This window comes from Mesorhizobium sp. M0227 (assembly GCF_040321855.1).
Classification (GTDB): Bacteria; Pseudomonadota; Alphaproteobacteria; order Rhizobiales; family Rhizobiaceae; genus Mesorhizobium.
Genome location: NZ_JAMYSJ010000010.1, coordinates 1 through 112,269 on the forward strand (window position 1 = coordinate 1; position 112,269 = coordinate 112,269).

The 112,269-nt window shown below is 64.7% G+C and carries 103 protein-coding genes and 1 pseudogene (1 of these 104 only partly in view); 53 read left to right on the plus strand and 51 right to left on the minus strand.

Annotated features, from left to right (window positions below; genetic code table 11):
- Positions 1–184 precede the first annotated feature (184 nt).
- The 3 genes from NKJ00_RS15645 (at position 185) to NKJ00_RS15655 (ending at position 2,957) form a co-directional block, all read left to right on the plus strand.
- The gene (locus NKJ00_RS15645) at positions 185–541 is read left to right on the plus strand and encodes a hypothetical protein (RefSeq protein WP_352630301.1); all 357 of its coding nucleotides are present in this window, start codon (positions 185–187) and stop codon (positions 539–541) included.
- 47 nt (positions 542–588) lie between these two features.
- The gene (locus tag NKJ00_RS15650; protein WP_352630303.1) at positions 589–1,044 is read left to right on the plus strand and encodes an ABC transporter permease subunit; all 456 of its coding nucleotides are present in this window, start codon (positions 589–591) and stop codon (positions 1,042–1,044) included.
- A 251-nt stretch (positions 1,045–1,295) separates the two neighbouring features.
- The gene (locus NKJ00_RS15655) at positions 1,296–2,957 is read left to right on the plus strand and encodes a reverse transcriptase domain-containing protein (protein WP_352630305.1); all 1,662 of its coding nucleotides are present in this window, start codon (positions 1,296–1,298) and stop codon (positions 2,955–2,957) included.
- Positions 2,958–3,117: 160 nt separating this feature from the next.
- On the opposite strand, the gene NKJ00_RS15660 is transcribed toward NKJ00_RS15655, so the two are convergent.
- The 5 genes from NKJ00_RS15660 to NKJ00_RS15680 form a co-directional block, all read right to left on the minus strand.
- Positions 3,118–3,363, minus strand: a complete 246-nt coding sequence (locus tag NKJ00_RS15660) for a MoaD/ThiS family protein (protein WP_027035223.1) — start codon at positions 3,361–3,363, stop codon at positions 3,118–3,120.
- 64 nt (positions 3,364–3,427) lie between these two features.
- Complete coding sequence (locus NKJ00_RS15665) at positions 3,428–5,689, minus strand: xanthine dehydrogenase family protein molybdopterin-binding subunit (protein ID WP_352630307.1); 2,262 nt, start codon at positions 5,687–5,689, stop codon at positions 3,428–3,430.
- 1 nt (position 5,690) lies between these two features.
- Positions 5,691–6,167: a (2Fe-2S)-binding protein gene (locus NKJ00_RS15670; RefSeq protein WP_023813348.1), complete on the minus strand. Its 477-nt coding sequence runs from the start codon at positions 6,165–6,167 to the stop codon at positions 5,691–5,693.
- A complete protein-coding gene (locus NKJ00_RS15675; RefSeq protein ID WP_128304580.1) occupies positions 6,167–7,027 on the minus strand; it encodes an FAD binding domain-containing protein in 861 nt (286 codons plus the stop codon). Before NKJ00_RS15675 ends, NKJ00_RS15670 begins: the two co-directional genes overlap by 1 nt.
- Positions 7,028–7,210: 183 nt before the next feature.
- A complete protein-coding gene (locus NKJ00_RS15680) occupies positions 7,211–8,236 on the minus strand; it encodes a GlxA family transcriptional regulator (protein ID WP_352630309.1) in 1,026 nt (341 codons plus the stop codon).
- A gap of 84 nt (positions 8,237–8,320) precedes the next feature.
- Here NKJ00_RS15680 and NKJ00_RS15685 point away from each other — a divergent pair, with 84 nt between their 5' ends.
- Both NKJ00_RS15685 and NKJ00_RS15690 read left to right on the plus strand, forming a co-directional pair.
- Positions 8,321–8,497, plus strand: a complete 177-nt coding sequence (locus tag NKJ00_RS15685) for a hypothetical protein (RefSeq protein ID WP_352630311.1) — start codon at positions 8,321–8,323, stop codon at positions 8,495–8,497.
- Positions 8,498–8,572: 75 nt separating this feature from the next.
- Positions 8,573–9,805 (plus strand): flavin-dependent oxidoreductase, encoded by a 1,233-nt coding sequence (locus NKJ00_RS15690; protein WP_352630313.1) that lies wholly within the window; start codon positions 8,573–8,575, stop codon positions 9,803–9,805.
- A gap of 23 nt (positions 9,806–9,828) precedes the next feature.
- On the opposite strand, the gene NKJ00_RS15695 is transcribed toward NKJ00_RS15690, so the two are convergent.
- Positions 9,829–10,722: a LysR family transcriptional regulator gene (locus NKJ00_RS15695; RefSeq protein ID WP_352630315.1), complete on the minus strand. Its 894-nt coding sequence runs from the start codon at positions 10,720–10,722 to the stop codon at positions 9,829–9,831.
- A gap of 103 nt (positions 10,723–10,825) precedes the next feature.
- On the opposite strand from NKJ00_RS15695, the gene NKJ00_RS15700 reads away from it, so the two are divergent.
- Positions 10,826–11,584, plus strand: coding sequence for an SDR family oxidoreductase (locus NKJ00_RS15700; RefSeq protein WP_352630317.1), 759 nt, complete (start codon positions 10,826–10,828; stop codon positions 11,582–11,584).
- A 54-nt stretch (positions 11,585–11,638) separates the two neighbouring features.
- Positions 11,639–11,851, plus strand: coding sequence for a tautomerase family protein (locus tag NKJ00_RS15705; RefSeq protein WP_023813355.1), 213 nt, complete (start codon positions 11,639–11,641; stop codon positions 11,849–11,851).
- A gap of 274 nt (positions 11,852–12,125) precedes the next feature.
- On the opposite strand, the gene NKJ00_RS15710 is transcribed toward NKJ00_RS15705, so the two are convergent.
- Positions 12,126–13,037 (minus strand): transcriptional regulator GcvA, encoded by a 912-nt coding sequence (locus tag NKJ00_RS15710; RefSeq protein WP_128304584.1) that lies wholly within the window; start codon positions 13,035–13,037, stop codon positions 12,126–12,128.
- Positions 13,038–13,253: 216 nt separating this feature from the next.
- Here NKJ00_RS15710 and NKJ00_RS15715 point away from each other — a divergent pair, with 216 nt between their 5' ends.
- Both NKJ00_RS15715 and NKJ00_RS15720 read left to right on the plus strand, forming a co-directional pair.
- Complete coding sequence (locus NKJ00_RS15715; RefSeq protein ID WP_352630319.1) at positions 13,254–13,436, plus strand: DUF1127 domain-containing protein; 183 nt, start codon at positions 13,254–13,256, stop codon at positions 13,434–13,436.
- Positions 13,433–14,323, plus strand: a complete 891-nt coding sequence (locus tag NKJ00_RS15720) for an NmrA family NAD(P)-binding protein (protein WP_128304586.1) — start codon at positions 13,433–13,435, stop codon at positions 14,321–14,323. Before NKJ00_RS15715 ends, NKJ00_RS15720 begins: the two co-directional genes overlap by 4 nt.
- A 296-nt stretch (positions 14,324–14,619) precedes the next feature.
- Here the strand turns inward: NKJ00_RS15720 and NKJ00_RS15725 are convergent, their stop codons facing one another.
- A complete protein-coding gene (locus tag NKJ00_RS15725; protein ID WP_352630321.1) occupies positions 14,620–16,275 on the minus strand; it encodes an acyl-CoA synthetase in 1,656 nt (551 codons plus the stop codon).
- A gap of 324 nt (positions 16,276–16,599) precedes the next feature.
- On the opposite strand from NKJ00_RS15725, the gene NKJ00_RS15730 reads away from it, so the two are divergent.
- A complete protein-coding gene (locus tag NKJ00_RS15730) occupies positions 16,600–17,694 on the plus strand; it encodes a KamA family radical SAM protein (protein ID WP_352630323.1) in 1,095 nt (364 codons plus the stop codon).
- Between the two features lie 9 nt (positions 17,695–17,703).
- On the opposite strand, the gene NKJ00_RS15735 is transcribed toward NKJ00_RS15730, so the two are convergent.
- Genes NKJ00_RS15735 through NKJ00_RS15745 form a run of 3 tightly spaced genes read right to left on the minus strand, consistent with a single transcriptional unit; the run spans position 17,704 to position 22,969 of the window.
- The gene (locus tag NKJ00_RS15735) at positions 17,704–18,345 is read right to left on the minus strand and encodes a 4'-phosphopantetheinyl transferase family protein (protein WP_352611224.1); all 642 of its coding nucleotides are present in this window, start codon (positions 18,343–18,345) and stop codon (positions 17,704–17,706) included.
- Positions 18,345–18,830: a GNAT family N-acetyltransferase gene (locus NKJ00_RS15740; protein WP_352630325.1), complete on the minus strand. Its 486-nt coding sequence runs from the start codon at positions 18,828–18,830 to the stop codon at positions 18,345–18,347. The genes NKJ00_RS15735 and NKJ00_RS15740 overlap by 1 nt, the downstream gene beginning before the upstream one ends.
- A complete protein-coding gene (locus NKJ00_RS15745; protein WP_352611117.1) occupies positions 18,827–22,969 on the minus strand; it encodes a Pls/PosA family non-ribosomal peptide synthetase in 4,143 nt (1,380 codons plus the stop codon). The genes NKJ00_RS15740 and NKJ00_RS15745 overlap by 4 nt, the downstream gene beginning before the upstream one ends.
- A gap of 377 nt (positions 22,970–23,346) precedes the next feature.
- Between NKJ00_RS15745 and NKJ00_RS15750 the strand changes: the two genes are divergently transcribed.
- Together NKJ00_RS15750 and NKJ00_RS15755 are read left to right on the plus strand one after the other, a co-directional pair.
- Positions 23,347–23,955: a BA14K family protein gene (locus NKJ00_RS15750; RefSeq protein WP_352611118.1), complete on the plus strand. Its 609-nt coding sequence runs from the start codon at positions 23,347–23,349 to the stop codon at positions 23,953–23,955.
- A 95-nt stretch (positions 23,956–24,050) separates the two neighbouring features.
- A complete protein-coding gene (locus NKJ00_RS15755) occupies positions 24,051–24,398 on the plus strand; it encodes a DUF2934 domain-containing protein (RefSeq protein ID WP_352611119.1) in 348 nt (115 codons plus the stop codon).
- Between the two features lie 606 nt (positions 24,399–25,004).
- Here the strand turns inward: NKJ00_RS15755 and NKJ00_RS15760 are convergent.
- Genes NKJ00_RS15760 through NKJ00_RS15785 form a run of 6 tightly spaced genes read right to left on the minus strand, consistent with a single transcriptional unit; the run spans position 25,005 to position 29,843 of the window.
- Positions 25,005–26,195 (minus strand): arabinose transporter, encoded by a 1,191-nt coding sequence (locus NKJ00_RS15760; RefSeq protein ID WP_352611120.1) that lies wholly within the window; start codon positions 26,193–26,195, stop codon positions 25,005–25,007.
- A gap of 29 nt (positions 26,196–26,224) precedes the next feature.
- Complete coding sequence (locus NKJ00_RS15765) at positions 26,225–26,659, minus strand: lipocalin-like domain-containing protein (RefSeq protein WP_206535327.1); 435 nt, start codon at positions 26,657–26,659, stop codon at positions 26,225–26,227.
- Between the two features lie 60 nt (positions 26,660–26,719).
- A complete protein-coding gene (locus tag NKJ00_RS15770; protein WP_127296952.1) occupies positions 26,720–27,736 on the minus strand; it encodes a zinc-dependent alcohol dehydrogenase family protein in 1,017 nt (338 codons plus the stop codon).
- 25 nt (positions 27,737–27,761) lie between these two features.
- Positions 27,762–28,157: a (R)-mandelonitrile lyase gene (locus NKJ00_RS15775; protein ID WP_127296953.1), complete on the minus strand. Its 396-nt coding sequence runs from the start codon at positions 28,155–28,157 to the stop codon at positions 27,762–27,764.
- A 19-nt stretch (positions 28,158–28,176) separates the two neighbouring features.
- The gene (locus tag NKJ00_RS15780) at positions 28,177–28,647 is read right to left on the minus strand and encodes a cyclophilin-like fold protein (protein WP_352611122.1); all 471 of its coding nucleotides are present in this window, start codon (positions 28,645–28,647) and stop codon (positions 28,177–28,179) included.
- Positions 28,644–29,843 carry an MFS transporter gene (locus NKJ00_RS15785; protein WP_352630327.1) on the minus strand — a complete coding sequence of 400 codons (1,200 nt, stop codon included), beginning with the start codon at positions 29,841–29,843 and terminating at the stop codon, positions 28,644–28,646. The genes NKJ00_RS15780 and NKJ00_RS15785 overlap by 4 nt, the downstream gene beginning before the upstream one ends.
- A gap of 142 nt (positions 29,844–29,985) precedes the next feature.
- Here NKJ00_RS15785 and NKJ00_RS15790 point away from each other — a divergent pair, with 142 nt between their 5' ends.
- The 6 genes from NKJ00_RS15790 to NKJ00_RS15815 all read left to right on the plus strand — a co-directional run bounded on the left by NKJ00_RS15790 (position 29,986) and on the right by NKJ00_RS15815 (position 37,363).
- Complete coding sequence (locus NKJ00_RS15790) at positions 29,986–30,879, plus strand: LysR family transcriptional regulator (RefSeq protein ID WP_352611126.1); 894 nt, start codon at positions 29,986–29,988, stop codon at positions 30,877–30,879.
- 230 nt (positions 30,880–31,109) lie between these two features.
- Positions 31,110–31,919 carry a septum site-determining protein MinC gene (minC, locus tag NKJ00_RS15795; protein WP_352611127.1) on the plus strand — a complete coding sequence of 270 codons (810 nt, stop codon included), beginning with the start codon at positions 31,110–31,112 and terminating at the stop codon, positions 31,917–31,919.
- 66 nt (positions 31,920–31,985) lie between these two features.
- Positions 31,986–32,801, plus strand: a complete 816-nt coding sequence (gene minD / locus NKJ00_RS15800; protein ID WP_013530671.1) for a septum site-determining protein MinD — start codon at positions 31,986–31,988, stop codon at positions 32,799–32,801.
- The gene (gene minE, locus NKJ00_RS15805; RefSeq protein ID WP_023813379.1) at positions 32,798–33,070 is read left to right on the plus strand and encodes a cell division topological specificity factor MinE; all 273 of its coding nucleotides are present in this window, start codon (positions 32,798–32,800) and stop codon (positions 33,068–33,070) included. Before minD ends, minE begins: the two co-directional genes overlap by 4 nt.
- Positions 33,071–33,365: 295 nt before the next feature.
- The gene (locus tag NKJ00_RS15810; protein ID WP_023813380.1) at positions 33,366–35,570 is read left to right on the plus strand and encodes a sensor domain-containing diguanylate cyclase; all 2,205 of its coding nucleotides are present in this window, start codon (positions 33,366–33,368) and stop codon (positions 35,568–35,570) included.
- Positions 35,571–35,896: 326 nt separating this feature from the next.
- Positions 35,897–37,363, plus strand: coding sequence for a coiled-coil domain-containing protein (locus NKJ00_RS15815; RefSeq protein WP_352611131.1), 1,467 nt, complete (start codon positions 35,897–35,899; stop codon positions 37,361–37,363).
- Between the two features lie 281 nt (positions 37,364–37,644).
- On the opposite strand, the gene NKJ00_RS15820 is transcribed toward NKJ00_RS15815, so the two are convergent.
- The 6 genes from NKJ00_RS15820 to NKJ00_RS15845 form a co-directional block, all read right to left on the minus strand.
- The gene (locus NKJ00_RS15820) at positions 37,645–39,429 is read right to left on the minus strand and encodes an ABC transporter ATP-binding protein (RefSeq protein ID WP_352611132.1); all 1,785 of its coding nucleotides are present in this window, start codon (positions 39,427–39,429) and stop codon (positions 37,645–37,647) included.
- Between the two features lie 9 nt (positions 39,430–39,438).
- Positions 39,439–40,473 carry a glycosyltransferase family 2 protein gene (locus NKJ00_RS15825; protein ID WP_128305732.1) on the minus strand — a complete coding sequence of 345 codons (1,035 nt, stop codon included), beginning with the start codon at positions 40,471–40,473 and terminating at the stop codon, positions 39,439–39,441.
- Positions 40,474–40,477: 4 nt separating this feature from the next.
- Positions 40,478–41,584, minus strand: a complete 1,107-nt coding sequence (locus NKJ00_RS15830) for a glycosyltransferase family 2 protein (protein ID WP_352611133.1) — start codon at positions 41,582–41,584, stop codon at positions 40,478–40,480.
- Positions 41,581–42,750, minus strand: coding sequence for an acyltransferase family protein (locus NKJ00_RS15835; RefSeq protein ID WP_352611135.1), 1,170 nt, complete (start codon positions 42,748–42,750; stop codon positions 41,581–41,583). Before NKJ00_RS15835 ends, NKJ00_RS15830 begins: the two co-directional genes overlap by 4 nt.
- Before the next feature lie 590 nt (positions 42,751–43,340).
- Positions 43,341–44,582 (minus strand): ATP-binding protein, encoded by a 1,242-nt coding sequence (locus tag NKJ00_RS15840; RefSeq protein WP_352441812.1) that lies wholly within the window; start codon positions 44,580–44,582, stop codon positions 43,341–43,343.
- On the minus strand, positions 44,579–45,307 hold the full coding sequence (locus tag NKJ00_RS15845; protein WP_127296965.1) for a response regulator: 729 nt from the start codon (positions 45,305–45,307) through the stop codon (positions 44,579–44,581). The genes NKJ00_RS15840 and NKJ00_RS15845 overlap by 4 nt, the downstream gene beginning before the upstream one ends.
- Before the next feature lie 210 nt (positions 45,308–45,517).
- Between NKJ00_RS15845 and NKJ00_RS15850 the strand changes: the two genes are divergently transcribed.
- The 7 genes from NKJ00_RS15850 (at position 45,518) to NKJ00_RS15880 (ending at position 55,086) form a co-directional block, all read left to right on the plus strand.
- Complete coding sequence (locus tag NKJ00_RS15850) at positions 45,518–46,237, plus strand: hypothetical protein (RefSeq protein WP_352630330.1); 720 nt, start codon at positions 45,518–45,520, stop codon at positions 46,235–46,237.
- A gap of 140 nt (positions 46,238–46,377) precedes the next feature.
- Positions 46,378–46,584, plus strand: coding sequence for a hypothetical protein (locus NKJ00_RS15855; RefSeq protein ID WP_352611136.1), 207 nt, complete (start codon positions 46,378–46,380; stop codon positions 46,582–46,584).
- Between the two features lie 243 nt (positions 46,585–46,827).
- Entirely contained in the window at positions 46,828–48,099 is a 1,272-nt protein-coding gene (locus tag NKJ00_RS15860; RefSeq protein ID WP_502895815.1) for an efflux RND transporter periplasmic adaptor subunit, read from the plus strand.
- A gap of 3 nt (positions 48,100–48,102) precedes the next feature.
- Complete coding sequence (locus NKJ00_RS15865) at positions 48,103–51,246, plus strand: efflux RND transporter permease subunit (RefSeq protein WP_128305726.1); 3,144 nt, start codon at positions 48,103–48,105, stop codon at positions 51,244–51,246.
- A 12-nt stretch (positions 51,247–51,258) separates the two neighbouring features.
- Positions 51,259–52,749, plus strand: a complete 1,491-nt coding sequence (locus NKJ00_RS15870; RefSeq protein ID WP_128305725.1) for an efflux transporter outer membrane subunit — start codon at positions 51,259–51,261, stop codon at positions 52,747–52,749.
- A gap of 158 nt (positions 52,750–52,907) precedes the next feature.
- Positions 52,908–53,990, plus strand: coding sequence for a sensor histidine kinase (locus tag NKJ00_RS15875; protein ID WP_128305724.1), 1,083 nt, complete (start codon positions 52,908–52,910; stop codon positions 53,988–53,990).
- A gap of 214 nt (positions 53,991–54,204) precedes the next feature.
- A complete protein-coding gene (locus NKJ00_RS15880) occupies positions 54,205–55,086 on the plus strand; it encodes an EamA family transporter (protein ID WP_031213978.1) in 882 nt (293 codons plus the stop codon).
- A 112-nt stretch (positions 55,087–55,198) separates the two neighbouring features.
- Here the strand turns inward: NKJ00_RS15880 and NKJ00_RS15885 are convergent, their stop codons facing one another.
- Positions 55,199–58,765 carry an autotransporter domain-containing protein gene (locus NKJ00_RS15885; protein WP_352630334.1) on the minus strand — a complete coding sequence of 1,189 codons (3,567 nt, stop codon included), beginning with the start codon at positions 58,763–58,765 and terminating at the stop codon, positions 55,199–55,201.
- A gap of 399 nt (positions 58,766–59,164) precedes the next feature.
- Here NKJ00_RS15885 and NKJ00_RS15890 point away from each other — a divergent pair, with 399 nt between their 5' ends.
- Positions 59,165–59,677: a hypothetical protein gene (locus tag NKJ00_RS15890; RefSeq protein ID WP_128305774.1), complete on the plus strand. Its 513-nt coding sequence runs from the start codon at positions 59,165–59,167 to the stop codon at positions 59,675–59,677.
- A 74-nt stretch (positions 59,678–59,751) separates the two neighbouring features.
- Here the strand turns inward: NKJ00_RS15890 and NKJ00_RS15895 are convergent, their stop codons facing one another.
- A complete protein-coding gene (locus NKJ00_RS15895; protein WP_352630337.1) occupies positions 59,752–60,714 on the minus strand; it encodes an AraC family transcriptional regulator in 963 nt (320 codons plus the stop codon).
- 234 nt (positions 60,715–60,948) lie between these two features.
- Between NKJ00_RS15895 and NKJ00_RS15900 the strand changes: the two genes are divergently transcribed.
- Both NKJ00_RS15900 and NKJ00_RS15905 read left to right on the plus strand, forming a co-directional pair.
- Entirely contained in the window at positions 60,949–62,091 is a 1,143-nt protein-coding gene (locus NKJ00_RS15900; protein WP_245486383.1) for a helix-turn-helix transcriptional regulator, read from the plus strand.
- Positions 62,092–62,393: 302 nt separating this feature from the next.
- Positions 62,394–63,104 carry an outer membrane protein gene (locus tag NKJ00_RS15905; RefSeq protein WP_128305772.1) on the plus strand — a complete coding sequence of 237 codons (711 nt, stop codon included), beginning with the start codon at positions 62,394–62,396 and terminating at the stop codon, positions 63,102–63,104.
- 156 nt (positions 63,105–63,260) lie between these two features.
- Here NKJ00_RS15905 and NKJ00_RS15910 read toward each other — a convergent pair whose 3' ends face one another.
- From NKJ00_RS15910 to NKJ00_RS15935, 6 genes are all read right to left on the minus strand, one after another.
- Positions 63,261–65,576 (minus strand): xanthine dehydrogenase family protein molybdopterin-binding subunit, encoded by a 2,316-nt coding sequence (locus NKJ00_RS15910; RefSeq protein WP_352630339.1) that lies wholly within the window; start codon positions 65,574–65,576, stop codon positions 63,261–63,263.
- Positions 65,573–66,556, minus strand: a complete 984-nt coding sequence (locus NKJ00_RS15915; RefSeq protein ID WP_352630341.1) for an FAD binding domain-containing protein — start codon at positions 66,554–66,556, stop codon at positions 65,573–65,575. Before NKJ00_RS15915 ends, NKJ00_RS15910 begins: the two co-directional genes overlap by 4 nt.
- The gene (locus NKJ00_RS15920; RefSeq protein WP_023814336.1) at positions 66,553–67,032 is read right to left on the minus strand and encodes a (2Fe-2S)-binding protein; all 480 of its coding nucleotides are present in this window, start codon (positions 67,030–67,032) and stop codon (positions 66,553–66,555) included. The genes NKJ00_RS15915 and NKJ00_RS15920 overlap by 4 nt, the downstream gene beginning before the upstream one ends.
- Positions 67,033–67,258: 226 nt before the next feature.
- Positions 67,259–69,517, minus strand: a complete 2,259-nt coding sequence (locus tag NKJ00_RS15925) for a xanthine dehydrogenase family protein molybdopterin-binding subunit (protein ID WP_352630343.1) — start codon at positions 69,515–69,517, stop codon at positions 67,259–67,261.
- On the minus strand, positions 69,507–70,565 hold the full coding sequence (locus NKJ00_RS15930; RefSeq protein WP_352554559.1) for an FAD binding domain-containing protein: 1,059 nt from the start codon (positions 70,563–70,565) through the stop codon (positions 69,507–69,509). Before NKJ00_RS15930 ends, NKJ00_RS15925 begins: the two co-directional genes overlap by 11 nt.
- Positions 70,562–71,059 carry a (2Fe-2S)-binding protein gene (locus tag NKJ00_RS15935; RefSeq protein WP_023814339.1) on the minus strand — a complete coding sequence of 166 codons (498 nt, stop codon included), beginning with the start codon at positions 71,057–71,059 and terminating at the stop codon, positions 70,562–70,564. Before NKJ00_RS15935 ends, NKJ00_RS15930 begins: the two co-directional genes overlap by 4 nt.
- 290 nt (positions 71,060–71,349) lie before the next feature.
- Between NKJ00_RS15935 and NKJ00_RS15940 the strand changes: the two genes are divergently transcribed.
- Both NKJ00_RS15940 and NKJ00_RS15945 read left to right on the plus strand, forming a co-directional pair.
- The gene (locus NKJ00_RS15940; RefSeq protein ID WP_352630345.1) at positions 71,350–71,970 is read left to right on the plus strand and encodes a TetR/AcrR family transcriptional regulator; all 621 of its coding nucleotides are present in this window, start codon (positions 71,350–71,352) and stop codon (positions 71,968–71,970) included.
- A gap of 18 nt (positions 71,971–71,988) precedes the next feature.
- Positions 71,989–72,255: a bestrophin family protein gene (locus tag NKJ00_RS15945; RefSeq protein ID WP_352630347.1), complete on the plus strand. Its 267-nt coding sequence runs from the start codon at positions 71,989–71,991 to the stop codon at positions 72,253–72,255.
- Positions 72,256–72,304: 49 nt separating this feature from the next.
- Here the strand turns inward: NKJ00_RS15945 and NKJ00_RS15950 are convergent, their stop codons facing one another.
- From NKJ00_RS15950 to NKJ00_RS15960, 3 genes are all read right to left on the minus strand, one after another.
- Positions 72,305–73,309, minus strand: a complete 1,005-nt coding sequence (locus NKJ00_RS15950) for a zinc-dependent alcohol dehydrogenase family protein (protein WP_352630349.1) — start codon at positions 73,307–73,309, stop codon at positions 72,305–72,307.
- A 49-nt stretch (positions 73,310–73,358) separates the two neighbouring features.
- Positions 73,359–73,619 (minus strand): hypothetical protein, encoded by a 261-nt coding sequence (locus NKJ00_RS15955; RefSeq protein ID WP_128305764.1) that lies wholly within the window; start codon positions 73,617–73,619, stop codon positions 73,359–73,361.
- 83 nt (positions 73,620–73,702) lie between these two features.
- Positions 73,703–74,455 carry a DUF899 domain-containing protein gene (locus tag NKJ00_RS15960; RefSeq protein ID WP_128305763.1) on the minus strand — a complete coding sequence of 251 codons (753 nt, stop codon included), beginning with the start codon at positions 74,453–74,455 and terminating at the stop codon, positions 73,703–73,705.
- 293 nt (positions 74,456–74,748) lie between these two features.
- On the opposite strand from NKJ00_RS15960, the gene NKJ00_RS15965 reads away from it, so the two are divergent.
- The 3 genes from NKJ00_RS15965 to NKJ00_RS15975 all read left to right on the plus strand — a co-directional run bounded on the left by NKJ00_RS15965 (position 74,749) and on the right by NKJ00_RS15975 (position 77,612).
- Complete coding sequence (locus tag NKJ00_RS15965; protein ID WP_352630351.1) at positions 74,749–75,969, plus strand: helix-turn-helix domain-containing protein; 1,221 nt, start codon at positions 74,749–74,751, stop codon at positions 75,967–75,969.
- A gap of 35 nt (positions 75,970–76,004) precedes the next feature.
- Positions 76,005–76,637, plus strand: coding sequence for a Vgb family protein (locus tag NKJ00_RS15970; protein WP_352441793.1), 633 nt, complete (start codon positions 76,005–76,007; stop codon positions 76,635–76,637).
- 144 nt (positions 76,638–76,781) lie between these two features.
- A complete protein-coding gene (locus NKJ00_RS15975; protein ID WP_127297075.1) occupies positions 76,782–77,612 on the plus strand; it encodes an aldo/keto reductase in 831 nt (276 codons plus the stop codon).
- Between the two features lie 58 nt (positions 77,613–77,670).
- Here the strand turns inward: NKJ00_RS15975 and NKJ00_RS15980 are convergent, their stop codons facing one another.
- Complete coding sequence (locus tag NKJ00_RS15980) at positions 77,671–77,976, minus strand: hypothetical protein (protein ID WP_013530714.1); 306 nt, start codon at positions 77,974–77,976, stop codon at positions 77,671–77,673.
- 206 nt (positions 77,977–78,182) lie between these two features.
- On the opposite strand from NKJ00_RS15980, the gene NKJ00_RS15985 reads away from it, so the two are divergent.
- The gene (locus NKJ00_RS15985; protein ID WP_352554553.1) at positions 78,183–79,685 is read left to right on the plus strand and encodes a helicase HerA domain-containing protein; all 1,503 of its coding nucleotides are present in this window, start codon (positions 78,183–78,185) and stop codon (positions 79,683–79,685) included.
- Between the two features lie 132 nt (positions 79,686–79,817).
- Here NKJ00_RS15985 and NKJ00_RS15990 read toward each other — a convergent pair whose 3' ends face one another.
- The gene (locus NKJ00_RS15990) at positions 79,818–80,600 is read right to left on the minus strand and encodes an SDR family oxidoreductase (protein ID WP_352630355.1); all 783 of its coding nucleotides are present in this window, start codon (positions 80,598–80,600) and stop codon (positions 79,818–79,820) included.
- Positions 80,601–80,774: 174 nt separating this feature from the next.
- Positions 80,775–81,053: an usg protein gene (locus NKJ00_RS15995; protein ID WP_127809820.1), complete on the minus strand. Its 279-nt coding sequence runs from the start codon at positions 81,051–81,053 to the stop codon at positions 80,775–80,777.
- Positions 81,054–81,393: 340 nt separating this feature from the next.
- On the opposite strand from NKJ00_RS15995, the gene groES reads away from it, so the two are divergent.
- The 12 genes from groES to NKJ00_RS16055 all read left to right on the plus strand — a co-directional run bounded on the left by groES (position 81,394) and on the right by NKJ00_RS16055 (position 92,949).
- Complete coding sequence (gene groES, locus NKJ00_RS16000; protein WP_352441792.1) at positions 81,394–81,708, plus strand: co-chaperone GroES; 315 nt, start codon at positions 81,394–81,396, stop codon at positions 81,706–81,708.
- 57 nt (positions 81,709–81,765) lie between these two features.
- Positions 81,766–83,397, plus strand: coding sequence for a chaperonin GroEL (gene groL / locus NKJ00_RS16005; protein ID WP_023814434.1), 1,632 nt, complete (start codon positions 81,766–81,768; stop codon positions 83,395–83,397).
- 77 nt (positions 83,398–83,474) lie between these two features.
- Positions 83,475–83,693: a hypothetical protein gene (locus NKJ00_RS16010; RefSeq protein WP_023814433.1), complete on the plus strand. Its 219-nt coding sequence runs from the start codon at positions 83,475–83,477 to the stop codon at positions 83,691–83,693.
- 98 nt (positions 83,694–83,791) lie between these two features.
- A complete protein-coding gene (locus tag NKJ00_RS16015; protein WP_031214038.1) occupies positions 83,792–84,088 on the plus strand; it encodes a DUF982 domain-containing protein in 297 nt (98 codons plus the stop codon).
- Positions 84,089–84,420: 332 nt separating this feature from the next.
- On the plus strand, positions 84,421–85,305 hold the full coding sequence (locus tag NKJ00_RS16020; protein WP_031214037.1) for an AraC family transcriptional regulator: 885 nt from the start codon (positions 84,421–84,423) through the stop codon (positions 85,303–85,305).
- A gap of 245 nt (positions 85,306–85,550) precedes the next feature.
- On the plus strand, positions 85,551–86,639 hold the full coding sequence (locus tag NKJ00_RS16025) for an ABC transporter substrate-binding protein (RefSeq protein ID WP_127270010.1): 1,089 nt from the start codon (positions 85,551–85,553) through the stop codon (positions 86,637–86,639).
- 90 nt (positions 86,640–86,729) lie between these two features.
- The gene (locus NKJ00_RS16030; protein WP_352630358.1) at positions 86,730–87,551 is read left to right on the plus strand and encodes an ATP-binding cassette domain-containing protein; all 822 of its coding nucleotides are present in this window, start codon (positions 86,730–86,732) and stop codon (positions 87,549–87,551) included.
- The gene (locus NKJ00_RS16035; protein WP_023814427.1) at positions 87,548–88,807 is read left to right on the plus strand and encodes a sugar ABC transporter permease; all 1,260 of its coding nucleotides are present in this window, start codon (positions 87,548–87,550) and stop codon (positions 88,805–88,807) included. Before NKJ00_RS16030 ends, NKJ00_RS16035 begins: the two co-directional genes overlap by 4 nt.
- Positions 88,808–88,829: 22 nt before the next feature.
- The gene (locus tag NKJ00_RS16040) at positions 88,830–89,558 is read left to right on the plus strand and encodes an SDR family oxidoreductase (RefSeq protein WP_031214035.1); all 729 of its coding nucleotides are present in this window, start codon (positions 88,830–88,832) and stop codon (positions 89,556–89,558) included.
- A gap of 160 nt (positions 89,559–89,718) precedes the next feature.
- Complete coding sequence (locus NKJ00_RS16045; RefSeq protein WP_352554548.1) at positions 89,719–91,320, plus strand: FGGY-family carbohydrate kinase; 1,602 nt, start codon at positions 89,719–89,721, stop codon at positions 91,318–91,320.
- A gap of 140 nt (positions 91,321–91,460) precedes the next feature.
- Positions 91,461–92,483 carry a cupin domain-containing protein gene (locus tag NKJ00_RS16050; protein ID WP_352630360.1) on the plus strand — a complete coding sequence of 341 codons (1,023 nt, stop codon included), beginning with the start codon at positions 91,461–91,463 and terminating at the stop codon, positions 92,481–92,483.
- Positions 92,484–92,616: 133 nt separating this feature from the next.
- The gene (locus NKJ00_RS16055) at positions 92,617–92,949 is read left to right on the plus strand and encodes an excalibur calcium-binding domain-containing protein (protein WP_128305750.1); all 333 of its coding nucleotides are present in this window, start codon (positions 92,617–92,619) and stop codon (positions 92,947–92,949) included.
- A 14-nt stretch (positions 92,950–92,963) separates the two neighbouring features.
- Here NKJ00_RS16055 and dinB read toward each other — a convergent pair whose 3' ends face one another.
- Both dinB and NKJ00_RS16065 read right to left on the minus strand, forming a co-directional pair.
- On the minus strand, positions 92,964–94,211 hold the full coding sequence (dinB, locus tag NKJ00_RS16060) for a DNA polymerase IV (protein ID WP_352611163.1): 1,248 nt from the start codon (positions 94,209–94,211) through the stop codon (positions 92,964–92,966).
- A 121-nt stretch (positions 94,212–94,332) separates the two neighbouring features.
- Positions 94,333–94,749 carry a winged helix-turn-helix transcriptional regulator gene (locus NKJ00_RS16065; protein WP_023813870.1) on the minus strand — a complete coding sequence of 139 codons (417 nt, stop codon included), beginning with the start codon at positions 94,747–94,749 and terminating at the stop codon, positions 94,333–94,335.
- A 103-nt stretch (positions 94,750–94,852) separates the two neighbouring features.
- On the opposite strand from NKJ00_RS16065, the gene NKJ00_RS16070 reads away from it, so the two are divergent.
- Positions 94,853–95,452: a dihydrofolate reductase family protein gene (locus NKJ00_RS16070; protein WP_352611165.1), complete on the plus strand. Its 600-nt coding sequence runs from the start codon at positions 94,853–94,855 to the stop codon at positions 95,450–95,452.
- Positions 95,453–95,476: 24 nt separating this feature from the next.
- Here NKJ00_RS16070 and NKJ00_RS16075 read toward each other — a convergent pair whose 3' ends face one another.
- The 5 genes and pseudogenes from NKJ00_RS16075 to NKJ00_RS16095 all read right to left on the minus strand — a co-directional run bounded on the left by NKJ00_RS16075 (position 95,477) and on the right by NKJ00_RS16095 (position 99,039).
- Positions 95,477–96,220: a 2OG-Fe(II) oxygenase gene (locus NKJ00_RS16075; RefSeq protein ID WP_023813869.1), complete on the minus strand. Its 744-nt coding sequence runs from the start codon at positions 96,218–96,220 to the stop codon at positions 95,477–95,479.
- Positions 96,217–96,771 (minus strand): methylated-DNA--[protein]-cysteine S-methyltransferase, encoded by a 555-nt coding sequence (locus tag NKJ00_RS16080; protein ID WP_352611167.1) that lies wholly within the window; start codon positions 96,769–96,771, stop codon positions 96,217–96,219. Before NKJ00_RS16080 ends, NKJ00_RS16075 begins: the two co-directional genes overlap by 4 nt.
- A 159-nt stretch (positions 96,772–96,930) precedes the next feature.
- The gene (locus NKJ00_RS16085; protein ID WP_352611169.1) at positions 96,931–97,158 is read right to left on the minus strand and encodes a hypothetical protein; all 228 of its coding nucleotides are present in this window, start codon (positions 97,156–97,158) and stop codon (positions 96,931–96,933) included.
- A 12-nt stretch (positions 97,159–97,170) separates the two neighbouring features.
- Positions 97,171–98,282: pseudogene (gene ada / locus NKJ00_RS16090) on the minus strand (bifunctional DNA-binding transcriptional regulator/O6-methylguanine-DNA methyltransferase Ada).
- Positions 98,283–98,346: 64 nt separating this feature from the next.
- The gene (locus NKJ00_RS16095) at positions 98,347–99,039 is read right to left on the minus strand and encodes a winged helix-turn-helix transcriptional regulator (protein WP_127297522.1); all 693 of its coding nucleotides are present in this window, start codon (positions 99,037–99,039) and stop codon (positions 98,347–98,349) included.
- A gap of 174 nt (positions 99,040–99,213) precedes the next feature.
- On the opposite strand from NKJ00_RS16095, the gene NKJ00_RS16100 reads away from it, so the two are divergent.
- Positions 99,214–99,540 carry a DUF1330 domain-containing protein gene (locus NKJ00_RS16100; protein ID WP_352611171.1) on the plus strand — a complete coding sequence of 109 codons (327 nt, stop codon included), beginning with the start codon at positions 99,214–99,216 and terminating at the stop codon, positions 99,538–99,540.
- 157 nt (positions 99,541–99,697) lie between these two features.
- A complete protein-coding gene (locus tag NKJ00_RS16105; protein ID WP_502895816.1) occupies positions 99,698–100,198 on the plus strand; it encodes a hypothetical protein in 501 nt (166 codons plus the stop codon).
- A gap of 143 nt (positions 100,199–100,341) precedes the next feature.
- Here the strand turns inward: NKJ00_RS16105 and NKJ00_RS16110 are convergent, their stop codons facing one another.
- On the minus strand, positions 100,342–101,412 hold the full coding sequence (locus NKJ00_RS16110; protein ID WP_352611173.1) for a phosphatase PAP2 family protein: 1,071 nt from the start codon (positions 101,410–101,412) through the stop codon (positions 100,342–100,344).
- A gap of 396 nt (positions 101,413–101,808) precedes the next feature.
- On the opposite strand from NKJ00_RS16110, the gene NKJ00_RS16115 reads away from it, so the two are divergent.
- Positions 101,809–103,926, plus strand: coding sequence for an EAL domain-containing protein (locus NKJ00_RS16115; RefSeq protein WP_352630362.1), 2,118 nt, complete (start codon positions 101,809–101,811; stop codon positions 103,924–103,926).
- Positions 103,927–103,980: 54 nt separating this feature from the next.
- On the opposite strand, the gene NKJ00_RS16120 is transcribed toward NKJ00_RS16115, so the two are convergent.
- Positions 103,981–104,175 carry a hypothetical protein gene (locus tag NKJ00_RS16120; RefSeq protein ID WP_023813860.1) on the minus strand — a complete coding sequence of 65 codons (195 nt, stop codon included), beginning with the start codon at positions 104,173–104,175 and terminating at the stop codon, positions 103,981–103,983.
- A gap of 197 nt (positions 104,176–104,372) precedes the next feature.
- Here NKJ00_RS16120 and NKJ00_RS16125 point away from each other — a divergent pair, with 197 nt between their 5' ends.
- Entirely contained in the window at positions 104,373–105,086 is a 714-nt protein-coding gene (locus NKJ00_RS16125) for a 3-keto-5-aminohexanoate cleavage protein (protein WP_352441261.1), read from the plus strand.
- On the opposite strand, the gene NKJ00_RS16130 is transcribed toward NKJ00_RS16125, so the two are convergent.
- From NKJ00_RS16130 to NKJ00_RS16140, 3 genes are read right to left on the minus strand one after another with little or no spacing between them, the layout of a single operon-like run.
- Complete coding sequence (locus tag NKJ00_RS16130; RefSeq protein ID WP_352611175.1) at positions 105,083–106,267, minus strand: serine hydrolase domain-containing protein; 1,185 nt, start codon at positions 106,265–106,267, stop codon at positions 105,083–105,085. The genes NKJ00_RS16125 and NKJ00_RS16130 overlap by 4 nt on opposite strands.
- 3 nt (positions 106,268–106,270) lie before the next feature.
- Positions 106,271–107,881, minus strand: a complete 1,611-nt coding sequence (locus NKJ00_RS16135) for an ABC transporter substrate-binding protein (RefSeq protein ID WP_352630364.1) — start codon at positions 107,879–107,881, stop codon at positions 106,271–106,273.
- A gap of 55 nt (positions 107,882–107,936) precedes the next feature.
- Positions 107,937–109,070 carry an NAD(P)/FAD-dependent oxidoreductase gene (locus tag NKJ00_RS16140; protein WP_128306019.1) on the minus strand — a complete coding sequence of 378 codons (1,134 nt, stop codon included), beginning with the start codon at positions 109,068–109,070 and terminating at the stop codon, positions 107,937–107,939.
- A gap of 137 nt (positions 109,071–109,207) precedes the next feature.
- On the opposite strand from NKJ00_RS16140, the gene NKJ00_RS16145 reads away from it, so the two are divergent.
- Entirely contained in the window at positions 109,208–109,825 is a 618-nt protein-coding gene (locus NKJ00_RS16145) for a helix-turn-helix domain-containing protein (RefSeq protein WP_128306018.1), read from the plus strand.
- 356 nt (positions 109,826–110,181) lie between these two features.
- Here NKJ00_RS16145 and NKJ00_RS16150 read toward each other — a convergent pair whose 3' ends face one another.
- Positions 110,182–111,177 carry an ornithine cyclodeaminase family protein gene (locus tag NKJ00_RS16150; protein ID WP_023813854.1) on the minus strand — a complete coding sequence of 332 codons (996 nt, stop codon included), beginning with the start codon at positions 111,175–111,177 and terminating at the stop codon, positions 110,182–110,184.
- A gap of 127 nt (positions 111,178–111,304) precedes the next feature.
- On the opposite strand from NKJ00_RS16150, the gene NKJ00_RS16155 reads away from it, so the two are divergent.
- Positions 111,305–111,766 (plus strand): Lrp/AsnC ligand binding domain-containing protein, encoded by a 462-nt coding sequence (locus NKJ00_RS16155; protein ID WP_023813853.1) that lies wholly within the window; start codon positions 111,305–111,307, stop codon positions 111,764–111,766.
- Here the strand turns inward: NKJ00_RS16155 and gcvA are convergent.
- Positions 111,763–112,269, minus strand: the 3' portion of a protein-coding gene (gene gcvA / locus NKJ00_RS16160) for a transcriptional regulator GcvA (protein ID WP_352611178.1). 393 nt of this gene lie beyond the right edge of the window; the window shows 507 of its 900 coding nt (coding positions 394–900); the start codon falls outside the window, past its right edge; its stop codon occupies positions 111,763–111,765. The genes NKJ00_RS16155 and gcvA overlap by 4 nt on opposite strands.

Here is a 112,269-nt window from a genome sequence, read left to right on the forward strand (position 1 = left end):
CGGGAATCGGTGACGTTGAACATCACCAGCCTGCCATGACCGCCCTCTCTCAGCGAATTTGCAGAACTCTCAGCACACTACCCGGCCGGGTTGCGAAGGGTGGGGAAGGCGCCTGACCGCACCTATCGCCTTGTGCGATGAAGAGGTCTATGCAGGCCCTTACAAGGCTTAGGAGAGGCTTCGGATGAGAATCGCAATCTGCCTCGCATTGGCTGCGGCAGTGGCTGGGTGTGCGACCTCCCCGGTCGACTATGAGGCGTCGCTTTCGCAGCAGGACCAGAAATGGGCTTCGCCGGCATGCCAGCAGGCCCGCAGGGCTGCTTCGGATTACCAGGCTCGCGAGAAGGAGCATCCGGGATGGGGTTTCGGCGTCCTGCTTGGTCCATACTCGATGGGGCTCGTCGCAGCCATCAAGGAGCATGAGCAGAAGCAACGAAAGCTGTTCGCCCGCGAGGTGCACCTGCAATGTTCAAGCTTGCCGCTGCCGAAGGAACTGCAGGGCGATTTGAACCCTGGGGTACCGCCGACGAAGTATCCATAGCCCTGCCGCGCCTTCCCGGCAGAAGGCGCCGGGGCTGCGAAGCGGCGATGGAGAGCCGCCGTTGGGCCCAAGCAGTCATGGCGCCGATCGTCTTCACGCTCGCCCGCACCGGCTTCGGCCGCCTGCTCTACGCCGTCGGCGACGATGAGCGCGCAACGCCTTCCGGCGTGCAATACTGGCAGGTCATCACCGCGCTCTATGTGATCTCGATCGTGCTCGCCGGCATCACCGGCCTGCTCTATTTCGGCCTGATCAAGGCCACCTCGCTGTCGCTCGCCGAACCCCTGGTGCTGCCCCCGGTGGCCGCAGTCGTCATCGGCGGCACCTCCATATTCGGCGGCCGCGGCGGCTACACCGGCACCATCATCGGCGCGTTGACCCTGACAGTGCTGACGACGCTCTTGACCATCCTGCAGATGCCGGAGGGGGGCGAGGCGGATATTGTTGGGCTGATCGTGCTGTTTGTGACGGCGGCTTATTTAAGCATTGTGGAGGAAAGGTAGGGGAGAGGCGGCTGCTTTTGGCTCGAGGCGACTATGGCAGGCGAAACTCTGAAAGACAGCACTGCGCCTTCTCTGTCATTCACGCGGGAGAGCTGCGCCAAAGTGGCCGTTCATTCGTAATGCCGAATGCAACTCGGATGATCCGCAAAATATCTACGAGCAGGTTTGAAGACTCACCAAAGAACTGATAGGCCTCGTCACACGAGGTCTCCCCTCGCATACGCGCTGTAGTAACTGCGGCGTAAGAGCTAATGTCTGCACATATCGTGCGCGCCATCAATAAACGCGTCACATGGCGTGATTGGAAGGGAGACCTCGTGCCGACGTCCTATTTTGGTATCCCTGTTGTCCGCGCCACAATACCTCCTGAGTTGGCCAATGAAGCTTCGCTTCTCACCTATTTGGGCATGTCAGCCAAGGAGTTGAAAAAGATCTGGTGGTTTCGCGGACGCATGTACCACCAGTTCGAGATCGCCAAGGGGAAGGACAAGACCAGGATTATCAGCGCGCCGAACGAGCGCCTCAAATATCTTCAGAGGCAGATCGCTCCGCTACTTGACCGGCTCTATCGCGTTCGAAATCCAGTCCATGGTTTTGTCTCTGGAAAATCGGTAAAGACCAACGCGTTGGCGCACCTGCGTAAGCGCTACGTGCTTAACATCGATCTGAAGGATTTCTTTCCATCGATCACCGAAAGCCGAGTCACTGGCGTCCTTGAAGCTCTCGGCATCGACAGTCGCGTAGCAAGCATCATTACCCGTCTCTGCTGCTCCAACTCTCATCTGCCTCAGGGCGCGCCAACCAGTCCTGTCCTCTCCAACATGATCTGTTTTCGCTTGGATAAGGAACTGCTTGCCTTCGCGAAGGGCGTACGCTGCATCTACACACGCTATGCAGATGACATCACGCTTTCGAGCCATCAACCCATGGCGGCGCTGTTCGAGGGACCGGCTCAGCCCTTGGGCCATTTCGCACCCGATCTCCTCGTTTCGGCCCTGCGCAACATCGTCGTCAGTAACGGATTCGCGATAAACCCCGAAAAGGCACACTACGCCGACCGAAATTCGCGCCGGATGGTTACCGGGCTCAAGATCAACGAGCTAATCAATGTAGACCGTCGCTATGTCCGAAATATTCGGGCAGCGCTCTATTCGGTGGAGACACTGGGCAGAACGGCCGCGCAGGCGAAATTCAAGAGAGACCATGGTGGCTCGTCCGACCTTGGCAAGCATCTCGGAGGCAAGATCACCTGGCTTAAGTACATCCGAGGCCAATCCGACCCTGTATTTCGGGCTATTGCTATCCGTTTCAACGCTAGCTTCCCGGACCGAAAGATCGAGGTGACGCCGACTGCGGACGAGATCCGGGACCGGGCTGTGTGGGTTATCGAGTATTGTGAGGGTGAGGGCGAGAAGCTCAAGTTGTTGCAGGGCAGTGCATTCTTCCTCAAGGATGTCGGCCTTGTCACCGCCGCGCATTGCGTAGAGGGAGTGGACGAAATTGAGGTCTATCACCCGAGTAAGTTTGCTAACAGATTCACGGCGACCGTGCTCAAGCGAGACAAGCATCGTGATCTTGCGATTCTTGGTCACGCTATCCCAACTACCGAGTATTTCGACTTCGAGCGATCAACTCACGCCGTTGCTGTCGGTCAAGAGTTGATCGCAGTCGGCTATCCAAGCTTTGGTCCTGGCGACAGGCTCAATGTACGAGATGGGAAGGTGAGCTCACTTCCTGTCAAGCACGGTGTTAAGTTGATCGAAGTGACGCAAAAGCTTTCACAGGGCATGTCTGGTGGTCCCATTCTCGACAGCAACGACGCGGTCGCCGGTGTCGTCCACAAAGGTGGACCCGGCGAAGGACGAGACTTTGCTATTCATGTCGAGGTGCTAAACGATTGGCTTGCTGAGTAGGCGTTGGATTATCCGCGCCGGCACGGGCCGACGCGCTGATTGTAAAGGTGTCCGCGGAGATCGCGCCGCCCGCTGATGAGCGTCCGCTGAATTACGTGAATTACGAGTTACGGTGTCGAGTTACGGTGACAGTGCACTTTTTACCCTGCCAGGTGTTCGCCTATCCCCCCGCCAGCCTTGGCAACAAAAAAATCTCCGCCCCCTCCGGCAGCTTCTTCGACCACGTATCGCGATAGATCGTCCCGTCGATCGCAACCGCGATTCCTTTGTCGATCCAGGGCTCAAGGCCGGGATACTGTTCCGCCAGCTTCCTGAACAGTTCCCTTATGTCCTTGGCCTCGATCTCGACCTTGCTGTTGCCTCCGGCGGTCGCGGCGAGCGAGCCCCAGAGCGTTACTTCGACCATTCGCGAGACCCCTATACGGGATGGAGCATGATGTTATCCGAAAACCGCCTCGCACTTTTCGGCATCATGCTCTAGCCGCCTCGATCGCCGCCAGGATGCGCGGCGGCGACATCGGGATGTGCGTCATGCGCACGCCCGCGGCGTTCGACACCGCATTGGCGATGGCCGCCAGCGGCGGCACGATCGACGTCTCGCCGACGCCGCGCACCCCGTAGGGGTGGTTGGGGTTGGGGATTTCGAGGATCTGCGTGTCGATCATCGGCAGGTCCGAGCAGACCGGGATGCGGTAGTCGAGGAAGCCGGCGTTCTGCAGCCGCCCGTCCTTGCCGTAGATATACTCCTCGTTGAGCGCCCAGCCGATGCCTTGCGCGGCACCGCCCTGGTACTGCCCCTCGACATAGGTCGGGTGCACCGCCTTGCCGGCGTCCTGCACGACCGTGTAGCGGATAACCCTGGCGGCGCCGGTATCGGGATCGACCTCGATATCGCAGATATGGGTGGCGAAGGAGACGCCGGCGCCATCGGCGACGAGTTCGCTGTGGCCGGCGATCGGTCCGCCCGTCTTGCCCGATTCGACCGCGATCTCCTTCAGCGACAGCTTGCCGAGATTGCCGTGCTTCTCGCCCTTGGCGATCGCGTGGCCCTTTTCCCAGACCACGTCGTCGACGGCAATGTCCCACATCTGCGCGGCGCGTTCGCGCAGGATCTTGATCGCATTGCGGGCGGCCGAGATCGTCGCCATGGAAGACGAGAAGGTGCCGCGGCTGCCGTCCGTCATGTCGTTGTAGCCGAGGCTGGAGGTGTCGGCGACGATTGCCTTGACCTGGGAATAGTCGATGCCGAGTTCCTCCGCCGCCACCAGCGACAGCGACGCGCGCGAACCGCCGACATCGACCGTGCCGACGGCCAGCGAGACCGAGCCGTCCATGCCGATGTTGAGGTCGGTGCAGGTCTGGCCGCCGAAGTTGAACCAGAAACCGCAAGCCATGCCGCGGCCCTGGTTCGGGCCCAGCGGCGCCTTCATGTGCGGATGGCTCTTCACCGCCTCGAGCGTCGGGCCGATGCCGATCGGGCCGTAGACCGGACCGTAGGAGGATCTTGTGCCTTCCTGCGCGGCGTTTTTGATCCGGAAGTCGACCGGATCCATGCCGATCTTCTTGGCCAGCTCGTCAACAGCGCTTTCCACCGCGAACGCCGCCATGGGCGCGGAGGGCGCGCGGTAGGCCGCGGTCTTGGGCCGGTTGACCAGCACTTCGTAGCCCACCGTCTTGACGTTATCGAGCTTGTAGCAGGCGAACGCGGTCATGGCGCCGATCTCGGCCCAGGAGCCGGCATACGGGCCACAGCTGTAGCGGAGCGTCCCTTCGGCGGCGGTGATCGTGCCGTCCTTGCGGGCGCCGATCTTCACGTCGATCGAGGTGGCGCTGGTCGGACCCGAGGCGCGGAACACCTCGTCGCGGGTCATCACCAGCTTCACCGGCCGGCCTGCCTTGCGCGACAGCGCCAGCGCCACCGGCTCGGCCCAGACATGGGTCTTGCCGCCGAAACCGCCGCCGATCTCGGAAGAGGTGACGCGCAGTTTCGAGGCTTCCATGCCAAGCAGCTGGGCGCAATGCTGGCGGTAGACGAAATGGCCCTGCGTGCACACCCAGAGGTCGGCAGTGCCGTCGGAGCTGAAATTCGCCACGCAGGCATGCGGCTCGATATAGCCCTGGTGCGTCTGCTCGGTCTTGAAGGAGCGCTCGACGATGAAGTCGGCGTGGCCGAAACCCTGATGGACATCGCCATGGCCAAACTGGCTGCGCTTGGTGACGTTGGAGGGTTTTACCGGCTTCTCCTCGAGACCCTCGGTGAAGATGGCATCATTGATCAAGGGCGCCGTGTGCTTCGCCGCCTCGTCGACATCGGTGACATGCGGCAGCAGCTCGTACTCGACCTCGATGAGCTTCAGCGCCTGCCTGGCCGTGCGGGCGTCGATCGCAGCGACCGCGGCCACCGCGTGGCCGTCATAAAGGGCTTTCGTGCGCGCCATGCAATTGTCGAGGACGTCGTACATGGCGGCATCGCCATCGGTGAGGTCCGGCAGGTCGGCCGCGGTGATCACTGCCTTGACGCCGGGGAGCTTTTCCGCCTTCGAAATGTCGATCTTGACGATCCTGGCGTGGGCGTGCGGGCTTCTGAGAACACGCCCGACCAGTTGGCCGGCCATGTTGAAGTCGGCGCCGTAGCGCGCGCGGCCCGTCACCTTGTCGATGCCGTCGGGACGGATCGGACGCGTGCCGACGGAGGTGAATTTACGTCCGGAAAAACGTGGATCGAAATTCATCTCAGGCTCCCTTCATCACGATGGCCGCGTCCTGGACGGCGCGCACGATCTTGTCGTAGCCGGTGCAGCGGCACAGGTTCCCGGCGAGGCCGAAGCGGATTTCTTCCTCGGTCGGGTCGGGGTTCTTGGCCAGGAGGTCCTTGGCCGCGATCAGGAAGCCCGGCGTGCAGATGCCGCATTGCAGCGCCGCATGCTCGAGGAACTTCTGCTGCAGCGGGTGCAGCGTATCGCCATGGGCCATGCCCTCGATGGTCTCGACGCGGCGGCCTTCAGCCTCGGCGCCGAGCACCAGACATGAGCACACCAGCCGGTCGTCGAGGATGATGCTGCAGGCGCCGCAGTCGCCGGTGCCGCAGCCTTCCTTGGCGCCCGTCAGCCCCAGCCGATCGCGCAGGACGTCGAGCAGCGTCTCGTCGGGCTGGCAAAGATATTCGACAGCGTCGCCGTTGATTGTCGTTGAAACTGCTACACCAGCCATCATTTGCCTCCCGCACGTGCATAGGCGGTCGTTGCGGCCCGCTTGGCCAGCACGCCCGCAACTTTTCTTCTGAATTCGATGGTGCCGCGCTTGTCGTCGATGGGACGGCATGCCCCCGCGCAAACCTTGGCGAGCCGCTCCAGCGTCGCTTCGTCCAGCCTGGAGCCGATGAGCACCTCCGCCGCCTCTTCGACCAGAAGCACCGTCGCCGCCACGGCGCCCAGCGCCACGCGGGCCGATTTGACCACACCGTGCTCATCGAGCGTCAGGTTCACGCCGGCGCTGACCACCGCGATGTCCATTTCGGTGCGTGGAATGAAACGCAGATAGGCATCGCCCGAGCGCGGCGCTTGGCTGTCGAGCAGGATCGCCTCGATGATCTCGCCTTTGGCGAGCGACGTCTTGCCCGGCGCGGTCGGCACGCTCTGCACGGGGACAGTGCGCCTGCCCGCCGGCCCGACGACCACCGCCTTGGCGCCGGCGGCAACCAGCGCCGGCACGCTGTCGGCGGCCGGCGATGCGTTGCAGAGATTGCCCACGATGGTGCAGCGTCCCTGCACCTGCTTCGATCCGATCAGCTTGGCCGCCTCGACGACACCGGGCCATGCCTTCCTGAGCGCGGTGTTCTCCCCCAGGACGGCGCAGGGAACCGCCGCGCCGATGCTGAAGCCTTCAGCCGTTTCCCGGATCTCGCTCAAGCCGTCGATCGCCTTGATGTCGACGATCAGCTCTGGTTCGGCAAAGCCGCCCTTCATTCTGACCAGGAGGTCGCTGCCTCCCGCAAGGATGGCGGCCGTACCAGCCGACCCGGCCAACTGGCCAACGGCATCTTCTATTGAAAGCGGACGTATGTAGCGCATCGTCTCCCCTTGGTCATCGCGATTTCAGCGACCGTTATAAACAGTCTCCTCATAATGGCCATCCGGTTCCTCATCTGCGGCGATTGGGCCAGGCGCCGCAATATCCAGTCCAACAGACCGAAAGTGGCGCACTGAATGCGGCAACCGGCTTTGAGACGAGTTTCGTGAAACTTCGGTTGTGGATCAAGTGCGCTCATTCGCTTTTGTCCGCCTTTGGACCGGAACGGCCTTTAGGCCGGGCAGAGCCGCTGCCTGGCCGCCCCGGCTGAAGCCCCTGTGTTCGGCAGCCGCCCGAAACGCCTGCGGCGGCTGGCCAAGGGTACGCAGGAAGGCGCGCCGCATGCGGCCGGGATCGCCAAAACCGGCGGTTTCGGCGATGCGCTCAAGCGGGAGATGGCTGGTCTCGATCGCCGTTCGGGCCGTCTCAAGGCGCATGCGCTCTACGGCTTTTGCCGGCGTGACGCCGGTCTCGGCGGTGAAGGCGCGGGCGAAGTTGCGGGGACTCATGGCCGCGTGATCGGCCAGGCATTCGACGGTCAGCGGTTCGGCCAGGTTTGCCCGCACCCATTCGATCAGCGCGGCAAAGCGCCCGGTTCGCCCGCCCAGCTCGACGAAGGCCGAGAATTGCGACTGGCCGCCCGGCCGGCGCTGGTGCACGACGATCTGCTGCGCGGTGCGGCGCGCCACCTCAGCGCCAAGGTCATCTTCGACGAGGGCGAGCGCCAGGTCTATTCCGGCCGAGATGCCGGCCGACGTCCAGATGTCGCCATCCCTGATGAAAATACGCTCGGCATCCAGCCTGACCTTCGGGTAGCGGCGGTGGAAGTCGTCGCTGCTGGCCCAGTGCGTGGTCGCGCGGCGGCCGTCGAGCAATCCCGCCTTTGCCAGCAGGTACGCGCCCGTGCAGACGCTGCTGATGCGCCGCGCCGAGGCGCGCCTCAACCAGGCGACGATCTCGTCCATCGCCTCCATGGAGCGGATGATTTCGCCGCCCGATACGATAACGGTGTCGAAAGGGCCGTCGCGCAGAGGCCTGGTGAGGAGCTTCAGACCCGAAGAGCTTTCAACGTCGCCGCCGCCGGGCGCCAGCAAAACCAGCTCATAGCTGTCCGGGCGGCAGCGCTCCGCAATCTCGAAGACTGTAGTCGGCCCGGCCGCATCCAGAAGCTGGAAACCGGGGTGAACGACGACGGCAACTTGCCTGCGCATGGCAGTATTCGCCCGATTTATGTCATTTCGGACGAAACGTAACGCCGATACCCTCGTCGTCAAGCCATCTGGAGATCGGACCCCATGAGCTGGCGACTTGCATTGTGGAGCAGTGTCGGTGCCGCCGGCCTTGTCGTGGCGGAGCACGGATTGCTACGCCAACTGGCCCACAGGGCGCTTGCTAGCGCCAGCCACGGTGCCCGCACGGCCGACTTCGTCGCCATGCAACTCGAATATCCCGGGGCGGTCGCATCGCGGTGACGATGCCGTGCTGAAGCGACGGCGGGTGTGTGGCCGTCCTGCGAGCACCGATTTTTCACAGCAAGGGAGTGACTGATGAAAGCATTGATCGCCGGGGCCGGCATCGGCGGCCTCACCACTGCTCTGTTCCTGCATGAGGCAGGCATCGAGGTCGAACTGTTCGAGCGGGCCGACGACATCCGCGAACTTGGCGTCGGCATCAACATGTTGCCGCACGCTGTCAAGGCGTTGGCCGGACTTGGGCTGATGCCGGCGCTCGACGCGGAGGGGGTGAGGACACGCGAGCTTGTCTACACCAACCGCTTCGGCCAGATCGTATGGCAGGAATTGCGCGGCATCGATGCCGGCTATGAGGTTCCGCAAATCAGCATTCATCGCGGCAGACTGCTGGGGCTGATCCACAGGGCCGTGGTGAGCAGGCTTGGCGGCGACATCATCAATACGGCAAGCCGTGTCGATGCCTTCGAGCAGAGCGGGGGCGAGGTCGTGGCGCATTTCCGCCGGCATGACGGCTCGCGAGGCGAGGCGCATGGCGACCTGCTCATAGGCGCTGACGGGATCCATTCCGCCGTCAGGGCCGTGCTCTATCCCGAAGAAGGGCCGCCGATCTGGAACGGCACGATGCTGTGGCGCGGCGCCACGCCATGGCCGGTCTGGCGCGACGGGCGCACCATGGCGGTTGCCGGCGGCAATTTCGCCAAGTTCGTGTATTATCCGATCGAGCCGGATCGCCAAGAGCCGGAGACCAGGCTGACGAACTGGGCGGTGATGGCCAATACCGGTGATAGCGGCACATCACCGCTGCGTCCCGGCGACTGGAGCCGCCCGGGCGTGATCGACGATGTGCTGCCCTTCGTGCGCGACCGGTTTCAGCTTGATTTTGTCGACCCTGCCTCGATCATCCAGGCAACGGATGGCTTCTACGAATATCCGAACTGCGACCGCGACCCGCTGCCGCGATGGTCGTTCGGGCGGGTGACGCTGCTCGGCGATGCGGCGCATCCCATGTATCCGGTCGGGTCGAACGGAGCCAGCCAGGCAATACTCGACGCCGGTTGCCTCGCGATGCATCTGGCTGCGGAGCCTACCGTTGAAGCCGCGCTAACGCGATATGATGGGGAGCGGCGGCCGGCCACATCGGCCATCGTGCTGGCCAATCGGCAAGGCGGGCCGGAAGCGGTCATAGACATGGTCGAGTGCCGGGCGCCGCATGGCTTTGATGACATCGACGCCGTCGCTTCGCGCGAAGAACGCAAGAGCGTGGTGCGCGGCTATGCGTCCCTGGCCGGGTTTGCAAAACCGAATTGACCGGGAGCGGGCGTTTTTGCGCCCTAGAGATCGGCCTCGGCGAAGATGCGTGAGGCCCAGTCGAGGAAGACGCGCAGGCGTGGCGAGAGCTGACGGTTCTGCGGGTAGAGCGCCGACAGCGGCGTTGGCGATGGCGGATAGTCGACCAGCACCTCGACGAGCGTCCCATCGGCAAGGTCCTTCTCGAAACGATAGCGCGGCGCCTGGATGAGGCCGAGGCCCAGCCGCGCCAGATCGGCGGCGGTGTCGGAATTGTTGGCGGCGACGCGGCTTGGCAGCCGCACCTCACGGATATTGCCGGCGACGGTGAACTCGAACGGAAGGGTCTCGCCGGTGCGCGACGAGACAAAGCCCACCGCCTGGTGACCGTCGAGCGCATCGGGGGAGACGGGCGTGCCGTGGCGCTCGAGATAGGCAGGGCTGGCGCAGGTGATCTCGCGGATGACAGCCAGGCGGCGCATGATCATGCCGCTGTCGGGTAGTTCGCCGACGCGGATCACACAGTCGACGCCTTCACGCACGAGATCGACCAGCCGGTCGCTTTGGCCGATCTGCAGGTCGATTCTGGCATAGCGGTCGAGGAACTCCGGCAGGCGCGGCAACAGGAATGTGCGGGTGAGCAGCGTGCTGGCGTCGATGCGCAGCAGGCCGAAAGGCTCCGCATTGCGGAAGGCGGCCTCGGCATCCTCGATTTCGGCCAGGATCGACAGGCAGCGCCGATAGTAGGCTTCGCCGTCCTGCGTGGCGTTCACCTGCCGCGTCGTTCGTTCCAGAAGCCGCGCGCCGAGATGCTCTTCCAGCCGCCTGATCGATTCCGTCGCGGTTGAGCGCGGCAGGCCGAGATCGGCCGCGGCAGAGGTGAAGCTGCGTCGCTCCAGAACGCGAACGAAGAGCCGCATCGTGTCCAGTCGATCCATGAGCTTTTGTTCGCAGTTTCCGAATAGTGATGTCAATAGGTGGCTGATTATCCGGAAAGCCGCCCGACCTATATCCGTGTCACCAACACACGGAGAGACTTCCATGACATCCAATCAAACAGATACGGGTGGCCAAACCAGAACCGCGATCGTGACCGGCGCCTCCAAAGGCATCGGCGCCGCCATCGCACAGCGGCTCGCCCGCGACGGCGTCGCCGTCGTCGTCAACTATGCACGGGGCCGCGCCGAGGCCGAAGAGCTTGTGCGCAGCATCGAAGCCGGCGGCGGCAAGGCGATCGCCGTTCAGGCCGATATCGCCGATCCGAATGGGATCGCAGCGCTGTTCGACGCCGGCGAGAAGGCGTTCGGCGGCATCGACATCCTCGTCAACAATGCCGGCGTCATGAAGATGTCGCCGATGGCGCAGACCGACGATGCTTCGTTCGACACGCAGATCGCGATCAATCTCGGCGGCGTGTTCCGCGGCATGCGGGAAGGCGCGCGCCGGCTTCGCGACGGCGGCCGCATCGTCAACTTCTCCAGCAGCGTCGTTGGCCTCTACCAGTCGGGCTATGGCGTCTATGCCGCCACCAAGGCCGGCGTCGAGGCGATGACCCACATCCTGGCCAAGGAGCTTGGCGCGCGCCGTGTCACCGTCAACGCGGTGGCGCCCGGGCCGATCGAGACCGCCCTGTTCACGGACGGCAAGAGCGAGGCGCAGATCGAGGCCATCGGCAAGATGATCCCGCTCGGCCGGCTTGGCCAGCCCGACGACATTGCCGGGCTGGTCTCGTTCCTCGCCGGACCGGACAGCTTCTGGGTCAACGGACAAATCATCCGCGCCAATGGCGGCGTCGTCTGAGGCGTCGCCGACCGCTCCACCCCGAACCTGAAACTCCACAGAAAGGAAAAGATCATGCCATTCGCCAACATCAAGTTACCGCAAGCAGCGCTCTCCAGGGCGCAGAAGGAAGACCTCATCCATCGAACGACAGCCATGTTCGTCGACTTTTTCGGCGAGGGTGCGCGCCCCTTCACGATGGTGCTGGTGGAGGAGGTCGCCGACGGCGGCTATGGCCGGGCCGACGAAGTGTTCGTCGTGCCGGAAGTTTTTCGCGCAAAGGAGTAGTGCCGGGCCGACCTCCTCTCCCGACTTCGTGAGGCGAGGAACTCCAGTCTAGTAAAGTTTGCGCCAGAACCCCCACCCGGACCTCCGGTCCGACCTCCCCACAAGGGGGAGGTAGGGAGCCCAGCTTTTCCGCATTTCCAAAAAAGGCGCTGTTCGGCAGGCGGGCAGGGCGCCTTCCTCACCCTCCCCCTTGTGGGGAGGGTCGATGCGAAGCAGCGGGGTGGGGGTCTGCGCGGCGCTGCAGCGCTTGGGTTTGCAAGCGTAGACCTCCGCTTCAATCGCCCTTCGTCGCGCCAATCCAGTCGGCCGCCACTTCGGCAAACAGCCAGTCGCGGAACGCCCTGATCTTTTTCTGGCGCAGCGCGCCGTCGCGGTAGACGACATAGTAGCGCGAGGCGGATTTCAACGCGAGATCGAAGGGACGAACCAGCCGCCCCGCCGCAAGGTCGGCCGAGACCAGCGCGCTTCGGCCGAGCAGCACGCCTTCGCCATGCACCGCGGCCTCGACGGCGAAGGTGGCGGAATCGAAGCGCACGCCGCGCTTCGGATCGACATCTGCCACGCCGGCATGTTGCAGCCATGTCGCCCAATCGATGCGAAAGGCATCATGGATCAATTTGTGATGCCTGAGATCCGCCGGCAAGCGCAGCGGATGTTCGCCTTGCAGCAGTTCCGGGCTGCAAACGGGGAAGACCTCTTCATCGGCGAGAAATTCCGCTGTCACTCCGGCATAGCCGCCCTTGCCGTAGCGGATGGCGATGTCGATGCCGTCGCTGACGAAATCGGAAAGCACGCCGGAGGTCGACAGCCGCACGTCGATATCGGCGTTGGCGCGGTGGAAACGATGCAGCCTCGGCACCAGCCAGCGGCCGGCAAAACCGTCCGAAGTGCTGACATTCAGGATGCCTGTCGTGCGGTCGGGCGTGGCGGCGATGGTGGCGGCGGCGATCTGGTCCAGCGCCGTCCTGACTTCCGATGCATAGGCGGCGCCCACCGGCGTCAGGCGAACGGACCGCGTTCCCCGATCGAAAAGCTGGATGCCCAGCCTGTCCTCGATGTTGCGGATTGCGCGGCTGACCGCGCCATGGGTGACGTTGAGTTCAGCCGCCGCCTTGGAGAAACTCAGATGCCTGGCGGCGGCCTCGAAGGCGGGCAGGGCAGTGAGGGGCGGTAGTTTGCGCGGCATGATCCACCTGTGAGCGTTGCTCACAAATCCTGCACAAAGAGTCGTTTGTCGTCCAGCCCAGAAATGTTCAATCTGTTGGTGTAGCAGCGCATGCAGATCGGATTCTCCATCTCACCGTTGCGCTGAACGACCAGAAACAGTGTGAGCAATCGTCATGCTCGTCCTCCGCGGACGGCGTCGGCACGCTTGCGCCTAGGCAAATACAGGAGACGGACAATGAACCCGACCTTCGAATCCATCGGCGCCGCGATGAGCGGTCTTGCACTCAGAACCGCTGCAGTCGTCGAGCGCCGCCGGGTGCTTCGCCGAGTTTCACGCTTCTCGAATCCTCGCTTGCACGACATCGGCTTCGAGCGCGACTGGAACGGTTCCATCCTGCGCAATGGGAGGGCGATATGACCAGCACCCTGATCATCGGCGCGACGGGGCTGCTGGGTGGCGAGATGGCGAAGGCCAGCGCAGGCAATGGCGATCGCCTGCACGTTCTGGTTCGTCCGGCAACAGCCGGTAATGAAGAACGGCTGCGTTCGCTGAAGGAGCTCGGCGCCAAAATCCATGTCGGCGATCTCGACGACTATGACAGCCTTGTCCGCGCCGCCGGTGCGGTGGATCGCGTCATCAGCTCGGTGCATGTGGATTCGGCCAGCGAGATGACGCTGGTGCGCGCGCTCAGAGATGCCGGCGTCTCCCGCTATGTACCTTCCGCCGGCTTCGGCCTCGACTTTGCCGCCGCTGCACCGGGCTCGGTTCCGCCGCTCGACCTCAAGCGAGCCGTGTTCGACGCGATCAGGCAAGCGGATCTGCCCTATACGGTGATCTACACCAACGGCTTCTTCTCGACCTGGGTGACGACGCTGGGCGACCTGATGCGCTTCGGCTCGTCGCCCTTGCCGTCCGAAGAGGTGACGCTTTATGGCGACGGCAATGTGCCGGCGACGTTTGTCAGCGAGAAGGACATCGCCGCCGTCACCTTGCGCGCGTTGAACGACCCCAGTGCCATCCGCAGCGAGATCCGCATCGCCCAGAACGAGATCACCCAGAACGAAATGATCGATCTGTGGCGCCGGGTGAGCGGCCGCTCGCCGCGCATCGTGCCCCAGAGTGCGGCGGAGCTTGAGGCGATGATCGCATCAGCCCCCTGGCTCGGACTGCTGCGGGCGTTTTGGATACGCGGTGAGACGGCGCTCGAAACGGCCACGCCGGAAGCCGGCGCGCTCTATCCGGAGCTGACGTTCGAGACCATCGAGAGCGCCTTTGTGGCGATGGCGGGCACCGCTGGGCGGTAGGAGCAGAAGCGCGGCGGCGCAACTGCCGATCTCCCCCACTTGTGGCAGGGCTATCGCATATGGAATTCCTGAGATGTCTGCCCGGCACGGACCCCCACCCCTAACCCCTCCCCAAAAGGGGAAGGGAGACTTCCGTTGGCGCTGACCCAGAAGCATCGCCTGTCTTTTCGGCGCCAACAAGAATTAAAGACACGCGGCAGCATTCCCTCCCCCTTGTGGGGAGGGTTAGGGTGGGGGTTCTTCTTCGCAAGAATCCATATGCGATAGCCCTGCCACAAGTGGGGAGATCGGCAGCGTCACCCCTTCCGCTTCTCCACCTCGGCCTTCCTCAGCAGGAACCGCTGGATCTTGCCGCTCGGCGTCTTCGGCAACTCGCTGACGAACTCGACTTCGCGCGGATAGGCGTGGGCCGAGAGGCGCTTGCGGACATGCTGCGCCAGTTCCTCGGCCAGCGCCTCGCTGCCTCGAAAGGCGGGCGCCAGAACGACGAAGGCCTTGACGATTTCGGTGCGCTGCGGATCGGGCACGCCGACGACCGCTGCCTCGTTGACCGCCGGATGCTCGAGCAGCGCGCTTTCGACGTCGAACGGGCCGATGCGGTAGCCGGCCGAGGTGATGACGTCGTCGGCGCGGCCGATGAAGGAGATCGAACCGTCGGGCTCGAACTCGACCGTGTCGCCGGTGCGGTAATAGCCACCCGCAATGGCAGGGGTTTCGGCCTGATGATAGCCGCCGAACCAGCGCAGCGGCGAGTTGGCGATGTCGACGGCGAGAATGCCGGGCTGGTTGGGGCTAAGCTCGTTGCCGGCCTCGTCGAGCACGACGACGCGGTAGCCCGGCATGGCAAAGCCGGCCGAGCCGTGGCGTACGGGGTGCGACAGGCCGTGATGGTTGTTGACCATCATGCCGTTCTCGGTCTGGCCGTAATGGTCGTGGATGGCGGCGGCGAGATGAGCGTCGAACCAGCGGATCACCTCCGGGTTGAGCGGCTCGCCGGCGCTGCTCACCACACGCAGGCGGCCCTTGACGCGGGCGGCGGCCTCGGGTCCTTCGGCCAGCAGCAGGCGGAAGGCGGTGGGCGAGCCGGCAAGGCTGGTGACGCCGAGGCGCTCGATGATGTCGTAGGTGCTCCTGGCGGTGAAGGCGCCCTCGTTGAAGGTCGTGGCGATGCCAAGCAGCAGCGGGCCTGTTATGGCGTAATAGAGGCCGTAGGCCCAGCCGGGATCGGCGATGTTCCAGAAGACGTCGGCGGGCCGCAGCCCGATGGCATCGCGCATATAGGCGCCGAAGGCCAGCAGCGCGCTGAGCGGCACCGGAACGCCCTTGGGGAAACCTGTCGTGCCCGAGGTCGACATCATCATGAACAAATCGTCGCCCTTGCGCATCACCGGCTGGCAGTCAGGCGAGGCGGCGGCGAAGTCGGCGCGGAAATCGATGTCGCCGGCCGGCAGGGCTTCGCCTGGGGCAAGGATGGTTGCAACCCGAGGGCAATCCTCCACCTGGTCGAGTTTGCCGCGATTGGCAATGTTGGTGACGACGAGCTTCGCGCCGCTGGTCTTCAGCCGGTGGTCGATGGCCTTGGGGCCAAAGGCGGTGAACAGCGGCTGGTAGACCGCGCCGATGCGCCAGGTGCCGAGGATGAGCGCCACCAGTTCGGGAATGCGCGGCAGCATGCCGGCGACGATGTCGCCGGAGCCGACGCCAGCCGCTTTCAGCATGTTGCCGACGCGCGCCGACATCTCCTTGAGATCGTCGAAGCTGAACTCCCGCAGCTCGCCACCGGCGGAGATGGCGCGCAGCGCCAGCCGGTTCTGGCCGGTATGGCGATCGCAGCATTCGATGCAGGCGTTGATGCCCGTCGCGGGATCGCCGTGAAGTCTTGCGATCTCATCGTCGATGCGAAAGCGTGCAATGGCATCGGTATAGCGCGGCAGCGCCGGTGTATTGGTCATGGCAGTCCTCCCTGGCGGCGCCGCATCTCCCCATGCGGCGCTGTCGGGTGCGAGCTTGCCCGAAATTGTGGTTGTGGTCGATGCGGCGAAAGTTGGTGGGTGGGAAGGTTGGTGCTTGAACACCCCCCTCTGCCCTGCCGGGCATCTCCCCCGCAAGGGGGAGATCGGCGCCTCAACGACATCCAATCTCCCCCCTTGCGGGGGAGATGTCCGGCAGGACAGAGGGGGGTGTGAAGGATCACAGCGCTGACAATCTGCGTGGTTGACCTAATCAGTCATCCAGCGGATAGGTCCGGCCCAAATATACCCGCCCGAGAAACTCCGATGACCACAGACACCAAATTCCACCCCGACACCGCCTGGCAGGCCGAAATTCGCGCCGGCGTGCGCCACGTGCGCGATCTGGCGTCCCTGCCGTTGTCGCCAGCTGAGCGCGCGGCGGCGCAAGCGGCGGCGGTGAACCACAAGGTGCGTGCGCCCAAAGCCTATCTGGACCTGATCGACTGGAACGACCCGGCCGATCCGATCCGGGCGCAGGTCATCCCCTCTCCGCAGGAACTGGAGGAGGTGGAAGGCGAACTCGACGATCCGATCGCCGACCATGAATTCAGCCCGGTGCCGCGATTGACGCATCGCCATGCCGACCGGGTGCTGCTGTTCCCGACCTATCAATGCGCCGTCTATTGCCGGTTCTGCTTCCGCAAGGAATCGCTGACCGCGATCGGCCGCGGCTACACGCGCCAGGCGCTGGAACCGGCGCTGGCCTATATCGCGGATCACCCCGAAATCCGTGAGGTGATCCTGACCGGCGGCGATCCGCTGTCGCTGCCCGACAAGGCACTGGCCGAAATCTTCGCGCGCATCGAAGCGATCCCCCATGTGCGGCTGCTGCGCATCCATACGCGCGTGCCGGTGGTGCTGCCGTCGCGCATTACATCAGGGCTCGTCGCGGCGCTGCAGGGCCGGCTGATGGTCACTGTCGTCACCCATTTCAACCACGCGCGCGAGATCACCGACGCAACCGAGGCCGCCTGCCGCACGCTTCGGCAAGCCGGCTTCGTGCTGCTGAACCAGAGCGTTCTGCTCAAGGGCGTCAACGACAGCATCGAGGCGCTGGAAGAACTCTGCCGCGAGCTGATGTACCGCCTCGGCGTCAAACCCTACTACCTGCACCATGGCGACCTCGCGCGCGGCATGGCGCACCGGCGCACGACGATTGCACAGGGACAGGCGCTGACTGAAGCGCTGCGGGCGCGGCTGTCGGGCATCTGCAACCCCGTCTATGTGCTCGACCTGCCGGAGGGCGGCGGCAAGGTGCCGATCGGGCCTTGCCATGTCGAGGGACGGGACGGCGAGAACTGGCGGCTGCGCGGGCTCGATGGCGAGGTGAGGGGATATAGGGAGATCGTTGGCGAATAGGGCTGCGCGCTACCGCGCGTTTTTCTCGACAAATGCCAGCACCACCACGCGCGGGGCAACGCAATAGGCGAGGCTGGCCTTGCGGCGCGTCTTCGTCGTTGCGCGGCCTGCGTTCAGGTCGATGGCGATGTTCTCATAGCCCAGCACCTCGCGATCGAGCGGATAGACGGCCTTGTAAACGGCTTCCTTGGCGGCAAAGAGGATGCGGCCGGCAAGATGCCGGTCGGCTGCGTCCGTGCGGTCCGCGGGTGTTGTCACGAGCGCCAAAATGTCATCCGGGAGAGGCTGCGCGGGCTCGACGTCGATGCCGAGCGAGGCGATATCGCCAATCGGTGCAATCGCCGCCACGGCCATGTCGTCGTCGTGCGCGAGCGAACCGGTTATTCCGTCAGGCCAGACCGGCGCGCCGGTTGGCGAGCGCAAGATGGCGACGTCGCCAACGCCAAGCTCCGCCAGCAATCCGTGCGCGATCCACCGGGCCGCGCCGCTGGCGCGCCGCATGCCAGGCTGACGCGCGGGGATGGAATGCGCTTCCCCAGGCAGCAGATGGGCGTCGTCGCCGTCGCGGATCATCCGGCATCCGATCCGGACTCCCGATGGTGCGATGGCGGCGATCGCTTCGGCCAAGGCGATTTCCTCGGGCAGCCGCATCACGGCGCGTGCGTCCGGGCCGGCAAAGCGAGATCGGCGATCATTTCTCCGTCCTCGTCGAGCCCTTCTTCGACGAAACCGGCGCTGCGATAGAGATTTCGCGCCGCATCGTTCTCCGGTTCGTAGCAGATCGAGACGTGGCTGATGTGGCCGAGCCCCTGTATTTCGACCAGCACTTCGAGCAGTGCGGCCTTGCCGTAGCCTTTGCCCTGAGCGGCGCGGTCGATCATGAAGCGATAGATGCGTGCCTCGTCGTCATCCTTGGGCGCCTCGTACATGAGGAAACCGACGACACGGGTCCCGGCCATGACGACGCGTCGCCGCGCGTCTTTGTCGGTTTCGGCTTCTTCCAGCGACTCCGCATTGCCGGCGACGAAATCCCTCTGCTCCGGAGCCAGTTCCAGGGCCGTGACCAGGGCACGGTTGGCCTCGGTCACGGCAACGAGACGGATATCTCCGGTGTTCAAGCCGATGCCCTTCTTCAAGCCGATGCCCTTCTTAAAGCCAATGCCGGGGCCGATACCTTGGAGCCATCGTCGGTGATCGGCTCGACGAAGCGGTGCAGCTTGGCCGGGTTGCCCCGCCATATGGAGTTGGGCTCCAGCTCTTCGCCCTTCATGACGAAGGAGTCGACATCGACCACCGAGCCTTCACCCATCACGACGCCGTAATGGACAAAGGCGGAGGGTCCGAGCGTGCAGCCCTTGCCGATGCGGATGAAGTCGGACTTGAAGGCGCCTTCTTCCAGCGAATGGGCCTGGATGACGCAGCCCTCGTTGAGGGTGGCGTCGTCGCCGATCTCCACCAGCGAGCGTTCGGTCAGATTGCTGCCGCCGTCATAGACACGGCTGCCGATCTTGACGCCCAGCATGCGCAGGATCATCGGGCGGAACGGCGTGCCGGCGAACAGGCGCACGATCGGCGAATCCGCCAGCTTCCAGTGGCGTTCGTGGCGCCAGAACGTGACGTCGTAGATCGTCGTCATCTGCGGCTTCAGCCGGCCGAAACCAAGGCTCGCCCGTTCCACGAAGATGTAGAACGGAATGGTGATCGCCGAGGTCAGGAGCACGGCGACGAACAGTGCGACTTCAGCCCATTCGGTATAGTAGTTCAGCGCCCGGTCCCAGATCGCTAGCGTGGCGAACAACATGATCCATTGCGTTGCCACGAACAGCAGGATCGTCACCAGATTGTGGCGGTTCTTGTGCGGGATGCGCCGGCGCCGGTCGTCCTCGTCGATGCCGGCGATGAGTTCCTTGTCGCGGTTCACCATGCGCGGGATTTCAAATGCCGGCGAACCCAGAAGCCCGACATTCTCGCGCAGCGGCCCGTCGATGGGGATCATCACCTTGGTGCCGAGCAGGACGTTGTCGCCGGTGCGCCCGTCCGGCGGATAATAGATGTTGTTGCCGAGATAGTTGCGCTCGCCGATCCTCGTCGGCTCGAGCCGGAAGGCGGCGGCGGATTTGTGCATGTTGATCATGAACAGGCCGTCCGACACCATGGTCTCGGTGCCGATCTCGCACAGAAGCGGGTTTTCGTGCTGCTGGTTGGAGCCGAAATTGGAGCCGGTCTGCACCACCTTGTTGAGGTTCCAGCCGATGGCTCGCATGTAGTGCACGATGGCCGAGCTGTCGCCGGCCAGCAGGCCGAGCACGCGGGAGTTGCTGGAAAATTCAGCGACAGTCTGCAGCCAGTAGCGGAAGCCGTACAGCGTGTAGGTGCGGCCGGGCTTCAACAGCAGGCTGACCAGGCGCGGCACCAGCGTCGCCGCCAGGAAGGATGCGGCCATGTAGCCGAACAGCGTGACCGTGGTGCCGATCGCGACGACGCCGATGGTCTCCTGGTAGTCGTCGCCGACGTTTTCCCAATAGCTGTGGAATAGGAGCGGCAAGGGAGTGACGATGGCAAACAGCCCGATCAGCTGAACCGCTTCGAACAGAAAGCGCCGGATGTTGGACGGATCGACATTGCGCACCTTGCAATAGTCGGCCGTGGTCGGCACGGCCGGCGAGCCATGCCAGCGTTCGCCGTCCGGGATGCTTTGCCCGCGGTGCAGCGAGGACGAATGGCCGAGCTGGGCGCCATCGCCGATCCTGGTGTCGATGTCGAGCGTCGAGCCGACGCCGACGAAGGCATCGCGACCGATGGTCAGCGGCCCGGTGTGGATATAGCCGGACTGCGCCCGGAAGCCGAGGATCATCGATTCCTTGCGCAGGATGGTGTTGGCGCCGATCGAGATGAGATCCGTGCAGACGGGCACGGATTTCGATTCGATGACGGCGTTCTTGCCGAGCTTGGTGCCGAGAAGCTGCAGATAGATGCTGTAGAGCGGGCTGCCGCGGAACAGCACGACGGGCGCGGTGCGGATCAACGTCTTGACCACCCAGAAGCGGAAGTAACGCACGCCCCAGATGGGAAACGCCTCGGCCTTCCAGCGGCCGACCAGCACCCATTTGGCGATGACGGCAAAGCCCGACATGCCGAAGAACACGGCGGCCGAAAGCGCCACGCACCTGATGTACAGCTGCAGCGGATCGTCGAGCGCGTCATACATCCAGTTGAGGCCGTCATTGACCGCCCACAGGGCGCCATAGCTGTAGAGCGCGTAGAACAGCAGCTGTGCGGCGCCGCAGGTCCAGTAGGCGAAGTTCGAGGCCCGGCGGGTGAGGACGGGCTCGTTGGTGGCCGTCGTCATCTCGTCCGCCACGCCCAGATGCAGCGCGAGCCGCGCCACGGTCGGGTGGAGATAGATGTCGCGCATCGACGCCGTCGCCCATTCCTTCCTGGTGCGCAGACGCGCGCAGAAATGCGCCATCAGCAGCGAGTTGGCGCCGAGATCGTCGAAGAAATTGTCCTCGACGGACACGTCTTCGAATTTCAATACGGCGGCCAGCGCGTCGGCCAGGAAACGCTCGTCGTCATTGCCGGGCGCGACCATGGCGCGATCGCCCGAAAGCCGCACACTTGTCGGCTTCGGCAGCTGGCGCAAATCCACCTTGTTGGAAACCGTCATCGGGATGGCCGGCAGTTCCTCCAGATAGGAGGGCACCATGTAGTCGGGCAGCCGCCGCTTCATCGTCCTGGCGAGGTCGGCGCGCGAGATCGCCTTCTGGCCGGCCTTCGCTGCGAAATAGGCGACGAGTTCGACGCGGCCGGGCTCGATCTCCCAGGTGGTGACGGCGGCCTGGGCGATTTCGGGCTGGTCGAGCAGCACCGCCTCGATCTCGCCGAGCTCGATGCGGTAGCCGCGGATCTTCACCTGGGTGTCGATGCGGCCGTTATATTCGATCTCGCCCTGGTCGTTGATGCGGCCAAGGTCGCCGGTCCGGTAGATGCGCTTCGACGGGTTGTTCGGCAGGCCGACGAAATCGGCGATGAATTTCTGTTCGGTCAGGTCGGGCCTGTTGAGATAGCCGACCGCGAGCCCGATGCCGGCAATGCCGATCTCGCCCAGTTCGCCCGGCTCGGCAAGCTGCGGCAGCGAAGCGTCGAGAATGACGATCGAGTAGGTCGGCAGCGGCGCGCCGATGGTGACGGGGCTGTTCGGCGTCAGCGCGCCCATGGTGGCGGTGACGGTCGCCTCGGTCGGGCCATAGGTGTTGAGGATCTGCCGCCCCGGCTTCGACCAGCGCACCACCAGATTGTGCGGGCAGGCCTCGCCGCCGACCAGCAGCGTGCGCAGGCTGGGCACATCCGACGTCATCGACGACAGCAGCGTCGGGCTGCAGGCGATGCAGGTGATGTCATGGAGGCGCAGGAAATCGGCCAGTTCCTCGCCCACCAGCGGCATCTGGCCCGGTGCCGGCACCACCGTCGCGCCGGCGACGAACGGCACCCAGATCTCCTCGGAGGAAAAGTCGAAGGCGATGGTCATGCCCTGGTAGACGCGATCGCCCGGCCGGTAGCCGTAGGAGGCCGCGGCGACGCGGATGAAGTTGACGAAACTCTGGTGCTTGATGACGACGCCCTTGGGCTTGCCTGTGGTGCCCGAGGTGTAGAGGATGTAGCAGGTGTCGTCTGATGAAGCGGCCTTCGCATTCGGCTTCAGCGGCGCGCCGGACTCTTTGGAGATTTCGGCGGCGGCGCTGTCGATCAGCAGATGCGGGACCGGCAGCTGACCGGCGCGCGACGCATAGGCGGCGATGGTGACGATCAGGCTGACGCCGGCGTCTTCGATGATGAGCGCCATCCGCTCCTCGGGAAAAGCGGTGGCCAGCGGCACGAAGGCCGCACCCGCCTTCATCACGGCGAGCAGCGCGACATAGGTTTCCGCCGAGCGGTCGAGGATAAGCCCGACGCGGTGGCCCGGTCGCACGCCGCGCTTGACCAGCAGGCGGGCGAACTGGTTGGCCCGGCTGTCCAGTTCACGATAGGTCCAGACACGCCCGTCGGAGATCACCGCCGGCAGCGCTGCAAACATTTCGGCGAGCTGTTCGAAGACGGTGTCGAGCCGCTCGCCGGGGAGGCCGTGCCGGGCAAAGTCGGCGCCTGTCAGGATTTGCCCGCGCCTGGCCGTTGCGGGGGCCGTTTTTACCAGCGCATCGACATCTGCCGGGCCGCTTTCCAGCCCCGATCGTTCCGCGTCCAGTTCGGCGATGTCGACACCGTGATCCATTTCCATACTTTCCCGTCCAGGCCGGGCATCGCCCGGCACGGCCATTTTTCCAGTTGTTGTGGGATGCTTATGCCATCCGATCTTTTCGCCAGTTTTTCCGAACTGTTGAATATTGTTTCTGAACTGTGTCTGGGCGGGGGTTTTGGCCCTCTTTGTCGGGGCTTGCGGGGGAGGGAAGCCTCCGCCCGTCGCGCCCTACGGCGCCCCCCTCTGGCCTGCCGGCCGTTCGTCGTTCGGAAAGCCAAGCAATTGGCTTTCCGTCCGCTACGCGGAGCACTTCTCAACCCCCACTTGTGGGGAGATTGGTAGCTTCGGCGCCGGCCTTTTTCTGGAACCAGCCTTGAGGCCCCGCATTCTATGAGCAGGGACTTAAGGAGCGTGTCGTGAAAGCGGTTTTGGGACTGGTCTGCGGCTTCGTGCTGACCCTTGCGGTCTTCGGCAGCGGACTGGGCTTCGCCGCCTGGCTGCTTGCCGCGAAGCCGCCACGCCAGGCAACGGCTACTGTCAGCGTGGCGGAGCTGTGGACCAAGAAGGCGCGGCCGGTGAACAAAGCCGGGCAGGGCCTCGAACGCCTGCCGGCCAAACAGTCCGCGCCGCCCGACATCCCCGCCAAACCGCAGGAAACACCGCCCGACCCCACCGTCACCGGCGCCATCGCGCCCAAGACGACCGGATTGCCGCCTCCGCATCTCGCCTGGTGCGCCAGCCGCTATCGCTCCTACCACCCGGACGACAACAACTATCTCTCCTACAGCGGGCAGCTGCGCCCCTGCATCTCGCCCTATCTCGAAGCCGCCGGCCAGCTCGTCCAGCCCACTGCCGCCGATGGCGACGAAAACGGCGCCGGCCTGGGGGTCTACGCTGCCGACGATGGCGGCGAAGCACTTTCGGCCGACCATGTCGATTACTGCTTCAGCCGCTACCGCTCCTATCGCCCGGAAGACAACTCCTATCAGCCATACTCCGGCGGGCCGAGACGGCAATGCCAATAGAGCCCGCGCGCCGCAGGCAGGCGATCCGATCGCGCGGATTTTCCGGAGCGTTCGCATTGGCGCGACGTTCAACCCTGACCTAAGGAGGACTGACCATGAGCGACGACCGGGACGACAGAATTCGTGAGCGCGCCTACCAGATCTGGGAACGGGAAGGCCGCATGCAGGGCGACCCCGAACGGCACTGGCACCAGGCCGAGGCGGAGATCGACCGCGAGGCGGCCCTGCCGCTGACGGCGGACGATGCGCTGCCTGAGACTGGCGAGGTCGCCAGCACCGACGTGCTGGAGGTCGAGGCGCTGGCGGTGCGCACCGGCATATCGGGCGACGAGGCACAGGAACTGCTCGACCGCTTGGGCAACGACCGCGCCGCGGTGGAGCAAGCCGCCCGCAGCCTCAAGGCCAAAAGGCGGCGAAACCCCGATGAGGGACTGGCCAAATGATCGAAAGCTGAAGGACGGAAATACCGGCTCCATTCACTCAAGAAGGGCGAAAACGGCGACGCCTCATCATCTTCGGCTCTGTCGCCAATCTTTTTCGCCATGGCCAGAGCCTTGGACTGGTCGTGAGCACGGCCCGCCAACGCGGCTTCTCGAAACGCTCAGGTTGCGACGGGCTGGTCGGTCATCACTTGCGCTGGACCGCGAAAGCGAAAGCCCGCGCCTCTGGCGGAGGACGCGGGCCGATCGGACGGCCGATCTTCGGCAGGCGGTGGAGGGCACCACCTGCCGCACACATAAACAATTAGCTATGACTAATGTTCCGTCAAGCTGGATCTACTTTCGTTCGAATGTCGGCCTTGACTGCGATTGCGCCGCTGGCCTGGGAATGCATGCGTCCGGCGGGCAGCTTGCGTCAGTGGCGATAGGAATTTATTCTTGACCCGTGAGGGCAGTTATGCTACATTTCTATCTATGGTGCTGATTTGCGCCAGTGACCCGCCGCACAGGCGGGTTTTTTGCGTGTTGGCTGGCGCTGCGCCAATTTTCAACGTTGCCAGCGCGAGGTGATCGTAGTTGCGCAACATCGCGAGCATAGAATACCCGGCACTAGCGTAGGGCGTTACGGCGACCCAGCAGCAGAGCGATGCCCAACGCCGGAAGCGTCGCCATCGCGACGGCGAAGAAGACGAATTGCAGCCCGGCCGACGCGGCGACCAAGCCGAGCGCTGGACTGCCGAAGCCGAGCGCCACGTCGAGGAAGACGGTGTAGAGTCCCATGGCCAGGCCGCGGCTGCGCGACGGAAGATGGCTTACTGCCTCGGCACCGAGACCGGGATAGACCAGCGAGTAGCCAAGGCCAGTGAGACCCGCCCCAATTGCGGCGACAACAGGCCCGGTCGCAAGCCAGATCAGCATCAGCCCTGCGGCCTCGACGGCGACGAAGATCACAGCGACGCGTGCGCCCCCAAGCCTGTCGGGCAGGTGGCCGAAGCATAGCCTTGCCACGATCAGCGCCGCGGCATAGGCCGTGAAGGGAAGCCAGATCGGCTGCCATCCCCGTTCGGCAAAGAGCAACGCGGCAAAGGCCAGGATTGCGCCATAGCCGAGGCTGCTGAAAGCTGCTCCCACTCCGGGAAGCCAGACCGCTTGAGCCACGCTCGTCCATGACTGCGGCACGCTGCTCGCGGCGGTGCTGGTGCCACGCATCGGCAGGATGGCAAGCAGCGTCGCAAGCGGCAGGACGATGGTCGCGAGTGCGATCGCGGTGAAACCGCTCGCCGCATAAAGCGCAGATCCGACCGGCGCTCCAAGCGCGAGCGCCGCAAACATCGCCGTGCCCACCCAGGCTATGACTTTTCCGGAGTTCTGTCCGCCCGCAAGGGAGAGGCCCCAGGCGACGCCGCCGGTGATGATGAAGCTCTCCGACGCGCCCAATACCGCCCGGCCGGCGAAGAGCGCCGATGCGGACGCTACCGGCCGGTCGAGCAATGCCAGTGAGCCGAGGTAAAATAATCCCGCCAGGGCAGCGGCAATGAGGCCGACGACGACGGCCCGCTTGCCGCCGCGCCCATCGGCATAGTTTCCGGCCCCAATGCGCGACAACATCGAGGCGACGAACTGGCTGCCCGTCACCAGTCCGACCGCGAAGGGGCCGAAGCCGAGTTGCTGATGAAGATGCAGCGGCAGGACGGGTAGCGCCAAGCCGATCAGAAGGAAGCCGGCGAAGACAGCCGCCATGATTGGCACCAGTTCCGCCATCGCTCCATTTCGGTCTGAAGTCCCCGCCACTTTGGCCATCGGCAACACCTTGAACCCAACAGTTCAGATCAGTAGCGTTCGTAGGTCACACGCCAGCCTTCGGCCGGATTGTCCGGCGTGAGGACCAGTTTGTTGTCCGAGACTTCGAATTTGCGTTTCATGCTCTTCCCGACAAGGTTGCGGACTAGGGAGGACTCGATCGTGATGACGAAGGTCTTGTCCTGGTCGTTGATGGCGACGGGCCCGTAATAGGCTTCGTAGCCATTCGCTGTGTAAGGCGTGTCCGGCGCCTTGGCGTCGGGGTTCTGGGCCTGCACCGAGAGGGAGCCGGCCTCGGTGAAGATGACCTGGCCGGAATACGGCACTGGCTTGAGGTTTCCCTCGGCACCGGCCTCGAGCGACCTCATGCGCCATGCGCCAATGATCGGGGACTCTTGCGAGAACGCCGGCGTGGCGACGGAAAGCGCAAGCGCAAGGGCGGCGATCTTCGATCTCATAGTCATATGTCGTTGTTCCTTTTCTGATTTGGCGGGGGGCGGACAGGCCGTCCGCCCAATCTTCGCTCACACGGAAAGCATGACCTTGATGGCACGCCGCTCGTCCATGGCGCGGTAGCCTTCAGCGACCTCTGCCAACGGCAGCTTGAGGTCGAAGACCTTGCCGGGCTTGATCCTGCCTCGCAGTACACGGTCCATCAGGTCGGGCAGGAAGCGGCGCACTGGCGCTGGGCCGCCCATCATGCGCTTTTGGCCGAAGAATAGTTTTTGGCCGTCGAAGCTCACGCCATGCGGCACGCCGACATAGCCGATGGTGCCGCCGGGACGAGAGCAGGCCAGCGCCTGGTCGAAGGATTCTCCCGTGCCGACGCATTCCAGCACGGAGTCCGCGCCGACGCCCTTGGTGAGTTCCTTGATGCGCGTGACGCCTTCCTCGCCACGCTCGGCCACAATGTCGGTGGCGCCAAACTCGCGGGCGAGCTTTTGGCGGCTGGCGTGCCGGCTCATGGCGATGATGCGCTCGGCGCCCATCTCCTTGGCCGCAAGCACGCCCATCAGGCCGACCGCACCGTCGCCGACCACCACCACCGTCGATCCTTCTCGGACCTCGGCCGCGTCGGCCGCATACCAGCCGGTGCCGAGCACATCGGACACAGCCAGCAAGTCAGGGATGAGTTCGGCCGGCGGCACCTCGGCGGTGGCGACCAGTGTGCCATCCGCCAACGGCACGCGAGCGTAAGGCGCCTGCGCGCCCGACATGAATTCGCGCTGCACACAAGACGACTGGAAGCCGAAGCGGCAATGCGGGCAGGTATTGTCGGAAAGGCAGAACGACCCGACGACGAACTGGCCGGGACGGACCGTGCGCACCTCTGCGCCGACCTCGACGACGATACCACAATATTCGTGGCCCATGTGCATCGGGCCGTCGACCGGCTGCAGCCCGCGATAGGGCCACAGGTCCGAGCCGCAGATGCAGCTTGCCGAGAGCTTGATGATTGCGTCCGTCGGCCGCATGATTTTCGGATCGGCGATTTCCTCGCAGCGGATGTCGCCCGGTTTGTGAAGAATGGTTGCGATCATTTTGGTTCCTTTCGAGTGGAGAGAATCAAGCGCCGTAGTCGGCGTCGCTGACATGTTCCAGCCAGTCCACGACCTTGCCGTCCTTGACCTCCTGGAGGGCAATGTGGGTCATGGCGGTCAGAGGCGACGCGCCGTGCCAGTGCTTCTCGCCGGGCGCGAACCAGACGACGTCGCCGGCACGGATTTCCTCGACCGGACCGCCCTCGCGCTGCACGCGGCCAAGGCCGGAGACGACGATCAGCGTCTGGCCGAGCGGATGCGTGTGCCAGGCGGTGCGGGCGCCAGGCTCGAAGGTCACCTGTGCGCCTTGGACTCGCCCGGCATCGAAGGGATTGAAGAGTGGATCGATCCGCACCGTTCCGGTGAACCAGTCAGGTGGTCCCTTGCCGGAAGGCCTCGTGCCAGCGCGAAGAATGTCCATGGTGATCTCCTTTGCGTCCTCAAATGCGTTCGATGCGAAGCGGGAACTCGCCGCGAATGTGCAGGGCCTGCTCGCCCTCATCGAAGCGGCCGATCCTGATCAGCCCGGGATGGCGATAGTCGGCGTGGAACATGGCCAGATTGCCCCAGGGCATGAAATAGCACAGGTCGTAGGGCTGCTCGTTGGCGAACGGGCCACTTCCCTCCTCAGTCAGCTTGCGCGGCAGATAGGCGATCTTCTCGTTATGCGCGTAGTCCTCGATCTTGAGATCGAGCGGCAGCATGGAAAAGAAGTCGCGCGCTGAGGGATTGTCGTAGAGGGTGGCGGTCATGAGGCGGCCGTTGAAGGCCATCCTGATCTTCATGTCGGTGGGCTCCTGGCTGACGGGAGATTGGCCTTCCTGGCTGGCGGCTGCGCGATGCAGGGCCGCCACCGCGAGCGCGGCGCCGAGCAATGTCCGGCGGCTAAGCGGCGCACGCTCGATGGTCATGGCAAAGACTTCCGGGTCATATGCGATGCGGCAAGGGCGGCGAGCGCCGATCCGCAGAGCAGCACTGCGCCTAGAGTGAACGCTCCCCACCAGCCGACTGTATCGAAGAGCGTGCCGCCGATTGCGGCGCCGCCGGTGATGGCGAGCTGGATGACGGCTACCTGCAACCCGCCGCCGGCCTCTGCGTCGTCCGGCAGCGTTCGGCTGAGCCACGTGCCCCAGCCAACGGGCGCGGCCGTGCCGAAGAAGCCCCAGGCAACCAGCAGCAGTGTTGTGGGACCCGGGAGTGCACCGAAAGCGATGAGTGCAGCGGCCAGCGCGGCCATGACCAGCGGGATAGCGATGAGGATGCTGAACAGGCGCGTGCGCAAAAGCCGGCCGACGCACCATGTGCCGAGCACCCCCGCCAACCCCATCGCCAGCAGGACCGCCGAGAGGGCAGCGATGTCGAGCCGGGTGACGCTCTCGAGGAAGGGCCGAAGATAGGTGAAGAGCGCGAACTGGCCCATGAACAGCATCATGATCGACGCCATGCCGATGGCGACTGAAAGACGACCGAGCAGCGCCAGCGGATTGCCAGGACGCTTCCTCCGGCGCGGGGGCAGCGCCGGCAGGCTGGTCCACTGCCAGGCCAGCGCCAGGAGCCCAAACGGCACGACGAGGAAGAAAGCGCCGCGCCAGCCGACATAGGCGCCAAGAAAGCTGCCCAGCGGCGCCGCGATGGTGGCCGCAATGGCGTTGCCCGCGTTTAGCATGGCGAGACCCTTCGGAACCATGTCTTGCGGCACGAGGCGCATGACGATCGCGGTCGACATCGACCAGAACCCGCCGATCGCGATGCCGAGCAGTGCCCGGCCGACCATGAGGAACGCGTAGTTCGGCGCGAAGGTCACAGCCAAACCGGACACGATGAGGAGGAGGGTGAAGCCAGTCACGACCAGTCGGCGGTCGATGCGGCGCGTGAGACCGGCGACCAGCAGGCTGGTCACGACAGCGAAAACGCCCGAAATCGAGATCGCCTGTCCCGCGTGGCCCTCGGTGATGCCGAGATCGGACGCTAGCGGCGACAGCAGGCTGACCGGCATGAATTCAGACGCGATGAGCACGAAAACACACAGCGCCATCGACAACACCGCGCCCCATGCGGCGCGGTCTTCAACAAGCCTTGTGTCGTACGTCGTTTCCACAATTGGCATCCTTGCAAGGCGACCGGGTGGATCAGCCGCCAATCCCTGTCGCGATGCCAAGAAGATATTGCAGAGGAACCCATTTTATTAGGCTAAGTAATCCGCATGGACTTATCTGCTCGTGATATAAATGCCCGACGGGAGGTGCCCTATGCAGCGCGATGGCATGAAGGATCTGCTATGGTTCGTGGCGGTCGCGCGGGAGCGCAGCTTCACCAAGGCGGCGGCCAAGCTCGGAACCTCGCAGTCGACCCTGAGTTCGACAATCAAGGAGCTTGAAGCTCGTCTTGGCGTCCGTCTGCTGACACGTACGACGCGGAGCGTCGCACCAACCGAGGCCGGCGAGCGACTTTTCCAGTCTCTTGTTCCCCGCTTCGAGGAAATCGAAGCCGACCTTGCAAGTCTGGTGGCCTTTCGCGACAAGCCCTCCGGAACGGTCCGTATCACGCTGTCCGACCATGCGCTCCAGACGACCGTCTGGCCGAAGCTGCAGCCCTTGCTCAGCGACTATCCTGACGTGTGCGTCGAACTCTACAGCGACAACGGCATGAAGAACATTGTGGAGGAGCGCTTCGACGCGGGCGTGCGGCTAGGTGAGAGCATCGACAGGGATATGATCGCGGTTAGGATCGGGCCGGATTGGAGGCTCGTGGCCGTGGCTTCGCCGGAGTACTTTTCCCGCCATCCGGTTCCGACCGCGCCCCAGGACCTGGTCGATCATGACTGCATCAATATGCGGCAGGCGACGTTCGGCGGATTATATGCCTGGGAATTCGCCAAGCAAGGCCGCGACCTTCGTGTGCGGGTGGAAGGCCAGCTCACCTTCAATTCGTCCATCCCCATGATCGAGGCTGCGATAAGCGGTTTCGGGATCGCCTATGTCCCGGAAAACCTCGTCAGCCACCATATCGCCACGGGATGCCTTAGGCTCGTGCTTGACGATTGGAGTCCGCCATTTGCTGGCTATCACCTGTACTACCCGAGCAGGCGACAGCTCTCGCCTGCGATGGCGATGATCGTCGACGCGCTTCGTCATCGCATCTGACCCCCAAGACTGTGCATTGGCAAATGGGGTCCCGCGCGCAAAGCTTTCGTGGCGCGCTGCTGCCTCAAAAACCCGCAGCGCATTGAGTGAAAGGAAACGGATCGACTGTCACTGCCTTGGCGTTGGCTGACCTTCCAACTTCTCGCAAATTGGCCCTCCACCCCCTCGAATTAACCATTCGTTAACCATTCCCTCGCTAGCGTTTACCTCTCAGTAAGGATTCGCCAGCCGTGACCTTTGCCGCCCCCCTCGAGGCCAAATCCATTCGCTTTCGTGCTCGTTCTTTCGTCGCTTTCACGCTGACGCCCGAAGCGCCTTTGGACGTGTGGCTCGAGGGGCTGGATCACTGGATCGGCAACTCGCCCGGCTATTTTGCCGGGCGGCCGGTGGTGCTTGATCTCAACACCTTGAAGCCCGATGTCGCCGCGATCGAATCGCTGGTCGACGTGCTTGGCCATCGCGGCATTCGTGTCTACGCCATCGAGCTCGACGGCTACGCCGCACTCGCGCCCAACCTGCCGCCGGTTTTGGTCGGTGCCAAGGAGGCGACGACGGATGGGTTGCTGCCCCGCGAGGCGCGGGCGGAGAGTTTCGACAAGGCCGAGGGCAGGGCGCCTGAACAACTCGCGGACGCGGGTAGCTCGGCCAAGGTCGGCGACGGCAAGGCTGACGCAAGCAAGGCCGGCGATAGCGAGCCGCAGGTTGAAGCTTCGGGCACGCTCATGATCAAGGCGCCGATCCGCTCCGGCCAGGCGATCGTGCATCCGCATGGCGACGTCATCGTGCTGGGTTCGGTCGCGTCCGGTTCGGAGATCATCGCGGCGGGCTCGATCCATGTCTACGGCACGCTGCGCGGGCGCGCTTCGGCGGGTGCGCTGGGCAACAGGGGCGCGCGTATCTTCTGCCGCAAGAACGAGGCCGAGCTTCTGGCGGTCGACGGCTGGTACGTCACCGCCGAGGAGATGGAAGGGGTTTCGCGCGGCAAGCCGGTGCAGGCGTTTCTCGACGGGGACGCGCTGCGGGTTTCGACGCTGAGCTGACATTCGTTTCGATATTGGGGCGGCCGATGGTCGCCCGACCAAGAAAACAACAACGGAGGCTTTTCAATGGGCAAGGTAGTGGTGGTCACCTCGGGCAAGGGGGGCGTCGGCAAGACGACCTCGACGGCGGCCCTCGGGGCGGCCGTGGCCAAGACCGGCAAGAAGGTGGCCTTGGTCGACTTTGACGTCGGCCTGCGCAACCTCGACCTGATCATGGGCGCCGAGCGGCGGGTGGTGTTCGACCTCGTCAACGTCATCCAGGGCCAGGCGAAACTCTCGCAGGCGCTGATTCGCGACAAGCGGGTCGAGACGCTGTTCCTGCTGCCTGCCTCGCAGACGCGCGACAAGGATGCGCTGACCGAGGAGGGCGTCGGCGAAGTCATCGACAAGCTGCGCTCGGTGTTCGACTACGTGTTCTGCGACAGCCCGGCCGGCATCGAGCGCGGCGCGCAGCTCGCCATGCGCTTTGCCGACGAGGCGGTCATCGTCACCAATCCGGAAGTGTCGTCGGTGCGCGATTCCGATCGCATCATCGGCCTGCTCGACGCCCGCACCTTGCGGGCCGAGCAGGGCGAGCAGATCGCCAAGCATGTGCTGGTCACCCGCTACGATGCAGCGCGCGCCTCGCGTGGCGAAATGCTGTCCATCGATGACGTGCTGGAAATCCTGTCCGTGCCGCTGCTCGGCATCATTCCGGAAAGCCAGGACGTGCTGCGCGCCTCCAACCTCGGTTCGCCGGTGACGCTGTCGGAGCCGCTCAATTCTGCCGCCAAGGCTTATATCGACGCTGCCAGGCGGCTGGAGGGCGAGGAATTGCCCGTCATCGTGCCCTTCGAGCGCAAGGGCTTCCTCGATCGTCTTTTGGGAAGGAGGGCGGCATGAACCTGCTCGACATCTTCAAGCGGCGCTCCAGCGCCCCGGTGGCGCGCGAGCGGCTGCAAGTGCTGCTCGCCTATGAGCGCCGCAACCGCAGCCAGCCCGATCTCGTCTCCATCCTGCGCGAGGAGATCATGGCCGTCATCGCCAAGCATGTGCAGATCGACCAGGACTATCTGCAGGTCTCGATGGACCGCGGCGAGACCATGTCGACGCTGGAAATCGACATCCAGATCCCCAACAAAAGCGCCGTGCCGATGGCCATGGCGGGGTGACTTTACCCTCCCCCTTGTGGGGGTCCGAAGGAAGGGCGAGACCGGTGGCTCGCCCCGGCAAGTCGATCCGCAAAGCGGATCGGGGTGGGGGTTGGCGCCAGCACCCCCACCCGGACCTGCGGTCCGACCTCCCCACAAGGGGGAGGTGGGGAGCCCAGTCCGCTCCCTCCGCGTGTGGAGCGGCATCGCCTGCCATCGTTAGGACGTTGATAAGCATTTGGTAATAAAAAGCCGGAAATGAGATGCTGGCTCGATTTGACATGCGCAATGCTGTCGTTCTCGGCGGAGCCATGACATGCGTATCAAGAGCCAGATCATTCTCTCCATGGTGGCCGCCGCGGCCCTGATCGGGCTGGTCGGCGGCGTTGCGATCTTTACGCAGATCGCGGCGACCAAATCGTTGGGGTTGACCGAAGCGACCAACGTCGCGCGGGAATTGGCCGACACCATCGTTTTCAAATCATCCGATGGGACGCCTTCGCTGCTCGAGCGGCCCGAGGCGCTCAAGCAATTCATGGAGCACCAGCACCGCCGCCTGCACCGGGATTTCCTGGTCCTCGACAACAACAAGACCATCCTTGCCCATGCCGCCGACGAAGAGCACCAGGTCGGCGACAAATTCGGTCACGACCCCGGCAACGAAATAGGCCAGACCTTGGCGGACGGCATTCCGCGCAGATTTGTCGACCCGGAGGAAGTGAACGCCATACTGGCCGTTCCGATCGAAAATCCCGAGGATACGATCATCGGCGCCGTGCTGCTGGAATATGACCCCGTTCTGCAGGCCGCCGAACAAAGCACCAACAGCCTGCTCTGGCTGGTTGGCCTCAGCGCGACGGCCGCCGTGCTGGTCGCGGTCGGCTTCGCATGGCTGCTGCTCCGTCGTTTCAGCTCTGGCCTCGGGGACATGATGCGCGGCATGGAAGCGCTGGCGAAAGGCAACGCCATGACGCGCATCAGCCACGCCCGCAACGATGAATTCGGGCAGCTGGCCCATGGCTTCAACACGATGGCGGACCAGCTTGCATCGGCGCGTGCGCATGTCGAGGACATCGTCGAAACGGCTGCCGAAGGCATCGCGGTTCTGAACGGCGACGGCCGCGTCGCCAGCGCCAATCCAGCGGCGGCAACGATGATCGGGCGGCGCGCCGACAAGATCGTCGGGCAGCAATGGGATTCGGTGCTGACGGTTCGCGACCCCAGAGGCGGTGCGTTCGCCGCTGGCGCTTCTCCCATCGAAATGGCGTTAGCCACGGGCCGGCAACACCAGGGCGAAGTGCGCCTGACCAGATCCGACGGCTCGCATCTGCCGGTCATCGCCAGTTGCAGTCCGCTCAGCAGGTCCGAAGGCGGCCTGGTCCTCACGCTCAACGACATCAGCGAGCTGCGCCGCGCGGAAGGAGTGGTCAACGAGCGTGCCGATCAGCTGGCGCTCCTCAACCGCGAGCTGCACGACAAGTCCGAGACCACGACCCGTCTGGTGAAGCTTGGCGAACTGCTGCAGGCCTGCGTCACCTTCCCGGAAGCGTTCTCGGTGGTCGGCACGGCCATGGCCGAGTTCCTCGGTGGCTTGAGCGGAACCGTCCACTTGACCAGCGCGTCGCGCAACCTGGTGGAAGAGATGGCGCATTGGGGCGACGTCCGCTCGAGCGCCACGCAATTCGCGCCGGAAGACTGCTGGGCGCTCAGGCGCGGCCAGGAACATGTCGCTGGCCCCGGCATGCTCACGCCGCGCTGCGCGCATATCACCGAGAACGGCAAGAAGGGCTATGTCTGCATGCCTCTGGCGGCCCAAGGCGAGACGCTGGGCATCCTTCATCTGTGCGAGCCGAATGCGGCCGAGAAGCCACAATGGCTGACTGAAAGACAGCAGATCCTGCGCGGTGTCGTCGACACGCTGGCGCTCGCCCTGGCCAATCTGCGCCTGCGCGAGACGCTGCGGCAGCAGTCGATCCGCGATCCGAACACCAGTCTGTTCAACCGGCGATATCTCGAGGAGACGAGCAGCCGCGAACTGCGCCGGATGGAGCGCTCGGGCCAGCCGCTGGTGATCATCATGCTCGATGTCGACCATTTCAAGCAGTTCAACGATACGTTCGGCCACGAAGCCGGCGATCTCGTCCTGAAGCAGGTCGCCGCCACCTTGATCGAGCACGCCAGGGATAGCGATGTCGTGTCGCGCTACGGCGGCGAGGAGTTTGCCCTGGTCATGCCGGGAAGCTCGGTCCAGGAAGGTGCCGAGCGGGCGGAAGCGCTGCGCCAGGCAATCAGGAAGCTTCATTTGACGCATCGCGGCCGAACGCTGGGCACCGTCACAGCCTCGTTCGGTGTCGCCGCCTACCCCGAGCATGGCGTGGGCTGGGCCGAATTGACCAACGCCGCGGATCACGCGCTCTACGAGGCCAAGGGTAGTGGGCGCGACCGCGTCGCCATCGCGCTGGGCAACGCGTCCGGCGAGCGACCTCCGATCCAGTTGGTACCAGCCCCGAAAAGCAGCTGAGACCGTTTGGGGTAGAGCACTCGGCCCGGCCCGCGATAGTCATCCTGCGCCTGCCAAGAGGGATCAGGCAAGTTCTCTCTGCCCTCGAGGTCTCGCGCGCGGGCTCTTCCTGAGCGGCCGCGGTCTTGCCGTCCTTCAGACCTCCACACTGTCAGAGGATCCGGCTCTTTTCGGCTGCGGCATTGGTTGTTCGGGCTATTTCAACCCCCAAATGTCCCAAATTTACCTTTGTGCCGACGGGGCTTCCCCTGCGCAAGCAGCGGATGTAAGGATATATTAGCAATTTGTTAAGTTCGAAGCGAGGTATGCGTAAGGGGAGTTTGGTGATGAACTTCAGAGGCCTGATCAAGCGTGCTGAAGACGTGGATAAAGCGATCCAGGACCTGCAGATCGATTTGGCGGACGCGCTGGATGCAAGTCTCGACGCCAACGACCTGGTGCCGTCGGAGAGCGACGATGTGCCGGATGCCCAGGCGGCAGCCGATGACGGGCCACCCCAGGCCGACGCGGCAAATGACGACAACGCCAGGAAGGCCGACGCTGCGGGCGATGCGGACAGTTCCGAAACCGCGCCACGACTGACGGCCCATACACAGACCCGGCTGGCTGCATTGAGCGCCTTCGAAGGTCTCTTCCATGACGCCAGGGACTATCTGGAGGAGATCAACGACAAGCTGTCGGAGATCGGCACCTCACACCATCTGACGCGTGAATTCCTCAACATCCTGCACAGCGACATCCTGCGCGCCAACGAGCTGGAGGTTGCCAATGCCGCTCTGGCCGCCGAACAGAGGGCGCTGTCGGAGAAGCTGCACGATGCGACGAGAAAATTGCGCGAGCGTGACGGCGCTTTCGAAGCGCTGCAGCAGCGCGAGACAAGCCTGGTTCAGGACCGGGAGACGCTTCGTGCGGCACTTGCCGCGGTAAGGCTGGAACTGGTGGAGACAGCCAATGCGAGCGCCAAACGTGAAGCGGAGTTCGGCGACATCGCCAAGCGGCTGACCGCCAGGACGGTCGAGGCCAACAGGCGCTTGCGCGAAAGCAAGATGCTGCGCGAAAAGCACGTCAACCTCTCGATCGAACTCGACAAGGCGCTGAAGCGGGAATCGCAGGCGCGCCACAGGCTCGACGAGCTCTCGACGATCCATGCCAGCGAAGCAGCGCGGCTGGCGGAGCTGCTGGCCGCGCTCGGCAAGAGCGACAAAGAGGAGATGCGGCTCCAGAAGTCGCTCGAGGCCGCACAGGCGAAGCTGTCGGAAACGAACGAAGCAGCACGCATGATGGAAGGCGACAAGGAAGCCGAGCTGGCTCGCAGCCAGGCGGAAATGCGCGGGTTGAGCTCGGAGATCCAGAACCTGCAATCGCGGCTGGAGCAAACCTCGACCGAAAACAGCGAAGCCGCAGGCGAGATCGCCAGGCTCAAGAGCGAACTGAACGATGCCTTGGCCGAAAAGAAGATCGCCGATGAAAGATTGTCCGCGCTGACCCAGGAGAGCGAAAGCGACAAGATGAGTCTTTCCAAGGTGAACGCCAACCTTTCTCAGCTGACGCTGCAACAGGCGTCCGAACAGATACAGTTCGACGTGCAGAGGCAGGAATGCGAGGACCTCAAAGCTGAAATCGCATCGCTCAATGCCCGCATCAAGGAACTGCTGCCCTACGAGCGGCTCCACAAGGCCACCAATGGCAGGCCGCGCGAGGACGGCGTGGTCGAGATAGCCGGGGCGATGGCGAAGAAAGCACGGACGACGGGCAGGCGGCGCATGCGCAGGAATGTCGGCGCCGCTAGCTGAAGTGTGGCGCTGAAGGGCTTCAGGTGACCCGCTTCAGGTCTTTTGTGCATGGGAGGCCGGCACCTCACCCGGAGAGTAAGCCCAATGGGGCACCGGCCAGGCGGATCGACAGGTCCGCCGCACAGGCAAGGTAGCGCGCCTCGGTCCCGCACGGCATTGGTGCGATCACGGAAGGTGCCAGCGGCACTTCCCCAAGCTTCTGATTCGAACCTTTGCGACGGCCCGCCGGCCGGAGGCTGCAAACACGCCCGGGAAACGATCGCGGCCGGCCCGGTGCCTCCTCAGTCGAGCGGCTCGTGCTGATAAAGCTCGTCCATGCTGAGCGAGGCCAGGGCGCCGAAAGGGGCCTGCTTTTTCACGCGGCCGCCGCTCAGGATGACCACGTCGTCGCAGAACGAGATTGTGCTGTGGTGGTGGCTGATGACGATAGTCGTGCGGCGGCCGGCTCTCGACTTCAGGGTCTCGACGATGGCCGCTTCCGACAGCCCGTCCACCGCATTGGTGGCTTCGTCCAGGATGAGGAGATCGGGATCGCGGACCAGGGCTCTCGCCAAGGCGATCCGCTGCCTCTGTCCCGCCGACAGATTGACGCCCCTGTAGCCGACCAGCGTCTCGTAGCCCTGAGGCAGCCTTTCGATGAACTCGTGCGCTTCGGCCAGTCTTGCGGCGGCCTCGGCGTCGCCGGCTGTCGCCGTATCCTGCCCGTAGGTTATGTTTTCAAAAATGCTGCCATCGACCAATTCCAGTTCCTGACTGGCCAGGGCGATGTGCCGTCGCCACTGGCTGGCGTCGATCCCGTCGAGCGGCGATCCATCGACGAGGATGCTGCCAGTGTCCGGTTCGACGAAGCGGCACAGGAGATTGACGATCGTCGTTTTGCCGGCGCCCGAGCGGCCGATCAGCGCCGTCGAGCGGCCGCCGCGGATTTCGAATGTCGCCGCATGCAGCACGACCTCGCGCCGGTCCGTACCGGAATAGGTGAATGTCACATCGTCGAACTTGATGCCCTGGCGCAGGCCGTGGAACGGCTCGTCGCCTTGCGGCGGTTGCGGCTTGCCGGCGGGATCCAGCAGCCATGTCACCTCTTCGAGCGATCCGCTCAGGCCCTGCAACTGGCTCCACGACCCCTGCAGGGCCCGCATATGCGGCTGCAGCCTGTAGAGCAGGATGACGAACGCGATGATCAGCGGGAAACTCACCTGCGCCAGCCAGGCGCCGATCACCACCGCCAGGAACAGCATGGCGTGGAGAACCTCCGTCAGCGGCGGCAGCGCTCCCTGGCGCACGAGCAGCGCGAAGGAGGCGCGGCGAACCGCATCCGACGCCGTGTCGAATATCGCCTTTTCCCGGTTCTCCTGTCCGAAGATGCGGATCAGCCGTCCGGCATGCACAAGGTGAAGCATCTGCGAGGCGAGGTGGCCGTTGCGCGAAGCGACGCTGCGGCTGGGCTCCTTCAGATTGGCAGAGAGGATGGCGTGCGCGATCTGGACGAGCGCCAGTCCGAGCGTGACCAGAAGCGTCATGCGCCACGAAAGCAGCAACAGGAAAGCCAAGAGGATGATGGCGGCCGATGCGCTGACGATGGCCGACAGCATGATCTGGATCGCATCGGAGGCCCGCCAGGATTCGTTGGAGATGATGTTGAGCAGGCGCCCGGGGCTTTGCCGCAGGAAGAATGGGTAGCCGACCCGCAACAGCTGCTCCGACAGGGCGCTGCGGATGGAATGGCTTGCCTTGCCGGAGATGAAGGTCGTCAGCAGCGTGTTGGCGAAGGCGAAGACGTTCTTCAGGATGATCGAGCCGAGGATGGCGACCGAAATGACGATCAGCCGGTGGCGCTCGCTCAAGCCCGATCCGACATGCTGGAGGACAGCGGAGAAGCCGCCCATTCCGGCCGCATCCCCATGTCCCATGATGATGCCCAGCAATGGGATGATCAGGCCGATGCCGAACCCTTCGAGGACGGCGCTGAGCAGGCCGAGTACCACCACCGCCGGAAGCAGGCGCAGTTGCCGCTTTCCGCACGCCCGGAACAGCATCGGCAGGCTTGGCGGCAGCATCGGCATTATAGCGTTTCACCTCGCCTGGGCATTGGCTTGCTGATCTTGCCGCACTGGCTCGGCCCGCGGCCGTCTGGCCAGAAGGAGAACCGCGAACCTGGCCGCGCCGAGCAAATTCATGGCGACGATCGGCCAGTGCGGCAGGTTGAGTTCACGATCGAAGGCGGGGCCTCCCGCCAATTCCCGGATAGCCCCTCTTGCGGCCCAGCAGAAATGGCGAAGCAGCCAGGGCGCATGGCGAATATGCTTCAGGCAGAGCCCGCCATTGCCCAGGCTGTAGTCGCGGTGGAGCTTTTCGATGGCTTTGCGATCCCGCCGGCCATGATGATGGAATATCGTCATATCAGGCACATACTCGACTGCGATGCCGAGCAGCATCGCGCGCACGAGATAATCGGTATCCTCGGCCGACCGCAATGGTCCGCCCGCGCCGAAGCGTTCGTCGAAATAGCCGATGCGGGCCGCGACGTCGCGGTGCATCGTCATGTTGCAGCCCAGCACGAAACCGCCGGGATGAACATCTGGCGTCAGCCGCTCGCGCGCCCACGACCGCTTGATGGTGAACGGCAAATCCCTGGCATCGCCAAGCTCGACACGTCCGCCCCGGATGAGCCATTGTTCCCCGGACGCATAGTGTCGCTCCAGATCGCGCAAATAGTCGCGATGGACCGCGCAGTCATCGTCGACGAAGACCAGCACACGGCCGCGCGCGCGCCGCAGCCCGGCGTTGCGCGCGGCCGCCAGTCCGGGGCGCGGCTCGCAGACCGGCGTGAACGGAATGTCCGACGCAGCGGCGATGCTGGCCAGGCGTTCGGCCGTGCGGTCGCTCGAACCGTTGTCGACGACCACGAGTTCGGCGGCGAAGCCGGCATGTGCGCGGCACGCGGCTTGCACCGACTTGATACAGGCATCGAGCACGGCGACGCGATTGCGCGTGCAGATGATGAAGCTGACTTCCGGCGCCGCTCGTTCCGGGCGGGGACCGGCCGGGGCAGGGCCAAGCGCCGTCGAACGATCGCGCTGCAGAGGTTGGTTGGCTTTGACGATCATGCCCCTAACTCAACCGATGAGACGCCAGAACCGCCGCGGCGGGCGCGGATTTGAAGAAGTATGCCATGGCATCGGCTTGTCTGGCGGCCGACAGCGAGGCAAGGCTGAGCCAGGGCGCCCAGGCGCCGGGCCGCAGCGCATATTGCTCGCGGCGCCGGATGGCATTCCATTTCGCGGTCCGCGTCAGCAATTCATGCGTCAGCGCGGGCTGCTTTTCGTCGGCCACCAGCTGGTAGAGGAAATAGAACAGGTTCAGCGCGCCGGCCTCGAAGCTCGGCCGCGTCGCCGCCGGCAGCGAGCGGATTTCCTCCTCCAGCGCGACGATGAAGCCGGCCGCACGGGCAACCGTGTCGTGGCTGACCGCGTCGCCAATGTCGCGCAGGTCCCGCGTGGCCTGCGCCAGGCCCTCGCGCTCGAGGTTCTCGGCCACGATCCGCAAATGCGTCCTGCGCATCTCCTTGACGTGCCGGCTGGTCACGCTTGCCTGATGGACGCGGTACACGACCAGGTTTTCGGGCATCATGGCTGCCGGGTAGCGGCTGGCCAGCCGCCTGAAAAGATCGAAGTCCTCGGCGTGCCTGTAGGTCTGGTCGTAGTGGAGAACGCCGTCGTCGATGACCTTCCTGTTGTAGACGACCGTCGGGTGCATGAAGATCGTGAAGAACATCGCCAATACAGGGATGCGGCCGAACTGGAACACCGGATCCGGCCTGCCGATGGCGATGCGGCCGCGGATCAACATGTCGACGCCGGCGCCGCAGAAGCCCAGTTCGGGCCGCCGCTCGAACAGCGCCACCTGGCGCGACAAACGCCAGGGATAGGCGACGTCGTCGGCGTCCATCCGCGCGACCAGTTCGCCCCGGGCGAGCGCCAGCCCTTCGTTGAGCGTCGCGACAAGGCCGCGGTTTTCACGCGAGACGATCGAAATGCGGCTGTCGGCCTTTTGGCAGCGCTCGAGTATCTCGAGCGAATTGTCGGTCGAGCCGTCATCGATAGCGATGATCTCCAGGCGGCCGTAGTCCTGCCGCAGGATGCTTCCCAGCGCGGCGGCGAGATAGGGGCCGGCATTGTAGACCGGCAACAGGACGGAGACGAGCGGCGCGGCGGTCATCGTCTTGCATCCGTGCGCTGGAGTTCGAGCGCCGGTGTGCGGCCATCGGGCGATCCGCCGGCCGCCGTCGCGAGCCAGCCGCCAGGGCTGCCCTGTGCGGAGCGGGTGCGCGCGACATAGGGGAAGTGGCGCTTCAGGCTGTTGAGCGGCCTCTCGAAAACCACCCAGGAAATCGAGGCCGCGACAATCGTGGCGGCGCTCGCAACCAGGAATCGCCCTGGCCCTTGCTCCGAGACGTTGAGCGGAATCCAGGGCTGCGCCTTGACGGCGAGCGACAGCAATATCGGATGGTAGAGATAGATGCCGTAGCTGATGCGGCCGAGGCCAAGCAGCGGCGGCAGTTCGGCAAGCTTGCCCAGGATGCCGCCAAGGCCGCGCGAACAGGCGGCTACGATGACCATCAGTGGCACCAGGGGCAGGACCTGCCGCACGAGCCAGTGGGTCCATTCCAGCATCGGATCGGCAGGCGCTGGCACAAACCACTCGATGACAAGGAATGCGGCCGCGAAGCCAGGCCAGCCCAGTCGCATCCAATGCGGCAGGGCCGCCCCCCTGGACCGCCAGCAGGCAAGCAGCGCGCCCGTCGCCAGCGCATCCATGGACGCCGGCGGCAGCAGGTCGCGCGCCAGCGCCGGCGTGGCGGTGATCGGCCAATAGAAGCGATAGGCCAGCGACAGTGCGATGACGCCGATGCAGATCTGTTCGAAGCGGCGGCGTGGGGCCAAAAGGACGACCAGCGGCCAGGCAAGATAGAACTGCTCCTCGATGCTCAGGCTCCAGAAATGGCACAGCACCCAAGGGTTCCAGTCATTGCGCAGCGCATACCAGAAATTCGACAGGTAAAGCGCATGCCAGACCAGCGATCCCCTGGATTGGTCCAGGTCGACCAGCCAGACGAAACCCAGGACGGCAAAATAGGGCGGAAATATCCGCAAGCCTCGCCTGATATAGAAGGATCGCAGCGCGGGGCCGGTCTCGAATTCGGCGGCCGAACGCGCGTCCAGGAGCAGGCGCGTGATGAGGAAGCCGCTCAGCACGAAGAACAGCCGCACGCCGATATGGCCCCAGAATGAAGATCCTCCAGCGGCGAAGAAATGGGAATACAACACCATCGTCACGGCGATGGCTCTCAACGCATCAAGTTGGACGTCGCGGGCGCTTCCCATCAGCGGCTTCCGCCGGCGTTACGCCAGCCCGCCGTTTCGAGCGGCAGGCCAAGGCGGACGAGATCCGCCATGGCGCCGGCAAACGCGCGCTTTGCGAGTCCGATTGGGGCGAGTCCGATCGGGCTCGGCCCGAAATCGACGGACGGACAGCTCAAGCTAGTCAACCTGACGGGATCCTCCACGGCATATGTCCAGTCGCAAACGAGTCCCCCGGGAGATCGTTCGGCTACGGCATTGTGCGGCGCAACACAAAAAATCTACCCAGCTGAAATACTTATGTGAGCAAGCGCTAAAAATTGACAAAAACCGGGCGGTTATCGCCAATTTTGGCAATTTTCTTCAGAACTTAAACGCTGTGGTTTAAGTTGTTCCGATGTTCCCGCCTCGGTTGATCGGAGAACACTTGGCTTGAGAGCCTGGTTCTTTGTTAGATCACAAGAAATTTTGTAATCTATATTTTGGATATATGGGCTCGGTCCTGGATCCTTAGAGAAATGATTTGGAACCATTGGCTTTGCGCGGTGCAGCATCGTCTCTATTTTTCGTCGGTTGCCGTGCGCAACGCCGGTTACTCGGCTGACCGCCGACCGTCACACGGCCTCGAACACCACCGTCTGCTCCAGTCCGCCGCCCCGGCGGTTTTGCAGCGTCACGATGCCGCCGTAGCGCTCGATGATTTCCTTGGCGATGGCGAGGCCAAGACCGGCTCCGGGAACGGATTGCAGGCGGCCGGGGTCGACGCGGAAGAAGGGCTCGAACGCCTTGTTCAGGAGTTCCGTGGGTATGCCCGGGCCATGGTCAGATATGGTCAGCACGGCGCGATTGTCGGCTGCGGCCAAGTCGATGCGGCACGCCTTGCCATGGGTGGCGGCGTTGACGATCAGGTTGCGCAAGGCGCGGCGCAGGCCAAGCGCGCCGGCCCGCACGCAAACCTTGTCCAGGTGCCCGATCGAGACGGCATGGCCGAGCGATACCATCTCGGCTTCGATATCGCGCACCGTCTTTGCCAGGTCGACCGGTTCGACGGCGTCCTGGTTCACTTCTTCGCGCACCAAGCGGATGGCGCTATCGGCGATGCGGTCGAGTTCGTCGAGGTCGTGAAGCCATTTGTCGCGTTCGTCGTCGAGGAATTCGGCGCGCAGCCGCATGCGCGTCATCGGCGTTCGCAGATCATGGCCGGCGGCGGCGACCAGCCGCATTCGGCTTTCCATGGCGGTCCGCAGCCGCGACGAGAGCTGGTTCAGCGCATGCGCGGTGGCCTTGACCTCGGCCGAGCCCACTTCCGGCACCGCCGCCAGGACGCCATCCGATCCGATCTTGGAGACGGCGGCCTCCAGCATCTCGAGCGGGCGGATCAGCACCGAGGTGAAATAGACCGACACCGCCGTGGCGCCGGCGACGATCAGCGAGATCCAGCCGGCCAAGACCAGCCATTCGCGCCTTGGGGGCTTGAGATGCGGCACCTCCATGATCGCCCAGCGGCGGTCAGGCAGGTGCATCGATGCGATCTGGCCGGGTTCGTCCGTCTTCTCGTTGACGACCGCCGGAAAGTCGAGGCCACGGCGGTGCAGGATGTCGTTGAGCATCGCCGTTTCCGCACGAGCCACCTTGCCGCCCGCCGGATGGTCGGCGAATTGCACCCGCAGGACGTCGGGGATCGGCCCCGGCAAAAGCCGCACCACCAGTTCCATCTGTTGGGCAATCCAGGGCACGGTCAGTTCCGGCGGCGGTCCGCCGCCGCGCACGCTGATGACGGCGGCCGTCGCCAGGCCGACGACGCCGACGATCGAGGCGACCAGCAGCAGGATGAGACGGCGGCGCAGCGAGTTCACGCGTGGCTCTCCACGGTCTCGACGCGCGCGGTGAGTTGGTAGCCGCCATTGCGCACGGTCTTGAACAGCGGCCCGTCGCCGGTGTCGGAAAATTTCCGGCGCAGCCGGCTCACCAGCACATCGACCGAACGCTCCAGCGGGTCGCGCTCGCGGCCTTGCGTCAGGTCGAGAAGCTGGTCGCGCGATAAAAGCCGGCCGGGGCGGTCGAGAAACACCTGCAAGAGGTCGAACTCGGCGCCCGTAAGGTCGACGGCCACGCCTTGTGCATCCGTCACCTTGCGGGTGTCCGGCTCCAGCCTGTAGCCGGCGAAGCGGTAGGTACGCGCGCGAGGGGAGGCGGGCGCCTCCTCGGGAGCCGAGCGCCTGAGCACGGCGCGGATGCGGGCAATGAGCTCACGCGGGTTGAACGGCTTGCCGAGATAGTCGTCGGCGCCGAGTTCCAGGCCGATGATGCGGTCGACATCTTCTTTCAGCGCCGTCAGCAGGATGACCGGGATATGCGGCTTGCGGTCACGCAAGGCCCGGCAGATATCGAGCCCCGAGCCGTCCGGCAGCATGACGTCGAGCACGATCAGGTCGAACTGGCCCGCGCCCAGCCTCTGTTCGCATTCGCGCCGGTCCGCCGCAGCTGTGACACGAAAGCCCTGGCTGTCGAGATAGCGCTGGAGAAGCGTCCTGATCTCGCGGTCGTCGTCGACGACGAGGATATGGGGTTGTGACTGCATGACCGTGCCCTTGCCTTGGCCGCGATTATAGGGAGAGCCGCGTCCAAGCGGCACGGAAAATTGCAACTGAATGTTTCCGGCAGGCCGTGGGAAACATTCAGTTACAAATTGCCCTCTTGCGGAAACCTTCGGCAATACGCCGACGCGAAGCGGACAAATACGCTTCCTATCCTCTCATTTGTCCGAAGCATGAGAGAAAGGAACACCGTCATGCGAAGCAGACTTGTTGCGCTCGGCCTGTTTTCCGTCGCCGCAATTCACCCCGTGCTGGCGACACAGCGCGATCCGGGTGCCGCCCCCGGCGAGCCGCCACCGGTCATGGCCCAGCAGAGTGGGGCAATGCAGGATGGACCCGATCATGGCCCGATGGCCGGACCCGGCCCGCACGGGCCGATGCGGCATGGTCCGCAGGGTTTTGGCCCGCGAGGTTTTGGACCGGAAGGCTTTGGCCCCCGCCGCATGGGTCCGCCGCCGGAATTCATGCTGGCCGCCCGGCTGGCAGCGCTCGAGACCCGCGTCGGCATCCGCTCCGAACAGCTCGACGCCTGGCGCGACTACACCAGCGCGCTGCAGGCCGTGCTGGCGCCGCCACGGCCCGATCATGGGCGGCCCGGTGGTCCTGATGGCTCCGGCAGTCCTGAAGCGAAGGGCTCCGACTCAGCCGGCCCTGACGGCAAGCGCGATCCCTTCGCCTTCCAGGAAAAACTGGCCGACGACGTCACGGCCCGCGCGGTTTCGGCCGGCAAGCTGAAAGACGCGATCGCGGCACTGCGCGCCAAGCTGACGCCCGAACAGCTCGAAATCCTCGCTTCGGCGGAACGTCCCCACGGACCACCCCCCGGTCCCTGGGGCGGTCCGCCGGATGATGCAGCCGGCCCCCGAGGTCTGCCCAACGATGGCAGTCCGCCGCCCCAGCCCGGGAACGGCTGAGAACTCTGACCGGCTGCGCCGGCCGGCCCGGTACCCAACCCGTTCTCGGGCCGGCCGGTCTCTTTCAGGGATGGCGGGCGTATCTTCGCCATCCCTGTTTTTCAAATCATGCCCAGTTCAAATCAAACGGAAGCACGACGATGTGGGAAGCCATGATACTGCTGCGGCTGCTCGCGTCCGCCAGCCCGAGATTGTCACTCGACCATGCCGGACGCGGCCTGCCACTGGCTCTGCCGGCCGACACGCTGAAGGGCGCGATCCGCCTGCGCTTCGCCGCCTGGCGGGTGTCGCTTCCGCTCTCGCAGCCGCTCGACAATCATGGACATCATGACCGCAAGATCGCGTGAACTCCGGCAAGGCGCTTGGCATGTCCTCGCTGATCGGCATAATGATGTCGGTGGGCATCGCGGCCAGCTACTCGACCTTCGAGCAGCTCCGGCCGACGAGAAGGAGCGCGACATGAGCCGCTTCGAAGCATTGCTCGTCGCCGCCCGCCGACGGGTGCGGCCTATCATCATATGGATCGGCATGCCCCTCGACCAAGCGGTCCATTGCCAGCGCGTACGCAACTCCAGGGAAAGATCCAGGCCATGATTTCCAAGTCTAGCCAGCCTCGTTTTTCGGCACGCCGTCTGGCGCCCTGGGCCGCGATGTTCGCCGCCACTCTTCTGCTGGCGGCCTGCTCGCAGGAGAGCAGCGCCCCCGCCGGCATGGGCGCGCCCGGCAAACCGGAAGTCGGTGTCGTCACCTTGCATCCGCAATCGGTGGCGATCACCGCCGAACTGTCGGGACGCACCGCGGCCTCGCTGGTTGCCGAGGTGCGCCCGCAAGTGAACGGCATCATCCAGCAGCGCCTGTTCAAGGAGGGCAGCGAGGTGGCGGCGGGACAGCCGCTCTACCTCATCGATCCGGCGAGCTACAAGGCGTCGTATGACAGCGCGGTCGCCGCACAGCAGAAGGCGCAAGCGGCGGTGCCCACCGCACAGGCCAAGTTCGACCGTTATGCCGGTCTGTTGAAGCAGAACGTTGTTTCCAAACAGGATTATGACGATGCCGCCGCCACGCTGGCACAGGCGCAAGCCGATGTCGCCTCGGCCAAGGCCAGTGCCGAGACCGCGCGCATCAGCCTCGACCGGACCTCGATCACCGCGCCGATCGCCGGCCGCATAGACAAGTCCACGCTGACGCCGGGTGCGCTGGTGACCGCCAACCAGGACACTGTGCTGACGACCATCCGTGCCCTCGATCCCATCAATGTCGACGTCACGCAGTCGAGCACCAACCTGCTCAATCTGCGCCAGGCGATCTCGGAAGGGCGGCTGAAGTTCAGCGGCCCCAATGTCAGCGTCAAGCTGAAGCTTGAGAACGGCACCATCTACACGCAGACCGGCAAGCTGGAATTCGCCGGCGCGAATGTCGACCAGACCACCGGCACCTTCGCGCTCAGGGCCGAATTCCCCAATCCCGACCGCCTGCTTTTGCCCGGCATGTATGTGCGCGCGCTGGTCGAGGAGGGCGTCGCCCAGAACAGTTTCCTGGTGCCGCAGCGCGCCGTCAGCCGCAACACCAAGGGTGAGGCGACCGCCATGGTCATCAATGCGCAGGGCAAGGTCGAGACGCGCGTGCTCGCAGTGCGCAACAGCGTCGGCAACAACTGGCTGGTGGATTCGGGTGTCGGCGACGGCGACCGCGTCATCGTCGAGGGCATGCAGTTGGTGCGCCCCGGCGGCGACGCGACGGGCGTCGAAGTGACGATCGACGAGACGACAGGCGAGGTCAAGGACCGCGGGCAGGGCACTTCCGCCGCGCCGGCCGCGTCCAATGCGGCGAAACCGGCGCCTGCCGCCGCGGCCGGGAACTGAGCGATGTCCGTATTCTTCATCAACCGGCCGATCTTCGCCTGGGTGATCGCCATCGTGATCATGCTGGGCGGGCTTCTGGCGCTCACCTCGCTGCCGATCTCGCAATATCCGCAGATCGCGCCGACCACGGTCAATATCAGCGCCACCTATCCGGGCGCCGACGCGCAGACCGTCGAGAACTCGGTGACCAAGGTCATCGAGCAGGGCATGACCGGCATCGACAATCTCGACTACATGACGGCGACGTCGACCTCGACCGGTTCGGCCTCGATCACGCTGACCTTCACCACATCAGCCGATCCCGATACCGCCCAGGTGCAGACGCAGAACAAGCTTCAGCTGGTGCAGTCGCAGCTGCCGCAGGTGGTGCAGAGCAACGGCATCACCGTCTCCAAATCCTCGACCGGCTTCCTGATGGTCATCGGCTTCGTGTCGACCGACGGCAAGATGAACTCGACCGATCTCGCCGACTATGTCGATGCCACCGTCAACGACACGCTGAAGCGCGTCGAGGGTGTCGGCTCGACGCAGCTGTTCGGCTCCGGCTATGCCATGCGCATCTGGCTCGACCCCGACAAGCTCGCCAAATACGCCTTGATGCCGAGCGACGTGGCCTCGGCGATCGAGGCGCAGAACACGCAGGTTTCGGCCGGCCAGCTCGGCGGCCTGCCGGCACGCAAGGGCCAGCAGCTCAATGCCACCGTGACGGCTAAGAGCCGGCTGCAGACCGCCGAACAGTTCCGCAACATCATCCTGAAGAGCCAGACGGACGGCTCGCTGGTACGCCTCAACGACGTCGCCACCGTCGAACTCGGCGCCGAAAGCTATACGACGCAGGCCAATTACAACGGCAAGCCGGCGGCGGGCGTCGCCGTCAATTTGGCGACCGGCGCCAATGCCATCAACACCGCCGAGGCGGTGCGCTCGACGATCGCCCGGCTGAGCTCGACCTTCCCGCAAGGCGTCGAGGTCGTCTATCCCTACGACACTTCGCCTTTCGTGCGGCTGTCGATCGAGGAGGTGGTCAAGACGCTGGCCGAAGCGATCGTGCTGGTGTTCCTGGTGATGTTCATTTTCCTGCAGAATTTGCGCGCCACCATCATCCCGACGATTGCCGTGCCGGTGGTGCTGCTCGGCACGTTCGGCGTGCTGTCGCTGTTCGGCTATTCCGTCAACACGCTGACCATGTTCGCCATGGTGCTGGCGATCGGCCTGCTGGTCGACGACGCCATCGTCGTGGTCGAGAATGTCGAACGCGTGATGCAGGAAGAGGGCCTGCCGCCGAAAGAGGCGACGCGCAAGTCGATGCACGAAATCACCGGCGCGCTGATCGGCATCGCCACCGTGCTTTCGGCCGTGTTCGTGCCGATGGCTTTCTTCGGCGGTTCGACCGGCATCATCTACCGGCAATTCTCGGTGACCATCGTCTCGGCGATGGTGCTGTCCGTGCTGGTCGCACTGGTGCTGACTCCCGCACTTTGCGCCACGATCCTGCGGCCGCCCAAGGACCATGCGACGCAGACCGGTCCGTTCGGCTGGTTCAACCGGGTCTTCGATCGCGGCACGCTTGCCTATCGCGACGGCTCGCACGGCATCATCAACCGGTCCTGGCGTTTCCTCGTCGTGTTCCTGGCCATCGTCGTTGCCGTGGGCTGGATGTTTGCCCGGCTGCCGAGTTCGTTCCTGCCGGAAGAGGACCAGGGCATCCTGATCACCAGCGTGCAGCTGCCGGTCGGCGCGACGCAGGATCGCACGGAGCGCGTGCTGGCAGAGGTGACCAACCATTATCTCAACCAGGAGAAGGACGTCGTCGACGGGGTGTTCACCGCCTCCGGCTTCGGCTTCGGCGGCGCAGGGCAGAATGTCGGCATCGCTTTCGTGCGGCTGAAGGATTTCGACCTGCGCAAATCGCCGGCCTCGGCCGCACAGGCAATCGCCGGCCGGGCAATGGGCGCGTTTTCGAAGATCAGGGATGCGCAGGTCTTCGCGCTCGCGCCTCCGGCCATCCAGGGCTTCGGCAACACCAACGGCTTCGACTTCTACCTGCAGGACGTCAACGGCGCCGGCCATGACGCGCTGATCCAGACGCGCAACCAGCTTCTGGCCCTGGCCGGGCAGAGCAAGCTGCTCGCCAACACAAGGCCCAACGGGCAGGAAGACCAGCCGCAATTCTCGGTCGACATCGACCAGGAAAAAGCCAGCGCGCTGGGCGTCAGCTTGGCCGACATCAACAACACGCTTTCGACCGCCTGGGGCAGCGACTACGTCAACGACTTCATCGATCGCGGGCGGGTGAAACCAGTCTATCTGCAGTCGGACCCGAACTTCCGCATGCAGCCGGAAGATTTGGACAAATGGCAGGTCCGCAATGCCAGCGGCGCGATGGTGCCGTTCTCGGCCTTTGCCTCCAGCCATTGGACATTCGGTTCGCCCAGGCTGGAGCGCTACAATGGTTCGGCGGCGGTCGAGATCCAGGGAGCGGCGGCCACGGGCGTCAGCTCGGGTGCCGCCATGGACGAGATCGACAAGCTTGTCGCGCAACTGCCCGCCGGCTATTCCCACGAATGGACAGGGCTGTCGCACCAGGAGAAGCTTTCCGGCAACCAGGCGCTGTCGCTCTATGCGATCTCGGCACTTGTGGTGTTCCTGTGCCTGGCAGCACTTTATGAGAGCTGGTCGATCCCGTTCGCGGTCATGCTGTCGGTGCCGATCGGCATCTTCGGCGCGCTGCTGGCGGCAAGCCTGTTCGGCCAGTCCAACGACGTCTATTTCAAAGTCGGCCTGCTGACCACGATCGGTCTAGCCGCCAAGAACGCCATCCTCATCGTCGAGTTCGCCATCGAGCGGCAGACCGCCGGGATGGGGCTGGTCGAGGCGACGCTGGAGGCGGCGCGACAGCGGCTGCGGCCGATCCTGATGACGTCGCTGGCCTTTATCCTCGGCGTGCTGCCGCTGGCGATTGCCAGCGGCGCGGGCTCGGGCGCGCAGAACTCGGTCGGCATCGGCGTGATGGGCGGCATGATCGCGGCGACGGTCATCGGCGTGTTCCTGGTGCCGCTATTGTTCGTCACGGTGCGACGCATCTTCAAGGGCAGGGCGGCCAAACCAGATACGGGCGAGACGCCGGTGACGGCCAACCAGCAATAAGGAAAACTTCACATGACAGGCTTGGAACGTGGCTCGGTGGCCGCGAGGCGGCTCCTTGCGCCTATGCTTACCGCTGTCCTGCTCGCGGGATGCGTCGTCGGTCCGGATTATCAGACGCCGATATTGGCGATGCCTGCAAGCTGGAGCGGCCAGAAGCCGACAAAGCCTGCCCTGCCGGCGCAACTGTCGAAATGGTGGCAGCGGCTGCGCGATCCCGAGTTGAACACGCTTGTCGAGGAAGCGGTTGCCGGTAATCTCGATGTCGCCACCGCCAAGGCCAGGATCCGCGAGGCGCGCGCCAGCTATCGCCAGAGTGCCGGCACGTTGCTGCCGTCGGCCGACGGCTCCGGCTCGGTCTCCCGCAACAAGTCGTCAGAAGCCACGTCAGGCTCTGATGCCACCTACAGCGAGTATCAGGCCGGCTTTGACGCCAGCTGGGAACTCGACCTGTTCGGCGCCAACCGCAGGGGCGTCGAGGCCGCGCGTTACGGGCTGGACGCCTCACAGGAGGAACTGCGCTCGACGCTTCTCACCCTGGTCGGTGATGTCGCTTCCTATTATGCCCAGGCGCGCGGCTACCAGGCCCGCATCGCGCTCGCCCGCCGTTCGGTCGCGTCGCAAAGGCAGACCGCCGAACTTACCCGCACCATGGCTCAGGCGGGCACGGCGACCGCCGCCGATGTCGCCAAGGCGATGGGGCAGGCAGCGAGCACCGAAGCCGCGGTGCCGACGCTGGAGGCAAGCTATGCCCAGGCCGTGCATCGTCTCGCGGTGCTGGCCGGCCGGCCGCCTGCCTCGCTCAACGAGCGGCTGAAGCGGGTCGCCCCAATCCCTGCACCACGCCTGCCGATGCCCACCGGAATTCCCGCCGACCTCCTGCTGTCGCGGCCCGATTTGCGCATGGCGGAGCGCCAATATGCGCAATACACCGCCAAGGTCGGCCAGGCCGAAGCCGCCCGTTATCCCTCGGTCAGCCTGACGGGAGACATCAGCACGGCGGCGCTGAAGCTCGGCGATCTCGGCAAGAATTCGTCGATTGGCTGGTCGTTCGGGCCGACGCTCAGCGTGCCGGTGTTCAATGCCGGTCAATTGCAGGCCGCCGTCGAGGTCGCCAAGGCGCAGCGCGATCAATATTTCATCGCATACCGGTCTTCGGTGCTGACGGCGCTCGAGGATGTCGAGAATGCGCTGGTGCTGTTGTCACAGGAGCGCATCCGGATCGGCAAGCTCGCCTCGTCGGCGAGGTCCTATGGCGAGGCGGCAAGTCTCGAAGGCACGCTCTACAAGGCCGGCGAGACAAGCCTTCTCGATGTGCTCGACGCCCAGCGCTCTCTCTACTCGGCCGAGGACTCGCTGCTGCAAAGCCGCGTCCTGCTGGCGATCAACTACATCGCCCTCAACAAGGCGCTCGGCGGCGGTTGGGACGGCGCGGTGGACAGTGCCAAGCCGGAGATCGTCGACGTCAAGACCGGTCCACGGCTGGCGTCGAAGCCGGCCTCGTGAGCGGGCCTCGGTCAAGTATTTCGACGCGGCTACGCAGATTTCGAGATTGTGCGACACACCGCTCGTGGCGGCGCGTGAAATGCCGGCTCGTGCTTTGGCGATGGCGGGGAGATCGCATCGCTGTTATTGATGGTGATCACACAGCACAGGCGTCGCAGATGACATCCGATACACAGAAGGCCGAAGCGGTCGGGCAGCTGCTCGAAACGCCGGACCTTGCCAGCGCGCTGGAAAGCGAACAGTTCAAGAAGTTCCTCGACCAGGTGCCGATCGCCATTGCCGTCTCCGACCTCGGTGCGAAGGAGCGTGTCGTCTATGCCAATCCGGAATTCGAGAAACTGTCCGGCCTCAAGGCGGCGACGCTCGCTCGGCAACACTGGGCGGCGCTTTCCGGCACCGGCCTGCACAAGCAGAAGGGCCGGCCGCTGTTCGAGGCCGTGGTCGAGGACACCGATTTCATCGGCACGTTCCGGCTGGAGCGGAAGGAAGACCAACAGGCGATCGTCGACGTCTATTCCAATGTCATCGAGGACGACAATGGCAAGGCCTGCTTCCGGCTGGTGGCGCTGGTCGACGTCTCTGCCCATGGCGAAACCGAAGATGCGCGATCGATCGATGAGCGCATCCGCGAGAAGGACACGCTGCTGCGCGAACTGCAGCACCGGGTGAAGAACAATCTGCAGATGATCACCGCACTGATCCGGATGGAGACGCGAAACGCGGCCGAGCCGGACCAGAAGCGTTTCGAGAGGCTGGCAGGGCGCGTCGACGCGCTGGCGATCCTCTACCAGACGCTGTCGGGGGACGATGGCAAGGATGAGGTCGATCTCGGCGTCTATCTCAGCCAGATCGCGTCGGCGGTGATGAACTCGCATGCGGTCGAGGGCATCCGCCTCGACATGAAGGTCGACACCTATCCGGTGTCGATCAATGTCGCCATGCCGACCGGACTGGTGGTGAACGAACTTTTGACCAATGCGCTCAAACATGCCTTCCAGGGGCGAGACGGCGGCACGATCACGCTGCACAGCATCGTCGACGGTGATGGCTGCCGCATCGTGATCGCCGATGACGGCATCGGCCTGCCGGACGGCGAGACCTGGCCCAAGAGCGGCAAGCTCGGCGCGCTGATCGCCCGCTCGCTAACCGAGAATGCCAGGGCGGAGTTCGACGTGCAGTCGAGCGCTGCCGAGGGTACGCGGGTCACCATCGTCTTCAAGCGCTCGGCTGCCACCGCCTAAAGCGTTGTCGTTGCGCTCTCACACCTACAGGATCATCTCCAGCTATTCCTTGTCCGCCGCGGCAATGAACGCTTCGCGGCCGGGAGGCTCATAGCGTGCCTGCAGTCCTTGCCCCAGCAGCCAGTTGCGGCTGCCTCACGACAGGTCGGCCGGTTCGCCCTATCTCCATGCCGCCGGTCGGGTTTGAACCCGGCGGTATGGAGGATGGGATCACGTGACATCGACGCCGATTGCCAGTCGCGAAGCAGCGCCCTTGCCGGTCGCGGCACTGATGGGCGCCATGGTGTCGATCCAGATCGGCGCCACCTTCGCCAAGGGCCTGTTCCCGCAGATCGGCGCGCAAGGCACGACGACGCTCAGGCTGGTCATCGGTGCGCTGATGCTGATCGCGGTGCTGCGGCCCTGGCAGATGCGGCCCTCGCGTGCCACCATGCCGTGGCTGGTCGCCTATGGGGTGACGCTCGCCGCGCTCAATCTCCTGTTCTACGCAGCGCTGGCCAGGATTCCGCTCGGCATCGCGGTGGCGCTGGAGTTTACCGGCCCGCTTCTGGTGGCGACCTTGAGCTCGCGGCGCGCCAGCGACTTTGCCTGGATCGCGCTGGCGGTGGCCGGCATCCTGCTGTTGTCGCCCTTCGTTCATTCCCTCGCGCCGCTTGATCCGATCGGGGTGATGCTGGCGCTGGCGGCCGGCGGGTTTTGGGCGCTCTACATCGTGCTGGCCCAGAAGGCCGGCGCGGAGCTTGGCACTCGCACCACCGCCTACGGCATGGCGATCGCCGCCGTGCTGGTGCTGCCCTTCGGCGTGGCACAGGCGGGAACCGCGCTGCTGGCGCCGTCGATCCTGGTCAGCGCGCTGCTGGTCGGCCTGTTTTCCAGCGCGTTGCCATTCTTCCTTGAGATGGTGGCGCTGACCCGCATGCCGGCGCGCATCTACGGCACGCTGACCTGCCTGGAGCCGGGGCTGGGCGCACTGGCCGGCTTCCTGTTCCTGCATGAAAGCCTGACCGCAACGCAACTGGCCGGGATCGCAGCCGTCGTTGTCGCCGCCTTCGGCACGGCGCTGACATCACGGCCGCCGGTTCCATCGCCGGAGTAGGGTGGGGCGGAGTAGGGTGGGAGGGATATGCGGAATCGTGCCGTAAAGCCGGTCCCGTCGCCGACCGCCGTTCGGGCGTTGCCTTTGTCCGGCCGGCGCGCTTCGTTGCTGTTCAGAACTTGATGCCGAGATCGACCTTGGCGCCCTGATCGACCGTGCCGCCACCGAACTGGCCGGAATAGGACACACCGAGCGTCGCGTTGGCCGACATGTTGAAGTCGAGACCGGCCTCGATGACGGCCGCATCCCTGGCGATCGGCACGCCGGCGATGCTGAATTGATCGCCGCCGGCGAAGGCGAAGCTGGAGGTCGGCGTGACGTCGCCGAACGCGTGGCGCCAGCCGAGCATGCCGCGCGCCGTGGCGTTCATGCCGCCGAGCGCGAAATCGGTCGAACCGCGCAGGCCCAGCGTGGTGAAGGTCGCATCATCGTTCGAGCCGGCGCTGGTCAGTGCCGCATCGCCACCGTCTTCGGTGAAGCCATCGGTATGGACGCTGACATAGGCCAGATTGGCGAAGGGCTCGAACTTGAATTGTCCGGCATCGGCCCGGTAGGCGAGTTCGCCGAACATTTGCGCGGTGCCGGCATCATAGTCGGCCGACAACCCATCCGTGAAGCCGTTGAAAGCAACCGACCGTTTGGTCGAAAGGCTGCTCCAGCTGTAGGCGGCACCGGTGCGGAAGGCGATGGCGCCCCAGTTGGTGCCGCCATAGAGGCCGAGATGATAGTTGTCGCTCTTGCCCGAAGAGTTGCGATCGTCGGCGTCGAAGCTCGAATGGCTGTAGCCGCCGAGCAGGCCGACGCGCCAGCCGCCCACCAGCGTGTCGGCGCCGGCCAGCAGGCCGCCGGTCGAACGATCGAAGGCGGCGGCGTTGCCGTCGCCGTCGGTATTGCCCCACGACCCAAAGGCCTGGCCCCAGACGGCGAAACGGTCGGTGTCGGCCGCGACCATTTCGGGGCCACCTTCGCCATAGGCCATGACCGGCAATGCGGCCGCGCCAACATCGCCGAAAGCGGACATGATACGATTGGTGACTGCGTCGCGGACGAAGCGGCTGTCCTCGACCAGCATGCCCTTGGCCGAGGCGTGGACCTCGCCAGACAGCTGGTCGAAAGCAGCGCGTGCAGAAGCTGCTGTCGGCAGCGCCAGAAGGGCGTCATGGATAGGATTGCCGGCCCCGAGGCTTTCAGCGCCGCCGCCGGTGGCGATTTGGTTGGGTGTCAGCCCGATATCGGTGAAGCCGTACACCAGCACATCGAGATAGGCATTGTTCAAGTCGTAGGCATCCGTCACCGACAGGAACGCGGTGCTGGTGATCCCCGTCACAGAGGCGAACTCGCCGGTGAGTCCCAGATCGGCGGTCAGCACGGTGTAGCGGCCGGCGGTGATGCCTTGCGCCGTCACCGCCAAGGTCGAGCCGGTGATGGTGGCAGTGCCGGTGGTGTGAAGGAGATCCGACTGAAGTGCGGCGTTGATGTCGACGGCGTAGGTCGAACCGGCCGCCAGAGCCACAGTGGCGGCAAGCTCCGTGCGGTCGCCGGCGCCGCCATCCTGCATGGTGAGACGTCCGGCATTGGACAGCAACTCGAGCCCGCTGAAGGTGGTGGTCTCCTGCGTTGCGCCATTGCTGGCGGTTCTGAGAGAGGCTGCGGCTGTATTCGTCACGGTGTCGATGCCGGCGCCGAACAGGCTGGTGCCGCCGGTTGTCCAGGTAGCGTGGTTGGTCAGGAGGTCGGCATAACCGCCAAGCTCCACCCGGCCGGTCAGTGCACCGCCATTGAGAATTGTCGTGGCACCATCAGAGGTAGTGATGGCCAGCGCCGCGGCCGTCAGGGCGGTGTTGTGCGTCGCGCCGGAAAGGGTGATGCCGATCGCATTGCCGCTGTTCGATTGCGCCGAAATCGCGGCGATATCGCCTTCGACCGTGCCGTTGGTGATGATGCCGATCGCGCCCGTGCCGTTGTTGAGGGTGCGGATACCGGTCGTGCCCGAGACGTTGCCCGCGGTCACGTTGACCGCACCCGAGCCCGCTGCCTTGGTCTGCTGGGCGATGATGGCCGTGTTGCCGGTGGACGTCACGTCGCCCGCCGTCACCGTGACGGCGGCGCCGGCCGACTGCGCATAGATGCCGTTGCCGCTGGTCGCGGTGACCGGACCGACCGTGGTCACCGTGGTCGAGCCTGATCCGAAGTTCTCGGCGTCGATGCCGAACCGGGCGTCGATGGAGCCGTTGGCGGTCACGTCGATGTTGCCGGTCCCCGAAGCGTTGAGGATCGCGGCCACCATGCCGGCATTGCCCGCCTGGAGGTTGCCGTTGGCGACCTCCGTGATATCGGCGGTCGTCGACTGGGTCTGGACGTCGATGGCATCCTTGCCCGCGGTCAGTGCGGTCACCGCGCCCGTGGTGACGCTGATGTCGCCGCCGGCCGCCGTGTCGCGCACGACGAAGCCTTCGCCGCCGGTGGAGCTGCTCGCGCCGGAGATGTCGACCGTGACCGTGCCCGAGCCGTTGTTCTGGATGGTCGCAGCGTTGCCGGTCCCGCCGACGAACCCGCCGGCGCCGGTGACGCTGATGTCGCCCGCACCGCCGGTGCCGCCGGTCAGCGACAGGCCGATCGTGGCGCCGGTCACCGTGTCGGCGACGCTCACGCTCACCGCGCCGTTGCCGGTCGCCTTGATGCCCTCGGCAAGTGTGCCGGTCACCGTGCCATTGGCGGTGATGCCGATCGCGCCCGTGCCGTAGTTGGTTGCCTCGATGCCGGTCGTCCCCGAGACATCGCCCGCGGTCACGTTGACCGCACCCGAGCCCGCTGCCTTGGTCTGCCGGGCGATGATGGCCGTGTTGCCGGTGGACGCCACGTCGCCCGCCGTTATGGTGACGGCGGCGCCGGCCGACTGCGCATAGATGCCGTTCCCGCTGGTCGCGGTGACCGGACCGACCGTGGTCACCGTGGTCGAGCCCGATCCGAAGTTCTCGGCGTCGATGCCGAACCGGGCGTCGATGGAGCCGTTGGCGGTCACGTCGATGTTGCCGGTCCCCGAGGCGTTGAGGATCGCGGCCACCATGCCGGCGTTGCCCGCCTTGATGTCGCCGTTGGCGACCTCCGTGATATTGCCTGTCAACGACTGGGTCTGGACGTCGATGGCATCCTTGCCTGCGGTGAGTGCGGTCACCGCGTTTGTGGTCACCGAAATGCCGGTGCTGGTCGCGACGTCGCGGACAGTAATACCTTCGCCTGCCGCCGAAAAGATATTGCCGGAGACGTTAATGTCTATCGAGCCGACACCGCCGGTCTGCGTCACATCGAACGCGTTGCCGGCGCCATGGTTGATGATGTTTCCACCCGTGTAGGTGATGGCGCCGCCAGCCGCCGAGACCGACAGGGCCGCCGTGCCGCCCGCGGTCGGCGTGTTGCCGGCATCGACGCTGATCGTGCCATTGTTGGTAACGGTGACGCCGCCGGTGTCGGCGTTGGAAACCGCAAGGCCATAACCGCTCACCGTCGTTCCCGGATCGACGGTGACGATGACTGGTGTGGGCAACAAGTTCTGATAGTTGCGATCGTTGGGTGCGTCAGCGGGAAATGTCGTGTCGGTGGTGGAGGTCGTGTCGCATTGGACAGTGACGGCACCGACGAGACAATCCGCCCAGGCTTGGCCGGACGCCAGCAGACTCACGCCCGCGGCCGCAGCAATCCCGATGGCGGATCGCAGCGCAAGCTGGCTCGCCTGTGAACGCAGGTTGCTCTGTCGGGCTGAATTCGGGGGGGTCTGGCTTAGGTCCGAAGGCCTAAGACCGGCGGAATCTTGAACACGCCCCATGATTTGCCCCTCGCAGCCAATTCATGCGACCCCGGATCAGTCCGGGGCGGACTTGCCTGATAGAAATCTCTAATGTGATGCTTGGAGTTATGTCAACTGAGTACCTGAGAAAAATACCAAATACAAAACGTTCCATTCCAAACTCTTCTTCGAGGAATAACTAGCAACGCTATCGTGCAGACGTCACTGTGAGCTTCTCAAATTTCGATTTCGAATCGCTGAACGTCGTACGGGAGTGGTTCAGTTGCGAGGGCGGTGTTTTATTTCTGGAATCAACCGGCCAAATCTAAAAAACTTAAGTCAACCCTTGTCCAGGGTGGCACTGAAGTTGTCACCTGGCGCACAAGTATTTCCGGCCCTGGACAGATCGTGATCTGGTCCAATACGGTGCGTGTCGAAATGAAGACTGCGATTGTGGAAAAGGCCGGTCGTCCCTTGCAAAAGAACGTCTTCTCATCGGCGGATTTGCCGTCGCATCTGGATCATCGCGCGCGCTTCGCGCTTTGCAGGACATTCGCCGGCGATGGTGAAGAGATCGCCGCCGGCAAAAGCGAACGTCGAGGTCGGCGTGACATCACCGAAGGCATGGCGTCAGCCGAGCATGCCGCGCGCCGTCGCCTTGATTCGCCGAGGCCCAAATCGGTGGAAGCACGCAGGCTGAGCGTGATGAAGGTGGCGTCGGTGGTTGAATTCGCGCTGGTCAGCGCCGCAGATCCGCCCGTTTCGCTTAAGCCGTCGATCGGCCATTGCATTCGGAGGCGCCATTGATCGCCGCCGGATCTCGGCTTTTGACGGAGAGGTAATCGGAATCGAGTCGTGTGTAGGTTTCCGGGTATCCGGTTCTATCTGGCGCTCGTCGGCGTGTAGCCGAAGCGGCGGCGAAAGCAGCGATTGAAGTACGACACATCGCTGAAGCCACTGGTCATGGCAATTTCGCTGACGCGCATCTCGCCATTCTGTCTCTGCGAAAGCATTTTGTGGGCCGTCTGCAGGCGCAGTTCGAGAACGCGCTCGGAGAAGCTGATACCCGACTTCTGCAAAAGATTGTGAACATAGCGCGCCGACAGGCCGAGTTCCTGTGCGACGCCTTGCGCCGAGATGCCGGGCTTGGCGAAATTGTCCGCGATCTTCACCAGGACCGCTTGCAACCTGGCTGCCCGCAGACCGCGCAAGCCGGCCAGTTCGGCAACCTCACCCTTGGCGCCTGTCACCAGGCCGATCAGATCGACGATCGTTTCCGTTGCGTGCGCAATCAGATCGGGCGAGATGAGAGGGCGGCCGGTTTCAAGAAGTTGGCAATAACGCTTGAGAAGATCGAGAGCTTCGTTCTCGGCGCCGATCTTCAACGCCAGCCTGTCGTCGATCTGCGGGAAGGCCCGTGCGAGGACGCTGCGCGGGACCGCCACGTTTGTCCACACATTGCTGTCGGCGCCGGCCATTTTCAGCGCTTCCGATGCTGTGACCAGCACCGCTTCTCCCTGCCCGACATCATAGTCGCGGCCGGTCTGGACGCCGGTCAACAGTGTGTCGGATTTGTTGATCAGCAGGAGATAACCGCCGTTGCCGTCATCGGCGATATTGCTCGCGTTCCTCGTCGCATGCTTGATCGTTCCGGACATCTGGCCAAGAACCAGTGATCCGACAGCTGTGGCTTCGATCGCAGCTTCGAAAGGCAGGTTGTCCGACATGCCGTATTCGACCGACCATATCTGCGCGACATGGATGTCTTGCCAGAGGGAAAATCGATCGCGATCATTGAGATGCGACGGCAGTTGAGCCGATGAAAACACCGTCTTTCGTGACAATGGAACACCCCGATACCCACAGCTTCAGAGAATATCGAAACGAAATGTTTCCTGATCCTGGAACATTGATCGTTTGGCGTTCAACTGATCGAATTAGATATATAATCCAGCATGATCACGCATGGCGTCACCCGAAAGTATGACGCGGCAAATCCTCCGAGGTGAGATTGCCTCTTTTACAACGAACGGCGGCCCGCCCATCCGGGGAGGTGGGCACGTCAGGAAACTGGGGGCGTGGTGGAGAGACTGAGCAGCGAAGTCCTTTCGTCGATCATCGGCGATATCTACGATTGCGTTTTGAATCCGGAAGGCTGGGCCGGGGTAATGATCCGGATCACGGAGGCTGTAGACGCAGCCTATACCACCGTCGCGCTTGCCAGCACTGCCGGCAATCATGGCCGCTTCGCGGCCCAATCGCCCTGGGATCCCGTGCAAATGCGCGTGCTCCAGGAGGACTATGACTTTGACGCAGTTCCCGGACTGAAGGCCGCGGTTGTCGGCGACATCGACACACCCGTTGCGACGCTGTCGCATATGAGCGAAGCCGAACTCCAGCAGACGCCATTTTTCCAGAATTGGGCCAAACCGCAGGGATTGCGCGAAGCCTGCATCACCAAATTCGTCCATACGCCGGACCGGATCGGGCTCATGGGCTGCACTACGCGGGCCGACAGGGGAATCATATCAGCTGAAGAACAGCGCTTCCTGGCATTGCTCTCGCCGCACCTGCGCCGTGCGTCGCTGATTGGAGATCTGCTCGATCAGGCTCGCGTTACCGCCGACCTTTACCGCCAGGCGCTCGATCATCTCGCCGTGCCTGTCGTGCTTACCGGCGCCAACGGAGCAATCCTCCATGCGAATGGGGCTGCCGAACGGATGTTTTCGCTGCAAGGGCCCATTTTTTCCAGGAACGGTCTGCTCCAGGTGCAGAATTCGGCGGTGGCCCGCGCCCTGCTGGATGCAATCGCCAGTGCCGCGAGCGCGGATACCTCGCTTGGCTCCCGCGGTATAGGCCTGCCCATTTCGGCCCCAGGTCAGCCGCCCGCCGTCGCCTATATATTGCCGTTGACCGAAGGAACCGCTCGCGCTGCTTTCCGGCCCGCATGTGCCGCCGTCTTCGTTTCGACCACGACGTCTTCTTCTCCACTCCCGGAAGCCGTTCTCGCCACTCTGTTCGACCTTACGCCCGCGGAGGCGCGGGTCCTGCTGCGCATCGGCAGCGGATTGTCCGCGTCGAAGAGCGCGCTGGCGCTCGGTGTCGGCGAAAACACTTTGAAGACCCACCTCAACCGCATCTTCGCCAAAACCGGCACGAGACGCCAAGCCGATCTCGTCAAACTCGTTTCGGACATAGGCACGCCGCTGGCAGCTCAGTGAAGGGCGCCGATCGCCGGGGACCCAACATCCTCGTCGACGCGCACCTCGATGAACGCGCGCCAGCCGTAGCGGGAATGGTTGCCGTCAGGCTCCGCGCTGGGCAGTGCCAGCTGGTGTGATTCGACTGAGGCTGAATGGCCACACCGGCCGAAAAAGCGTGGCATTGCATTTCAGGACAATTCGCGTGCGGCCCAGCCCAAGACACGTCCGACGGACAATGCGACATCGGGGCGGCGACAACACCGGATCTCCGCGAGGCATTCGCGGCGGGGACCACAACATTCTTGGGGCGGTAGACAACAATGAAAACTCTTCTTCTCGCAACGGCCTTGATTCTCGCGCCGCTCGGTATGGCGTGTGCGGCTGATATCAATGAGGTTTCGCCTGTTGCCTCCACCTACGACTGGTCCGGACTCTATGCCGGCGTCGACATCGGCTACGCGGCCGGGAAATCCAATCTGTTCATCGCCGGCGGCGGACTGGGCGGGGCCACCGATCTCAATGTCTCCACCGATCCGAACGGATTTATCGGCGGTGTTCATATCGGCGCCAATTACCAGATGGAGAACAGCTTCGTGATCGGCGCCGAGGCCGACATTGTGTACAGCAATATAGATGGGCTGACGGCCCTCGACGCCGGCGGCGGCGGTGTCACCACCTTGCTCAAGAGCGAACTCAAATGGTCGGGGTCGGCGCGGCTGCGGGCCGGCTATGCTTTCGATCGGACCTTGCCCTACATCACTGCCGGCGTCGCCGCGGCCAAGTATGAGCTTATTGCGGTCAGCGCCGGTGGCCCTGCCGCCGAAGTAACGCTCCACAGCGACAGCCATGTCGGCTGGACCGTTGGCGCCGGCATCGAGCACGCCTTCACCGACAAGTGGATCGCTCGAGCCGAATATCGCTACTCGGATTTCGGCAGCCAGGACCTCTCGGTGGCCGCCGGCCTGCCCACGGAAACCCATGTCGACCTCCAGACGCAGGATATCCGGGTCGGGCTCAGCTACAAGTTCTGATTGCTGGTGCTACAAATCTCCCTCGGGAGATGGCCGGCAGGCCAGGGGCGGCGGGGCTCGGCCTGCTGCCGCAGACGGGGTCGGCGCTCTACACGCGGCGACCCCCTCTGTTGCCTCTGGCGACATCTCCCTCGAGTGGGAGATCAGCCACCGCCCTCAGATTAGCTTCTCCAGTGTGATCGGCAGATCCCTGATCCTCTTTCCCGTCGCATGGAACACCGCGTTGGCAATCGCCGGCGCCACGCCGACAATGGCCAGTTCGCCGACGCCCTTGCCGCCGAGCGGCGAGGAATGCAGGTCGGGGATGCCGACCGAGATCACCTCAATGTCGGGGATGTCGGCGTTGGTCGGCACGAGGTAATCGGCGAGGTTGTTGTTGACGATGCGGCCGTGGCGGCGGTCGACGATGCCTTCTTCCAGCAGTGCCTGGCCGATGCCCATGATGATGCCACCCTTCCACTGGCTTTCGGCCAGCTTGGGATTGTAGAGCCGGCCCGAATCCAGTGCCGACACCACGCGTGACACGCGCACCGTGCCGAAGTCCTCGTCGACCCGCACCTCGATGAAATGCGCGCACCATGAGTGGCGGGAGTAGTCGCCCTCGGTGTGCGGCAGCGCCATGGCGATGGTGGTGTAGTTCTTGTAGCGATCCTCTGGCGTCGAGTTGGCCGGCATGGTATCGCCGGCGGCTTCGATATGGTCGCGGCCGACGCTTGTGAGCAGCTCGGCGATCGAGACATTGGGGCCGTCGCCGCGCGGCGAGGCGATGCGGCCATTGGCGACGACCAAAGTGTTCGCCTGCAGCGCATGGAAGGGCGAGCGCGGGTCGCTGATCGCCAGCCCGACCAGTTGGTCCAGCGCCGAGGTCGCCGCCTTATGGACCGCGCCGGTCATGACGCCGGCAAGCCGCGAACCGCCGGTGACGCCGGCGCGGGGGAAACGGGAGTCGCCGAGCTTCACCACCACGTCGTCGGCTCGCACGCCGACCGTTTCGGCGGCGGTCTGCGCCAGGATTGTGTAGGTGCCCTGGCCCATGTCGATCGAGGAGCTCTCGACCTCGACCGAGGCGTCCGCCAGGATACGCACGATCGCCTCGCCATAGGCGCGCCGAACCGGATAGGTGCCGGCCGCTACTCCCCAGCCGATCAGCTGGTTGCCGTCGCGCATCGAGCGCGGTTCGGGCGAGCGCCTGGCCCAGCCGAAGCGCTCCGCGCCTGCGGCAAAAGCCTCGCGCAACTGTCTGGTCGACCAGGCTTTCTTGGCATGCGGATCCTGTTCGGCATAATTTCTCAGCCGGATCTCCAGGGGGTCGATGCCGACCTCGTAGGCGAGTTCGTCGATGGCGCTTTCGATGCCGAAGGCCGAAGGGTTTTCGCCCGGCGCGCGCATGGCGCCCGGCACCACCGAATTGACCCGCACGACATTCTGCCTGGAGGAGAAATTCGGCGTCGCGTACATGATCGAGATGACCGATCCGAGCGGCTCGACCCACATGCCGTCCATCGACGTCTCGTTGATGCCACGATGCACGATCGACTGGATTTTTCCTTGCGCGTCGGCGCCAATCGTCACCGTCTGGCGCGTCGCCGCGCGGCCACCATAGCCGGTAAAGGTCTGCGGCCGCGTCATCACCAGGCGCACCGGCCGGCCGAGCATTCTGGCGGCACATGCGGCCACCGCGCCATGGCTGAGCGCCAGCGCCTTGGAGCCGAAGCCACCGCCAATATAGGGCGAGACCAGCCGCACATTCTCGAACGGCACGCCGAACCATTCGGCATAGGTGCGCGCCATCCCGTCCAGCCACTGGCTCGGCTCCCATACGGTGAGCTTATCGCCTTCCCAGCGCGCGATCAGCCCATGCGGCTCTATCGGCGCCTGGTATTCGCGCGGCGTGTTGTAGGCGGCGCAGATGCGGACCGGTGCCGACGCGAACGCACCTTGCGCATCGCCCCATTCCTTGGTCATGGCGTCTATCGGGATGCCGTCGCCGGCCTTGGCATCGCTGAGGTCGACGATGGCAGGCGTCTCGTCATAGCTGACCTTGACCAGTGCTGCCGCCGCCACCGCCTGTTCGAAGGTCTCGGCGACGACAGCGGCGACATGCTGGCCCGAAAAAGTGATGTCGCGCGCAAGCGGGCAATAGGGCTTGTCGGGCGGCGGTGTGCCGAACCAGTCCGCCGCGGTCCTCAGGCTGATGATGGTGTCCGGCGTCAGCACCTGCAGCACGCCGGGCGCCGCCTCGGCGGCCTTGGTGTCGATCGCGCGCACCTTGCCGGATGCAATCGTGCTCTCGACCAGTACGGCGTAGGCGAGGCCTTCGAGCTGCTGCTCGACGGCGTATTTGGCCGCACCCGTGATCTTGGCCGGGCCGTCGACGCGCGACAGCCGGCCGCCGACGGCTTCGGCAAAAGCGCCGTCGGACGCATCGCCGTGTCTTCCGACGTGAACGGTGCTTGCGATGTGAACGGTCATGCCGTTTCTCCCAATTTGAGGATGGCGCGCGCGACGACGCGCGGCGCGAGCTCGATCTTGTAGTGGTTGGCGCCATGGTCGACGGCGCCTTCGACAGCGAGCAGGCTGGCGGACCGCACGGTTTCCGGCTCCAGCGCCTTGCCCTTCAGCGCGTCTTCCACGGTCCGCGCCCGCCATGGTTTCGTCGCGACACCGCCGAGTGCGACGCACAAATCGCGGATCGTTCGGCCGTCAGGTTCGAACTCGATACCGACCGCCGCGCTCGCGGCGGCAAACTCATAGGATTGCCGGTCGCGGATTTTCAGGTAGGTCGACCGCCGGGCAGCGGCCGAGCCGGGGATTTCAATGGCGGTGATCATCTCGCCCGGTTCAATCGCATGTTCCCTATCCGGCGTGGTGCCGGGCAGCAGGAAAAAGTCGTCGACCGGGATCTGGCGCTCGCCCAGATGCACGATCGCATCGAAGGCGACCAGCGCCACGGCCAGGTCACCCGGATACATGGCGATGCAGGCCTCGCTGGTGCCGAGTACGGCATGGCCACGGGTAACGCCGCCGATCGCCGAACAGCCAGAGCCGGGCTCACGCTTGTTGCAGGCAGGGAAATTCGCGGGATCGCGGAAATAGGGGCAGCTCGTGCGCTGCATCAGATTGCCGCCGATGGTCGCCATGTTGCGGATCTGCGCGGAAGCCGCCTGCCACAGGGCTTCCGACACCGCAGGAAAGCGGCTCTTGATGTCGGCATGGTCGGCGACATGGCTCATCCTGGCCAGCGCGCCGATGGTGGCGCCGCGTTCGTCCACCTCGATGCTGTCCAATCCCTTGAGATGAGCGATGTCGACCAGTGTCTCGGGCTCGGCGACGCCGCATTTGGCGAGATCGATCAGCGTGGTGCCGCCGGCCAAGAGCATGGCGCCGGGCAGGGCGGCCGCCTGGCGTGCCGCATCGACCGAGCTGGCGCGAAAATAGGAAAGGTCCCTCATGATGCGACCTCCAAGGCGGCTTGGCGAATGGCGGCGACGATGTGCGGATAGGCGCCGCAGCGGCAGAGATTGCCGGCCATGTATTCGCGGATCTCGTCGTCGGAGCCGGCATGGCCTTCCCGGATGCAAGCGACCGCCGACATGATCTGGCCCGGCGTGCAATAGCCGCACTGGAAAGCGTCGTGCTCAAGGAAGGCAGCCTGCACGGGATGCATTTCGCCCTCCCGTGCAAGCCCCTCTATGGTGGTGACGGTGCGGCCCTCGACCTGAGCGGCCAGCGTCAGGCAAGCCAGTACACGCTCGCCGTCGATATGCACCGTGCAGGCGCCGCACTGGCCGTGGTCGCAGCCCTTCTTGGTGCCGGTCAGGCCGAGCCGGTCGCGCAAGGCGTCGAGCAGCGTGACGCGCGGCTCGAGTTGCAGATCGTGATGATGACCGTTGATATCGAGATGAACTGGGATCGTTGTTTTGGTCATGGGCGTCTGGCTCCAGTGCTTGACGCGAAGTCGGTTGACTCATGTTGGCCGGCGGGACCTCGCGCCGGCTGTGCGGCCCTTCGCTGCCGCTCCCTGTCCTTCGGGCGTTCAGCCCCTTAAAAAGGTCCACTGGACCTTTTGATCCGCCCGAAGGCAGACCGGGCTTTCACCGTTCGTCGGACGGGAGCCAAGCAATTGGCTTCCCGTCCGCTACGCGGACCACTCCTCACCCCAGCAGGTCCTCGATGCGGATCGGAAAGCGCCGCGGCCGCACGCCGGTCGCATGCCAGACTGCATTGGCGACGGCGCCGGCCGTGCCGGTGATGCCGATTTCGCCAACGCCCTTGATGCCGAGCGCGTTGACATGAGGGTCGTCCTCGTGGACCAGCAGCGCCTCGACCGACGGAACGTCGGCATTCACCGGGACATGATATTCGGCGAGGTTGGCATTCTGGATCCGGCCCGAGCGCCGGTCGGTGATGGCTTCCTCATTCAGCGCGAACGAGACGCCCCAGATCATGCCGCCATAATACTGGCTGCGCACCAGCCTGGGATTGATGATCCGCCCGGCGGCGAACGCGCCGACCAGCCTTGTGACGCGGATCTGGCCGAAATCCGGATCGACCTTCACCTCGGCAAACACGGCGCCGTGCGCGTGCTTGGCATAGGTCTCCTGGGATGCCGGGTCGGGAGCGCCTTTGCCATGGCCCTCGATCTCGGTGAGGCCCGCGCGCTTGAGGATCTCGGCATAGCTTTCACCGCGGCTTTCATCGTCGCGCCGATAGAGGTGGCCGCCGCGCGCCAGCACGCCTTCATTGCCGGCGCCGAACAGCGGCGAGGCCTCGTTGCCGGTGGCGAGATCGGCAAGCCTGGCGATGACGGCGGCACCCGCATTGTGGATCGCCATGCCGGCCGTCGCCGTGTGGCCGGAGCCGCCGGCAATGCCTGCATTGGGCAGGTCGGAACTGCCGGCCCTGAAATCGACCTGGTCGATATCCAGTCCCAGTCCGTCGGCCGCGATCTGGGCGAAGGCGGTCCAGGCGCCTTGCCCCATGTCCTGCGCGCCGGTCTCCATCAGGCCGCTGCCATCGGCCCTCAGCACCGCACGCGCTTCGGCCTGGAACATGAGCGCTGGAAAGGTCGCCGTGCCCATGCCCCAGCCGGTGAGGAAACCGTCGGCGTCGCGCATCAGCCGAGGCTGAAGCGGGCGGCTCGCCCAGCCGAACGTCTCGGCCGCTTGCCTGTAGCACTCGCGCAGCGCCTTGGAGGAAAACGGCTTGCCGGTCATCGGCTCGACCTCGGCATAGTTCCGCAGCCGGAACTCCAGCGGGTCCATGCCGCAAGCGTGTGCCGCCTCATCGATGGCGCTTTCGAGTGCGATCGAGCCGGTGGCTTCGCCGGGCGCCCGCATGAACAGCGGCGTACCGGTGTCCAACCGCACCGCATCGTGCGAGGTGGCGATGGCCGGGCTGGCATAGAGCGTGTGCGAGGCATCCGCCGCCGGTTCGAAGAAATCGTCGAACGTGCTCGACGCAGTCTTGGCGTGATGGTCGAGTGCCGTCAGCTGCCCTTCGCCATCCATGCCCATGCGCAGCGTCTGGCGCGTCGGCGCACGGTGGCCGACCGGGCCGTACATCTGCTCACGCCGCAGCACCAGCTTGACCGGACGGCCGACGAGGCGCGCCGCCAGAATGCCGAGCACCTGCGGCCCGGAGATCATGCCTTTCGAGCCAAAGCCGCCACCCAGGAACGGGCTCCGGATGTGGACGTTTTCCGGCGCGATGCCGAACAGGCCGGCGATGCGGCCCTGCGCCATGGCAAGGCCCTGACTCGGTGTGTCGATCGACAATGTGTCGCCATCCCAGGCGACGACGATCGCATGCGGCTCCATGGCGTTGTGGTACTGGGCCGGCGTCTCGTAGGTGGCTTCGATCCGCGTCTTTGCGGATTTGAGGCCGGCCTCGACATCGCCCTTGTGCTGCACCGCCGGACCGCCGACGCCGACACCGCGCGGCACGAAGCTTTCAGCGCCGTCGAGGCCAACGCGCGCCGGCAGCACTTCATAACGCGGCGACAGCAGCGCCGCCCCCTCGGTCGCCGCCTCCAGCGTCTCGGCGATCACCACGGCGATGCTCTGGTTGGGGTAGCGGACCTGATCGTTTTGCAGCAGGTCGAGCCGGAACATGAAGGGATGGTCCTTGGCATCCGGATCGGCGGCGAGCGCCGGCCGGTTCTTGGGCGTCATCACCTCGACCACGCCCTGGTGCGCCTTGGCCGCCTCGATATCCAGCGCGGCAACGCGGCCGCGCGCGATGCTAGAGACAGCGAGCACGGCGTAAAGCATGCCGGGCGGATGGTTGTCGGCGGCATAGCGCGCGGCTCCGGTGACTTTCAGAAAGCCGTCGCGACGTGTCAGCGGCTGGCCGATGCTGGAGCCCTGCCGGGCATGGGCGGGTTGCTGGTTGAGGCTGAGTTCAAGCGTCATGGCGCGCTCCGGGAATGTTCGAGAACGGGGAGGCAGGAAGGGCAGGCAGCCGCTCGGGCGTTCCCGCCTGGGCAGACATCAGCGCCCTGACCACGATGCGTCGGGCAAGCTCGATCTTGAACGCATTGTCGCCGGATGGGCTGGCATCGGCCAGGGCGGCCTCCGCCGCGCTGGCGAAGTTCACCTCGTTGGCGTCCGCGCCAAGCAGGACGGCTTCCGCCGTTCGTGCCCGCCACGGCTTGGCCGCGACGCCGCCCAGCGCCAGCCTTGCGGCGCGGATCTTGCCGTCATCGACGACGAGCGCTGCCGCGGCCGATACGACGGCAAAAGCATAAGAGGTGCGTTCGCGGACTTTCAGGTAACGGGCATTGGCGGAGAAGGAGGCCGCCTCCGCCGGCAGGCGCACTGCCACGATCAGGTCGCCGGGCTCCAGCGCATTCTCCCGTTGCGGCGTTTCGCCGGGAAGCCGGTGGAATTCCTCCAGCGTCACATGGCGCCGGCCCTTCTTGCCCTCGATCTCGACCACCGCATCGAGCGCCACCAGCGGCACGCAGAAGTCCGACGGATGGGTGGCGATGCAGGCATCGCTCCAGCCGAGCACGGCGTGCAGGCGGTTCTCGCCTTCCAGCGCGTCGCAGCCGGCGCCAGGCTCGCGCCTGTTGCAGGCGCTGGCGGTGTCGTAGAAATAGCTGCAGCGCGTGCGCTGCAACAGATTGCCGCCGACGGTCGCGGCGTTGCGAAGCTGAGCCGAAGCGCCCGACAGCAGCGCCTCGGCCACCGCCGGATAGGATTTGGCGAACGCCGGATCGTAGGCAAGGTCGGCATTACGGACCAGCGCACCGATGCGCAGGCCACCATCGTCCAGCCGTTCGATGCGGTTGAGCTCCGGCAACCGGGAAATGTCGACGATACGCTCGGGACTGGTGATGCCGCCTTTCATCAGGTCGAGCAGATTGGTGCCGCCGGCGAGATAGGCCGAGCCCGGCTCGGCTGCCGCGGCGATGGCGTCGGGGATGGTGGCGGGCCTGATGTAGTCGAAGTCTCTCATGCCGCGGTCCTCCGGTCGGCTTTGACAAGCTGTTGCTGGGCTTCCAGGACGGCCTCGACGATGCCGCCATAGGCCGCGCAGCGGCATATGTTGCCGCTCAGCCCCTCGCGGATGCGTTCGGGATCGTCGCCGGCCTGTCCCTCGGCGATCAGGCCGAGCGTGCTCATGATCTGGCCGGGCGTGCAGAACCCGCACTGGAAGCCGTCATGGGCGATGAAGGCGGCCTGCACAGGATGCAGCTCCTCGCCGTGGGCGACGCCTTCGATGGTCAAGACTTGGGCGCCGTCATGGCTGACCGCCAGCGCCAGGCACGAGTTGATGCGCTTGCCGTCGACCAGCACCGTGCAGGCGCCGCACTGGCCGCGATCGCAGCCCTTCTTGGTGCCCGTGAGATCGAGCCGCTCGCGCAGCAGGTCGAGCAGGGTTACGCGTGGATCGACCTCCAGTTCGTGTTTGTGTCCGTTGATGGTGAGGGTGATGGGAAGGCTGGTCATGGGCGTCTGGCTCCAGTTGCTTGACGCGGATGGGATTGAACTGGTGCCTTGCCGCAGAAGGGCAAGGTAACCGTTCGGTCAGGTCTTGACGGCGAAAGCGGAGATGGCAGCGGGTCTCCCGCGAGGCAGGCGGGCAGGGAGATGTCGGCTTGCGTGTTCGAAAGACGTGACATACCGGTTCCCCTGATTATATGATAAAGGTGCTCCACTAAAACGGAGGCGCCTCCGTTTATTACGTGGTGGCTGACCCGGCCGGGTTCAAGCCCCCCTGACACGATGTGGAGAAAAAATTGGCCAGCGAGCCGTGCGCCATTGCTGAACAGAAGGCCGAGGCCGTAGACGCAAAGCCGCTGCGCGCCGATGCGCGGCGCAACCGCGACCGGCTGGTCGAGGTGGCGGTGTCAGTCTTTGCCGAGCGCGGCATCGATGGCTCGCTGGAGGAGATCGCGCGCCGCGCCGGCGTCGGCATCGGCACGCTCTACCGGCATTTCCCGACGCGCGAGCATCTGGTCGAGGTGGTCTATCGCCGCGAGGTGGAGGCGCTGTGCGCGGCCGCCGGCGAGCTTGCCCAAAAACATCCGTCCGATGTCGCGCTGGAACAGTGGATGCAGCGCTTCGTCGACTACATCGCCACCAAGCGCGGCCTGGCGACCAGCCTGCGCATTGTGCTCACCACCAATTCGACGCTGTTTTCCGACACGTTCGGCCGGGTGTCGCAAGCCTTGCGACAGCTGGTCGAGGCGGCGGTGGCCGACGGCACCATCCGCGGCGACGTCGACGCTTCCGACGTGCTGCACGCGCTGGGCGGCATCTATTCAGCGCCCGACACCCCCGAATGGCGTGACCGCTCGCGCCGGCTGGTCAAGTTGTTGATGGACGGGTTGCGGTTCGGGGCTGCAAAGGCACAATGAGGACACCAGATTCCGGCCGTGCAAAACCAGACCTGTCGATTTGAGGGGACCGATGTACTCGGGTCGATCGCAATCTGGCTGACGATCCCGTTCAGCACGCTGCTGGGCTGGGCATACATGTCCCTCGACCAGGTCGGCGAAAGCAGCGCCAACCCATTCGAGGGCAACGCCAACGACGTTCCGATCTCGCAGATATGCCGCGACATCGAGATCGAGTTGCGCAGCGGGCTCGGTGAGGCCGACCTTCCCAAGCCCCTGCTGCCGGTCAACGACATCGCGACCTAGGCAGAATCACGACGAAGGCACGGACCCGACGGCTGCTGGTGGAGAGCGCTCAAACTTCAAGGCAGACCTTGCCGAAATGCTTTTGGGTTTCGTAGTGCGCGAAGGCGGTGGCGATGTCCTGCAGCGGAAAGTGGCGGTCTATGACGGGTTTCAGCCTGTTGGACTCTATCGCGCGGATCATATCCTCCTGGTCGACCCGGCTGCCGATGGAAATGCCGCTGATGCGGATCTGGTTGGAAAACAGGGCGGGGATAGACACTTCCGCCGCAAAGCCGGTCAGGACGCCGACCAGCGCGATATGCCCGCCCGTTCTGCAGGCCGCAATGGACTGCGCCAGCGTGGCGGGTCCGCCGACCTCGATCACGTGATCGACGCCGCGTCCGTCGGTCAAATCCCTGGCCTTGCGGCCCCAGTCCGGGACGGACTTGTAGTTGATGATGGCGTCGGCTCCGAGGCGCTTGAGCCGCTCCAGCTTCTGCTCGTCGGATGAGGTGGCGATGACCCGGGCGCCGGCGGCTTTGGCGAATTGCAGCGCGAACAGCGATACGCTGCCCGAACCGAGGACCAGCACCGCGTCGCCCGGCTTCACCTTGCCGCACACAACCAGGCCGCGCCAGGCAGTAACGCCGGTGCAGGGGAGCGACGCCGCCTCGACATGCGTATAACCTGCCGGTGCCCTGGTGAAAGCGTGCGCCGGCATGCAGACATACTCGCTGGCGAAGCCGTCGAAACTGTCTCCCGGAATATCGCGCCGGGTCGAGGGCGTCATGTCGCCGCCCAGCCACCAGGGATAGAAGACGCTGACGACGCTGTCTCCGGGCTTGAGTGCATCGACACCGTCGCCAAGGGCAATCACCTCGCCGGCGCCGTCGGAGAGCGGAACGCGGCCGTCGGCGAGAGGCATCTTGCCTTGCACGGCAAAGTCGTCGCGCATGTTCAAGGCGCAGGCCCGGATCCTGACCAGCACCTCGCCCGGCCCTGGCTGGGGCGGATCTTCCTCGACCAGGCCGAGATTGCCCAAGCCGCCCGGCGCTCTCAGCCTGACCAGTCTCATTGTCTTCTCCGATGTGTGGGGTGTTTGGAATTGGAACGGCGCGCTGCGCCTAGCGGACCTGCCTGCCGGAAATCACCCGCAGCCAGGGCGCCAGATGGAATGCGCTCATCAGCAGATACATCGCGGCCATGCCCGTGAGCGGCGAGGCGTTGGTGCCCATGCACTGCATGGCCGCATCGCCGCTGAAGATGCAGGTGAGCAGCGCCATCACGGCGAAGGTCGGTGCCGCGGCAAGGCAAAGCCAGTCGGCCAGCCCGAGGGTGGTGGCTTCCGGGATCGCGCTGCCGGCACCTGTGTGGATATCGCTCATGGTCTTGATCCCTGATGATTATGCCAGCCACGACTGGTTCCTCTCCTCACGGAGCGGGGAGAGGAACCCAGGCTGGACAACCGTTACTGCTCGCCCTTGTCGCGGAATGCAGCCTCGCCGGCAGCAGACACTTCTTCCCATTTCTTGTCGGCCCCGGCGTCGTAATTGTCGTGCCAGTTCCACCAGGAGTAGAGCGGGGTCTGCGGATAGCCTTCGGGCGAATCCTCCCAAATTTCCTGGCGGCCGAGCGGCGTCGCGTCGAGATAGCTCCAGACGGTGCCCATCGCCTCGTCGCCGCGGCTGTTGATCAAGTAGGTGCGGAAGATGCGGTCGCCGTCACGGATGAAGACGTTGTGGCCGTGCCATTCGTCGACGCCGAAGTCCTTGTCGAAACTGTCGGTGATTGTGTACCACGGCATCTCCCAGCCCATCCGCTGCTTCAGCCGCGCAATGTCGGCCTGCGGGGCACGTGAAGCGTAGGCAAGCGTGGTGTCGCGGGCATTGAGATGGGCGAGGTGGCCGACCTGGTCGGCGCCAAGGGAACAGCCGCGGCACGCGTGATCGGGCCAGCCATGCACGCCGGGCTCGAAGAAGGCGCGATAGACGATCAACTGGCGGCGGCCTTCGAACAGATCGAGCAGGCTCGCTTTGCCGTTCGGCCCCTCGAACACATAGGCCTTGTCCACTTCCATCCAGGGCATGCGCCGGCGCTCGGCGGCCAATGCGTCCTTGGCGCGCAGCGTTGCCTTTTCCTTCACCAGCATCTGTTCGCGGGCGGCTTCCCAGTCCTGCTGCGAAACGATCGGCGGGGTCTTCATTGCGATGTGCTTGGTCATTGGTCGTCTCCTTTGCCAGTCTGTTGTCGCGCTGTTGCGACGTGTGGTTGCTTGCCGTGAGCTAGAATAGGGCGGTCAATCGCGGGGGTGGGAGTTACAAGTGTGACGGGATTTGAAAGAGCCGGCCCGCCGCAGCAGGGGTGGCGCATCCGCTCGGTGCCCCCGACAGTGTCGTTCATCGCGTGGTTCTCCCTTGTTGTGCCGCTGCCGATACGGCTTGCTGGTTGGCGGCCATGACTTAAGTTAGGGCGCTGAGCACTGGGGGTGGGAGTTACAAGTGTGACGGGATTTGAATGGACTCGCTGATCACCGCGGCTGGACTGGCGTTGGCGGCAGGTGATCCGCTTGGCGCGCTGGACCGCGTTGCCTTGCGTGAGGATGCGCCGGCGCTGGCGCTGCGCGGCATTGCGATGGCGCAGCTCGGCGATCTTGACCGCGCCAAGGCGCTGCTGCGGCGTGCCGCGCGTGGCTTCGGCCCCAAAGAGGCGGTGGCGCGCGCCAGATGCGTCGTCGCCGAGGCCGAGATCGCGCTGGTTTCGCGTGACCTCGGCTGGCCGGCCAAGGCTTTGGATGCGGCGTGGACGACGCTGGAAAAGCATGGCGACCGGCTGAACGCAGCGCATGCCGGCCACCTCAAGGTGCGCCGCCTGCTATTGATCGGCCGTCTCGACGAGGCCGAAGACGTGCTGGCCGGGCTCGATCCGATGCCGCTTCCACCGGCCTCGCGCGCCGCCCACGAGCTTGCCGTCGCCGGCATCGCGATGCGGCGCCTCAAGACGAAGCCGGCGCGCAGGGCGTTGGAGTGGGCACGCCACGCCGCCCGCCAGGCCGGCATTGCGGGGCTCATCGCTGAAGTCGATCGCGCATTCCTGGCGCTGGACACGCCGGCGGCGCGGCTGATCGCGGCTGGCAATCAGCGCCCGTTGCTGCTTGAGGACGTCGAGGCGTTGCAGGCGTCGCCGGCGCTGCTGGTCGATAGCTTTCGCTACGTCGTGCGCCAACAGGAGAAAACGGTCTCGCTGGCAACGCGCCCGGTGCTGTTTGCGCTGGCCCGTACGCTCGCCGAAGCGTGGCCAGGCGATGTGTCGAGGGCGAGGCTGATCGCTGAAGCCTTCGGCGGCAGGCACGCCGATGAATCGCACCGGGCGCGGCTGCGGGTCGAGATCGGCCGGCTGCGCGCCGAATTGCGCGGGCTGGCCGACATCGGCGCGACCAGGCAGGGCTTCGCGCTGGCGCCGCGCCACGCACGCGAGGTGCTGGTGCTGGCCCGGCCGATCGAGGAGCGGCACGCGGCAGTGCTGGCCTTCCTTGCCGATGGTGAATCCTGGGCGAGTTCGGCGCTGGCACTGGCGCTCGGTACCGGCCAGCGCAGCGTGCAGCGGGCGCTGGAGCAGCTCGGCGAGGCCGGCAAGGTGCAGTTTTTCGGTCACGGCCGGGCGCGCCGCTGGATGACGCCGCCGGTGGCGGGATTCACGACCACCTTGTTACTCCCGGCCCCGCTGCCGAGTGGTTAGTAAGGCACATCAGATCATCTCGTGAGGATAAAGACATGAAACATTCAGAAGCCGAAATCCTGCGCGAATACGGACCCTTTGCCGATGTGGAGAGGGTGCATGGGGTGAGCTTTGACGGTAACAACGTCTGGTTTGCCTCGGGCGAGAGGCTGAACGCCTTCGATCCGGAAAGCGGGCAGGCGCTGCGCTCGATCGATGTCGCGGCACATGCCGGGACCGCTTATGACGGCCAGCATTTCTTCCAGCTTGCCAACGACCTGATACAGAAGATCGACCCCGATACCGGCCAGGTGCTGGCCACCATCCCGGCGCCCGGCGGTGGCGCCGACTCCGGGCTGACCTGGGCCGAAGGGACGCTGTGGGTGGGGCAATACCGCGAGCGCAAGATCCATCAGATCGACCCGGAGACGGGGGCGATCCTGCGCACCATCGAATCCAACCGTTTCGTCACCGGGGTGACATGGGTCGAGGGCGAGCTATGGCACGCCACCTGGGAAGGCGAGCAGAGCGACCTGCGCCGCGTCGACCCGCGATCAGGCAAGGTTCTCGAGAAGCTCGACATGCCGGCGGGCATGGGCGTGTCGGGGCTGGAATCCGATGGCGGCGACCGCCTCTATTGCGGCAGCACTTCGGCCGGTGTGGTGCGGGCGGTGCGCCGGCCGCGATGAGATTGCGGCTGACGCCGAGATAACGGCTGCAGGCGCACTTCACACGGCAATTTGTCCGCTGTCGGGTGGTCGTCGCACCCTGTCGGACCTAGATAGCCTGTGCACCGGGCAGAACGCCCGGACCCGCTTTGCAAAGGATCCCCCATGCCCGAACAGATCGCATTGAACGACGGCTCCGCCATTCCCCAACTCGGCCTTGGCGTGTGGCAGGTCGACCAGGATATTACCGCCGAGGTGGTGGGTTGGGGCATCGAGGCCGGCTATCGCCTGATCGACACCGCCGAAGGCTACCAGAACGAGGAAGGGGTCGGAAAGGCGATCCGCAGCGCCGGCGTGTCGCGGGCTGAGCTGTTCATCACCTCGAAACTGCGCAACGGCGCACACCAGCGCGATGCGGCGCTACGCGCCTTCGATGACACCATGGCCAAGCTCGGCATTGAGCAGATCGACCTGTTCCTGATCCACTGGCCTGTGCCCAGCCAAGACAAGTATGTCGAGGCCTGGAAGACGCTGGTCGAACTCCGGCAGGCCGGCCGCATCAAGTCGATCGGCGTTTCGAATTTCAACCCGGACCATCTGGAGCGGATCATCGCGGAAACCGGCGTGACGCCCGTCGTCAACCAGATCGAGCTGCATCCCCAGTTCCAGCAACGCGGTGTCAGGGACTTTCACACCAAGCACGACATCCGTATCGAAAGCTGGAGCCCGTTGGGCAGCGGCCGGCTGCTCGGCGATCCGACCATTGCAGACATCGCCAAAAAACATGGCAAGTCCGTCGCCCAGACGATCATCCGCTGGCATCTCCAGGAGGGGCTGATCGTCATTCCAAAGTCGATCCGCAGGGATCGCATCGCCGCCAATTTCGATGTCTTCGATTTCGAACTGGATGCGCAGGACCTGCAGACGATCCGCGGCATGGATTCGCCCGAAGGCCGCAACGGGCCCAACCCCGCCACGGCCGCGTTCCTGTTCTGAGAGGAGCAGGTTAGAGACGCCGACCGTGGAGTTGCCAATCTCCGGCCTCTCCGCGCTCTTAAATCCCGGACCCATCCAGCTGCTGGGCGTCTTCGCCTTCCCACGGCGCCGGCATCGACGCGCGGCTGAGGTTGGCCGTCGGCAGCGGCATCCAGCACTTCAGTTCCGGGTCAGCGTATTCGATAACGCGCCCCGGCGAGGAGTCCGACGCGCGCCAGCCTTCCGAGGCGAACTGGTCGGCACGCGACCAATAGGCAAGGTCGACTTCCGCCGGCCCCTGTTCGGACGGACGCACAGTGACCAGGATGCGGCTGCCATCCTTCGGCGCCGTCGACATGTGGCGCCACCGTTCGGGCTCGTCCATCGCTTTTCTCCTCGTACTCCTAGCGTTGGGTGGAGTGTCGCCTCGTGGTCCGAAGGGGTCAACCCAAAGTTTCAGTCAGGCATCGGCTGATGACCCTGCAGACGGTGCCTGCACAGTTGTGCGCAACACGCCGCAGGCGGTCATGCGCGCTCGACGGGCTGTGACCCAGTTGATAAGCCCGTCTGCGAAGGAGCGCCTGAGTCGAGATGACCGTTGCGATCGAGATGGGACAGACGACCGCAGGCGCCCCGGCGAAGCTGGATCTTGAGGAACTGCTCGCGACGCGCCTTTTGGTGCAGGGCAATTCAGGCTCCGGCAAGTCGCATCTGCTGCGGCGCCTGCTGGAGCAGAGCGCGCCCTGGGTACAGCAGACCATCATCGATCCCGAGGGCGACTTCGTCTCGCTGGGCGATCATTACGGCCATCTGGTGATCGATGCCGAGCAGCATACCGAGCGCGGCCTGCAGGCGGCTGGTGAGCGGGCGCGCATGCATCGCGTCTCCACCGTGCTCAATCTCGAAGGGCTCGACGCCGAGAACCAGATGCGGCGTGCCGCCGCCTTCCTCGGCGGGCTGTTCGAGGTCGCCCGTGACCACTGGTACCCGATGCTTGTGGTGGTGGATGAGGCGCAGCTGTTCGCGCCGGCGGTGGCCGGAGAGGTGTCGGACGAAGCGCGAAAGCTCTCGCTCGGCGCCATGACCAATTTGATGTGTCGTGGCCGCAAGCGCGGGCTGGCCGGCATCATTGCCACCCAGCGGCTGGCCAAGCTCGCCAAGAACGTCGCAGCCGAGGCGTCCAATTTTCTCATGGGCCGCACCTTCCTCGATATCGACATGGCGCGTGCCGCCGATCTTCTGGGCATGGAACGGCGCCAGGCGGAAGCGTTCCGCGATCTGGAACGCGGGCAGTTCATGGCGCTCGGTCCGGCGCTGTCGCGCCGTCCGCTGGGGCTGCGCATCGGCCCGACCGACACCAGCCCGCGCAACGGCACGCCGCGGCTCATGGCAATGCCGGAATCCGCGCTGGAAGACGCACGCGCGATCATCCTGGCGGCGCCGCCCCCCGAGACGGTGCGCACGCCGCGCCGTCCGGCGTCGCCGGACCTGCTCGACCAGCTGATGGCGGCCAAATCGGCGGCACTGGAAATGCGTCCCGAGCCGGCGGAGCCGCAAATCAGCGCGGAGGATCTGGCCGAGCGCCGCGAGCGCGTCGACCGTGTGTTGCGCGCCATCCTGGCGCAACCCGACGCCGGTTTTCGCGTGATCGGCGTGCTCTATCAGGAATTCGTGGTCCGCTGCCGCATAGAAGGCCTCGCCTCGGTTGTGCCGGACCTGCCGGAGTTCCGCCGCATGCTGACGCGCGCCCGTGCCGGTCTTGGTTCCGAGACGACGCAGGATGACGCGTGGCGGGACGTTTCTGTCCGCGCGTCGCTGCTGCCCGATGACATGCAGGGCGTGTTCATGATGATCGCCCGTGCGGCGAAAGAGGGCTGGCCGTGCCCGAGCGACGCCGCGATCGCCCGCGCCTACGGCTCGCACTCGCTGCGCCGCGCCCGGCGCCTCTTGACCTATATCGAGGAGCAGGGGCTCATCGTCTGCCAACTCGACGGGACAGGCCGGCGCACCGTGACGCTGGTCGAATTGGCCTGGGCCACCGCACCGGGAGATCCGAATGCCGAGGAGGTGGAGCAGGGGAGCCTGGCGCTGTGAGGCGGCGCGGGTGCTTTGAGCGAATGGGGCGATAGGCGTTTTCAGTCACCGTCATCGACCAACTTCTGAGGGCAACGGTGAAAGCGCCGACGCCGAAATGCGTCATGCAGGGCGCATGCGTTTCGATGGCGCTCACCGGTTCGCCCCGATCACCCACTGTTCCTGGTCGACGAGCGTGCCGGTCATCGGCCCGGCAGCATCCGAGAGCAGGAAGACGGCGAGGTTGGCGATATCGCTCGTCGAGAACAGGCGGCCGAAGGGTTGCGAGGCGTTCGCGGCATCGAGCCAGCCCGGCCCGTTGCACAGCGTGTCGGCCTGCATGGCACGTTCGGCCGGCGTGTCGGTCCAGCCGACATTGATGCCGTTGACGCGGATGCGATCGAAGCGATGGGCGTTGGCGGCGTTCTTGGTCAGCGTGGCCAGCGCGCCCTTGCTGGCGGAATAGACGGCGAGCTCCGGCGAGCCGCAATGGGCGTTGATCGACAGGATGTTGACGATGGCGCCGCCCTGACCGCGCTTCTTCATGTCGGCGATGGCCGCCTGCATGAGGAAGAACGGCGCCCGCGCGTTAACGGCGAACAGCGAGGCCCAGCCGTCGAGATCGGCATCGAGGAACGAGGCCCGGTCGGTCAGCCCTGCGGCGTTGACCAGCGCATCGATGCGGCCGAAGCGCTCGATGCACGCTTGCGCCAAAAGGGCAGGGGCGGCCGGGTCGGCGAGGTCGGTGGCGACGAAGAGCGTTGGTGTGCCAAGCTGCGAAAGCTCCGCCGCCACCGCATCGCCGCGGGCCTTATCACGCCCGGTGACGAGCAGGCCGCCGGCGCCGGAACGCGCCAAGGTCTCGGCGATGGCGCGGCCAATGCCTTGCGTCGAGCCGGTGACCAGCGCCACCTTGCCATTGAGTTGAAGCTCCATTCCTCTTCCCCGCATCGCATCTGGTTTCAGGCTAGCGCGGCACGATCGTTTTACAACATGGAAATTGGAAATTTTGGAGGGGAGGCTGTTGGCTGTCGCTGCGTGAGGCCGGCGAGAGCCTGCCCTAACGCCGCCGCTCCAGGCGAAGCAGGAGCGGAGGCCGTCGCAAAGACCCTAGTGGACCGTGATGATGCCCTCGACGGCCCGCCATTCCGAAGGCTGGATGAGCCGGTGATGAGCAACGCGGACCGAGTGCAGCGGACCGTCGAGTTCGCGCTCCCAATATTGGAGAAAGCCCTTGAGTTCGGGGAAGGCCGGAGCGAGATCATAGTCCTGCCAGACATAGAGCTGAAGCAGGCTCGGATGATCGGGCAGGTGATAGTGGATTTCGGCCGTCGTCAGGCCATAACCTTCCATTTGCAGGCGGAATTCGCTGCTGACCGTATCGGCCATATCTTTCTCCTTCTCTCTCCGTTCAGGCATCCAGCCTGCGACATTTGTATTGAACCCGCCCGATGCCGGGCCGGGACGATCGGTCTGTCGGTCCGTCTTCGAACAACGCCACGAGAAGCTCGGGGGTTCCGAAAATAGCCGCGCCATAACAGTGCGTTGGCGCCCTTTCTGGTCGAATGTAAAAATTTTTTCGCCGGTCTCTTGAAATCGGAAAACGGCAAAACTAGCTCGATATGCGCCGCGATGCCTGACGAAGGGTCCCGGCGTTCCGCACCGGTCCGATATTGCCGGTTCGGTGCGGAGGAACCTCAAAAACCTGTTTGTCCACGAGGAGAACGACATGGCGTTCCGTCCATTGCATGACCGTATTCTGGTCCGCCGCCTTGAAGCCGAGGAGAAGACCTCCGGCGGCATCATCATCCCCGATACCGCAAAAGAAAAACCGCAGGAAGGCGAAGTGCTCGCCGTCGGTCCCGGCGCGCGCGACGACAGCGGCAAGCTTGTCGAACTCGATGTCAAGGTCGGCGACCGCATCCTGTTCGGCAAATGGTCCGGCACCGAAATCAAACTCGACGGCGAGGACCTGCTCATCATGAAGGAAAGCGACGTGATGGGTGTCATCGATAAGATCGCCGAAGTGAAGAAGGCCGCCTGACGGCTTCTTTCGTATCCAACCAGTCAACGAATGCTGCCTAGATAGAGGAGTGATCCAATGGCTGCCAAAGAAGTGAAATTCCATACCGAAGCGCGCGAGAAGATGCTGCGCGGCGTCGACATCCTTGCCAATGCGGTGAAGGTGACGCTCGGTCCCAAGGGGCGCAATGTCGTCATCGACAAGTCGTTCGGCGCGCCGCGCATCACCAAGGATGGCGTTACCGTCGCCAAGGAGATCGAACTGGAGGACAAGTTCGAGAATATGGGCGCCCAGATGGTGCGCGAGGTGGCCTCCAAGACAAACGACCTTGCCGGCGACGGCACGACGACCGCAACCGTGCTTGCACAGGCGATCGTCAGGGAAGGGGCCAAGGCGGTTGCCTCGGGCATGAACCCGATGGATCTGAAGCGCGGCATCGACAAGGCGGTCGACGCGGTGGTCGCCGAGCTGAAGACCAATGCCCGCAAGGTCACCCGAAACGACGAGATCGCGCAGGTCGGCACAATCTCCGCCAATGGCGATGCCGAGATCGGCCGTTTCCTCGCCGAGGCGATGGAGAAGGTCGGCAATGAAGGCGTCATTACGGTGGAAGAGGCCAAGACCGCCGAGACCGAACTGGAAGTCGTGGAAGGTATGCAGTTCGACCGCGGCTATCTCTCGCCCTATTTCGTCACCAACCAGGACAAGATGCGCGTCGAACTCGACGAGCCTTTTGTGCTGATCCACGAGAAGAAGCTCTCCAATCTGCAAGCGATGCTGCCCGTGCTCGAAGCCGTGGTGCAGTCGGGCAAGCCGCTCCTAATTATCGCCGAGGATGTGGAAGGCGAGGCGCTTGCCACGCTGGTCGTCAACAAGCTGCGGGGCGGCCTCAAGGTCGCGGCTGTCAAGGCGCCAGGCTTCGGCGACCGCCGCAAGGCCATGCTGGAAGACATCGCCATTCTCACCGGCGGCACCGCGATCTCGGAAGATCTCGGCATCAAGCTGGATAATGTGACGCTGCAGATGCTGGGCCGCGCCAAGAAGGTGGTGATCGAGAAGGAAAACACCACCATCGTCGACGGTGTCGGCCGCAAGGAAGAGATCCAGGGCCGTGTCGCACAGATCAAGGCGCAGATCGAGGAGACCACCTCCGACTACGACCGCGAGAAGCTGCAGGAGCGGCTGGCCAAGCTCGCTGGCGGCGTTGCGGTGATCCGGGTCGGCGGCTCGACCGAGGTCGAGGTCAAGGAGCGTAAGGACCGCGTCGACGATGCGCTGCATGCGACCCGCGCGGCCGTCGAGGAGGGCGTGCTGCCCGGCGGCGGCGTCGCGTTGCTGCGGGCAGCAAAGGCGCTCGATGCCGTGCAGACCGACAATGCGGACCAGAAGACTGGCGTCGACATCGTGCGCCGTGCCATCGAAACGCCGGTCCGGCAGATCGCCGAGAATGCCGGCGCCGAAGGCTCGATCATCGTCGGCAAACTGCGCGAGAAAACCGAATTCGGCTGGGGCTGGAACGCCCAGACCAACGAATTCGGCGATCTCTACGGCCAGGGCGTCATCGACCCGGCCAAGGTGGTGCGCACCGCTCTCCAGGACGCGGCATCGGTCGCAGGCCTGCTGGTGACCACGGAGGCGATGGTGGCCGAGAAGCCGAAGAAGGAAGCCGCCGCCCCGGCAATGCCCGCCGGCGCCGGCATGGACTTTTGAGGTCGCGGCCAATCCGCCCGCTTCCCTGGCGGGGAGCGGGCGTCAGTCGAGAGAGAGTGGAGGTAAAGATGGACGCAATGGCTGGCATCGAATCCGTACCGGCTCCTACGCACCAAGCGAAGGAATTCCTGGCCTATGAAACAGAATGCAGGAACGTGCTGAAGCCGCTGCTGGCAGGGCTGCTCGACATGGCTGAAGCCGCCGGCTGGAATCGGCGAACCGCGGCGTCGGCACTGATGTTCCTCGCAGCACAGCAAGTGTCGGCAACATCCGAGGTATCCGCCGGCAGCGGCTGAACGGAAATCGGCCAGTCCATTCACCTATCCGCGGCGGGCCGTGCTGCCCGGTGTTCGGTCCGCTGCAGGCCCTGAACAATCGAGAGGAGGCACAAGCCATGAATCGCGGGCAATTTGAGGAACCGGTCACACTTCTGGTCGGAATGGGCTTTCCGAGGAAGATCGACAGCGTGATGGAAGCCTATGCACTGCTGCAGGACTGGCCGAGCGCCGGCCGCAACGGCGCCCATGCCGTCGCGCTCAACGCTTGCAAGGCGGGCATCGTCGGCGAGATCGATCCGGAGACGGTGCGGGCCACGCTGATCAGCTTCGCGCGCCGCCACGACATACTGGTGCCTGATATGGTTACGCCGCTCGCGACGGCGGCCGGTGGTGCTGTGCACGAGGTGAACTGACGGATGCGGCGCTTCAACAGCGCTTGCAGACCATGTTCTTGAGATAAGCCAGGCGAACACGGAGACGCCGGAATTCCTTCCCGGGCGGGCGGCATCGTCGTCGGTCAATTGAGCGAACGTGTCAGCAAGACTGACCTGTTCTGCCCGAATAACGCCTCTGAGCGCCGCCTCCCGGTTAAAAAAGTATCATCCGTTGTCTTGAATCGTGGTGGCGCCTGTTGTCATGAGCCGGTACCTTGGCTCTTGAAATGCAGAGCCGAAACCAATTCGGCCGGTTTAGGGAATTGGGCCGAACGCGGCAAATATCCGTGCTGGCCTGGGAGGAAACGGACATGGAACCGGACCTGGAAGTAGTCCAGATACGACGCGGTGAGTCCTTCAAGGCGTGGTCGCATGGCTACCCCTTCCACACGGTGCGTTGGCACTTCCATCCCGAATATGAACTGCATCAGGTGATCTTCACCAACGGACGCTATTTCGTCGGCGATTTCATCGGCGAGTTCGAGCCGGGCAATCTGGTGCTGACCGGGCCGAACCTGCCGCACAACTGGGTCAGCGACATCCCCAGGGACAGCTCGATCCCGCTGCGCGGCCGCATCATCCAATTTTCCGAAAGTTTCATCGGCGATGCCATGCATGTGCTGCCGGAGCTGGCGGGGCTGGGGCACCTGCTCGAAGCGTCGCGGCGCGGCGTGCTGTTTTCCAGCCGCACCAGCAAGGCGCTGGCGCCGCTGATGGAAGAGATGATGCAGGCGCAAGGCGTGCGCCGCATCGAGCTGTTCATGATGATCGCCGGCCTGCTCAGCCGCGCCCAGGAATTCCAGCTTTTGGCCAGCGCCAGCTACCGGCCCGATCCCTCCGGCTACATGACCGCCGGCATGAACAAGGCGCTCGCCTATATCAGGGAAAACCTGACGCAGCTGTTCGACGAGGCGGATCTCGCCGCCATCGCCGGCCAGTCGACCGGCGCCTTCTCGCGCTCGTTTCGCCGTCACACCGGCATGTCGCTGGTGCAGTATGTCAAACGGCTGCGCATCAATCTCGCCTGCCAGATCCTGATGAGCGACGAGCAGGCCTCGATCACCGACATCTGCTACGAGGTCGGCTTCAACAATCTGTCCAATTTCAACCGGCAGTTCCTGGCGGAGAAGGGCATGCCGCCCTCGCGCTTCAGGCGCCTGCTGGCCGACAACATCAACGCGGGCAAAGCCGCTTAACGGAGGAGCCAGGGAGGAACCAAGGGAGGATTTTTCTTTTGCATGACGACGTGAGCCGCGTGGAGCGGTTCGCGATAGAGAACGCTTGTCTCGAATTCCTCCGTAGGCGGAGGTTGTCGGCGCGGCTCGAAAGGCCGGCGCCGGGTCCCGGTTCCCAATGCAGTTTGGGCGAGGGCGGATGGGTGTCTTCAGACCAAAGCAGTCAACGACCTTCTTACAACCATATCAGAAACGGAGAAGACCGAATGACCAAACTTTCATCTTCATTGAAGTCTGCTGGCAAGTCCGCCGGCGTGGCAGCCCTTGCGCTGTCGCTGCTGGCCGGCACCGCCGCGATCGCCAGGGCCGCCGAAGTTACCGACGCCACCGTCGCCTTCCTGATGCCCGACCAGGCCTCGACCCGCTACGAGCAGCATGATTATCCCGGCTTCGCTGCCGAGATGAAGAAGCTGTGCCCGGGCTGCAAGGTGCTCTACCAGAATGCCGATGCCGACGCCTCGCGCCAGCAGCAGCAGTTCAACTCGGTGATCTCGCAGGGCGCCAAGGCGATCGTGCTCGACCCGGTCGACTCGACCGCCGCCGCCTCGCTGGTCAAGCTGGCGCAGAGCCAGGGCATCAAGGTCATCGCCTATGACCGGCCGATCCCGACCGCGCCGGCCGATTTCTATGTGTCGTTCAACAATGAAGGCATCGGCAAGGCCATCGCCGATTCGCTGGTCGAGCACCTGAAGGCGCTGAAGGTCGATCCGGCCAGCGGCGGCGTGCTGCAGATCAACGGCTCGCCGACCGACGCGGCGGCCGGCCTGATCAAGAAGGGCATCCATGCCGGCCTCGACAACAGCGGCTACAAGATCCTGGCCGAATACGACACGCCGGAATGGGCGCCGCCGAAGGCGCAGCAATGGGCCGGAGGCCAGATCACCCGCTTCGGACCAAAAATCCTCGGCGTCGTCGCCGCCAATGACGGCACCGGTGGCGGCGCCATCGCCGCCTTCAAGGCGGCCGGCGTCGATCCGGTGCCGCCGGTGACCGGCAATGACGCGACGATCGCGGCACTGCAGCTGATCATCGCCGGCGACCAGTACAACACCATCTCCAAGCCGAGCGAGATCGTGGCGGCGGCCGCCGCCAACATCGCCATCAAGCTGCTTTCGGGCGAAACGCCGAAGGCCGAGATGACGCTGTACGACACGCCCTCGCAGCTGTTCACGCCGGCCGTGGTGACGCAGGAAAACCTGAAGGCCGAGATCATCGACAAGAAGATCAACACCGCGGCCGAGCTCTGCGTCGATCGTTACGCGGAGGGCTGCAAGAAGCTGGGCATCGGGAACTGACCGCGACCCTTGCCCGCTCCGCTGTCTGGCCGCCCACGCGGTGGCCAGACAGCGCTCAATCCATGAACCGGTTTTGAAAGGCTTCCAGGCATGATCGATACCGCGGACGAACCGATTCCGGCAGGCGAGCTGGTGCTCAGCCTGCGTGGCGTTTCGAAGAATTTCGGCGCCGTGTCGGCGCTCACCGACATCGATCTCGATGTCCATGCCGGCGAGGTGGTGGCGCTGGTCGGCGACAATGGCGCCGGCAAGTCGACGCTGGTCAAGATCCTGGCCGGCGTGCATCAGCCGAGTTCGGGCACCATTAATTATCGCGGCAAGCAGGTGACGCTTGCAGATCCAAGCGCGGCTTTGACGCTCGGCATCGCCACCGTGTTCCAGGATTTGGCGCTGTGCGAAAACCTCGACATCGTCGCCAACATCTTCCTCGGCCGTGAGCTCAGCCCGCTGCGCCTGGACGAGGTGGCGATGGAGGTGCGCGCCTGGACGCTGCTCAACGAGCTATCGGCGCGCATCCCAAGCGTTCGCGAAGTGGTCGCTTCGCTGTCGGGCGGCCAGCGCCAGACGGTGGCGATCGCCCGCTCGCTGCTGCTCGAACCCAAGCTCATCCTGCTCGACGAGCCGACGGCCGCACTTGGCGTGGCACAGACGGCGGAAGTGCTCAACCTGATCGAGCGCGTGCGCGACCGCGGCCTCGGCGTCGTCATCATCAGCCACAATATGGAAGACGTGCGCGCCGTCGCCGACCGCATCGTCGTGCTGCGGCTTGGCCGAAACAACGGCATCTTCTCGCCCGACGCCTCGAACCAGGAACTGGTCAGCGCCATCACCGGCGCGTCGAACAATTCGGTGTCGCGGCGCGCCGAGCGCAGACAGGCCAGGCACGAGCAAACCCAGGAGCCACGCCCATGAGCCGTGAAGCCGAACAGGCCGCCTCCGTGCCGCCGCAGCTCGACCGCGCCGATGTGCGCGTCAAGCATGAGGCGGGAATCGGCGGCGCCATCCGCAGGTTCTTCGATCGGGTCCGCTCCGGCGATCTCGGTTCGCTGCCGGTGATCGTCGGGCTGGTCATCATCTGGACGGTGTTCGCCAGCATCAATCCGATCTTCCTGTCGAGCAGCAATCTGGTCAATCTGCTGTTCGATTGCTCCACCGTCGGCGTCATTGCGCTCGGCATCGTCTGCGTTTTGATGGTCGGCGAGATCGACCTGTCGGTCGGTTCGATCAGCGGCTTTGCCTCGGCGATGGTCGGCACGCTGTGGGTCAATCAGGGCTGGCCGGTGGCGCTCGCCATCCTCGCCGCTGTGGCCGTCGGCGGCTTCATCGGCGCGCTCTATGCGCTGCTGTTCAATCGGCTCGGCATGCCGAGTTTCGTTTCGACGCTTGCCGGCCTGCTGGCGGTGCTCGGCCTGCAGCTCTATATCCTCGGCTCGACCGGCTCGATCAATCTGCCCTATGGCTCGAACCTGGTGAATTTCGGCCAGCTGCTGATGATGCCGAAGTTTGTTTCGTTCGCTCTGGCGGCCGTGCCCGGCATCGTCATGCTGGTCACCGGCCTGCGCACCGTCGCGCGCCGCCGCGCCGCCAATCTGTCGGCGCCGTCGACCGGCGGGCTCGTCACGCGCGCGGTGGTGATCACGGTCATCCTCGAACTCATCGTCTTCTATCTCAACCAGGCGCGCGGCATTCCGTGGATGTTCGGCCTGTTCGTCGGCCTGGTCATATCAATGCATTACGCGCTGACGCGGACCAAATGGGGCCGCTCGATGTCGGCGGTTGGCGGCAACCGCGAGGCGGCGAGGCGCGCCGGCATCAATGTGCGACTGATCTATTCGAGCGCCTTCGTGCTGTGCTCGATGCTGGCCGCTTTCGGCGGCGTGCTGTCGGCGGCCCGCCTTGCCTCGGCCAGCCAGCAGGCCGGCACCGGCGACGTGAACCTCAACGCCATCGCGGCGGCGGTCATTGGCGGCACCAGCCTGTTCGGCGGCCGCGGCAGCGCCTATTCGGCACTGCTCGGCATCATCGTCATCCAGTCGATCGCCAGCGGCCTGACGCTGCTCGATCTGTCCTCGTCGCTTCGGTACATGATCACCGGCGCCGTGCTTGCCATCGCGGTCATCGTCGACTCGCTGGCACGCCGCTCGCGTGTCTCGCATGGCCGGGCCTGAACCCATCAACAGGAAGCAAGACATGAGCGAAGAACTGTCCGGAAAAGTTGCCGCCGTCACCGGCGCGGCATCAGGCATCGGCCTCGAATGCGCCAGGCACATGCTGGCGGCCGGCGCCACAGTGGTGCTGGTCGACCGTGCCGAGGCGACGCTGAACAAACTGTGCGCCGAGCTCGGTTCGAAGGCGATCCCGTTGGTGATCGACCTGATGCAGCCGGCAAGCGTCGCCACCATGATGCCGCAGATTCTGGAGAAAGCCGGCCAGCTCGACATCTTCCATGCCAATGCCGGCGCCTATGTCGGCGGCGAGGTAGCGACCGGCGATCCCGACGCCTGGGACCGGATGCTCAACCTCAACATCAATGCCTGCTTCCGCTCGATCCAGGCGGTGCTGCCGCACATGATCGAACGCAAGACCGGCGACATCATCGTCACCAGTTCGATCGCCGGTCTGGTCCCGGTGGTCTGGGAGCCGATCTACACGGCTTCCAAGCACGCGGTGCAGGCCTTCGTCCACACGGTGCGCCGCCAGGTCGCCAAGCACGGCCTGCGCGTCGGTGCGGTGGCGCCGGGTCCGGTGGTGACGGCGCTGGTCGACGACTGGCCGAAGGCCAAGCTCGAAGAGGAACTCGCCGCCGGCGGCCTGATGCAGCCGCGCGAAGTGGCCGAAGCGGTGATGTTCATGCTGACCCGCCCGCGCAACGTGACGATCCGGGATTTGGTGATTTTGCCGCAGAGCAATGATTTGTGAGGCAGTAGGCAATGGGGAATAGGCAATAGGCAATAGGCAATAGGAAGATGTAGACACAGTCTTACAGGCCCCGCTCAAAAGTGCTTCGCGCGTCCTATCCTACTAACTAATCGCTTACTGCCTACTGCCTATCCCCTATTCCCTGAACCGGAGGTTCCTCATGCCCCATTATCTCGGCATCGATGTCGGCACCGGCAGCGCGCGGGCCGGGGTGTTCGACCACACCGGCACCTTGCTCGCCTCGGCCAAGCGGGACATCGAGGTCTGGCGCGAGGCCGGCGACATTGTCGAGCAGTCGAGCAACGACATCTGGCGGGCGGTGTGCGCGGCCACGCGGGAAGCGGTCGCTCAATCGGGCGTGGCAGCTGAGGCCATCGCCGGCATCGGGTTCGACGCCACTTGTTCGCTGGTGGTGCTGGGCGAGGGCGGCGTGCCGCTGCCGGTAAGCAAGTCCGGCAATTCGGAACGCAACATCATCGTCTGGATGGATCACCGCGCGGTCGAGCAGACGCGCCGCATCAACCGCAGCGGCGAGGCGGTGCTGAACTATGTCGGCGGCGTCATCTCGCCGGAAATGGAAACGCCGAAACTCCTTTGGCTGGCCGAAAACCTGCCCGACACGTTCAACGCCGCCTGGCAGTTCATGGACCTCGCCGATTTCCTCACCTGGCGCGCGACCGGCAGCCTTGCCCGCTCGGTCTGCACGGTGACTTGCAAATGGACCTATCTGGCGCATGAAAGCCGCTGGGACGAGGCCTATTTCCGCACCATCGGACTAGGGAGCCTGGCCGACGAGGGGTTCGCGCGCATCGGCACGCAGATCGTGCCGGCGGGTGCCGCGCTCGGCGGCGGACTGACCGCGCAGGCGGCATCGGATCTGGGCCTGCGCCCCGGCACGGCCGTGGCGGCGGGGCTGATCGACGCGCATGCCGGCGGCGTCGGTACGGTCGGCGCGCGCGGCGCGTTCGGCAGCGTTCTGTCGCGCATGGCCTATGTCTTCGGCACCTCAGCCTGCACCATGTCGTCGACCGCCGAGCCGGCCTTCGTCGACGGCGTCTGGGGTCCGTATTTCTCGGCCATGGTGCCGGGCCTGTGGCTGAACGAGGGCGGCCAATCTGCGGCGGGTGCGGCCATCGACCATCTAGTGCGCATGCATCCGGCGGCCGGCGAAGCGACCGCCAAGGCGCAGGCCGAGGGGCTCAGCCTCAGCGCCTGGCTGTCGCTGCAGGCGCAGAGCCGCAACGGGGCAGCGGCGACGCCGGCCTTGGTCGGCGGCATCCATGTCGTGCCGGAATTCCTTGGCAACCGCGCGCCTTTCGCCGACCCGGACGCACGCGCGCTGATCGCCGGGCTCGATCTCGACACCAGCCTCGACAGCCTGGTCGGGCTCTATGTCGCCGGGGTCTGCGGGCTGGGCTATGGCGCGCGCCAGATCGTGCGGGCCGAGCATGACAAAGGCATTGCCGTCGACACCATCGTCATCAGTGGCGGCGCCGGGCAAAGTCCGCTGGTGCGCCAGCTGCTTGCCGACACGACAGGCATGGTGGTGGTGGCGTCGACTTCGCCGGAACCGGTGCTGCTCGGCTCGGCGATGCTGGGCGCCGTCGCCGCCGGGACCTACAAGGATGTGGCGGCGGCAATGGCCGGCATGTCGGAACTCGGCGAGGTCTATCATCCCGACGCTACGCTGGCCGGCTGGCACGCGAAGCGCTTCGCGGCGTTCGAGCTGCTGCAGCAGGCCGGCAGGGCCATCCGAGGCTGAAGCGAGCGGCTCCTGTCGGGCTCTGTCAGGAGCGTGGCGAACACCGCTTGGCGATGATGCCGGAAGCTGGCAGCTTTGTTCTGTCGTAGACCCTCCTGGGGCTTGCGACGAGGGCAGGGCGACAGGATCAGGAGGCCCCAATGGCTGACGAGAAAGCGCCCGTGCCATTCGCATCGGATGAGGTGCCGTGGACGGAATGGTCCGATGTGCCGCGCTTCGGCGTGCGCTATCGGCATTTGTCGCTGGCCGCGCTTGGCGAAAACTACCATGTCGGCGTGGCGATCGAGGAGTTGCCGGCGGGCAAGCAGACTTCGCCGGCGCATTACCATATTTTCGAGGAAGAGCATGTCTTCATCCTCGAGGGGATGCTTACCGCGCATGTCGGCGACGCCGCCTACGCCATGAAGGCCGGCGACTACATCTGCTTTCCGGCAGGTGCAGCGGCGGGGCATTGCCTCATCAACACCAGCGACGCACCCTGCCGCTACGTCCTCGTCGGCGAGCGCAACCCGAACGACGTTGTCGTCTACACCGCCTCCAACAAGGTGCTGGTGCGCGCCTTGGGCAGCCGTGCGATCTTCGATCTCGCGGCGACCCGAACCTACTGGGACGGTGAGAGCACCGGCCTCGCCGCCGGCGATCCGTTGCCGTCGGATGTGACGGCCGGTGTCACCAAGGCCCCGGCCGCGCCGATCCCGCCGGTCGCCAGCGATGCTGTCGAGTGGAAACAGGAAGGCGAGGGGGCGCGGTTCGGTGGTCGGTCCAAACACCTCACCTGTGCCGCCTTGGGACGGCCCGACTACCATGTCGGCGTGCTGATCGAGGCGCCGGCCCCCGGCATGCGCCTGGCGCCCAGGCACTACCATATGCTGGAAGAAGAGCATGCGCTGATCCTGGAAGGGCAGGTGACGCTGCTGCTTGGCGAGGAGCGCCACGAGATGAAGGCCGGCGATTATGTCTGCTTTCCCGCCGGCCTGGCGGTCGGGCATTCCTTCCTCAACAGCGGTACGGAACCGTGCCGCTATCTGATGATCGGCGAGAAAAACCCCAACGAGGTCTGCGTCTATCCCGATTCCAACAAGATGGCGGTCGACGCCTTGCGTTGGCGCGACGGCATTTTCGATATGGCCGGGGTTAGGCGGTATTGGGATGGCGAAGCGTAGAACTGAAAGTGTCGATATCCGACTCAAATAGCCGCGCTCTGAACGCGAGAACCGTTCGGAGATAGGCGTTGTTGCCACCCTACCTGGGTGACGCTAGTCTGGTTCGGGCACTTCAACGGGGGAGTTGGCGGGGATGCTCCTGCCATTCTTGCGATGGCCTTCACGCTATCACCGCCGCCTTGGCAGGCTGAGATGGGTGGCTTTGTTCGCGCCGTTCATTCTGTTGTCGGGCTATATCGTCTATGGCTTCGTCGGCATTCGGTTTGATACGCCTCTCTCGGTGCTGAGGCACCTTGCCGCGTTCCCGAACTGCACGGCCGCCCGCAGGGGCGAACCTGGCTATTGGCCGACTCACGATGCCGACCATGACGGCATAGCCTGCGAGCCCTGGCACGGGGCAAGCCGACGACACGGGGCAAGCTCCACTGGCGTTCGGGTCCATCGTTACTCGCGTACCGGCCCATAGCCTTTGCCTTGGCTTCACAGCTCCTTCTCCGCCAGTTCCCTGAATTCATCCGGCACCGAGCGCGCCGCTTCCAGTGCCACCGTGCCGTAGCCGACCGCCTGTTTGCCGAAGCGCTCGCGGATCTTGTCGATGGCGCGGTCGGCGTCGAAGCGTGCCAGGCCTTTCCTGGTACCGGGCCGGCGTTTCTCATCGGCGAGGCCGAGCGGCAGTTCGAGTTGCAGCTCGAAGCTTTCCTCGAGGTGCGAGACCGAGATCGCCAGCAGCGAGATCGTTTTGTCATGCGGGTGGTCGGCGAGCACGCCGCGCACCAGGTCGCCGGCGATCTCGGCCAGGATGGTTGTCGCCGAGATCGGCTGGTCAAGCGTGATCGATCGTGTGACTGCGCTGAGATCGGCAAAGCGCACACGCACGGTCACCGTGCGGCCGGGCCGTGCCTTGGCGCGCAGGCGGCTGGCGACGCGGTCGGCCAGATGCAGCAGAGTGGGCACGATGACCCGTGCTACGGCAGGCTTCTCTCCGAGTGCCGATTGTGCGCCGGCGGAATGCGCGCGGCGCTTCGTCTCCAGTTTGCGCGGGTCACGGTTCCAGGACAATGCGGCCAGCTTTTCGCCGGCGGCGGGGCCGAGCAGCCGCGTCAGCGCGCCGCTGCGCGTCCTGGCCAGCTGGCCGATGGTCTCGACGCCGATTTCCGCCAGCCGCGCTTTGGTCGCCGAGCCGACGCCCCACATCAGCCCGACCGGCAGGTCGTGCAGGAAAGCGAGCTCGCTGCCGGGTTCGACGACCACCAGCCCATCGGGTTTTGCCACCTGCGAGGCGATCTTGGCCAGATGCTTGGTGCGGGCGACGCCGATCGAGATCGGCAGGCCGAGTTCGGCGCGTACCCGGCTGCGGATCGTCGTGGCGATCTCCTGTGGGGAGCCGAACAGATGCGTGCAGCCGGCAACGTCGGCAAAGGCCTCGTCGATGGAGATGCGCTCGACCAATGGCGTAAAATCGTCGAGCACCTTGATCGCCGCGTCGCCTAGCCGCTGGTAATGGCTGAAATTGCCACCGACGAAGATCAGATGCGGGCAGAGTTCGCGCGCCTTGCGCCCGGGCATGCCGCCGCGCACGCCGAAGGCGCGGGCCTCGTAGGAAGCGGCGAGCACGACACCGCCGCCCACCGCGATCGGCTTGCCGCGCAGCGACGGATCGAGCAACTGCTCGACCGAGGCGTAGAAAGCGTCGAGATCGGCATGCAGGATGGTGGCTGTCGTTTCCATCCCGACCGCACATCCGCAGTTGCTGATAGATTGGAACAAATAAAGAACAAAGATGGATCATTGTCAAGGAGGGGCGATTTGTGCGGCAACAGCCATGCCGGTTCCGCCTGAACGCAACCGCCTAGACAATATGCTCCGCTCGCAGCGCCGCTTTCATCCTTTCCAGCGCCGCTTCGCCGCCTGCCGCCAGTTCGTCGGCAATCCTGGCCAGCTTATCGTCGGCCTTGCGGTGCTTGCTGCCCCAGGCGCCGAGCGTCGCCAGCACCGGCAAGAGGTCGATGCCTGCTTCGGTCAGCCGGTAGACGGTTCTCAAGCCATGCGTCGGGTCGTCGCTTCGGGTGAGGATGCCCTCCTCCTGAAGCGTTTGCAGTCGCTCGGCCAGCGTGCGCGAGGAGATGCCTTCGTCGGATTGCAGGAATTCGCGAAAGTGCTTTTTCCCGGCGAAGACCATGTCGCGGACGATGAGCAGCGTCCAGCGGTCGCCGATCAGTTCGAGTGACAGGTTGATCGGGCAGCCGGACTTTTCGCGCGTCGACATCTATGGTTCCATTTTTAAATCACTTTACTATTGACATCATTTTGGCCTTGCGTCAACGGTTCCAAATGTAAACTGTTTTGCGATGGCCCTGAGGAGAATGACGGTGAAAAAGCTGGTCCTGCAGATGCAGATGTCGGTCGACGGCTTTGTCGGCGCCAATGAGGACCATTCCTGGCAGCTCTGGGAGTGGGGTGACGAGAGCGCCTGGGACGGTGCGCTGAAGCAGGACTTTAACGCCGTCTTCGCAGGCATCGATACCATCCTGCTCAGCCGCAAGATGGCGCAGGAGGGCTATCTCACCCATTGGGGCAATGCGGCGAAGAAGTTTCCGCGCGATCCGTTCTACGCCTTTGCGCAGCGCATCGTCGACTCCCGCAAGGTGGTGCTCAGCAACAAGCTCAGGCAATCGGCCTCGGAGCCGGCTTGGGAGCGCACCAGTGTGGTCAGCGGCGACCTGCCGCGCGAAGTCAATGCGCTGAAAGCGGGCGAGGGCGGCGACATGGCGGTGTTCGGCGGCGCCGGTTTCGCGTCGGCGCTGATTGCGGCCGGGCTGGTCGACGAGTTCCAGCTTTTCATCAACCCGGCGGTGCTGGGTGCGGGCCGCCGGATTTTTGATCAGGGCGGTTTTAGGAACCTGTGGCTACTCGGCTCGAAGGCCTATGCCTGTGGCATGGTGGTCAGCCGCTATGCGCCGGCGGGGTGAGGGGGACCTCCATCTTCTCCCTGGTCACTTCGCATCGTGAAAAATGATCCCGACCGTGTGGCGCATGCCTGAGCGCAACCGGCTGACGCCATGGCGCAGGTTGACCCGGTAATTGCCTTTGGTGCCCTGCACCGGCCGGTTGTGGACGGCGAAGACAACGGCGTCGCCCTGGCGCAGCGACACCACTTCGACCCGGCTCTGCATGCGCGGGCGCTGCTCGGTCAGGGCGAACTCGCCGCCGCTGAAATCCCGGCCCGGTTCGGAGAGCAGGATCGCCACCTGCAGCGGAAAGGCGAGGTCGCCATAGAGATCCTGGTGGAGGCAGTTGAAGTCGCCAGGCACATATTGCAGCAGCAGCGGCGTCGGCCGTGACTGGCCGGCGGCATGGCACTGATCGAGAAACGCGGCGTGCGTCGCGGGATAACGCATGGCCTGCCCCATGCGCTCGTTCCACCGATTGGCGACCTCGGCCAGCCTGGGGTAGAGCGCGCTGCGCAGGCCACCCAGGAGGTCGGGCAAGGGATAGCGGAAATAGCGGTACTCGCCCTTGCCGAAGCCGTGCCTGGCCATATGGATGTGGCTGCGGAAATATTTCTCATCCGAATAGAGGTCGGCGATCCGCCGGCACTCCTCGGGCGACAACAGCTTTTCGATCACGGCACAGCCGAAGCCGTCGAGTTCGGCGGCAAGGGCCGGCCAGTCGTAACCGGCGACGCGTGTCTCGGCGGCTTCGATCACCGATCTGGCAATTTTGGCATGGGCATTCATATCGTAGCCTCCTTGTCGAGCAGGGCGCGTTTGCGTTCGACACCCCAGCGGTAACCGGCCAGTGAGCCGTCGGCGCGGACGACACGGTGGCAGGGAATGCCCAGCGCGATTGCGTTGGCCGCACAGGCCGTCGCCACAGCGCGGGCGCCGTTCGGCTGGCCGAGACGCCGGGCGAGCGCGGTGTAGGTGATGGTGGCGCCGCACGGGATGCTGCGCAGCACATCCCAAACCTGTTGCTGGAATGGCGTGCCGTGGCGCATGTCGAGCGGCAGGTCGAGGCCGACGCCGGGCATTTGGATGAAGCGCGCGATTGTCGCGAGATCGTCGCGCAGTGCGGCCTCGTCCTCGACCAGTATCTTGTCGGGGAAGCAATGGCCAAGGTCCCGCTCCAGCGCGCCGGCGTCCGAGCCGATCAGGATGGCGCAGACGCCGATCTGGCTGCGCGCTGCCAGGACGTCGCCGATTGCGGATTCACCGATGGCGTAGCTTATGGTGTCGAAGGCATTGGGGACGCTCGCCGGTGGCGCCATTTGGGTTTGCATGAGGTTCATTGCGTTTACTCCTTTGTCTGTGCGTGAACCCTACAGAGACGGCTTCTCGCGCTCACTCCGGTGCTTGCTTTCAAATTCGAATTTCGAAGGTAGGTGCTCTACGGCGCCCCCCCTCTGCCGGACAGAGGGGGGCGCCGTAGAGCACTGACTTGAACCGTTTTACGCGACACGAGTAACAGCGACCTCGCCGAGCAAAAACACCTCACCCGTCAACAACCGCAGCTCGATCTCGCCGGCCGCGGTGCGGCTCCATTCGGCTCTGCCGTGATCGACCATCTCGCCAATGGCCGCCATCACCAGTAACTTCGAGCCTTCGGCGCGCCGGCTGCCGACAGCTTGGGTCCGGCTGGTCGCATCGGTGGTGGGAGACCTTGCCATCGCGCGCATTGCCGGTCCTGGTCAGGCCCGAATTGACCGGTTGGCATTGTCGGACGCCGCCTCACGCTCCAGCAGTGCGCGCTTGCGCTCAACGCCCCAGGCGTAGCCGGACAGGGCGCCATCCCTGCGGATCACGCGGTGGCAGGGAATGGCGACGGCATGATTGTTGGCGGCGCAGGCGGCGGCGATGGCGCGGGTTGCCTTCGGCGCACCGATGCGCTGCGCGATCTCGGCATAGGAAACCGTGCGGCCGGCGGGGATGTCGCGCAAGGCCTGCCAGACGCGCCGCTGGAACGCGGTGCCGCGCACGTCGAGCGGCAAATCGAGGCCCAGCGCCGGAGCCTCGACGAAACCGACGACGCGGGCGACCAGCGCCTCGTAGTCGCGGTCGCCGCCGATCAGCCGCGCCCTGGGGAAACGGTCCTGCAGGTCGCGCACAAGCGCGTCGGGATCGTCGCCGAGCAGGATCGAGGCGACGCCCTTTTGACTGGACGCGACCAGGATGGCGCCGAGCGAAGTCTCGCCGACGGCGAAGCGGATCTCTTCATCAGCGCCGCCGGCGCGATAGCGCGTCGGCGTCATGCCGAGCATCCCGGTGGATTTCTCGTAAAAACGTCCGCTTGAATTGAAACCGGCATCGTAGATCGCCGTCGTCACGCTTGCGCCGTCTTCCAGGCCCTGGCGACCCGGGCGGCGCGGTGCGCGGCGGCATAGTCCTTCGGTGTCAGCCCGGTGGCCGCCTTGAAGATACGATGGAAATAACCGGCGCTACGGCCGGCGGCATCAGCCAGCTCAGCGAGCGACGGTTCTTCCTCGCTCTGCTCGATCCTGCGGCAGGCATCGGCGACCATCGCGGCATTACCGGCCTCGAGCGATGGGCCATCCGGGTTGCAGCGCCGGCACGGGCGAAAGCCGGTTGTCCTGGCCTGATCGAGCGTGCCGTGCAGTTGCACATTTTTCGGATTGGCGCGCCGCGACGGGCAGGAAGGCCGGCAATAGACGCCGGTCGTCGCCACCGAATACCAGAATGCGCCGTCGGCCGACTTGTCGCGCGCAACGATACGCGCCCAGCGCGGATCGTCGGCGATTTGCGGCGGCGCGGATTTCAGATTTTTCGCCAGGGTGATGAACATGGCCGGCATTGAAGCCGCCAAAAGCCGGCCTCGCCACCCGTTTCCTGCCAAGAGCCCCACTCTCCTAAGCCGCGCGTTTGGGCTCCACCGCGAACGGGCTGAGCCCGAGCCAGGTCTGCATCTTCCTGCCAATGGCCTGGTCGCCGGTCAGGGCAACCTTGGCGCCGGCCTTCTCGACGGTCAGCAGTCCCATCCAGATCGCCGTCATGGTGTGCAGATCGGTCGAGACGTAAAGGTCGACGTCGAAACCCGGATCGTACCAGCACAGATCGACCTCGCCGTGCTTCTCGACGATCAGCCACCATGACCGTTTGGACGCCGGCAGGTCCTGATACAGAAATTGTATCACCGTGCGTCCCTCGGGCAGCGGCGAGGGGTTCAAATTGCGCCGCATGTCCCACATCAGCAATGACGGATCGAGGTTCTTGAGCGACAGCCGGGACTCGACCCATTTCTGCCCCCAGAAGCCCATCGCCTCGACGACTGGGCGCAAATCGCGGCCGGCCTCCGTCAGCCGATAATCGAAGATCCCCTTCTCGCCCCGGACCTCCCCGCGCTCGACGATCCCGGCGATCTCAAGCTCCTTCAGCCGTTGCGACAGAAGGGTTGGCGACATTTTGGGGACACCGCGGCGCAGGTCGTTGAAGCGGGTCGAACCCGCCACCAATTCGCGCATCAGCACCATCGTCCAGCGGGTGCACAGCACCTCCGCGGCCATCGATAGCGGGCAGAATTGCTTGTATCCGTGCTGGTTCATGATTGCGCCTCTCCCTCCAACCTGGCCGAACATTAGGCCTTCATGAATGAAGCGGCCAGTACGGAAACTGTACTGCCCCAGTACAGATCGCGGACTGGTTGGCGAGCGCCTTGCCATGCGAGCCCTTTGGCCGGTTGCACGGGATACCCTGTGCGCCGCAACCAGGAGACTACCATGACCGCTTACGTTATCGCAGACATCAAGATAAACGACCCGCAATGGGTGCCGGCCTACGCCGCATCGGTGCACGACCTCGTCCACAAGCATGGCGGCAGATATCTGTCGCGCAGCGGTAATGTGAAGACGCTTGAAGGCAAGCCGCTCGACACCACGCTGATCGCCCTGATGGCGTTCCCGTCGGAAGCGGCGGCCCGCGCCTTCGCCAACGATCCGGCCTATGCGCCCTTCGTTTCGGCCCGTCGGGGCGGTAGCGACAGCCGTTTCCAGATGATCGACAACACCGATCTGGCTGGAACGATCCCGTATCTGCCGAAGGGATGATCCTTCCCGGTAGTCGTCACATCGATTTCGGGATCTCCAAGCAACAACAGTCACAGCGCTTGCCCGCCGGGCCTCCGTATTTTCGGCGGCCGGCCAGCTGGGCTTTTTCAAGAAGAATGGAATGAAGATGATATCGAACTTTCACAATAAGCTTGCCATGGCCGGGGCCATGCTGGCTGTCTGCACCACCTTCGCACAGGCGCATCAGGAAGCCGCCGCGCCGGTGGCCGGCCTCAATCCGCTGGCCGACAAGGTGCGGGCCGCCAACAGCCGGTTTCTCGACGTCAAGGCCGCTACATCAGAGGGCTATGCGCCCATTCCCTGCGCCAGCGGCATCACCGGTGGCGCCATGGGCATCCACTATGTCAACGGCGGATATCTGAAGGACGACAAGATCGATATCGCCCGGCCTGAGGCCGTGATGTACGAGCCGATGGCCGACGGCACGCTGCAACTGGTGGCGGTCGAATACATCACCTCGAAGGGGCCGGCGTCGCTGGACGGACAGCTGTTCAATTTCAACAGCGCGCCCAACCGCTATGGCCTGGGCGAATTCTACGAACTGCATGTCTGGGCCTGGAGGGGCAACCCGACCGGCACTTTCGCCGACATGAACCCGAAAGTGTCATGCGAACACACGATGGCGCCGAGCCAGTAAGCAATGAAGCCAGGCGGCGTCAATGCCGCCTGGTCGCCCTCCGCGACAGTTGGCAGCTCCGGCCCAGCGGCCGCTTTCGGCGAGGAAAAGCCGGGGAGGTGCGTGCCGCTGGCGCTCCTCGCGGCGTCAGGCAGGTACGGTCTTTATGCCGCTTGATCCGGGATCGCCAATCCCACCTCGGCGGTATCCCGGCTCGCTTGCGGCGGCAAGACGAGGCGTCCCGTCACATACCAGAGCAGGGACACGACAAGGATCGAGAGATAGCCATCCACGGCATAGTGCCAGCCGGTGTAAACCGAACCGAACAGGATGAAGGCCGCGAAGGACCAGCCGGCGGTTGCCCACCGGCGGCCGAATCGGGTCAGGAAGAATGCGTTGAGCGTGGCGATCGCAACATGCATGCTGGGCATGGCCGAGATGCCGCCGCCGAGTTCCGGGCGGCCACTCTGGTAGGCTGTAAACAGATAATCGGCGTACAGATGGACCGACGCGCCGTAGCCCTTCTGCGCCAGGGCGGCCTGCAGCGCGACAAACCGGTCGCCGCCGTAGATTTGGTCGTGGAATATCGGGCCGGCGGACGACAGCAGGGTCGCAAGAACGGTGCCGCACAGCATCGTGGTCAGCGCAAATGCCCATAGGTAGCGCAAACGCCCGACCGGATTGTTCCAGAAGGCGACGAAGAGCACGGCGCCGAACCATTGCAGAAGCCAGCCATAACCATAGCCGGCGAAAATGACGACCGACACCGGTTCGGAAACGATGCTGTGCGCCCATGTCCAGGGATCGGCGCCATGCAGCCGAAGATCGAGGTCCGCCAGGGCGCGGTCGGCGTAGAACGGCACCATGTCCGGGATGGCGACCTTCAAGGTGGTGAATGCGGTGACGCCGAGAAAGAACAAGAAGATGACGGGTGCGGCTGCAAGCCAGCGGTGCCTGAGTACGCCGAGGATGAACCTCGTCGGCGCATGCCGGGCAAATGCCAGCCCCGCCACACCAAGGCCCGCCGCCAGAAGCGCGGGCAGGAAAAAGGCGAACGGCTTGGCATAGGATTGCGCCAGATGCAGGTAGCGGTCCGGCTGCAGGCAAACAGCGGTCACGGCATAGGTCAGACACAAGGCAACCAGCAGCCAGCCGCTCCTGGTTGTCGCGATGTCGAGGTCAAGGATGGCAGCTGGGCGGCGATTGTTGCCGTGCTGACCTGTGTGCTCACTCATCGAAGGACATCCCGCCAGTTGTCCAGAAAAATAATTGGATTATTTCGCAGGCGATATATTACCATCAGGTTACACTTGTGTGCGAATAGATCTCCAAATATTAGACCGATAGATGCCTGTTGGCAAAGAGTCTGTTTACGAAAGCGTTGCGCCGCCCTCTTTGTCTCTGCATGGGCTCATCGGCGCCGCCGATGATCCGGGATCATCGGATTGGCCGATGACCTGGAGCCATGACTAGGAAGATCCGGCCGATGCGAAACTCCGGTTCTTGCCGGCCAATCGAAGAGCAGAGGCGGCAGGCGGGGAGCCAACAAAGCAGCCCGCCATCGCCGCGGTAACTGTTTCTTCTCTGGTTTTGCCGCAGATTGCCCCGCGGTGGAGCAGGCGAAGCAGACGATGGCGCGTCAGGGCAAGAAAAGTCGCAATGGAACGTTCTGGGCCAAGGCCCTGGAGCGCGCCCATCTTGGCGTCTGGGACTGGGATCTTGTGACCGGCGACTGCTTCTATTCCGCGACCTGGGCGCGGATGCTGGGCTACGATGAGAGCGAACTTGCCGACACCAGCGACCTGTGGCTGCAACTGACCCATCCTGACGACCGCGAGCGGGCGCTGGCCAGCGGCGACCGCCACATTGCCGGCCTGACCGACACCATCGAGACCGAATTGCGGCTGAAGCACAAGCAGGGACACTGGGTGTGGGTGCTCGATCGCGGCGGCGTCGTCGAGCGCGACGCGATGGGAAAGCCGCTCAGGCTGATGGGTGTGCAGACCGACATCTCCAAGCAGAAAGCCGCAGAAGCCGAACTCGAGCAGGTCAATGTGCGCTTCCGCCTGGCGCTCGCCGCCAGCGGTACCGGCATCTGGCACCACGACCTCGCCACCGGCAAAAGCTATTGGGACGAACGCACCAGGGAGATTTTCGGACTTGTCTCCGACACCGCCGAAGTCGAGCGCGACCACTGGTTCGGCTATCTGCATCCGGACGACAAGGAGGCCGCGTCGCGCGCACATCTGGTGCCGCTCGAAACGGACAAGGTCACCGCGGTGCAATACCGCATCGTCCGACGCGACGGAGAGGTCCGGCACATAGAATCCCTGCTGCGTTTCATCGCCGACCCGCAAATCCCGGACCGCCGGCTGGCGGGGCAGATCCTGGGCACGGTGCGCGACATCACCGAAGACAAGCAGCGTGAGCAGGAACTTGCCTATGCGGCCCGCCACGATGCGCTCACCGGTCTCTGGAACCGTGCCGCGTTCGACCGGCTGCTGGCCGATCATATCGCGGCCGCGCAGCGGCTGCCGCTCTCCGTGTTCTATGTCGATCTCGACTACTTCAAGGCGCTCAATGATTTTGCCGGCCACGCGGCCGGCGACCTGGCACTGAAAAGCGTTGCCCAAGGCATTCTGGGCTGCCTTCCCCCGACGGCGCATGCCGCGCGCCTGGGCGGTGACGAGTTCGCGCTGCTGATGCCCAATTGCGATACGGCGCAGGCCGGGCGGCTGGCCGACGCGGTACTTGCAGCGGTTCGCGATGCCGAACTAGGATCGACGGCCACGTCGCGCAAGCTGGCGGCCTCGATCGGCATCGCTTTCGTCGATGATGCAAACACGACGGTGGCCGACGCGCTGGCCTGCGCCGACGACGCCTGCTACGCGGCCAAGGCCGCCGGGCGAAACCGATTTGCCGTCTTCTCCACCGATACGGCATCGGGTTCGGGTGGCCTCAACGCGGCGCGCGTCGTCGCCGATACGGTCGATGCCATGGAAGACGGGAGGCTGAAGCTGTTTGGCCAGGAAATCCATCGGCTGGGCCGTCCCTGGCTGGAAAGCCGCCATGTCGAAGTGTTGGCCAGGCTCGCCGCCCGCAACGGCCGGCTGGTGCCACCCGGCGAGTTCATTCCGGTGGCCGAGCGGTTCGGCATCGCGTCGCGGCTCGACCGCTGGATCATCCGCACCGCGCTGTCGCGGCATGGTGCCGCCTTGCGTTCGGGGGCGTTGACGCTTGGCTTCAATCTGTCGGCGCAGACGCTGAGCGACCCGCAGCTTTGGGACTTCGTGGACAACGTCATAGAAGAAACCGGGGCGCCGCATTCGGGCATCGGCTTCGAGATCACCGAAACCGCCGCCGTCACCAATTTCGACGCCGCCGAACAGTTTGTGCGCAAGGCGCGCGAGCGGCGCTGCCGAGTCAGCCTCGATGATTTCGGCGCTGGTATGAGCTCGTTCGAATATCTCCGGCGGTTCCCCGTCGACGCGATCAAGATCGACGGTTCCTTCATCGAGCACATCACGCAAAGCCGTTTCGACCGCGAGATCGTGCTGGCCATCACCAGCATCGCCCGCAGCCTCGGCTGTGACGTGGTCGGCGAGAAGATCGAACGGCAGGACACGCTGGCCATGTTGAGCGACATGGGCGTCGCCTTCGGCCAGGGATTTTTGCTGCACCGGCCGGAGCCGCTGGAGCGGATTGTCGTGCGTGCGACCAAGGGAGCGGCGGCCCGCAAGGCATCGTGATCCGGGTGCGGCTAGTTTCAGGCCAGGCCGGACTGACCTGAAACTCGCCACAGTCTATCCGGTTCGCCGCGCCGTTGATTGCGGAAACTCCAGCACTCCAGCCTCGGGTCGCCTGTGCTGCGCCTCCGTCACCGCTTCGATCAACAGATCGAGCGCTTCACAGGCCGTGCGACTCGTCTCGTCGTTGCCTTGCAGATAATGATAGGCGCGTTCGAGGTGGATGCGGGCGGCTGAAAAATCGCTGGTCAATGGTCCCTCCATGATCCCGCCCTAGAAGACCTTGCCGGAGACGAGGGAACGCGGGGTAAATATCCACAAGCGGCTTTTATTCAAATGCCGCAGAAACAGGGCGCGGCAGATGCGCTGTCAGGAGTGACGCCACCCAACTCTTTGCGGTGCCTTGCCGCGCGACTAGACTGTCGGCTCCCTTGTCCGAGGTGAGACCGATGATCGTCCAGGCCTGCATCAACGGCGCGCGTCCGCGCGATTTCCATCCCGCGCTACCGCTGACTGCCGAGGCGATGGCCGGCGATGCCGCCGCCTGCGTCGCCGCGGGTGCCTCCGAACTGCACATCCACCCGCGCGGCCTTGACGGGCGCGAAAGCCTCGCGGCCGTCGATGCCACCGTGCTGGCGGTGCGTCAGGCCTGTCCGGGCACGCTTATAGGCGTGTCGACGGGCGCCTGGATCGAGAACGATGTCGAGCGGACCCGTGCGGCGATCTCCGGCTGGCGGGAACTGCCCGACTATGCATCGGTCAATCTGTCGGAGGTGGATGCGCCTCGCGTGATGGAGCTGTTGCGCCAGCGTGGCGTCGGCATCGAGGCCGGGCTTGCCACCGTCGCCGACGCTGAGCGCTTCGTGGCGCTTCCCGACCACGACCGGGTGCTGCGCATCTTGATCGAGATCGACATCCCGGATCTGTCCGTGGCACTCGACGAGGCACACGGCATCGCCACGGTGCTCGATCGCGCAGGGGTGCGGCGGTCGATCCTGCTGCATGGCGTCGACACAACTGTCTGGCCCCTCGTCGAGCTTGCGTATCGCAAGCGCTGGTCGACACGGGTCGGCCTGGAAGACGGCAAGACGCTCGCCGATGGAACTGTGGCGAAGGATAACGCGGCGATCATCGCTGCCGCCGTGGCGATCTTTCGCGGCTAGTTTTCCAGAATGATCTGGATCGCCTTATCCACCACCGGATGCAAGCCGCTGGCCTGGAAGGACAGGCGGTTGCCGGAGCCGACATTGCTGGTCATGGCGATGGTCAGCTCTGAGATCGGGTCATGCAGCATGACGGCGACGTAGCCGGGGATACTGCCCTGGTGGCCGTAAAAGGCGCGGTTGGCGTAGTCGCTCTGGAACATGCCGGCGCCGGTCTCGCGCATGCGGGTGCCCGGAAAACTCGCTGGCACGCGGTGTTCGAACATCTCGGCGAAGAACGGCGGCGACAGCACTCTGCCGGAAAAGAGACCGCGCATGAAGCTCACCATGTCGGACGGCGTCGACACCATGTCGCCGCAGCCATAAGCGGCGCCGAACGGGAAGGAATCGGAAGAATCCTGCAATTCGTCGGAGTAGCGCAGCACGCCGTCCACGCGCCACATCTCGCCGCCGGAGGCGATGTCGGTGGGCGCATTCGCCGGCGGCGGGGGGCGGTGGTAGTAGCCACGCACCATCGACTTTTCCGGAAAGGCTTCGGTGGCCGGCGACCAGGTATTCTCCAAGCCGAGCGGCTGCAGCACCGCGCTTCTGACATAGCCGCCCAGCGACTGGCCTGTCACCGCCTCGATCACCATGCCGGCCAGCACATAGCCGGTGTTGTTGTAGACGGCGGGTCCGCCCGGCGCCTTCTGCTTGTCGGAAGCGAAGGCGATGTCGACCAGTTGCCGCGGCGTCCATTGCCGGCTCGGATCCATCGGAATGTAATATTCGAACTCCGGCAGGCCGCTGCGGTGGTTGATCAACTGGCGCACCGAAATGTCTTTTGCTTCCGGCAGGTAAGGAAACCAGCCGGAGATCGGCGCTCCGAGATCGAGCTTGCCGTCCTGGGCGAGCTTGGCCAGGGCCGCGGCAACGAAGGTCTTGGTGCAGCTGCCGATCTTGAACAGGCGTTCAGGCGAGACGGCAATGCCATGCTCCCGGTCGGCGAGGCCGGCGGTCAGGGGGGTTGGTGCGGCGCCAGTGGAGTATGCGAGTGATGCGCCTACCGCGCCATCGGTGAGATAGGTCTTGAGGAGGGCGTTCAGGTCTTCACACATGGATTCTGCTTTCGCCGCTAAATTGCTGGTTTCATAGATGATGTCGGTGCGTCCTCGGGCCGAGCCCGAGGGCAGGGTCGCCAAGCTTCACTCCGCCATATCGACAGCGGCAAAGTTCTGCCGGCCGAAGGGGTCGAGCACGTAGTTGAGCACGCTCTTGCGGATCGGGATCGCCACCACCGAATGGGCGATCGGCGCCACCGGCACCTCAACCTTCAGGATCGCTTGCGCCCTGGCATAGATCTCGGCGCGCTGTTTCGGATCGGCGGCGACGCGGCCGTCCTGCAGCAGCTTCTCGAAGGCCGGATCGCACCAGCGCGAGCGGTTGGAGCCGCCCTTCACGCCGTCGCAGGACAGCAGGTAGCTCAGCATGTTGTCGGGGTCGCCATTGTCGCTGCTGCCGCCGAGCAGGTAGGCGTCCTGTTCGCCCGCCGCGGTGCGCTTGAGATATTCGCCCCATTCAAAGCTGACGATCTCGGCCTTGACGCCGACTTTCGCCCAGTCGGCCTGGATCATCTCGGCCATGCGCTTGGCGTTGGGATTGTACGGCCGCGATACCGGCATCGCCCACAGGCTGATTTTCAGGTCGCTCTCGTGGCCGGCTTCCTTCAGCAGCGCCTTCGCGCCATCCGGGTCATAGTCGATGCCGGCATCGGTGACGGCGCCGATCTGCGCCGGCGGCACGACGCTGCCGGCGACCGTGCCGGCGCCGGCATAGACGGCGTCGACGATCGCCTTGCGGTCGACGGCCTTGGCCAGCGCCATGCGCACGCGGACATCGCCGAGCGGCTGATGTTCGACATTGAAGCCGAGAATGCCAATGTTCTGGCCCTTGAGGTCGAGCACGGTGATGTCGGGATCGGTGCGCAAATCGGCGACGGCGCTTGGCGGGGGCGGGGCGGCGACCTGGCACTCATTGGCCTTGAGACGCTCGACGCGCGTGGTCGGTTCGGGCGTAACGGCGAAGACCAGAGTGTCGATCTTCGGCGCGCCGCGCCAATAATCCTTGTTGGCGGCGTAGCGGATCTGGCTGTCGGGGACATAGGCCTGCAGCACGAACGGGCCGGTGCCCACGGGCTCGCTATCGATCAGTTCCGGCGTGCCGGCGGCGACCATCTTTTCGGTCTGCTCCAGGGACAGGATGGAGAGATAGTCGAGCGCAATGCCGGGCAGGAAGGTGACATTGGCAGCCGTCAGCGTGAAGCGCACGGTGTGGTCGTCGACCTTGTCGACCTTGTCGATCTTGTCGATCAGCGTGCCCATGCCCAGTGCGTTGAAATACTCGTAAGCGCCGCCGCCGAGCTTGTGGTAGGGATTGCTGGCGTCGCGCTGGCGGTTGAAGGTGTACAGCACGTCGTCGGCATTGAACTCGCGCGACGGTGTAAAGTGGTCGTTCGACTGGAATTTCACGCCGTGGCGTAGGTGGAAGGTGTAGATCTTGCCTTCGGCTGAGACCTCCCAGCTTTCGGCCAGCGCCGGCCCGACTTCGGTCGTGCCAGGCTTGAACTCGACCAGCCGGTTGAAGATCGTCTTGGCGGCGGCATCCATGGTGGAGTCCGCCGTGCCGATCGCCGGGTTGAAGGTCTCGGGATTGGCTTCCGAGCAATAGACCAAGGTTTTGGCGTAGGCCTGTCCGCCAAGAAGGACGGACGAGGCCAGCAAGGACGAGGTAAGGACTGCGCGCAGAACGGATTTCATCGCAAACGCTCCTGATGACACTTTACGGGTTGGGGGAAGGGCAGGCCGGTGAAGTTCATGGCGTCGCCGCCGGGGTGATGAAACGGTTGGGCGCAAGCGCGGCGGACGTGATACCGCGTGCCGTGAGATCGTCCGGCAGCGGCTGGCCGCGCAGCAGCACTGAGCCCAGCCGCGCCAGCGTCAGCGACACCTGGAAACCGTAGCCGCCCTGGCCGCCAAGCCAGAAGAAGCCGGGCAGGCGAGGGTCGAAACCGATGACCGGCGTGCGGTCAGGCGAAAAGGTGCGCAGGCCCGCCCAGGGCGTCGACGGACGGCCGATGCGCAGCGACGTCGCCTGTTCGATGCGGTCGACGGCGATGGCGACGTCGATGTCTTCCGGATAGGTGTCGCAGGGTTCGGAATCGGTCTCGTCGGCCAGCGAGCCGATCAGCCTGCCGGCATCGGGCTTGAAGTAGAATTGTTCATGCAAATCGACCACCAGCGGCCAGGCGCTGATGTCCATGCCGGCGGGCGGATCGAACAGGAAGGCGGTGCGGCGCTTCGGCCGGAAGCCGAGACCGGAGAGACCGGCCAGCCCGGCGACGACATCGACCCAGGCGCCAGCGGCGTCGACGACGATGTCGGCCTGGTAGGCGCCGGCACTGGTGGTGACGCTGAAGCCGTTTGCGACGCGGGAAATCTCCAGCACTTCCTCGCCGGTGCGGATCACGCCTCCGCCGGCCTTGAGCGCGGAGGCTGAAGCCGCAAGCATCTTTCCCGTGTCGACATCGAGCGCGCCGGGTTCATGCACGCCGCCGCAAGTGGTTGCCGTGGCGATGACCGGCACCAGAGCGGTGACTTCTGCTGCTGACAGGCGCCGTACGCTCGGCACCAGTGCCTGCATCTCGGCCGCCATGCGGTCGACGGCTGCACTGTCTTCGACACCGCCGACGTGCAGCGCGCCGCGCCGGTGGGCGGCGAAGCCGCCATCGATGATCGCCTGTCGGCTGGCTAGCGACAGCGCCCGCACCAGTGCATTGCCATAGGTTTCTGAAAACAGCGCGGCCGAGCGGCCGCTGGCGTGATAGCCGAGATGCGGCTCGCGCTCGAGCACTGTGACCTCGGCCCAGGGCTGCACGGCAGCCGCCAGCGAAAGGCCGGCAATGCCGCCGCCGATGACGACGATTTTTTGGATAGACTTGGATTGCATGCCCTAGGGGTAGAAATAATTTCGTATCCAGTCAATATTTAGCGTATAAGAAAATTGTTGGTGTTGTTGATGGCGGCAGAGAGTTGGACTACCTAGGGTGGACTGGCGGCTCGATGGGCCGCGCAACGGAGCTGACGATGTCGGAGCAACCGAACCTCGGTGATTGTCTGCGCGGCTTGAGGAAAACGCATGGCTGGACCTTGCAGGAGGTCAGCACGCTGACCGGCGTCGCGGTGTCGACGCTGTCCAAAGTCGAGAACGACCAGATGTCGCTGAGCTACGACAAGCTGCTGCAGATCTGCGAGGGGCTGAACATCCATGTCACCGAGCTGCTCAGCGGCGACCGCAAGCAGCCGGCCGCGCGCACCCGTCGTTCGGTGACTTCGCAGTCCAACACGCTGCGCCAGCTGACCCGCAACTACGACTACCGCTATCTGGCCACCGATCTGGTGCGCAAGCGCATGGTGCCGATCCACGCCTATGCACGCGCCCGCACGCCGCAGGAATTCGGCCCGCTGACCAGGCATGCCGGCGAGGAATTTTTGATCGTGCTCAAGGGCGAGATCGAACTGCACACCGACCAGTACGCGCCGGTGCGGCTGAAACAGGGCGACAGCGTCTACATCGATTCCACCATGGGTCATGCCTACCTCTCGGTCGGCGAGGGCGACGCCGAGATGCTGTGCGTCTGCTCCGGCGACGAGCCTGATATGGAAGGCACGCTGCTGAGCGTGCTGGAGACGGTGGAGGGGTAGGGACTAACATTCTCGATGGCTGCGCCGCCCCTCATCTGGCTGCCGCCATCTTCTCCCCGCAAGGGCAGGGCTATCGCATATGGAATTCCTGAGATGTCTGCCCGGCACGGACCCCCACCCCTAACCCCTCCCCAAAAGGGGAAGGGAGACTTCCGTTGGCGCTGACCCAGAAGCATCGCCTGTCTTTTCGGCGCCAACAAGAATTAAAGGCACGCGGCAGCATTCCCTCCCCCTTGTGGGGAGGGTTAGGGTGGGGGTTCTTCCTCGCAAGAATCCATATGCGATAGCCCTGCTGTAAACGGGGAGAAGGACGATCCTATTGACGGGCGGCGCTGGCTTCGACAATTGAGCCCCCACTACATCGCAACCACACGCCCCATTCCCCGCCGAACCGCCTCGCGATAGGCGAGATCGGCCGCCACCATGTCCTCCATAGCAACGCCCATGGCCTTGTAGACGGTGACCTGATCGGCGCTAACCCGTCCCGGCCGCCGCCCGAGCAGCATGTCGCCGAGCTCGGTTCCGGTTTGCGGATCGAGGTCAGCGAGTTCGCAGGAGCCGACCGGCGTCGGGGCAAAGGCCTCCCTGGTCTCGACGAACAGGCTGGCCCTGCCGATAAGCTCGACCGGCAGTTCGCCGCCGGGCGGGGCGACGCCGACCGATGAGATGTGAGTGCCGGGCCGCACCCAGTCGGCCGAGATCACCGGCGCATAGGAATGCGTTGCCAGGCAGACGACGTCGGACGAACGCACCGCGGCCTCGATATCGGCGACGGCGACGACGCCGGGATGCTGCGCGGCAAGCGCCTGCGCATCGGCGAATTCCTTCGAGACGACGCGGATCTCGGTGAAGTCGCGCACCAGCGGCAGAAGATTGAGATGCTGGCCGGCCTGCACACCGGCGCCGACCACCGTCGCGACCTTGGCGTCGCGGCGGGCGAGTTCACGCACCGAGAGCACGGCGGAGCCGGAGGTGCGCACGGCGGTGATGTAGGTGCCGTCCATGACGCAGACCGGCATGCCGGTCTGCGGATCGAACAGATGGATGGTGGCGAGGTGGCTGGGGATGCCTCTGGCGACGTTGCCCTCGAAGACGTTGACGATCTTCACCGTCAGATGCATGCCTGCCATCCATGCCGACATCGCCAGCGAATAGCCGACCTGCGGAATGTCGAGCTGCGGCCGTGCCGGATTGACCACCTTGCCGCCGGACAAGGCCTTGAAGCCGCCGGCGAGCACGTCGAGAAGCTGGCGCAGGTCGATGCAGGTTTTCACCTCGGCCTCGCTCAGGATGAGCACCGGCGTGTCACCCTTGGCCTGGGCGCTGCGGGAGGTCGATATCGCTGATGTCATGGAATCCGCTTTCGTTATGGGTTGCACGACAACGGTATTGCGATCTATCAGCGTGATGAAATATGCTGTTTTCGTTATTTTGGCGTGACTATCACGCGTGCCCGGCTCACAAAGCGTGAATCCTGAAATGGACGATCTCGACCGTATCGACCGCTCGCTGCTGCGTTTGTTGCAGGAGGACGGCCGCCGCACGACGCTCGATCTGGCGCGGCGGGTCGGCCTGTCGCCGACCGGGGCGACGCAGCGCGTCAAGCGGCTGTTCGCCGAAGGCTTCATCCGCGCCGTGCGCGCGGTGCTCGATCCTGCTCGGATCGGGCAGGCGCAGCTCGTCTTCATCGAGGTGCGGCTCGACCACACGGCGCCGCATGTCTTCGACCGCTTCGCCGAGGCGGTTCTGCGGGCGCCCGAGATCATCGAATGCCACATGGTGGTCGGCGGCTTCGACTATCTGGTCAAGGCGCGCATCGCCGACATGGCGATGTTCCAGGATTTTTTGCAGCGGGTCATCCTGCCGCTGCCCGGGGTGCGGGAAACGCACACCTACGCCTCGATCGCCAATGTGAAGCCCGACGCCCTGCTGCCGATCTAGACCGGCGGCCGTTCCCCCGCATCCAGCAGCCATTGCCGCACCGCTTGCGTCGGCTCCGGGTGCCGCTGCTTTCTCGGCATCACGACATAAAAATCCTGCGTGCCGCGCATTTCGCCGCTGACGGGCTGAACCAGGCGGCCCGTGGCGAGATCAGCGGCGACGAGGAAGCGGCTGGCCAGCGCAATGCCCTGGCCGGCGACGGCGGCGTCGATGGCGAGGCCCGTCTGGTTGAAGCGCATCCGTTTCAATTCGGTCGTCATCTTCAAGCCGACCGCTTTCTCCATGAATTCCGGCCACAGATTGTGGGCATCGTGCAGCAGCACATGGTGCTGGATTTCGGAGGCTGCGATTTCAGCAGCATCTTCCGGCAGCAAGGCCGGGCTGCAGACGGCGACGATCTGCTGGGGAAACAGCAGGTCGACGACCAGACCGGCGCCGAAGGGTGGGCGGCCCTGGCGCACCGCGATGTCGACGCCATCGGCCTGGAAGCTCGACAGGCTCTC

What these genes read in the sequence shown, in the direction of transcription:
- NKJ00_RS15645 (WP_352630301.1), top strand. Translation starts at nt 185, where the DNA reads ATGAGAATCGCAATCTGCCTCGCATTGGCTGCGGCAGTGGCTGGGTGT.
- NKJ00_RS15650 (WP_352630303.1), top strand. Translation starts at nt 589, where the DNA reads ATGGAGAGCCGCCGTTGGGCCCAAGCAGTCATGGCGCCGATCGTCTTC.
- NKJ00_RS15655 (WP_352630305.1), top strand. Translation starts at nt 1,296, where the DNA reads ATGTCTGCACATATCGTGCGCGCCATCAATAAACGCGTCACATGGCGT.
- NKJ00_RS15660 (WP_027035223.1), bottom strand. Translation starts at nt 3,363, where the DNA reads ATGGTCGAAGTAACGCTCTGGGGCTCGCTCGCCGCGACCGCCGGAGGC.
- NKJ00_RS15665 (WP_352630307.1), bottom strand. Translation starts at nt 5,689, where the DNA reads ATGAATTTCGATCCACGTTTTTCCGGACGTAAATTCACCTCCGTCGGC.
- NKJ00_RS15670 (WP_023813348.1), bottom strand. Translation starts at nt 6,167, where the DNA reads ATGGCTGGTGTAGCAGTTTCAACGACAATCAACGGCGACGCTGTCGAA.
- NKJ00_RS15675 (WP_128304580.1), bottom strand. Translation starts at nt 7,027, where the DNA reads ATGCGCTACATACGTCCGCTTTCAATAGAAGATGCCGTTGGCCAGTTG.
- NKJ00_RS15680 (WP_352630309.1), bottom strand. Translation starts at nt 8,236, where the DNA reads ATGCGCAGGCAAGTTGCCGTCGTCGTTCACCCCGGTTTCCAGCTTCTG.
- NKJ00_RS15685 (WP_352630311.1), top strand. Translation starts at nt 8,321, where the DNA reads ATGAGCTGGCGACTTGCATTGTGGAGCAGTGTCGGTGCCGCCGGCCTT.
- NKJ00_RS15690 (WP_352630313.1), top strand. Translation starts at nt 8,573, where the DNA reads ATGAAAGCATTGATCGCCGGGGCCGGCATCGGCGGCCTCACCACTGCT.
- NKJ00_RS15695 (WP_352630315.1), bottom strand. Translation starts at nt 10,722, where the DNA reads ATGGATCGACTGGACACGATGCGGCTCTTCGTTCGCGTTCTGGAGCGA.
- NKJ00_RS15700 (WP_352630317.1), top strand. Translation starts at nt 10,826, where the DNA reads ATGACATCCAATCAAACAGATACGGGTGGCCAAACCAGAACCGCGATC.
- NKJ00_RS15705 (WP_023813355.1), top strand. Translation starts at nt 11,639, where the DNA reads ATGCCATTCGCCAACATCAAGTTACCGCAAGCAGCGCTCTCCAGGGCG.
- NKJ00_RS15710 (WP_128304584.1), bottom strand. Translation starts at nt 13,037, where the DNA reads ATGCCGCGCAAACTACCGCCCCTCACTGCCCTGCCCGCCTTCGAGGCC.
- NKJ00_RS15715 (WP_352630319.1), top strand. Translation starts at nt 13,254, where the DNA reads ATGAACCCGACCTTCGAATCCATCGGCGCCGCGATGAGCGGTCTTGCA.
- NKJ00_RS15720 (WP_128304586.1), top strand. Translation starts at nt 13,433, where the DNA reads ATGACCAGCACCCTGATCATCGGCGCGACGGGGCTGCTGGGTGGCGAG.
- NKJ00_RS15725 (WP_352630321.1), bottom strand. Translation starts at nt 16,275, where the DNA reads ATGACCAATACACCGGCGCTGCCGCGCTATACCGATGCCATTGCACGC.
- NKJ00_RS15730 (WP_352630323.1), top strand. Translation starts at nt 16,600, where the DNA reads ATGACCACAGACACCAAATTCCACCCCGACACCGCCTGGCAGGCCGAA.
- NKJ00_RS15735 (WP_352611224.1), bottom strand. Translation starts at nt 18,345, where the DNA reads ATGCGGCTGCCCGAGGAAATCGCCTTGGCCGAAGCGATCGCCGCCATC.
- NKJ00_RS15745 (WP_352611117.1), bottom strand. Translation starts at nt 22,969, where the DNA reads ATGGAAATGGATCACGGTGTCGACATCGCCGAACTGGACGCGGAACGA.
- NKJ00_RS15755 (WP_352611119.1), top strand. Translation starts at nt 24,051, where the DNA reads ATGAGCGACGACCGGGACGACAGAATTCGTGAGCGCGCCTACCAGATC.
- NKJ00_RS15760 (WP_352611120.1), bottom strand. Translation starts at nt 26,195, where the DNA reads ATGGCCAAAGTGGCGGGGACTTCAGACCGAAATGGAGCGATGGCGGAA.
- NKJ00_RS15765 (WP_206535327.1), bottom strand. Translation starts at nt 26,659, where the DNA reads ATGACTATGAGATCGAAGATCGCCGCCCTTGCGCTTGCGCTTTCCGTC.
- NKJ00_RS15770 (WP_127296952.1), bottom strand. Translation starts at nt 27,736, where the DNA reads ATGATCGCAACCATTCTTCACAAACCGGGCGACATCCGCTGCGAGGAA.
- NKJ00_RS15775 (WP_127296953.1), bottom strand. Translation starts at nt 28,157, where the DNA reads ATGGACATTCTTCGCGCTGGCACGAGGCCTTCCGGCAAGGGACCACCT.
- NKJ00_RS15780 (WP_352611122.1), bottom strand. Translation starts at nt 28,647, where the DNA reads ATGACCATCGAGCGTGCGCCGCTTAGCCGCCGGACATTGCTCGGCGCC.
- NKJ00_RS15785 (WP_352630327.1), bottom strand. Translation starts at nt 29,843, where the DNA reads ATGCCAATTGTGGAAACGACGTACGACACAAGGCTTGTTGAAGACCGC.
- NKJ00_RS15790 (WP_352611126.1), top strand. Translation starts at nt 29,986, where the DNA reads ATGCAGCGCGATGGCATGAAGGATCTGCTATGGTTCGTGGCGGTCGCG.
- minD (WP_013530671.1), top strand. Translation starts at nt 31,986, where the DNA reads ATGGGCAAGGTAGTGGTGGTCACCTCGGGCAAGGGGGGCGTCGGCAAG.
- minE (WP_023813379.1), top strand. Translation starts at nt 32,798, where the DNA reads ATGAACCTGCTCGACATCTTCAAGCGGCGCTCCAGCGCCCCGGTGGCG.
- NKJ00_RS15810 (WP_023813380.1), top strand. Translation starts at nt 33,366, where the DNA reads ATGCGTATCAAGAGCCAGATCATTCTCTCCATGGTGGCCGCCGCGGCC.
- NKJ00_RS15815 (WP_352611131.1), top strand. Translation starts at nt 35,897, where the DNA reads ATGAACTTCAGAGGCCTGATCAAGCGTGCTGAAGACGTGGATAAAGCG.
- NKJ00_RS15820 (WP_352611132.1), bottom strand. Translation starts at nt 39,429, where the DNA reads ATGCCGATGCTGCCGCCAAGCCTGCCGATGCTGTTCCGGGCGTGCGGA.
- NKJ00_RS15825 (WP_128305732.1), bottom strand. Translation starts at nt 40,473, where the DNA reads ATGATCGTCAAAGCCAACCAACCTCTGCAGCGCGATCGTTCGACGGCG.
- NKJ00_RS15830 (WP_352611133.1), bottom strand. Translation starts at nt 41,584, where the DNA reads ATGACCGCCGCGCCGCTCGTCTCCGTCCTGTTGCCGGTCTACAATGCC.
- NKJ00_RS15835 (WP_352611135.1), bottom strand. Translation starts at nt 42,750, where the DNA reads ATGGGAAGCGCCCGCGACGTCCAACTTGATGCGTTGAGAGCCATCGCC.
- NKJ00_RS15845 (WP_127296965.1), bottom strand. Translation starts at nt 45,307, where the DNA reads ATGCAGTCACAACCCCATATCCTCGTCGTCGACGACGACCGCGAGATC.
- NKJ00_RS15850 (WP_352630330.1), top strand. Translation starts at nt 45,518, where the DNA reads ATGCGAAGCAGACTTGTTGCGCTCGGCCTGTTTTCCGTCGCCGCAATT.
- NKJ00_RS15855 (WP_352611136.1), top strand. Translation starts at nt 46,378, where the DNA reads ATGTGGGAAGCCATGATACTGCTGCGGCTGCTCGCGTCCGCCAGCCCG.
- NKJ00_RS15860 (WP_502895815.1), top strand. Translation starts at nt 46,828, where the DNA reads ATGATTTCCAAGTCTAGCCAGCCTCGTTTTTCGGCACGCCGTCTGGCG.
- NKJ00_RS15865 (WP_128305726.1), top strand. Translation starts at nt 48,103, where the DNA reads ATGTCCGTATTCTTCATCAACCGGCCGATCTTCGCCTGGGTGATCGCC.
- NKJ00_RS15870 (WP_128305725.1), top strand. Translation starts at nt 51,259, where the DNA reads ATGACAGGCTTGGAACGTGGCTCGGTGGCCGCGAGGCGGCTCCTTGCG.
- NKJ00_RS15875 (WP_128305724.1), top strand. Translation starts at nt 52,908, where the DNA reads ATGACATCCGATACACAGAAGGCCGAAGCGGTCGGGCAGCTGCTCGAA.
- NKJ00_RS15905 (WP_128305772.1), top strand. Translation starts at nt 62,394, where the DNA reads ATGAAAACTCTTCTTCTCGCAACGGCCTTGATTCTCGCGCCGCTCGGT.
- NKJ00_RS15910 (WP_352630339.1), bottom strand. Translation starts at nt 65,576, where the DNA reads ATGACCGTTCACATCGCAAGCACCGTTCACGTCGGAAGACACGGCGAT.
- NKJ00_RS15915 (WP_352630341.1), bottom strand. Translation starts at nt 66,556, where the DNA reads ATGAGGGACCTTTCCTATTTTCGCGCCAGCTCGGTCGATGCGGCACGC.
- NKJ00_RS15920 (WP_023814336.1), bottom strand. Translation starts at nt 67,032, where the DNA reads ATGACCAAAACAACGATCCCAGTTCATCTCGATATCAACGGTCATCAT.
- NKJ00_RS15925 (WP_352630343.1), bottom strand. Translation starts at nt 69,517, where the DNA reads ATGACGCTTGAACTCAGCCTCAACCAGCAACCCGCCCATGCCCGGCAG.
- NKJ00_RS15930 (WP_352554559.1), bottom strand. Translation starts at nt 70,565, where the DNA reads ATGAGAGACTTCGACTACATCAGGCCCGCCACCATCCCCGACGCCATC.
- NKJ00_RS15935 (WP_023814339.1), bottom strand. Translation starts at nt 71,059, where the DNA reads ATGACCAGCCTTCCCATCACCCTCACCATCAACGGACACAAACACGAA.
- NKJ00_RS15950 (WP_352630349.1), bottom strand. Translation starts at nt 73,309, where the DNA reads ATGAGACTGGTCAGGCTGAGAGCGCCGGGCGGCTTGGGCAATCTCGGC.
- NKJ00_RS15955 (WP_128305764.1), bottom strand. Translation starts at nt 73,619, where the DNA reads ATGAGCGATATCCACACAGGTGCCGGCAGCGCGATCCCGGAAGCCACC.
- NKJ00_RS15960 (WP_128305763.1), bottom strand. Translation starts at nt 74,455, where the DNA reads ATGACCAAGCACATCGCAATGAAGACCCCGCCGATCGTTTCGCAGCAG.
- NKJ00_RS15965 (WP_352630351.1), top strand. Translation starts at nt 74,749, where the DNA reads ATGGACTCGCTGATCACCGCGGCTGGACTGGCGTTGGCGGCAGGTGAT.
- NKJ00_RS15970 (WP_352441793.1), top strand. Translation starts at nt 76,005, where the DNA reads ATGAAACATTCAGAAGCCGAAATCCTGCGCGAATACGGACCCTTTGCC.
- NKJ00_RS15975 (WP_127297075.1), top strand. Translation starts at nt 76,782, where the DNA reads ATGCCCGAACAGATCGCATTGAACGACGGCTCCGCCATTCCCCAACTC.
- NKJ00_RS15980 (WP_013530714.1), bottom strand. Translation starts at nt 77,976, where the DNA reads ATGGACGAGCCCGAACGGTGGCGCCACATGTCGACGGCGCCGAAGGAT.
- NKJ00_RS15985 (WP_352554553.1), top strand. Translation starts at nt 78,183, where the DNA reads ATGACCGTTGCGATCGAGATGGGACAGACGACCGCAGGCGCCCCGGCG.
- NKJ00_RS15990 (WP_352630355.1), bottom strand. Translation starts at nt 80,600, where the DNA reads ATGGAGCTTCAACTCAATGGCAAGGTGGCGCTGGTCACCGGCTCGACG.
- NKJ00_RS15995 (WP_127809820.1), bottom strand. Translation starts at nt 81,053, where the DNA reads ATGGCCGATACGGTCAGCAGCGAATTCCGCCTGCAAATGGAAGGTTAT.
- groES (WP_352441792.1), top strand. Translation starts at nt 81,394, where the DNA reads ATGGCGTTCCGTCCATTGCATGACCGTATTCTGGTCCGCCGCCTTGAA.
- groL (WP_023814434.1), top strand. Translation starts at nt 81,766, where the DNA reads ATGGCTGCCAAAGAAGTGAAATTCCATACCGAAGCGCGCGAGAAGATG.
- NKJ00_RS16010 (WP_023814433.1), top strand. Translation starts at nt 83,475, where the DNA reads ATGGCTGGCATCGAATCCGTACCGGCTCCTACGCACCAAGCGAAGGAA.
- NKJ00_RS16015 (WP_031214038.1), top strand. Translation starts at nt 83,792, where the DNA reads ATGAATCGCGGGCAATTTGAGGAACCGGTCACACTTCTGGTCGGAATG.
- NKJ00_RS16020 (WP_031214037.1), top strand. Translation starts at nt 84,421, where the DNA reads ATGGAACCGGACCTGGAAGTAGTCCAGATACGACGCGGTGAGTCCTTC.
- NKJ00_RS16025 (WP_127270010.1), top strand. Translation starts at nt 85,551, where the DNA reads ATGACCAAACTTTCATCTTCATTGAAGTCTGCTGGCAAGTCCGCCGGC.
- NKJ00_RS16030 (WP_352630358.1), top strand. Translation starts at nt 86,730, where the DNA reads ATGATCGATACCGCGGACGAACCGATTCCGGCAGGCGAGCTGGTGCTC.
- NKJ00_RS16035 (WP_023814427.1), top strand. Translation starts at nt 87,548, where the DNA reads ATGAGCCGTGAAGCCGAACAGGCCGCCTCCGTGCCGCCGCAGCTCGAC.
- NKJ00_RS16040 (WP_031214035.1), top strand. Translation starts at nt 88,830, where the DNA reads ATGAGCGAAGAACTGTCCGGAAAAGTTGCCGCCGTCACCGGCGCGGCA.
- NKJ00_RS16045 (WP_352554548.1), top strand. Translation starts at nt 89,719, where the DNA reads ATGCCCCATTATCTCGGCATCGATGTCGGCACCGGCAGCGCGCGGGCC.
- NKJ00_RS16050 (WP_352630360.1), top strand. Translation starts at nt 91,461, where the DNA reads ATGGCTGACGAGAAAGCGCCCGTGCCATTCGCATCGGATGAGGTGCCG.
- NKJ00_RS16055 (WP_128305750.1), top strand. Translation starts at nt 92,617, where the DNA reads ATGCTCCTGCCATTCTTGCGATGGCCTTCACGCTATCACCGCCGCCTT.
- dinB (WP_352611163.1), bottom strand. Translation starts at nt 94,211, where the DNA reads ATGGAAACGACAGCCACCATCCTGCATGCCGATCTCGACGCTTTCTAC.
- NKJ00_RS16065 (WP_023813870.1), bottom strand. Translation starts at nt 94,749, where the DNA reads ATGTCGACGCGCGAAAAGTCCGGCTGCCCGATCAACCTGTCACTCGAA.
- NKJ00_RS16075 (WP_023813869.1), bottom strand. Translation starts at nt 96,220, where the DNA reads ATGAATGCCCATGCCAAAATTGCCAGATCGGTGATCGAAGCCGCCGAG.
- NKJ00_RS16080 (WP_352611167.1), bottom strand. Translation starts at nt 96,771, where the DNA reads ATGAACCTCATGCAAACCCAAATGGCGCCACCGGCGAGCGTCCCCAAT.
- NKJ00_RS16085 (WP_352611169.1), bottom strand. Translation starts at nt 97,158, where the DNA reads ATGCGCGCGATGGCAAGGTCTCCCACCACCGATGCGACCAGCCGGACC.
- NKJ00_RS16095 (WP_127297522.1), bottom strand. Translation starts at nt 99,039, where the DNA reads ATGAACCAGCACGGATACAAGCAATTCTGCCCGCTATCGATGGCCGCG.
- NKJ00_RS16100 (WP_352611171.1), top strand. Translation starts at nt 99,214, where the DNA reads ATGACCGCTTACGTTATCGCAGACATCAAGATAAACGACCCGCAATGG.
- NKJ00_RS16105 (WP_502895816.1), top strand. Translation starts at nt 99,698, where the DNA reads ATGGCCGGGGCCATGCTGGCTGTCTGCACCACCTTCGCACAGGCGCAT.
- NKJ00_RS16110 (WP_352611173.1), bottom strand. Translation starts at nt 101,412, where the DNA reads ATGAGTGAGCACACAGGTCAGCACGGCAACAATCGCCGCCCAGCTGCC.
- NKJ00_RS16115 (WP_352630362.1), top strand. Translation starts at nt 101,809, where the DNA reads ATGGCGCGTCAGGGCAAGAAAAGTCGCAATGGAACGTTCTGGGCCAAG.
- NKJ00_RS16125 (WP_352441261.1), top strand. Translation starts at nt 104,373, where the DNA reads ATGATCGTCCAGGCCTGCATCAACGGCGCGCGTCCGCGCGATTTCCAT.
- NKJ00_RS16135 (WP_352630364.1), bottom strand. Translation starts at nt 107,881, where the DNA reads ATGAAATCCGTTCTGCGCGCAGTCCTTACCTCGTCCTTGCTGGCCTCG.
- NKJ00_RS16140 (WP_128306019.1), bottom strand. Translation starts at nt 109,070, where the DNA reads ATGCAATCCAAGTCTATCCAAAAAATCGTCGTCATCGGCGGCGGCATT.
- NKJ00_RS16145 (WP_128306018.1), top strand. Translation starts at nt 109,208, where the DNA reads ATGTCGGAGCAACCGAACCTCGGTGATTGTCTGCGCGGCTTGAGGAAA.
- NKJ00_RS16150 (WP_023813854.1), bottom strand. Translation starts at nt 111,177, where the DNA reads ATGACATCAGCGATATCGACCTCCCGCAGCGCCCAGGCCAAGGGTGAC.
- NKJ00_RS16155 (WP_023813853.1), top strand. Translation starts at nt 111,305, where the DNA reads ATGGACGATCTCGACCGTATCGACCGCTCGCTGCTGCGTTTGTTGCAG.